The following is a 108,096-nucleotide window of genomic DNA, read 5'->3' as shown; positions in this document are numbered from 1 at the left end:
CGAGCGCTTCGGCGTCAGCCGCACCATCGCGCGCCAGGCCCTGGGCCAGCTCGCCGGCGAGGGCCTGGTGGAGCTGCGCCGCAACCGCATCGCCGTGGTGGCGACGCCGGGCTGGGAGGAGGCGCGCGACACCTTCGACATCCGCATCGGCCTCGAACGCCTCGTCGTCGCCCGCCTCGCCGGCCGCCTCGATCCCGACCAGGAGGCCGCCCTGCACGCCCATGTCGACCGCGAGGAGGCGGCCCGGCGCGGCACCGAGCCGGGCTCCATCCGCCTCGCCACGGAGTTCCACCTGCTGCTGGCGCAGATGACCGGCAGCCCCGTGCTGGAGCGCTACGTCGGCGAACTCGGCTACCGCTGCGCCCTCATCCTGTCCCTCTACAGCCGGCCCCACTCGGCCGAATGCGCCGTGGCCGAGCACCGCGCCCTCATCGCGGCCCTCGTGGCGGGCGATGCGGCGCGGGCCACCGCCCTCATGGACCACCACCTCGACGCCGTGGCCGAGCGGGCGCACATCGTCGCCGCCCCGCCCCGCGACGGCGACCTCCTGCGCCGGCTGGCGCCCTACGCCGCGGTCTGATCAGGCGGTGATCCCGCGCGCCGTCAGGAGGCGCTCGGCGCTGTCGTTCCACACCTCCATGGTGACGATCAGGCCGTCGCGCACGGTGAAGCGGTCGACGTAGCGGTTGCCCTCGAACGGCGTGCCGTCGGGCCAGGCGCCGTAGAGGGTGCCGAGGCTGTAGACCGTGGTGAATCCGTCCCCCGGCACCACGTCGAGGCGCTCCATCCGCTTCTTCACCCAGGCGTAGCGCCCGGCGTTGAAGGCCGTGACCTCGCGGGGATGCCCGAACCGGCGCCCGCCCGTGAACACGATGGCGATGCCGGGCGCCATGTAGGTCGCCGCCCGCTCGGGGTCCGGCACCATGGAGGCTTCGAGATAGGCGGTGACGCGGGCGGCGTCCCGCGCCGTCCTGTCCGCTCCCTGCCTGTCCGGGTCGTTCGGTCCTGCCGTCATCCCTCGATCTCCTGCGCGTTCCGCCCCTTCTCGCCGCACGCCGCCGGAAGTGCATGCAAAAAGTGTATGCACTTTGGCGAAGTTCGCGGCACGGCCCCCGGAGGGCCGGAGCTTTCTTCAACGATACCAACGATTTGATCCATGGCACAGGCGTTGCAAACACTCCAAAAATTCCGCCGGAGACCTGCCCCATGCCCATCCGCCCCCGTCCGTCCCCGACCCGCCGCGCGGCCCTCGGCGTGGCCCTGCTGCTCGGCGTCTCCACCGCGGCGTTCGCCGAGGACCCCATCCGCATCGGCCTCGTCACGGCGCTCAGCGGCCAGTCGGCCAAATCCGGCGAGGCGATCTCGCGGGGCATCGGGCTTGCCATCGACGAGATCAACGCCGCCGGCGGCGTCCTTGGCCGGCCCCTCGAACTCGTGGCGCGGGACGACGAGGCCAACCCGTCGAAGGGCGTGCTCGCCGCCCGCGAACTGATCCAGCGCGTCGGCGTCGTCGCCCTGGTGGGGGGCCTCGACACCCCCGTCTCCATGGCTGTGGTGCCCATCGCCAATCAGATGAAGGTGCCGTTCCTCGGCCCCTGGGCCGCCGGCACCGGCATCACCCGCAACGGGGCGGCGGACAATTACGCCTTCCGGGTCTCGGCCGTGGACGCCCTCGTGGACGAGGCCCTGGTCGCCTACGCGGTCAGGACCCACGGCGCCAGGAAGCCCGGCCTGATCCTCGTCAACAACGCCTGGGGCGAGTCGAACCGGGAGGGCCTCGTCGCCGCCCTCAAGGCGGCGGATCTGCCGAGCGCGGGCATCGAGAAGTACGAGGCCGCCGACGTCGACATGGTGCCCCAGCTCACCCGCCTGAAGGAGGCCGGGGCCGACACCCTGTTCCTCGTCGGCAATGTCGGGCCCTCGGCCCAGGTGGTGAAGTCCCTCGACCGCATGGGCTGGACCGTGCCGGTGGTGTCGCATTGGGGCCCGGCGGGCGGGCGCTTCGACGAACTCGCCGGCCCCAACGCCGGCAAGGTCCACTTCATCCAGACCTTCACCTTCGCGGGCAACACCGCGCCGAAGGCCCTCGCCGTCCTCGACGCCCTCAAGAAGAAATACCCCGCCATCAAATCCATGGCCGACGTGACCCCGGCGGTCGGCATCGCCAACGCCTACGACGCGACCCACCTGCTCGCCCTGGCGATCAAGGCCGCCGGCTCCACCAAGGGGCCGGAGGTCCGCGACGGCTTCTACAAGGTCGCCACCTATCCGGGCCTGATCAAGACCTACGACGCGCCCTTCGCGCCGGGCCGGCACGACGCCCTCGGGCCGAAGGACTACGTCTTCACCCGCTTCCAGAACGGCGAGATCGTCGCCGTGGCGAACTGACGTTTCCGGGATGCTCACCGCAACCCTCGTCACCGGCCTCGGCCTCGGCGCCATGTACGGGCTGATCGCGCTCGGCTTCCACATCACCTACGCGGTGTCGGGCACGGTCAACTTCGCCCAAGGCTCGGCCGTGACCCTGGGCGCCGTCCTGGGCTACTGGCTCGGCGTCACCCTCGGCTGGCCGATGTGGCTCGCCGTGCTCCTGGCGCTGGCCGGCTGCGCCCTCCTCGGCGTGGTGGTGGAGCGCCTGCTGGTCCGGCCCTTCGTCGAGCGCGGCTCGGACGCCTGGCTCCTCGCCACCGTGGCGGGCGGCATCATCCTCGACAACACCCTGCTGTTCACCTTCGGCAAGGAACCGCGCAGCCTGCCCTCCCCCCTGGCGGTGGCGCCCGTGCAGGTCTTCGGGGCCGGGATCTACCCGCTCCAGCTCGTGATCCCGGTGATCGGCGTCGCCGTGGCCGTCGTCATCCGCACGGTGTTCCGCCGGACCGACCTCGGCCGGGTGCTCCTGGCCGTGGCCCAGAACGCCGACGCGGCCCGCCTCATGGGCATCGACGTGCGCCGCACCGTGGCCTGCGCCTTCGCCCTGTCGGCGGTGCTGGCCGGGGTGGCGGGGCTGCTCATCGCGCCCCTGTTCTCCGTCTCGGCCGAGATGGGCGCCCTGTTCGGGATCAAGGCCTTCGCCGTGGCGATCCTCGGCGGCATCGGCTCGGCCACGGGGGTCGTGGTGGCGGGCCTGCTCTACGGGCTGCTGGAGGCCACCGTCACGGCGACGCTGGGCTCCGCCTACACCCAGCTCGTGGTGTTCTCGGTGATCATTTTCGCCCTGGCGCTCCGGCCGGACGGCCTGTTCGGCCGCCGCGCCGTCAACAAGGTCTGACGCCATGCGCCACCTGAACGGACCCTGGGCGATGCCGCTCGCCATCCTGACCCTGACGGCCGCGGGCCTCGGCCTCGTCGCCGGCTCCACCGGCTACAGCCACTTCGTCATCGCCCTCGTGGCCCTGACCACGCTGGCGGGGGTCGGCCTCAACGTGCTCCTGGGTCTCACCGGCCTGATCTCCTTCGGCCATGCCGGCTTCTACGCCATCGGCGCCTATGCGAGCGCGGTGCTGACGGGGGCCGGGGTGAGCTTCTGGCTGGCGCTCCCGGCGGCGACGGCGCTCTCGGGGCTCGTCGGCATCGTCCTGGCGGTTCCGGCCATGCGCGTGAAGGGTCCGTACCTCGCCATGGTCACCATCGCATTCGGCTTCATCGTCGAGCACGCGCTCATCGAGGGCGGCGCCCTCACGGGCGGCCAGAACGGCCTCGTCGTCACCGGCGGCCGGACCCTGTTCGGCCTGCCCTTCGCCGAGCGCGAACTCGCGATCCTCGCCGTGCTCATGGCCGGGGCCGCCCTCTTCGGCTTCCACCGCCTGGCGCGGAGCCGCCTCGGCCGGGCCATGCGCGCCGTGCGCGACGCCGACGTCGCCGCCGCCTCCCTCGGCTTCGATCCCGTGCGGGTGAAGACCCTGGCGTTCGCCGTCTCGGCGGCGCTGACGGGCCTCGCCGGGGCGGTGCTGCCGCCCCTGATGCTGTTCATCGCCCCGAGCTCGTTCCCGTTCTCGCAGTCGATCCTGTTCGTCCTCGCCGTGGTGGTCGGCGGCGCCGGCACCGTGCTCGGCCCCCTGTTCGGGGCGCTGGTCACCGTGCTCCTGCCCGAGACCCTGTCGGGCCTGGCCGAGTACCGGCTGCTGTTCTTCGGCCTCGCCACCCTGGTGGTGCTCTGGCTCGTCCCCGCCGGCCTCGTCGGCAGTGTCGCCCGCCTGATCCCGCGTCGCACGGAGACCCGCGCCACGGGGGAGGCCGACTTGGCCGGTTTCCTCGGCGAGCGCGCGGGCGAGTCCCTGACCGTCGAAGGCATCGGCATCCGGTTCGGCGGCATCCAGGCGGCCGAGGGCGTGTCGTTCACCGCGGCGCCCGGCGCCGTCACCAGCGTCATCGGCCCCAACGGCGCCGGCAAGACCACGGTGCTCAACATGGTCTCGGGCTTCTACCGCCCGAGCGCCGGCGCCATCCGCCTCGGCAGCCGCGACCTCACGGGCGCCCCGGCTCAGAGCATCGCCCGGGCCGGCATCGCCCGCACCTACCAGACCACGCGGCTGTTCGGGTCGCTCGGCGTCGTCGACAACGTGGCCCTGGCCTTCGCCCCCGGCCGGCTGTGGCGCCGGGCGGGGCGCGACGACCGGGCGACGGCCGCCGGACTCCTCGCCTTCACCGGCTATACCGGCGCCCTCGACCGGCCGGCCGACGAACTACCCCATGTCGACCGCCGCCTCGTGGAGATCGCCCGGGCGCTCGCCGGCCGGCCCCGGGTGCTCCTCCTCGACGAGCCCGCCGCCGGCCTCACCCGCGCCGACACCGACCGCCTCGGGCATCTCCTGCGCCGGATCGCCGCCTGCGGCGTCGCCGTGATCCTCGTCGAGCACGACATGCCCCTGGTCATGGGCGTCTCCGACCACATCCTCGTCATGGATGCCGGCCGGCCCATCGCGAGCGGCGCCCCGGCCGCCATCCGCCACGACCCGGCGGTGATCCGCGCCTATCTCGGCGCGGCCGACACCCCGGCCCGGCCGCGCGCGGCCCCCTGGCAGGGTCCGGCCGACGCCGTGCTCTCCGCCCACGGCCTCACCGCCGGCTACGGCGCCGCCGCCGTGCTGGAGGGGGTGTCCCTGGAGGTCCGCCCCGGCGAGACCGTGGCGCTGCTCGGCGCCAACGGCGCCGGCAAGTCCACGGCCATGCGGGCGCTCGCCGGCCTCCTGCGCCCGGTGCAGGGCGGGATCGTCCTGGAGGACCGCGCCGTCGCGGGGCTCCCGGCCCACCGCATCGCCCGCCTCGGCCTCGCCCTGGTGCCCGAGGGCCGGCAGGTGTTTCCGGAATTGACCGTCGTCGAGAACATCCGGCTGGGCGCCCACGGCCGGGCCGAGCCCATCGATCCGGCCGAGATCGAGGCGCTGCTCACCCGCTTCCCTCGCCTGCGCGACCGGGCGACGAGCCGGGCCGGCCTGCTCTCGGGCGGCGAGCAGCAGATGCTCGCCATCGCCCGCGGGATGATGGCGCGGCCCCGCATCCTGCTCCTCGACGAACCGTCCCTCGGCCTCGCCCCCGCGATGATCAACGCCCTCTACGCCGTGGTGGCCGAACTGCGCGATGCCGGCACCACCATCCTCATCGTCGACCAGATGGCGGCCCTCGCCCTCACGGTGGCCGACCGCGGCTACGTCCTCGAGCAGGGCCGCGTCGTCACCCGCGGCTCGGCCGCCGAGCTCGCCGCCGACAAGGGCCTGGAGGCGGCCTATCTCGGTGCGGCGTGAGGTTCGGTCTCCGTCGGGGCGCCGGGGTCGCGCCGTTGCCCGACCTTCCTGCGTAGGGTAAGGAATATTCCTTACCCTACGTCGGGAGAAGGCCATGGCGACCCGTGTCCACGAGCGGAGCCGGATCACGTCCAAGGGGCAGACGACGGTTCCGAAGGCCGTGCGCCAAGCCCTTGGCGTGAGTTACGGCGGCGAAATCGCCTACGTCGTCGACGACAGCGGCCACGTGAGCCTGCTCGGGGCGGACCGGGAGACGGACCCCGTGATCGACGGGTTCCTCACCTTCCTGGCGCGGGACATGACCCGCAACCCGTCACAGGTCACGGCTTTCCCTGCCGCCCTGGCGGAGCGTATGGCCGCGCTCACGGCCGGGATGACCGTCGACCTCGCCGAGGAGATCGATGGGGCCGTGGCCCTCTGAGCCATGGTCGTCGGCGGCTGGACGATCTTCGCGCATCCCCTGCTGCTCGATCAGCTCGAGCGGGCGACGGCGGCCGTCGAGGCGGCCAGGGCGGCCGATCCGCAGGGCTATCGGAGCACGGCGCAGGCGAAGCTTTTGGCGATGCTCCGCACCCTGATCTTCGAAACGATCCCGGCCGATCCGACGCGGCCCGAGTATCGCCAGGGTGACACCCTGGGCAGGGCCCGGAAACACTGGTTCCGCGCCAAGTTCGGCAATGGCAGATTTCGGCTTTTCTTCCGCTTCGACAGCCGAGCGAAGGTCATCATCTTCGCCTGGGTGAACGACGAGACCACGTTGCGGACCTACGGCTCGAAGACGGACGCCTACCATGTGTTCAGGGGGATGCTCGCGAAGGGCAACCCGCCGGACGACTGGACGGCCTTGCTCGCGGCGAGTTCCGCGACGCCGGTGGTGGAGCGACTGGACGCAGCCGGACCCGCGTAGACGACATCGCGCGCGAACGGCCGGGCGTTCCGCATCCCGCATGACCCCAAGGTCTCACGGCGGATCGCGAGACCCGATCCGCACGTAGACGTCCGTGCCGCGGGTGCGGACGGGATAGGTGACGAGGCGGCGAAAATCCCAGCCCGGCGAGACCGTCCCGTCCTCGAGGGCGAACCACGCCAGGTGGCGCGGACAGAACAGCCGCCCCCCGGAGCAGCGGCCGGCGGCGAGGTCGGCCCCCTCGTGCGGGCAGGCCCGTTCCGTGGCGAACAGCCGGTCGCCGTCCTGAACCAGCAGAAGATGCCGCCCGGCCACGAAGACCGGGAGCAGGGCGCGGCCCGCCAGCGCCGCGCGCGCGCAGGCGCGGACCCAGACCTCACCCGCCGAGATCGGCTCACCCGCCGAGATAGGCTTGGCGCACATGGGGGTCGGCGATGAGCGTCGCGCCCGGACCGGAGAGGACGATGCGCCCCGTCTCCAGCAGGTAGGCGTCGTCGCACAGTTCGAGGGCCGCGAAGGCGTTCTGCTCCACGAGGAGGACCGTCGTGCCGGCGTCGCAGATCGCCCGGATCACGGCGAACATGCGCTCGACGATGTTGGGGGCGAGGCCGAGCGACGGCTCGTCGAACAGAACGAGCTTGGGGCGCGCCATCAGGGCCCGGCCGATGGCCAGCATCTGCTGCTCGCCGCCCGAGAGGGTGCCGGCCATCTGGCGGCGGCGCTCGGCGAGGCGGGGGAACTCGCCGTAGACGCGGGCGAGATCGGCGGCGACCCCGGCCGGGTCCCGGCGCAGGTAGGCGCCGAGGGCGAGGTTCTCGGCGACGCTCATCTGCGGAAACACCCGGCGGCCCTCGGGGCAGTGGGCGATGCCGTGACCGAGCACCGTGCGCGGGTCGGCGCCGGTGATGTCGCGGCCGGCGAATCGGATGCTGCCGGCCCGCGCCGGGACGAGGCCCGAGATCGCCCGCAGGGTCGTCGACTTGCCGGCGCCGTTGGCGCCGACCAGGGCCACGAGCTGCCCCTCCGCCACGGTGAGGGACAGCCCCTTCAGGGCGGTGACGGTGCCGTAGCCGCAGACGAGGTCCCGGATCTCAAGCATCGCTCGTCTCCCTGGCGGCCCGGGCCGCGTCGCGGGCGGCGCTGCCCTGGCCGAGATAGGCCTCGATCACGGCCGGGTCGGCGCGGATGGCCGCCGGCGGCCCCTCGGCGATGAGGCGGCCGTAGTTCAGCACCACGATGCGGTCGGAGACCGCCATCACCATGGGCATGTCGTGCTCGACGAGGAGGATCGTGACGCCGCGGTCGCGGATCGACCGGATCAGGCGGACGAAGACCTGGGTCTCGGAGGCGTTCATGCCCGAGACCGGCTCGTCGAGGAGGAGCATGGCGGGCTCGGTGGCGAGCGCCAGGGCGACGCCGACGAGGCGCTGCTCGCCGTAGGCCAGGGCGCCGGCCTTGTCCTGCGCCCGGGCCGAGAGCCCGACCGTGTCGAGGAGCGCGCGGGCCCGCGCCCGCAGGTCCGCCTCGCCGGCGCGGTCGCGCCCGAGTAGGGTGTCGATGAGGCGCGACCGGCCCCGGCGATGGAGGCCGATCATCACGTTGTCGAACACGGTGTCGTCGGGAAACACGCTGGTGCGCTGGAAGGTGCGGCTCAGGCCCAGCCGGACGATCGCGTGGGGCGCCAGGCCCTGCAGGCTTGTGCCGCGAAACCGGACCTCTCCCTGGCTCGGTTTGAGGAAGCCCGTCATCACGTTGAAGGCCGTGGTCTTGCCGGCCCCGTTCGGGCCGATGAGGCTGACGATCTCGCCGGGATGCACGTCGAAATGCAGGTCGGCGATGGCGGTGAGGCCGCCGAAGCGCACCCCGACATGGTCCACCGAGAGGATCGGGGGGGTGCTCATGACCGGACCTCCACGGCGCGGGGCGCGGGCGCGGGCGCGCGCCGCCACGCGAACAGGCGGGCCAGCCCCGGGACGATGCCGCGGGGCATCACGAACTGGATCGCGATGAGGACGAGGCCGAACACCATCCACTGCGCCTCCGGCACCATGACCGGGCGCAGGGCCACGGGCAGCAAGCCGAAGATCAGGCCGCCGACGATGGGGCCGAGCAGGGTGCCCTTGCCGCCGCCCACCACCATGATGACCATGGTGACCGTGGTGGAGAACAGGAACACGTCGGGGTCGATGATGCGCAGGTAGTGGGCGTAGAGGCTGCCGGCGGCCCCCGCCATGGCCGCCGAGATCACCGCCGCCAGGGTGAGGGTGCGGGTGGCGTCGATGCCCACGGAGAGGGCGAGGGACTCGTTCTCCTTCAGGCCCCGCATGGCCCGGCCGAAGCGCGAGCCGACGAGGCGGGCGATGAGGGCGTAACAGAGCGTGCCGACCACGAGGACGAGGTAGTAGTTCTGCAGCTTGGTCCGCAGGGTGGTGCTGCCGAGCCCCGGCAGGCCGAGGGTGAAGGGCGGGATTCCCGTGAGTGCCAGGGGGCCTTGCGTCAGCTCCACCCAGTTGAGGGCGACGAGGCGCACCACCTCGGCGAACGAGATGGTCACGATGACGAAGTAGGCGCCGCGCACCCGGAACGACAGGCGCCCGACGAGGTAGCCGCAGGCGGCCGTCGCCAGCACCGCGAGCCCAAAGCCCACGGCGGCCGGCCACGGCTCGTGCACGACGCGAAATCCCCAAAGAATCTCGACGTCGAAGCCCAGGCTGGTGAGGGCGCTGACATAGGCGCCGATGCCGAAGAACGCGATGTGGCCGAGGCTGAGCTGCCCGGTGAAGCCGAGCAGCAGGTTCAGGCTCATGGCCGCGATGGTGACGATGCCCGTCGTGATCAGGGCGTTGAGGAGGTAGGGGTTGTCGCCGAGGGCGAAGGGCAGGGCGACGAGGGCCGCGAGGAGGGCGAGGGCGGGGAGATGCCGATTCAGGAGAGACTGGGTCATCCGATGCGCTCCGCCTTGGCGAACAGGCCCGTCGGACGAAAGACCAGCACCGCGATGATGATGAGGAAGCCCATGGCGTCGCGGTAGCCCGACGAGATGTAGCCGGCGCCCAGCTCCTCGGCGAGCGCCAGGATGAAGCCGCCGATGGCCGCCCCGGTGATGCTGCCGAGCCCCCCCAGGATGACGATGGCGAAGGCCTTGAGCTCGGCCATGCCGCCCATCTGCGGGAACACCACGTAGACGGGGCCGAGCAGGGCGCCGGCGGCGGCGGCGAGGCTCGAGCCGATGGCGAAGGTGGCGGTGTAGACGAGGCGCACGTTCACCCCCATCAGGGCGGCGGTGTCGTGGTCCTGGAAGGTCGCCCGCATGGCGAGGCCGAGGCGGGTGCGGTTGATGAGCCCGTAGGTCAGGACGATGAGGGAGGCGGCGGCCCCGAGGACGAACAGGCGCAGCCACGACACCGAGACGGGGCCGAGCTGGAGCGGCGCGTCGGGGAACGGCGTCGGGATCGATTTGGCGACGCCGCCGAACAGCCACAGGGTGCCCGATTGCAGGACGATGCCGGCCCCGATCATCACCAGCATGGTGGTGTCCATGTCGGCGCCGCGCAGGGGCCGCAGGAGCACGCGGTCGAGGACCGCGCCGAGGAGGAATCCGCCGAGGATCGCGGTGGGCAGGGCCGCGAAGAAGCCGAGCCCCAGGGCCGTGACGGCGAGGTACATGAGGTAGGCGCCCACCGTGTAGAGGGCGCCGTGGGTGAAGTTCACCACGTTCATGATGCCGAAGATCAGGGTCAGCCCGATGCCTAAGAGGGCGTAGGTCCCGCCCAGGATCAGGGTGTTGAGGAGGTGCTGCAGGAATTCGGTCATGGAGGCCTCGCCGGTGCGGACGGGACCCGGCGGCCCGGGGACGGGCGGCCGGGACAGGTTCGGCGCGGGCTAGAGGTCGGGCACCACGACTTTTCCGGCCTCGATCTTCACGAGGTAGACGTCGGGCTTGCTCTGGCCGCTCTCGGACCCGGCGGGGCCGGCCTTGGCGAAGCGGATGGGGCCGTTCAGGCCGGTGAAATCCACCGACCAGAAGCCCTTGCGGATGGAGGCCGCGTCGGCGGCGCCGCCCTTCTCGATGGCCGCCGCGATGGTGCGGATGCCGTCGTAGCCGCGAAAACTCTCGGTGACGCCGGCGAACTCGAAGCCGCGCTTCTTCCACTCGGCGATGAAGTAGGCCGTGGCGGCCGGGTTCGGGGTTTTCTCGGGGTACCAGGGCAGGAAGGTGGTGAGGTGCAGGGTGCCCTCGGCGGCGGTGCCGGCCTGGGCGATGATCTGGTCGGGATTCTGGGAGCCGCCGGTGGTGATGATCCGCTTCTTGAAGCCGAGCGCCGCCATCTGCTTGAACAGCAGGGTGAGCTGATCGACGGCCGCCGTGATCAGGAGGGTGTCGGCATCCGAGCCCTTCAGCTTCGACAGCTGGGCGCTCATGTCCTGCGCGCCCTGGTCCATGGTCTCGACGAGGCCGACGCCGACGCCCTTGCCCTTGAGCATCTTGCCGAAATCGGCCGCGGCGCCCCGGCCCCAGTCGTTGTTGATGGCGAGGAAATCGACCTTCTTCAGGCCGAGCCGCTCCACCATCGGGGCGAAGGCCTCGGCCTCCAGGGCCGAGGGCGGCGAGATGCGGAAGACGAAGGGGTTGCCCGAGGTGGTGATCTTGCCCGAGGACGAGGTCTCCACCAGCATCGCGGTCTCGTAATCGGCGAGCTTGGGCATCACCGCCAGGGTCAGGCTCGAGCCCCAGGCGCCCATGAGCACCGGGGTCTTGTCGCTGGTGATGAGCTTTTCCGCCACGGCGGCGGCTTCCGTCGGGTTGCTCTTGTTGTCCTCGACGACGAGTTCGAGCTTGCGCCCGAGCACGCCGCCCTTGGCGTTGATCTCGTCGGCGGCGATTTTGGCGCCGTTGACCACGTAGGTGCCCGACGCCGCGAACGGGCCGGTGAGGGGCTCGTTGACGCCGATGCGGATGGCCTGGGCTTGAGCGACGCCCGCCGACAGGACGAACGCGAGGGTGAGGGCCGGGGTCGTGAGGCTGCGCGTCATGGGGGTCTCCAAAGTCGGCGGCGAAGGGCGATGGCGAAGAATCAGGGGCGGCGGGCGCCCCGGGCGGCGAGGCGGCGGCGCAGGGGCGCCACGAGGGCGGCGAGGAGCCAGCGCAGGGGGTTGAGGCCGGCGGCCGGCGGCGCCGGGGCGCCGGACAGCCGCGCCTCAAGGTTCGCGGCGAATTCGGCGCCGAGGCGCCCGGCGAGGTCGCGCACGAGGCCCGGCCGGCCGAACTGGGCGAGGGGCCCCTTGAGGGTGTAGCCGACGGCGAGGTCGACCTTCGCCGTGCCGGGGGCCTCCCCCGGCCCGACGCGGTAGCGGATCTCCCCTTGCGTGGCGGAGCGCCCGCCCGCGTCGCTGCCCGCGCCGAGGATGCGTCCGCTGCGGGCCGGCGCGTCGCGAAAAATCCGGGCCCGACCGCGGAAGCGGGCCGCGATGGGGCCGATCCGCACCTGCAACGCGCCCTCGACCATCTCCGGGGACGGCCGGCCCGTCAGCACGGCGCCGGGCAGGCAGGTCGCCACGGCCTCGACGTCGCCGAACAGGGCGAAGACGGCGTCGGGCGGGTGCGCCACGGTGAAGGCCTGGTCGAAGCGGTGGGCGGGCACGAAATCGTCGGCGATCTCCAGGGCCGGCGCGGCCGTCTCGGGCGCCGCGGCCGCCTCGGGCGCCGGATTCGTCCCGGTCGCCGTGACGGGCCGCAGGGGCGTGCGGGCGGCTTCGGCGGGGGTGCCGAGGCGGGCGCCGACGGGGCCGAGGCCGCGCTGCGCCCCCGTGGTCGGGGCGATGCCGCGGGCGCGGCGGTCGGCGATGACGCCGCGCACGGCCCGGACGATGCCGACATAGCCGGTGCAGCGGCACAGGTTGCCCGACAGGCCGGCGCGGATGCGGCGCTCGTCGGCGTCGGGCAGGCGCAGGACGAGGTCGCGGGCGGCCACCAGCATGCCGGGCGTGCAGTAGCCGCACTGCAGGGCGTGCTCGCGGTTGAACGCGGCCCGCAATTCGCCCGCGATGGGATCGTCGTCGAGGCCCTCGATGGTGGTGACGTCGGCCCCCGCGCAGGCGCCCGAGACGGTGAGGCAGGCCCGCGCCGGCTCGCCGTCGAGGAGCACGGTGCAGGCGCCGCAGATGCCGTGCTCGCAGCCGAGATGGGTCCCGGTGAGGTCGAGTTCTTCGCGAAGGACGTCGGCGAGATGCATGCGGGGCTCGGCCCGCAGGGTCACGGCCCGGCCGTTCACCGTGAGGGCGAGGGGCATCCGGTCGTCGCGCGGGGCGGCGTTCGTGCTCATGCGGCCTCGCTGACGGGGCGGGTCGAGGGGGCGGGTCGCGCCGCCTGGGCGACGGCCCGGGCGAGGATGGTGACGTGGACGTGGCGGTCGACGGCGTCGGTCATGCCGGCCTCGCGCAGGACCCCGTCGGCGGCGGCCCGGTCGAACCGTTCGGCGAAGTCGGGTCCGATCCGGCCGCCGAACAGGCGGGCGGCCTCGGCGACCACGAGGGGGGCGCGCTCGATGGCGCCGATGACCACGCGGGCGCGGCCCGTCGCGGGCTCGATCCGCACGGCACCGATGGCGTGGGCGAACTCGCCGATCTTGGCGCAGTGCTTGACGTAGCCCCAGGCGGTGCCGGGGGGCAGCGCCGGTATCCGCACGGAGACCAGCATCTCGCCGGGGGCCAGGGCCACGTCGAGGGCGCCGGTGACGAAGGCGTCCACGGGCAGGCGGCGGCGGCCGGTGCGCGCGGCCAGCTCGACCTCGGCCCCGAGGGCGATGAGGGAGGTCACCCAGTCGGCGGCGGGATCGGCATGGACGAGGGAGCCGCCGAGGGTGCCGCGGTTGCGCACGGGCCGGTAGGCGATGGCCGCGGCGACGCGGGCCAGGGCGCCGCCGGTGAGGTCGGGCACCCGCCCGTCCTCGATGTCGGCGTGGGTGACGCAGGCGCCGAGCACCAGGGTGTCGCCCTCGATCGCCGCCCGGCGCAGTTCGGGGATGCCGGTGATGTCGAGGACGAGGTCGGGCTCGACGAGGCGCAGGTTGAGCATCGGGCCGAGGGATTGGCCCCCGGCCATGAGCTTCACGCTGCCCTCCGCCGAGGCCAGCCGGTCGAGGAGGGCGGATAGGTCGGCGGGGCGCTCGTAGGCGAACCGGGCGGGTTTCATGCGGCCTCCCGCGCGGTGGCGGCGTCGCGGGCGGCGAGCACCGCCGCGACGATGCGGTGCTGGCTCACGGGCGAATGCAGCAGCGCGACGCCGAGCGGCCGCAGGGCGTCGTTGATGGCGTTGGCGAGGGCCGCCGGGGGCGCGATGGCCCCGCCCTCGCCGATGCCCTTCACGCCGAACTGCGTGTAGGGCGAGGGCGTCGCCATGTGGTCGATGCGGGGTTCGGGCACCTCGGCCGGTCCCGGCAGGAGGTAGTCGGCGAAGGTGGAGGCCAGGGGCTGGCCGCGGGCGTCGAACCGCACCTCCTCGTAGAGGGCCGTGCCGATGCCCTGGGCGAGGCCGCCATAGATCTGGCCGTCCACCACCAGGGGGTTCACCAGGGTGCCGCCATCCTCGACGATGCAGTAATCGAGGATTTCCACCGCCCCGAGGTCGGGGTCGACGGCGACGACGGCCGCGTGGGCCGCGTAGGAGAACGTGCCGGAATCGCGTTGCGGCTTGTAGCCGGCGGTGACTTCGAGGCCGCCGGGATTCACGTCGAGGGCGAGGTCCTGCGGGCGCCGGTACCAGGTGTGGGCGATCTGCGCGAGGGTGACGTCGCCCGAGGGACCGACCACGCGGCCGGCCTCGAACCGGCAGGCGGCCGGATCGGCCTGGAGCAGGTGGGCGCCGATGCGCAGGGCCCGGTCGGCGAGCTCGCGGCAGGCCGCCGCCACGGCACCACCCGCCATCACCATGACGCGGGAGCCCCAGGAGCCGGTGGAATAGGGCGTCATGGCGGTGTCGCCGTGGACGAGGCGGGTGCGCGCCACCGGCACGCCGAGGATCTCGTGGGCCACCTGTGCCAGGGTCGTCTCCAGGCCCTGCCCGTGCGAGTGGGCGCCGATGCGGAGTTCGAGGCCGCCATCGGGGGTGAGGCGCGCACCCGCCTGCTCGTGGCCCGGCACCATGGGAATGCCCCAGCCGGAATAGACCGAGGTGCCGTGCGCCGCCTGCTCGCAGTAGATCGACAGGCCGAGGCCGATGCGGCGCCCGTCCGCCTCGCCGGCCTGCTGGCGCTTGCGCACGGCGTCGACGTCGATGGCCTTCAGGACGCGGGCCAGGGCCTGCGGATAGTCGCCGCTGTCGAAGTGCTTGGCGGTGATGTTGTCGAACGGCATCTGGTCAGGCCGCACGAGGTTCCTTTCGCGCACGGTCCAGGGCTCGAGGCCCGCCTCGGCCGCGACGGCGTCGAGGATGAGCTCCATGGCGAAGCACACGCCCGTGCGGGCGACCCCGCGATAGGGCAGGATCGGGCACTTGTTGGTGGCCACCGACCAGGTCCGGCAGCGATAGGCCGGAAAGTCGTAGGGGCCGGGCAGGATGCTCGCCACCTGCGCCGCCTCCAGGCAGGCGGAGAACGGGTAGGCCGAGTAGGCGCCGGAATCGACGGTGGCCTCGCAGTCGATGCCCCGGAGGGTGCCGTCGCGCTCGGCATAGGCGGTGATGCGGTAATGGTGCTCGCGGCAATTGGCGTTGGCGGTGAGGTGCTCGCGGCGGTCCTCGAGCCAGCGCACGGGGTGGCCGACGCGGAGGGCCAGCCAGGCGAGGCAGACGTCCTCGGGGAGCAGGATCGCCTTGTAGCCGAAGCCGCCGCCGACATCCGGCGAGACGATGCGCAGGCGGCCCTGCTCGATCCCGAGGCATTCGGAGAGGCCGTTGCGCACGATGTGCGGCATCTGGCTCGCCGTGTGGACCACGAGCTGGTCCATGCGGTGGTCGAGATGGACCACGGTGCCCCGGCCCTCGATGGGGGCCATGCATTGCCGGCCCGTGGAGATGGTCCGCGAGACCTTGATGGGGGCATCGAGGGCGGCGGAAAAGTTCACGTCGACGAGGGTCTCGAGGAAGACGTTGTCGCCCCAGTGCTCGTGGACCAGGGCGGAGCCGGGCTCGCGGGCGGCGAGCATGCAGTGGACGGCCGGCAGCTCTTCGAGGTCGAGGACGATGGCGGCGGCGATGTCCTCGGCTTGCGCCCGCGTCGGCGCGAGGCAGATGGCCAGGAGCTCGCCGACCTGCCGGACCTTGTCCCGCGCCAGGACCGGCTGCTCGGAGACCTTGAAGCCGGGAAGCCCCGAGACCGCCCGGATCGGCTGCACGTCGGTCAGGTCGGCGGCGGTGAAGACCCGATCGCGGTAGGCGTCGGGAACATGGATCGCCCGGATGCGGGCATGGGCCAGGGGACTGCGGACGAAGGCGACGTCCTGCAGGCCCGGCAGGCGCAGGTCGCCGACATACTGGCCGCGCCCGCGCATGAGGCGGTCGTCCTCCTTGCGCGGCAAGCGGGCGCCGACGCCCTCGGTGAGCGGGATCGCGTCGCTCATGCCCGTACCCCTTCGATGAGATCGATGGCGGCCCGCACCAGGGCGCCGCCGGGACGGCGCAGGTCGTTCAGGATGGAGAAGTGCTCGGCCCCCGCGATCGGAATCAGCGGCCCCGGCGCGTGATGGGCGCTGCGCAGGGCGTGGAAGGCGCGGGCGTCGTGGACGAGGGCCGGGCGCTCGGCGGTGCCGTAGGCGATGGCGAGGGGCTTCCCCACCACCGGCCGGCGCAGGGGGGAGAGGCCGGCGACCTCCGCGTCCGTGAGGGACAGGGCCCGGTTCAGCCCGGTGTCGCGGATGGGCCCGAGTTCGTAGACGCCCGAGATGGCGAGCCCCGCCGTCACGGCCGGGTGTGCCAGCTGCATCGCCGCGAGATGCGCCCCCGCCGACCAGCCGGCGAGCACCAGGGGACCGGCGATGCCGTGGGCCGGCCCGCGCGCCGCGAGCCAGTCGAGGGCTTGGCCGATCTCGTCGACGATCCGGGTCAGGCTCGCTTCCGGCGCCAGGGTGTGGCCCGGCATGGCCACGGACCAGCCGGCGGCGGCGGGGCCTTGCGCAAAGCACGCGAACAGGTCGCGGGAATTGCGCTGCCAGTAGCCGCCGTGGATGAAGACGAGGCAGGGCGCCGCCGGGCTTTTCGCCGGATAGAGGTCGAGGGCGGTTCCGGGCGCGTCGCCGTAGGGGATGTCGAGGGCGCCGGGATGCGCCGCCCGATAGGCGGCGGAGGCGGCGTTGCGGGCGGCCGCCTGGGCGGCGGCATCGGGCACCGCCGCGTTGTTGTCGTAGGCGGCGTCGCGCGCCGCGCGGTCGAGGCGGGACCAGTCGCGCCTCGGATCGGGCGGCAGCGGGGACGGATCGGCACCCATGGGGTCGTCTCCTTCGAAGTCCGGTTCAGGCCGCGATGGCGCTGGGCAGGATCGGCGAGTCGGCGTCGAAGCGCTTGCCGGCGCGCAGGCAGAAGGCCGGCTGGAGCAGGCGCTGGGCGATGACCTGCGTGTCCTCGTTGTCGCGCAGGAGGAAGCGGCCGCGATGGTCGTGGAGCACCGAGACGTCGGCGGAAAAGCCCGGCGTCAGGGCGCCGATGCGGTCGGACAGGCCGAGCATCTCGGCGGGATGCTTCGTCACCATGGGCACCACCTGTTCGAGGCTGAGGCCGAGGGCCATCATCGAGCTCATGGCCTGGGTCAGGCTGAAGCGGGCCTGGCCGAGGAAGGGGTGGTTCTCGTCGTCGTGGTGCTCGTCCGGCGTGCCCGCCGGCCGCGGCACCTCGGTGTTGTAACCGTGCATGTCGGCGCCGAGGGTGTAGGGCATGACGCCGGCCGGCAGGGAGGCGCGGGCGACCCGGTAGGAGAAGTGGCTGCCGTGGCCGACATCGACCCGGAGGCCGGCATCCATGGCCGCCCGGATGATCGGGTGGACCACGCCCGCCTCGTTGATGAAGCCGCCCGGATGCCGGGTGAACGGGTGGGCCAGAAAGTCCCCGGGGCGCAGGAGCGGGATCACCCGCTCCATGATGGTGTTGGCGTCCTCGCCGTTGGCGCCGCTCTCGGGCAGGCCCCAGAGCTGGCCGAAATGGACGTAGAGGGGCAGGTCGGCCCTGCGGCTGATCTCGGCCGCCATCTCCATGACCCGGATGCCCCAGCGGGCGAAGCCGCCGATCTCGGCATGGCCCTTGATGCCGCGCACGAGGTCGCGGTTCTCCACCGCCGACTTCACCGTGGCCTCGATGTCGACGCCCTCGGGGCTGTAGAGGTTCGGGTAGAAGTGGCCTTCGAGGCCGCCGACGAGGTAGGCGGACAGGAAGGCGTAGATCCGGGTCTCGGCCGTCTCGGCGACGAAGTGGCGGAAGCCCGGCAGGGTCATGCAGGACGCGCCGCCCTGGTCGATCACCGTGGTCACGCCCGAGCGCACGCCGACCATGTCGGGCGGCAGGCCGAACCGGCCGGTGACGTACTGGTAGACGTGGCCGTGGGTGTCGATCATCCCCGGCAGGACGAGCTTGCCGGCGACGTTCACCACCTCGGTGTCGGCGGAGGGAACGAGGCTGTCGGCCACCGCCGCGATCCGCCCGTCGCGGATGGCGACGTCCTTGAGGCCGTCGATGCCGGAAACCGGGCAGATGACGCGCCCGCCGCGCAGCAGCATGTCGTAGCGTGCGATATCCATTCCGTGTCTTTCCCCTCGCGCTCCGGCGCGATCGCTGCGACGGCCCTGGCGGGACCGCCGAAATGCGAAGTATGCTTCGCATTCAGCCAAAGCATGCGGCGTGCCACGGAGGGTCCCGTGGCGCGGCACGGGGAGGGACGGGCATGGACGAGGGCGGAGCAAGGCTGCGCGGGGACGCCGGGGCGGACGGCGCGGACGGTCCGGCGCCGTGGCCCCTGGCCGAGCGCCCCGGATTCCTGATGCGGCGCCTGCATCAGATCCATGTCAGCCTGTTTTCGGAGCTGTGTGGCGCATTCCGCGTCACGCCCCTGCAATACAGCCTGCTGTCGCTGCTTCGGGCCCGCGACGGGGCCGATCAGACCACCCTGGCCCTTGCGGTCGCCCTGGACCGCACGACGACGACGGGCGCCCTCAAGCGCCTGCAGGCGCGCGGCCTCGTCGAGCGGTCGCCGTCCCCGGCCGATCGGCGCGCGCAGCATTGCCGCCTCACCCCCGAGGGCTGCGCCCTGCTGCTGCGGATGGAGGGGGCGGCCCGGCAGGCCCACGCCCTGACGCTGGCGCCGCTCTCACCCGCCGAGCAGGCCACCCTCATCCACCTCATGAAGAAGGTCACGGCGGCCCACGGCCAAAGGCGGGACGCGGGCGATGGGATGGTGTGATGCGAGAGCCATCCGATCCTTCGACTGACTTTGCCGATCCCCGAGAAACGAGGTGCGGTGCGCATCCCCTCGCCCCGCCTGCGGGGCAGGGCAATCGCAGATGACCTCCGGTGTCATTCCGGGGCGCCGCAGGCGAACCCGGAATCTAGAGCCGCCGACAGCGCAAAGCCTTGCAAAACCGGTGTTTCTGGTTCCCGGGATCCGCTGCGCGGCCCCGGGATGACAAAGCGTTGCGGGCGTTCTCAAGGTCCTAAACGCCCTATGCGATCGCCCGCCTTTCCAAGAACGAAGACCCGCGCGTCAGCGCGTTTTCCAGTCCTCGGCAAGACGACTCGAACGGATCAGCCGGACGTCGTCGCGGCAAGCCAGCCCGGCGTCCGAGCGAAGTCCGTCGTTCGCAGGGCGAACCAACGAACCGGATATCCCATGAAGACTGTCTTTCAGACGACCGCACAGGCCGCCCCGCCCATGTGCGCTCCAGCACACGGTGCCGGAACCGGACCCCCTTGAGCAGGTTGAGCAAGTACAATCGGGACGGACATCGGGTCTGTTCTGAATAAGGAGCCAAGACATCAAATGAAGACGCGTCTGTCCACCCTCGTTGCCGCATTTGCCCTGGGTGCCGCCGCCGTGACGCCGGCCTTGGCCTATGACGGACCGTCGCGCTTCATGTCCTACGCACCCTACGGCATCGAGGCCACGGACACGGTCGTCGACGAGCGCGGCCCGACCTATCTCGGCTGCCCGGCGAGCTCGGCCGCCGACGGCAACGCCAACCAGCAGACCCGCCCGGTGATGCAGTACGGCCAGACCGCCGGCGGCTCGGCCTGCTGATTTTTGCCAAGCGGCCCTGATCCCGGCCCATGGCCGGGATCAGGGCGTTCGGCGGACGCCCGCCGCCGCGCGGTCGCGCGGGCAGACGACGCTGCGTTCGCCGCATCGTCGTCTGGCGCGACACACACGACAAGACACCGGACGGCCGCGGGGAGACCCGCGGCCGTTTTCGCGCGCGGGTCAGGCCTCGTCGCGCAGCTGCCGGCGGATGATCTTGCCCGAGGTCGTCATCGGCAGGTGATCGCGAAACACCAGCACGCGCGGATACTCGTGGGCCGAGAGCCGGGTGCGGACGAAGGCCTGGATCTCGGCGGCCAGGGCGTCGGACGCGGTGAAACCGTCGCGCAGGACCACGTAGGCCTTCACGATCTCCGTGCGCAGGGGATCGGGCCGTCCCACCGCCGCCGCCAGGGCCACGGCCGGGTGGCGCCCGAGGCAATCCTCGATCTCGGTGGGGCCGATGCGGTAGGCCGCCGAGGTGATGAGGTCGTCGTCGCGGCCGACGAAGTGGACGTAGCCGTCGGCGTCGCGGCGGGCCGTGTCGCCGGTGAGCATCCAGTCGCCGCGGAACTTCTTGGCCGTCGCCTCCGGCTGGTTCCAGTACTCCAGGAACATCACCGGGTCGGGGCGGGCGACCACGATCTCGCCGGGCTCGTCGGCGTCGGTCTCGGTGCCGTCGGGGCGCTGGATCATCACCCGGTGGCCGGGCACGGGCCGCCCGGTGGAGCCGGCCCGGGCGATGCCGGCGGAGGGGCAGGCGGCGAGGACGAGGTTGCACTCGGTCTGGCCATAGGCCTCGCCGATGGTGAGGCCGAGTTCGGCCTTCGCCCATTCGAAGGTCTCCGTCCCCAGGGCCTCGCCGGCCGAGGCGATGTTGCGGAGTTTCGTGAGGTCGAAGCGGCCGCGCGGGTCCGGCACCGTGCGCAGCATCCGCAGCGCGGTCGGCGGCAGGAACGCCACCGTGACGGCCTGCTCGGCCATGAGCCGGAAGGCGGCCTCGGGCTCGAACCGCGCCGCCGGCTGCGCCACCACGGGCACGCCGAGGCGCAGGGCCGGCAGGGTCGCGTTGAGGAGGCCGCCGGCCCAGGCCCAGTCGGACGGCGTCCACATGCGGTCGCCGGGCCGGGGCGGGAAATCGTGCATCATCAGGAAGCCCGGCATGTGGCCGAGGAGCACCCGGTGGCCGTGGAGCGCGCCCTTGGCGAGGCCGGTGGTGCCGGAGGTGTAGATCATCAGGGCCGGATCGTCGGGCCCGGTCTCGACGGGGGTGAAGCCTTCGTCGGATGCGCCCGCCAGCAGGTCGGCGTAGGCCAGCGCCCCCTCGCCCGCGCCGTCGCGATTCACCACCAGGTCGAGGGCCGGCAATTCGGCCCGCAGGGGCGCGACCTTGGCGAGGCCGGCCGCGTCGGTGATCAGCGCGCGCGCCCCGGAATCGGCGAGGCGGTAGGCCAGGGCCTCGGGGCCGAACAGGCCGGCCAGCGGCAGCGCGATGGCGCCGAGCTTGTAGGCGGCGGCGTGCGCCACCACCACGGCCGCCGATTGCGGCAGCAGCACCGCCACCCGGTCGCCGGGCACCACGCCCCGTTCGCGCAGGGCCGCCGCGAGGCGGTCGGACTCGGCCTTCAGGGTGCCGAAGCTGGTGGTGGCGACCCCCGCCCCCGTGACCTCGATCACCGCAACGCGGTCGGGGTCGCGCGCGGCCCAGACGTCGCAGACCTCCACGCCCATGTTGGTCCGGGCGGGAATGTCCCAGGCAAAGCCGGCGCAGAGGCCGGGATCGGAGGCGGGCGCCGGCACCGTCGCGGCCTAGAGCTTGTGGCCCGGAAAACCGCCGGCATGGATGAAGTCGGTGATGGGGCGGCGCCCGTTCGGCACCTCCTTCTCGCGCTGCTCCTCGCTCAGCTGGTCGCGCGGAGTGGCGCGGCCGACGGCGTAGGCGGCCTCCACGTGGTTGCCGTCCGGCACGGCGAGCAGGGTCGCGGCGCGGGGCTTGTCGAACCCGCCCATGCCGTGGACGTGCCAGCCCTGGCGGATGGCCTGGAGCTGGAAGTTGGCCGAGGCCGCGCCGGTGTCCAGGGAATGGCTCGGCGTGGGTTTCAGGACGTCGCCGACCTTCATGTGCGTGTTCGACACGAGGATCACCAGCGCGCCGGCATCCTGGGCCCATGTCCGGTTGCCGGGCACGAGCAGGTCGAGGAACGGCGCCCAGTGGGGCGTGTCGCGCAGGGCGTAGAGGAAGCGCCACGGCTGGGAATTGTAGGAGGACGGCGCCCAGCGCGCGGCCTCGAACATCCTGAGCAATTCGGATTCCGGCACCGCCTCGCCGGTGAAGGCGCGGGGCGACCAGCGCTCGGTGAACAGGGGATCGATGGCGTGGTCGGGCTGACGCGGATTCACGGCGAAACTCCGGGGCGGGGGGCGCCGTTTCGCCTTGCACCGGATGGGGGCCGGGTGCAAATCCCGGCCCCCCGGCCTTTGGTCCTATGCGACGACCGTTCGGGTCCTACTCGACGACCTTGGCGACGGGGCGGTCGTTGCCCTGCGCCGTCTCGTCGTGCCAGGCGCCCTGGCCGTCCTGGTAGCGGATGCCCTCCGTGGAGCCCGGCACCTGCTGCTCGGCCGCCGCCGCCTGGGCCGCCTGAAGCGCCTCGTCGTGGCTGGGGAAGGTTTCGGAGAACACGTCGCCGACCTTGTAGGCGTAGCCGCCGTCGTGCTCGACGATGCGATAGGTGACGTCCGACATGGGGTTGGTCCTCGTGCTGTCGGGGGCGAACCGGCGCGGAGGGCGGGAGGTTCCGTGGGTGCACGCCGCCGCGGCGTTCGATCGGCCCTCGGACCCGCCCTCGCCGCTCCGGCGCCTACGGGCCCGGCGGGCGGTCGGCCTCGCCGCCATCCGCCGCGTAGGCCGTGACGATGGCCGCCAGCAGGCCGGGAAACCGGGCCTCCACCTCGATCCAGCGCGAATGATTCCGCATCTCGACGCCGCGGCGCTCGCTGCGGATCAAGCCGGCGTCGCGCAGCACCTTGAAGTGGTTCGACAGGGACGATTTCGGGATCACCCGATCGCCTAAGGCGGACACCGCCGAGCAGGCCTCGACGCAGCCCGCGCGCATGATGCGGGCGAAGATCGCCGCGCGGTTCGGGTCCGACAGGGCGTGCAGGATCGCCTCGGGCCGGACGTCCTCGATGGCGGGATGGAACAGGGGCCTCATGATTTCTTCACAGGGGGGCTTGATCCGCGCTTCCATAGTTCCGAACTTTCGAACTATGGGAATCAGGCGACCGTCCCGGGGCCCGCCCATGTCGAAGGTTAGCGCACATGTCGAAGCTCGAAGGCAAGGTCGCCGTGGTGACGGGCGCGTCGAAGGGGATCGGGGCGGCCATCGCCAGGACCCTGGCGAAGGAGGGTGCGGCCGTGGTGGTCAACTACGCGTCGAGCAAGGCGGGGGCCGACGCCGTCGTCGCGTCCATCACCGCCGCCGGGGGCCGGGCCATCGCGGTCCGGGGCGACGTGTCCAAGGCCGCCGAGGCGCAGGGCCTGATCGCGGCGGCGGTGGAGCGGTTCGGCCGCCTCGACGTGCTGGTCAACAATTCCGGAATCTACGAATTCGCCGCGATCGAGGAGATCACCGAGGCGCATTACCGCCGCCTCTTCGACATCAACGTGCTCGGCGTCCTGCTGACGACCCAGGCGGCCGCGAAGCACCTCGGGGAAGGCGGGAGCGTCATCAACATCTCGTCGGCCATCACCCACGTGCACACGCCGACGGCGGCGGCCTATGCCGGGACCAAGGGCGCCGTGAACGCGATCTCGGGCGTCCTCGCCAACGAGCTGGCCCCCCGCAAGATCCGGGTCAACGTCGTCAGCCCCGGCTTCGTGGTCACCGAGGGGACGCACACCGCCGGCGTCGTCGGCTCGGACATGGAAGCCGGCCTGGTCGCGCAGACGCCCCTCGGCCGTGCCGGCCAGCCCGACGACATCGCCGGGGTGGTCGCCTTCCTCGCCTCCGACGCCGCCGGCTGGCTCACCGGCGAGGTGATCACGGCGAGCGGCGGCATCCGCTGACGCGCGACACCCGTGCCCGCGCCTCCGGGCGCGGGGGCGGCGCCTCAGGGCGCGGGCCGGGGCGGCGCCGGCTTGGCGCGCGCCGCCTCCGCCGCCTTCCCGGCCGCCGCGTAGAGGTTCAGGCGCGCATACACGCCGAATTCCGAGCCGTCGTCGAGGAAGCCGCCGCCGGGCCCCTGCGTCTCCGTCAGGATCGCGTTGGCCTCGTCGAGGCCGAGCGCCGGAAAGGCGGCGGTCAGGAGGTGGCCCGCCTCCGGGGCGAGGCGACCGACATCCTCGGACGTGCCGGCGGTCCGCGGATGGACGACGGGGAGCCCGTAGGTCTGCGTGGCGGCATAGAGGGCCGCATTGGCCGCCGGGTCGCGGAAGCGCCCGGTATCGGCTCCGGCGCAGGCCGCGATCCCGCCGCCGCAGCCATCCCGCAGGAAGGCGGCGAGGTCGGCGCGGGCGGCGCCGAGGGCGGCCCGGTAGTCGGGGACGGCCACCGCCGCGTTGGTGGCGCGGCTCATCTCGTCGACCACCGCCGGATTGCGGCGGACCTGGCCGACATAGGCGGGATCGTTGGCCAGCAGATGCGCCACCGCGTGCAGGGCCACGGCGCGGCCGCCGAGGACGTCCATGGCATAGTGCGCGCCCACGAGGATGCGGTTGTTGCCGTACTCGGCGGCGCGGGCGACCATCTGCTGGTAGCGCTCCGGCACCAGGATCCCGAGCACCACGGACTCGGTGTAGCCGTAGGTCGTATGCCCGCTCGGGTAGGACGGGCTGTCGGTCAGGTTCTGGTTCGGCCCGTGCAGCCAGTCCAGGGAGTGGGAGGGGCGGCCGAAATAGTCGGGCCCGCGATAGGCGAACAGCTGCGGCAGGGTCTGGAACGGACGCGCATTGCCGAAGGCGTCGGCCCCCTGGCTCCCGGCCACGCGCCCATAGGCCCGCCCGAATATGTCGGTCACGCCGCCGCTGTCCGTCAGGATGGCCGTCGCGGCGTCCGAGACGGGCGCCTTGCCGTTGGTGGTGGCATTGGCGAAGAAGTACTTGCCCGCGTTGGAATCCGACTTGGCGACGTTGTTGGTGTAGCCGAGGAGGTCGGCGACGGACGGCGCCACGTTGGTGAAGGTCTCCGGGTCGGCGTAGCGCGCCCCGGCCTGGTAGAGGCCGCCCAGGGTGCTGCCGAGGCCGTCGGCGAGCTCCGTCGCGTTGCCGTCGGTGATGAAGGCGTCGCGCAGGGCGAGCTGGCGCTGCTCGGCGAGGGGCAGCAGGAGCGGCTGCCGGGCCGCGCCGGACTGGATGTCGCCCGTGACGGCGAGGTTCGCGTCGAGGGCCGCACGCCCCTCCGGGCTGGCGGCGAGGGTGCCGACGGGCGCGAGGCCGCGCAGGGCCTTCAGGTTGGTGGCCGACTGGGCGACGGCGGGCAGCGGGGCCAGGAGCAGGCAGAGGGCGAGCGCGCCGGACCCGCCCGCCTTCGACCTCGCAAGCGTCCTCAGGCCCTTCAGCGTCCTCGTCATGACGTCCCTCCCCCTGTGCCCGGCCATTCAAGACCGGAGGCCCGGTGCCGCGTCCAGGGCGGAATCGCCGCCCCGCGAGAGCATCCCGTCCGAATGTCCGGCCTGCCCCGGGCCGGGGCCCGATCCGATCACCACCGGAGCAAGGCGACGACCGTGTGACGTGCAGGCCCGGAATCCGGCGTTTCCCCCCTCCGGACCGGGGTCTTCCTCAGTGCCGGGTCACGCCGGCCCAGGGCAGGGTCGGCACCGCCGCCTCGCAGCCGGCGATGAGGGAGGCGCGGACATCGTCGGCGTCGTAGCCGCGCCCGTGCGGGAAGGCGACGAGTTGCGCCGTCGCCTCGCCGGCACGGCGGATCCGGGCGATCCAGGCCTCGGGGCTGCGGGTGAACCGGACCTCGTAGGTGACCGTGTCCTGCTCGAAGGTGTGGGGCTCCAGGGTCTGGGGGTCCGAGGTTAGAGAGTTCATGCCGCGTCTCCCGTGCCATGCCCCTCGGGGCCTCGCCCCATATGGGCGGCCGGGCTATGGGCTCCAAGAGTCATTCAGACGGGCTCCGAACCCCGTGCCCCGAACCCCGTGCTCCGAAGTCCCCTCCGAAGTCCCCCCGAGGTCCCCATGCGCCTGCCCGCCCTCACGGTCCTCACCCTCGTGCTCGCGATCCCGGCCGCCGCCCCGGCCGGGGCGCAGGGCCGCCCGCGCGCGCCGGACGGCGTGCCGCCGAACCCGTTCGCCTCCAATTACCCCTCACGCCCGCCCGAGGCCGACCGGCCCCGACCCCGGCGGGACCGCGCCGTCGGCGAGGACCTGCGGCCGCCGCGCGACATCCCGATGCGCTAGCGTGCTCCTGCGACGAAGGGACGGCCGAGGCGACCCCGCGCCCTACGCCCCCGGCAATTCCCCCGCGATGGCCGTGACGATGCGGGGGTCGTTGGGCTCGGTGTTGTGCGGATAGGCGCCGACGAGGCTGCCGTCGCGGCCGACGAGGTACTTGTGGAAGTTCCAGCCCGGCGTGGCGCCGGGCTTTTCCGCGGCCGCCCAGCGGTAGAACGGGTGGGCGGCGGGGCCCTTCACGTGGGTCTTGCCGACGATGGGGAAGGTGACGCCGTGATTCTTGCGGGCGGCTTCCGCGATGGCGACGCCGTCCAGGGGCTCCTGGTTGCCGAAATCCGGCGACGGCACGGCGATCACCGTGAGGCCGCGGGCACCGAACCGGGTCCACAGGCCCTGGAGCCCGACGAACTGCCCGGCATAGCCGCAGGCGGTGGCGGTGTTCACGACGAGGATCGGCTTGCCGGCGAGATCCGCCAGGGCGAGGCCGCCGCCCTCGGGCTTCTCGAAGGTGAAGGCGCCGGCCCGGGTCTCGCCGGCGAAGGCGCTCCGCGTGCCGCCGGCCAGGGCCGCGCCGAGGAGGATCAGGGCGTGGCGGCGGCCCAGGGGGCCGAAAACGGGGGATGACGGCATGGCGGGACTCCCGGTCGATGCGCGGCGCGGGGCCCCCGCGCAGGGTCGGTCCGGAATCTAGGGCGAAAACGGCCGGCCTGTCGCGCGCGGATCGTCCCAGGTGCCTCACCAAGTGACTCGCCAAGTGACTCACCAAGTGCCGGGACCCGCGCCAAAGGCGAGGCCATCGGGGGCGGGGGGGGAACCATCGGGCGGTCCCGAGCTTGAGCGTCCGAGACGGCCCCACCGGCCATCACCCGCATCGCCCTCGGAAAGACCAGCCCCCATGCGCAGCCTGTTGCTCGGAACCGCCCTCCTCGCCGCGAGCACCCTGAGTGCCCTCGCCCAGGCGCCGGAGGCCACCGCCCCCGGCACGGCCCCGATCCCGGCCGCCCCCGCCACCCTGGCCAACGACCTGCGCCCGACCTTCGTGGCGCAGAACCCCACCGACATGGTCACCTCGAAGCTCGTTGGCCTGACGATCCAGAACGGCGCCAACGAGACCATCGGCGAGATCGCCGACGTGGTCCTCGACGAGAAGAGCACGGTGAAGTCCTGGGTGGTCGGCGTCGGCGGCTTCCTCGGCATCGGCACCAAGTACGTCGCCATCGACCCGAGCGCCCTCAAGCTCGCCCGCGTCGACACCACCACCCTGAAGGCGACCATCGACACCAACAAGGACCAGCTCCGCGCCGCGCCCGAGTACATCTACCTCGGCAAGGCCAAGACCGACGCTAAGAGCGATGCCAAGACGGACGCCAAGACCGACATCAAGACCGACACGAAGCCGGCCGAGGCCAACAGGGCGCCGTAGATTTCTCGAAGGTCGCCGTCGGAGCGACGCGCCGCATCGACCGCCCGGCCGCCCTGCGGCTCGGGCCGTCGACACGGAGCGGTCCCGTCCTCACGGGGCCGAGGCGGAGATGGGATCGGAAGCCCGCGCAGCGATTGAGAAGCCCGCGCGGCGATTGAGAAGCCCGCGCAGCGCTGCGGAAAATCCGCGCGGGGTCCGAGGGGAACCGATCGTCGCATGGCGGAGCGATCGGCAGCGCAAGTCCGAGGCCTGCCCCGATGGCGTGTCGGAGGCAGGCCCCCGCGAGGCCGGACCCAGTCGGCGCCCTCGCTCGGTCGGCGCCTTGGCTCAGTTGGCGCCCTTGCTGGCGTTGTTCTCCTTGCTCTTCTGCATGTGCGCCCGGCGGTTCTCCTCGAACTCGTCGACGGCCGCCTCCGTCTTCTTCGCGTCGGCCTTGGCGCTCTTCGATTCCGGCTTGGCGCCCTGGGCGTGTGAGAGCACGGGCACGAGGGCGACGCCGGCGATGACGGCGCCGGCGCACAGGAGCTTGAAGGGGTGCAACATTTTTCTATCCTCCCTGAGAGACATAAATATAATGCCTGCTTTGTCCAGCATTGCAATGGGCCGGGCGGATGATTTATCAGTCGAAGACTAGTATAATAATAACATCGTCATAATATGATCTTCCGCAACTTTTCGGAGCGCGACCGACGACTGGAGGAGGCGGAACACCGATGATGACGGGCCGTTCGCGCGCCCTGCCCCATCCCGCCGGATCGGATCGCGTCACGCGGGGATCAGCGGCGGCGGACGCCGCGCCCGACGTTCGAGGCCTCGTGAAGCCGCGGCTCCGCACCACCGTCGACGCGGTGCGCATCCGACGACGGCAGCCGGTTAGGCGCGGTCGCGGCGGGCGTCGTCCCGAGGGGCGCTCAGTCCCCCTGGCGGATGAAGCTGTCCGGCGTGCCGGTGCCGGCGGTCACGAAGCGGATGTCGCGGGGTTCGCGCCGGGGGGTGTCGACGGAGAGGAACACCATCGGCTCCTCCAGGATCTCCGGCACCGAGTGGACCACCCCGCGCTTGAAGAACACCAGGGTGCCGGGGCCGACCTCGATGGCGGGCTCGTCGGCGAACTTCATCAGGCAGCGGCCCGACAGGGCGTAGAGGTACTCGTCGCAGGACGCGTGGCTGTGGGGCGGCGTCGGCCGGTAGACTCGGAACACCCGGGCGCTCGCCGCCGGATCGTCGGTGAAGCGGTGATCGGCCACCATGGTGTCGGCGGTCTCGGGGAGCCGGGCGGCGTGCGCCGCGACGTCGAACACGCCGTGGGCGGTGAGGGGTGCGGGGCTGTCGCTCTTGGGAGTCGGGCTGTCGCTCATTGGGGGGTCGTCCTCCGGCGGGGTCTGATTTTCCGCCGGAGGGTACCGGGTTTCCGGGGCGCGCCCAAGGGTCGGGGTCAAGGGTCGAGGTCGAGGGTCGAGGTCAAGGGTCGGGGTCCCGCCCACCCTCGGGGCGGCCTCAGTAATTCCACTGCAACTGCCCGCGGAACAGGTGGCCTTCCGCCCGGCCGAGGCGGCGCTCGTCGGCCTCCCGGCGCTTCATCCGGGCATAGGCCAGGGTGATCTCGAGGGGCTTGATCGGCTGGAACTCGACGCCGACCTCGACCTCGTCGGTGTCGAGGCGGGGCGCATTCGTCGCCACCTTCCAGCCGCCGCCATAGGTCTGCCAGCGGGCGTAGGGCATGAACGGGCCGATGGGGGAGTGGTCGACCCGGAACATCGCCTGGACGTAGCCGCCGCTGAGCGGCTTCTCCTCGATCATCCGGGTGACCACGTCGAATTCCGGGCCGCGGCCCCAGTTCCACTCCGCCTGGAGGCCGAACGGCTGCGGATACAGGATGGCGTGGAGGCCGACGCGGGCATCGCTGAACGCGGCCGGGCTCACGCCGCCGGTGCGGATCTCGGGCTGGAACCGGTTGCGGTAGGCCGAGCCGCCGACCTCGAGGACCTGGCCCTCGAACGCCGCGCCGAGGCCGTCGAGGGCGAACGGCCAGGTCGCCATGCCGGCCACCATGAGGTCGTCGTTGCGCTCCGTCCGGTTGATGGTCTGGCCGTTGTAGATCCCGACGCCGAAGGCGCCGTAATTGCCGAACAGCTTCTGGCCGCCCTTGGCGAGGCGGTCCCAGAGGCCCTGGACGTGGGCCGGCGTGTAGTAGGCGGTGATGCCGATGTCGCGCTCGCCCGGAATGGCGCTGTTGATGGCGTCCGAGCGGTCGAGGGTGAGGCGGTTCTGCGAGGATTGCAGGTTCTCCCAGCCGTAGGGCACCTTCTGCTGGCCGAAGCGGATCTTGGTCCGGCGCGTGTCGTCGAGGAACACGTCCGCGAAGGCGTCGCGGAGCTGGGCGTAGTTGCCCCGCGGCTCGGTGCCGGCCTGGTTGGCGACGTTCACGGCGAAATCCGGCTGGAGATAGATGAACACCCGCTCGTGGATGTCGCCCTGCAGGACGAGGCGCACCCGCCGGAAGGTGAAGTTGCCCCGTTCGGAAATGCCGCCGTCGTGGACGGAGCGCAGGCGCGACTGTCCGCTCGGCGTGGTGCCGTCCCCCGACAGGATCTCGTTGACGCGCATCTGGGTGTAGCCGCGCAGGGACAGGCGCTCGAACCAGGTTTTCGGCGTCCCGGCGGGCTTGGGGCCGTCCGCCGGGGGCTGGGGTGGCAGCCACGCGTCGATCCAGGTCTCGGGCCAGGTCTCGGACCAAGTCTCGGGGCGATCGATGGCGAAGGCGGGGCGGTCCAGGTGGGCGGCCCGCGTCGCCGCCGGCGGGGCGACGGCCGATTCGACGGGCCGGCCCGCCGCCGGCCGGGTGCCGGCATCGCCGCGATGCGCGACCCGGGCCGGGGCCGCCCGCACGCCGCGGCCGGATTCCGCCTGCGCCCGGATCATCGCCTTGAGTTCGTCGATCTGGCGCTGCAGCTCCGCGACGGTCTGGGCCTGCGCCGGCGACAGCGCCGCGACGCTCCATCCGAGCGCCGCCACCAAGAGGCGTTGTCTCATCTCTCATCCTTCCTGTGTCGCGGCACACCGCTCCCGCCGACCTCCGCGCCGGAGGTCGAACCCATCCTGCGGATGGCCGGAATCGGCATGACGGAGGCATCGCCCAAGCAAGGCTCCGTCCCGGCAAGGCATCTCTTAAGATGAGCCTGACTGCGCAGCGCAGTAGAGACCGCGAATTACGCCTCTGTGACGATAATTTTTACCCGGATCGGGGGATTATAACCCGACCTGTACGCTCACGTGTCGAGGGCGTTCGATCGACGACCGGGGCTTCACCGTCGCGGCTCCCATGCCGCAGACGCTTTCGCCCAAGGCCGAACGGGTTTTCCTAGGCTTGGACTTAATCCCTGGTGGCGCGTGCGCGGAAACACCTCCAGAATGAAAGCAAGCCTCTATCTACATATTCAACAGCAACGAGCGAGACGAACCACCGGATCGCACTGAACAGGTTTTAACAAATCATGACCAAGACCCGCATTGCCGCCCTCGCCACCGCACTTGTTCTTGGCGTTGCGTCGCTCTCGCCCGCCATGGCTCAGGAGCGGAAGGGCCGCTACACCGGCTTCCTCCCCCACGAGGTCGAAACGACGGGCACGGTCACCGCCCCGTCCCGCATCCCGGCCTACGGCGGCTGCCCCATGAGCTCCGCCGCCGAGGGCAATGCCGACCAGCAGAGCCGGCCGGTGATGCAGTACGGCCAGACCGCCGGCGGCAACCGCTGCTGATCCGGCCGCGCGGCGACGGACCTTCCGGACGACATCGACCCGGACGACATCGCCCCCCCTTCGCCGGCCCAGGTCGAGCCCGACCGCCGGCGCCCCCCGAACAGGATCACCCGACCATGACCAAGACCCGCCTCGCCACCCTCGCCACCGCCCTCGTCCTCGGCGTCGCCTCGCTCTCGCCCGCCCTGGCCTTCGAGAGAAACCCGGCCCAGGAGCGGACGGGCCGCTACACCGGCTTCCTGTCCCACGAGGTCGAGACCACGGGGTCGGTCTATGCGCCCGCCCGCACGCCGGTCACCGGCGGCTGTCCCATGAGCTCGGCCGCCGAGGGCAACGCCAACCAGCAGAACTTCCCCGTGATGCAGTACGGCCAGACCTCGGGCGGCAACCGGTGCTGATCCGGGTTCCCGAGTTTCACCCGTCCCGGATCCGGACTCCCCAGGACACATCGATGATTCTGAAGGGCTTTTCCTATGCCATGATCGGCGCCTTCGCGGGCGGCCTGGCCTTCACCATCCTGGGCACCTCCCACGCGATGATGGGTCTCTGAGGTCCGACGGCCCGTCGGTTTCGCGTCGGGGCGGGGGAGCGCAGGCTCCGCCGCCCCGACGCCGTGCGGCGAACGCCCCAGCGCCGACAGCACATGAGATCAAAGTCCCAGAAATAGGAATTTATGATTGACACCGCGACGCTCCCGGGGTATCAGGAGGGCACGGTCGGGAACTGCGGATGAACGGGGCGGCGGCGATGAACCTCATCCCCATCGACCCCGCCCGGAAGGCGCGGGCCGAGGCGCTGTTCCGCGAGACCCACAAGACCGCCGCCGAGATCGCGGCCGAGACGGACCTCAACGCCGCGACCCTGCGCAAGTGGTGCCGCCAGGAGGCCTGGCGCCCACCCATCGCGAAAACCGCGCCGGCGGACTGGACGGCCGCGCGCTGCGCCGCCCTGGCGCGGATCGACCGCGCCTACGGCGTCACCCGCGACGACCTCGCCGCCGTGCTCGGCCTGACCCGGCGCAGGGCCCCGGCGCTGTTCTCCGCCTGCGGCCTGCCCGCGGCCCCGGACCAGGCGCCGCCCGGCCCCGCCATCCTGCGGACCCGGCTCCTGGCCCACATCGCCCGGCAGATCGCGGCCTTCGACGCCGCCCTCAAGGACGCAGCCGGGAAGGACGCGAACCCAGCCCTCGACTCGGCTCGGGTGCTGCGCGACCTCGGCGGCCTCAAGCGCCTCCTCGACGATCTCGAAGCGTCCCTCAGGAGCGGGCCCCATGCGACACGCGGTGAGAGCCAGGACGGCGACGCCGACCTGCCGGCCCTGCGCGCGCAGATCGCGCAGCGCTATGCGGCGTTCGTGGGCGAGCGGCCGGATGCCGGCCTTCCTGGCGAGCCTGCCGCCGCACCTGATCCGGGCCCTGGCCCGTGACTGGCTCCACACGGCGCGGGCCGACCAGCTGCCGCCGTGCCCGTCCCCGGCCTGCCGCGAAACAAACTGGACCACCTGGGCGGTGGTGGGCGGACGCGGCTCCGGAAAGACCCGCACGGGGGCCGAATGGGTCCGCGCCCTGGCGCTGGGCGATCCGGCCTTCACCGCCCGGCCCGTCGGCCGCATCGCGCTCGTCGGCGAGACCTTCGCGGATGTCCGCGACGTGATGATCGAAGGGCCGTCGGGGCTGCTGGCCCTGAACGGCCCGCGCCCGCGCTGGTCGCCCTCGCGAAAACGCCTCGACTGGGCCAACGGCGCCGTCGGCCTCGCCTTCTCGGCCGAGGAACCGGATTCCCTGCGCGGGCCCCAGTTCGGCGCCGCGTGGTCCGACGAGATCGCCAAGTGGCGCTACGCGGAACCCGCCTGGGACATGATCCAGTTCGGCCTGCGGCTCGGCCACGCCCCGCGCGGCCTCGTCACCACCACGCCGCGCCCGATCCCGCTCCTGCGCCGCATCCTCGCCGACCCGGCGACGGTGATCAGCCGCTCGCGCACGGCCGACAACGCCGAAAACCTCGCGCCGCGCTTCCTCGACGCCGTGGTCGGGCGCTATGCCGGCACCCGCCTCGGGCGCCAGGAACTCGACGGCGAGCTCATCGAGGACCGCGCCGACGCCCTGTGGTCCCGCGACCGCCTCGAAGCGACCCGCGTCGCGAGGCCCCCGGAGGACCTGCGCCGCATCGTCGTGGCGGTGGACCCGCCCGCCACCTCGAAGGCCGGGGCCGATGCCTGCGGGATCGTCGCCGCCGGGCTCGCTGCCTCCGGCCACGCCTACGTGCTCGCCGACGCCACCCTGGCGCGGGCGACGCCCGAGGCCTGGGCCGGGGCGGCCCTCGCCCTCTACCATCGCCTGTCCGCCGACGGCCTCGTCGTCGAGGTCAACCAGGGCGGCGAGATGGTGACCACCGTGCTGGCGCAGGTGGACCCCGCGGTGCCGGTGATCCCGGTGCGGGCCACCCGCGGAAAGTACCTGCGGGCCGAGCCGGTCTCGGTGCTCTACGCGCAAGGCCGCGTCCACCATGTCGGCGCCCTGCCGGCGCTCGAGGACGAGCTCTGCGAATTCGTCTTCGTCATTGATTTCATTTAATTTTCGGCTGATTTTTTACAGCTCTTTTACAAGCGCTGTTTTCGCGGGGTGCCCCTGTGCAGGACGATCACCCGTAGAAACCCGCTGACTGCTACTCGTCATGGACGTCTATGAGGGGTGGAAAGCGGCTACGCTGCTTTCCTAAGGCGAAAGCGAATAAGTGGACGTTCATTTGGAGATTCAGAAGCTGGACCCGTTTATTGGGACGCCTTCATCGCTGTCTGCACACGGGATCCCGATGGGCCACTCCGGTCCGACCGCACGGACGGACGGACCGCGCTGGGCAGATTACACGTCGTCTTTGCGCTGACCTGCATTCATCTCGTGATGACCCCCGTCTCACCGAAGGGTGAGAAGGGGGATACGGACTGCCGCGGCCGCCGTAGATTAAGCCGCCATAGGTCCGTAACGCCGGTGGCCCTTCACGTCGTACCGGTCCAGCATCATCACCTTGTCCCAGACCCGCACGAAATCCGTCACGAACCGGCCCTGGCCGTCGCTGCCGGCATAGGCGTCGGCGATGTTGCGCAGCTGGGCGTTCGATCCGAAGACGAGATCGTGGCGCGTGGCCGCGAATTTCGCCTGCCCGCTGTCGCGGTCCTTGAGGATGAACGCCGTCCCGGCCGGGTCGGTCTTCTCCCAGACCAGATTGGTGTCGGTCAGGTTGCGGAAGAAGTCCGTCGTCAGCAGGCCGACCCGGTCGGTGAAGATGCCCCGGTTCGAGCCATCGTGATTGGCGTTCAGGGCCCGCAAGCCGCCGGTCAGCACCACCCATTCCGGTGCGGTCAGCGTCAGCAGGTTGGCCTTGTCGAGGAACAGCTCCTCCGGCGACAGGCTGTGCGCCATCGCCCCGAACCCGTCGTCGACGTAGTTGCGGAAGCCGTCCGCCACGGGCTTGAGCCAGGTGAACATCTCGACGTCGGTCAGCGCCTGCGTGGTGTCGACCCGGCCGGGCGTGAACGGAACGGTGGTCTCGACCCCGGCGTCCCGGGCGGCCTTTTCCACGGCGGCACAGCCGGCGAGCACGATGAGGTCGGCCAGCGAGACCTGCTTGCCGTCGGTGCGCCCGCCATTGAACGCTGCCATGACCCCGCGGAGCGCCGCGACGACGGGCGCGGCCCGGCGGTTGACGGCCCAATCCTTCTGCGGGGCGAGGGCGAGGCGGCCGCCGTTGGCGCCGCCGCGCTTGTCGCTGTCGCGGTAGGTCGCGGCCGCCGAGAAGGCCGTGAAGGCGAGATCCGAGACCGAGAGGCCCTTGGCCAGGATCGCCTGTTTGAGGGCGGTGACCTCGGCCTCGCCCACCGGGGCGTAGGCGGCATCGGGGATCGGGTCCTGCCAGAGCAGGCCGTTCTCGATAGTTACCTCCGGACCGAGGTAGCGATGCTTCGGGCCCATATCGCGGTGGGTAAGCTTGTACCACGCCTTGGAGAAGGCCTGCGTGAAGGCGTCGAAATCGTTGAGGAACTTCTCGCAGACCTTGCGGTACTCAGGATCGACCTTCAGGGCGATGTCGGACGTCATCATCATGAGGGGATGCATCTGGCCCGCGACGTGGGCGTCGGGGGTTTTGGGCGCATTCGGATCCTTCGGGGTCCACTGCAGGGCTCCGGCCGGGCTCTTGGTCTGCTCCCACTCGAATTTGAAGAGGTTCTCCAGGTAGTCATTGTCCCATTGCGTGGGATTGGAGGTCCAGCTGCCCTCGATGCCGTTGGTCATCGTGTCCTTGCCCGAGCCTGCGCCCTTCGGGTTGTGCCAGCCGAGCCCCATCGCCTCCATCGGCGCCATTTCCGGCGGCGGTCCGATCTCCTTGGCGGGGGTCATGCCGTGGCTTTTGCCGAAGGCGTGGCCGCCGGCGATCAGCGCCACGGTCTCCTCGTTGTTCATGGCCATGCGAGTGAAGGTCACCCGGATGTCGTTGGCCGAGCCCTGCGGATCGCCGTTGGCGTAGGGACCCTCGGGATTCACGTAGATCAGCGCCTGGTGGGAAGCGGCGAGCGGGTTCTCCAGGTCGTAGTCGGCGTCGCCGTTCTTGCCGCGCCAGCGCTGGTCGCGGTTAACCATCTCGTCGAAGCTCGACACCGAGCCCATCTCGACGACCTCGGGACCCCAGTAGGTGGCGTCGTCCGCTTCCCAGGCATCCAAGCGCCCCCCGGCGAATCCGTAGGTCGGCAGGCCCATGATCTCCAGGGCGCAGTTGCCGGTAAGCACCATCAGGTCGGCCCAGGACAGGGCGTTACCATACTTGTGCTTGATCGGCTGCAGGAGGCGGCGAGACTTGTCGGTGTTGCCGTTATCCCACCAACTTGAGATCGGCGCGAAACGCTGCATCCCGGTGCCAGCGCCGCCCCGCCCATCCGCGATGCGATAGGTTCCGGCCGAGTGCCAGGCCATGCGGATCATCTGCGGGCCGTAATTGCTGTAATCGGACGGCCACCACGCCACCGACGAGGTCAGGAACTGCTTGATGTCCCCCTTAAGCGCGTCGAGGTCGATGGTGGCGAAGGCGCTGGCGTAGTCGAAATCGGGCCCAAGCGGATCGGCCGCGAGCCCGTTGTGATGAAGGAGCTCGACCCTCAGACGGTGCGGATACCAGTTCTCCAGCGCCGGGCGGCTGCCGAAGGCCCCGCCGATACGGTCACCTCCGAACGGGCACTTGCCCTCCATCGGGTACGATTCGGTATTAGTCTTGTCAGTCGTCATCTCGTTCATCAACATCTCCTTTGGGGCAGGACCGACGTCGCCGGAACTGATCAGGCCGATCTGTCGCCGACGGCAGCGCTGGGCGTGGCGCTCGTCGCGAGACGGACGCGCTTCAACGATCCTGCATCGCGCAGCGACATCAGCCGCGGGTCTCGAAAATCAAGGTGCCGTAGCACTCGCTCGGGCTTGAAGGCCTCCGACGAGCCTAGGGAGAAGCTATCTCACATTTGCGCGAGCCTATCGCGCGCAATCTAAATGCCCGCCGGCTTTTTATCGATCACCGCGCGCACCGGATCACCACTGCCGCCGTCCGCCGGAACCAAAACCTCGGAGTCGGGTCGGGACACGTCCGTGCGCTCTACGACCGGGTCGAGTGGGAAGAGGACGGTGCCTAATGGTAAGGGAAGCTGGCGTCCTTCAAACGGTCGGATCGCACTAGCGATCCGACCGTGACGATTTCACCCCGGCGGCGTCGCGGACGATTTGAAGGCAGCGCAGGCGGTCCTGAGGATCCTCGATCTCGACGAAAGCCCTGACCAGGTCTGTGCATTGCTGGGTTAGGATGCATTCGCCTTGCCGCGCTCTGTCCGTCGCGGGTCCGACTGCATTCGGGGGGGTGGGGGCCTCGCTGAGCTGCGCGGTGGCGATCCCGAGTGTGTACGCGATCCGCTCGAGGAGCTCCTGCTGGTGCCAGGGTCGGCCTTGTTGTCTATCTGCGTCGGGATCCGTGGGTGAGGTCTGGATCTCCTCGAGGGCAGTCAACTTACGCCCCATCGCTAGCCTCTCAGGTCGGTTGGTTTGCGCTCGAATTACACGGAGTCACAAAACATTACATTTATGCATCATTACGTACGGAAACGATAGAACCGCGGGATTCGGGGGATTGAAATCTTCTACCGAAGTGCGAAGTCAGCTAATACCAAATGATGGTTAGCACGCTCAATCGCGGGGGGCGCAATGGGGCAACGTACGCCATACGCCGAAGCGGCTGCTCAGATCCTCTTGCAGGATGCCCTTGATGCATCTGAGACGATCGGCCGGTGGGAGTACGACGTAATCAACGACCGAGCATACGCGGACGCGCTCGTGGCCCTGGTGTTCAACCTAGACCCCTTGGCGGCAGAGACAGGTGCTCCCCTAAAGGCCTTCCTAGCCGGCATCCACCCCGATGATCGGGAGCGGGCCACTCAGACGATCGCCAGGAGCGTTGAGGACGGCCTTTCTTGCACCCTGGAATACCGCGTCTGCTCTGCCGACGGCGTAACCCGTTGGGTGCTGGATCGTGGCCGCTTCACCCACGATCGCGAAGGCCGTCCGACCCGGGGCACCGGCATTCTTGTCGACATCACCCAAATGAAGCAGGAGGCGGCTGCCCCTGTCCTTACCTCTCCGTTGGAACGCGCGGCCGAGCACTGCCTCGCCGCTCGTGAGGCCATCCACGAGCTCCCGCATTCGGTGCTGCACCAGATGAGCGACATGCTCCTCTTTGAGATCGGACGGGAGCTTTCGCGCATCGGTGGTTCTGAACGCCGTGGCAAGGCGAACTGATAGTTTGAAGGCCGATGCTGAGCGGCCCCGTAAAGTCGATGTGAGTGGCCGCTTTCCACCCACGCCAGTCGTAGGTCATCTTCCATCACGCTCCGGGAAGCGGACCTTCCGAGAGGCTGAGATGCGGCGGAAACGAACCCTAAATGAAATCTCCAAGCGTAAAATATAACTGCTGGGGCGAAAAAGCTTTGGGAAGCTCAATACTCAACGACTCAATTTTTGGGTCACATCCGAGAGCCGCAGGATAGCTGCCTGCCCGCTCGCCTTCCGGTCGGCGAAGCGCGCGTATCGCTCGATCATGGCGAGCGACATACCAATCACGTCCTGGATTTGCGCCGTGCTCAGGCCGGCCCGACGTAGCCGAATGACAGCCGTCGCTCTCAAGCCGTGCAGGGTCACCCCCTTCAGCGCCGTAATATCCTTGCGCTGTTCGTCGAAGTGCTTCGAGAACAGCTTGCGCGTGAACGGGCGACCGGAAGCCTGTCGGACGAATGGTCCAGGCACCCTCTCCCACCCCTCCATCTCCTTCGCCAGCTCCGGCACGATCGGGCACCAGACCTCACGTTTGGTCTTCTGCTGCGCCAGCCGGAAACCGTTTTCGTCGACGTCTGTGGGTCCGATGCGGACCACGTCCGAGCCCCGCTGTCCGGTGAAGATCATCAGGAACACGCCGCGGCGCACGGCGCCCGTGAGCTGCTTCTGCGCAGCCTGAATCTGAGCGTCCGTCCAGGGTTTGTGGCCGCCCTGGCTCGCATAGGGCTCAATGCCCTCGGTGATCGACGCAACGAGGTGATCCCGAACCACTCCCCACGATGACACCGCGCGCATGCTGCTGAGGAAGTTGTTCCCGGCCCCGGGCCTGTCGGCCAGCCCGTCGACGACGCCACGGATCATGCTGGCCCGCATCTGCTCGGCCGGCGTCGTACCGAAGCCAGCCCGCGCGATCTTGATCTGGCGCAGGTAGAGCGAGCGGGTGCCTTCACCTTTTCCCTTAAACTGCGGCGAGTCGAGGTAGAGGTCGAGGACGTCCCCGAACGTCTTGACCATCACGGCGCCACCGATGCCCTGCGCCTCGCGGAGGGCAATCCAGAATTTCGGATCCGTCGGATCGTCGGGCAAGCGAACGGGCTGGGCAGCGTATGGCGTCCCGCGCCCGGGAGACCAGTAGAAATACTCGCGCCCACCCGTCTTCACGTGGTGGACGCCCTTAGGCAGGTCGACGGTTGCCGCCCGCTTTCGCCGCTTCAAGGGCACGTCTCACTCCTGCCTGGGCATCAACCGCAATCGGATCGTTCTCTCCGCCTTCCATGGAAGAGAGGGCGTGGTCCACGGACGCCCAACGCCATCGGACGCATCCGGAGGACAGCCGCACCGGGCGGGGCAGCACGCCCCGGCGCACCATCTCATCGACGGTACTTTCCCCGATCTGCAGCTCGGCAGCGAGGGTAGCGCGAGTCATGTAAGCGGATGGCATCTACACGGCCTCCTTCGCCCAAGCGCGGTCAGTGCCGGAGGCGTACTCCCAGAAACCCATCCGAACCGTCCCCTCCCCCAGTGCGTTGCCCGCGCAACCGGAGAGCGATGCATGTCCAACCTGAGCGCTTCGAATCAGAACCTGCCCGAGACGACCTACGACCAGGCGCGGGGGGAACGTGAGCAGCACCCCAAGCCTGACGAGGGCGGAGCGGCCGTATCCCCGCGCGACGCCGATCACGGCACGGTACGGGAGACGCCCGAGGGACCGAGCGACCGGCCTGGCACGGAAGCCGAGGAAGAGAAGCACCGGCACGAGTAGCAAGGCACCCGAGATGCGGGGCTGGCGGTAACAACCCTGGCGTCCAGGCCCCTTCCGGAGTGCGGAGCCCGCGCAGGTGAGGGTCTGGCTGTAGCCGGCCATCGTCAGCTTAGCGACGGAGTGGGGTATCGTCTCAATCATCGCCTGCTCTCGCTGCCGGTCCTAGAGACGGCGTACAGGGCGTAGACTGCCCGCGTGCCCGTGTTGACGCAGAGAAAGGACATATCCCCTATGGGGAAATGTTCGCACGAGAGTTGATGTTTTTGGTGATTCGTTAGCGATTTGCCCGTCAGATTACAGACCGGACTTGGGTCCATATTTCTGTCTGATGAGGCCTCCGAATGGCGTCGGCGTTTGCGGATATTGAAGCAGGAAGTGAAGGTACGTTCGCCTTCATCGCGATCGACGAGCATACCTTCAAAGGCTGCGTCATCCACAAGGCTACGGACCTCGGGGCTCACCTGATCATGCTCAATACGAGCGGAGTGCCCAGCGAGTTCATTCTGTACCCAATGGGCCTTGATAGAGCTCAGCTCTGTAAGGTGATTTGGCGCACTGATGAAGCTATAGGGGCGTGGTTCGAGGCTAACGCCGATGAAGGCTACAACATGCCTCTCGCCCCGGTCGACAGTTGCGCCAAGCCGACCACACTGCTGCAGTGAAACCCGGGCGTGATGGATGTTGCCTTCGCAGGTCATGCGGAGGCTCCCTGCTGCAGCTTTCGCAGACGGTTGAGGGTAGGATGGACGCTGGTCGGCGAGAGGCCGAAACGCCGGGCGAGGTCGTCTTTGCCGACGCCGGCAGCGTGAGCGGCGAGCATCCGTGTTTTCGCAGCGTCATCCATGCCGGGCTTGCCGCGCCGGCAGTTGGCCGAAATGTCCCGCGTGTGCTCGAGGACGCACCGCCCGGAGCGGCCGAACTCGGCACCGATGGCCGAGAGAGACATCCCGCGGGCGCGCATCCCACGCATCCGCTCGCGCTCGTGGTTAGTGACGGCGGGCCCGGTCGCCATCACGCTACCTCGGACGCGGTGCGGCGGGCCGGGCGGACCATCGCGAGCCAGCCGCGCCATGGGCTCGTCCGCGATTCCGATGCCGGCGGGACTTTTGGCACCAGGTTCAGCACCGGAGCGGGGCGTGCATCCGAGCCAAGGCCGCACCGGCGGACCTGCGCGACCAGGCGCTCCAGATCGGCGATGGTCTCGGCGTCCTCGTCGATTTCGGTGACGCGGCGGAAGGTGTCCCGGTTCTCGGGCTGCACGCCGATGCGCGCGGCGTCGCGCCGGGTCCGGTCGTAGCGCAGAGCCAGCGCCTGGGCGCGGCGGGCGAGGTCGTCGATCTGGCGGTCGGGGATAGCTTGTGCCCGCATCACAGCCTCCCGAGATCGGCGGCGACGCACTGGACGCGATGGGCGGCGAGCAGCACTACGTTCTCGGGCTGCGGCTGAGCGGTCTCCTGCACCGCGTGGTGGTCGCAGAATTCCTTGGCGTGGTTGAGGATGTTCATGCCCGCCTGCGCATCGCCGACGGCAAACGCCGCCATGGCTGCGCCGATCTGGGTTCCCACAATGCCGTGGGCCGTGCGCAGCCGGCGGGTCTCCGCGATGGCGGTACCGAGAGTAGCTGCCTCCAGGCGCGCAGCGGCTGTACCCTCCCAGACCTTCAGCCGCTCGGCGAGGTCGCTGTAGGTCGGCAGTCCGGCCATGATCAGGCCCCGGTCGCATATGTCGACGACGAGGATGGGGTCGGGGCGCTCGGGCGCGTGATGCTCGACGGGTTCGGTCATGGAACGGGCTCCTGAGGGCTTGGCGGCAGTGGATCGGGAGAGTTCGTCAGGCGGCTTCGTCGCGGCCGGCCTCGGGCTCGCCACCGTCGGCGCTGGCGGCGCGCTCCAGCAGCTCGGGGCCGATGGCATCGAGGGCGCGGTCAGCCCGCTCCTCGAGCTCGAGGCGGAAGGCGTCGAGCGCCTGGCGGCCCTGGTCGGCGGCGGCCCGGGCGGCGGCGAAGAGCCGGTCCTTGGCGGACTGCGGCCTGCTACCCTCAGCGGGCGCTGGGTTGGCGGCTGGCTTCGCGTGGTCACCGCAAGCCCAGCGCGCGAGCGCGGCGCCGTGCTCTTCGCTGATGCGCTCGCCGTGCTTGAAGATGTCCTGGTGGGCGCCTTCCATCTTCCAGGACTTCGGGTCGGACAGGTCGATGTATCCTTTCCGATCCGATTCCAACCGGAAGGACACCGTTACCTCGAAGGGGAACTGCTTGTTGGTGATCGACTTGAAAGTCTTCGTGTTCGGCGGGACGAAGCTCTCCTCGCCCCGGATCGAGAAGATGATCGGGATGCGGCGCTGCAGGAACGAGTAGACCATGGCCTTGTGGGCCATCTTCGGCTTGATCCAGGACGTGCCCTTGGTGCTGTCCTTGCCGCCCATGCGCTCGTGCTCGGCGGCCTGCCATTCGAGGACGCCGCCCAGGCCGACCCACTCCATCGAGAAGCTGTCGATGACGAGGGCGTCGTAGCCCGCGACCTCGGCAGCCTTCGCGGCCTCGGCGAAGCGCTCCGGCCGGAACGGCGGGTCCATGATGTTCGCGTCGAACTGAAACTCGTTCTTCAGGTGCAGCGTCCGACCGCCCTCGGTGTCGAGGACCGCCACCTTGCCGGTCGGGCCGGCGATGCCGCGCGCGAGCCGCAGCGCCGAGAAGGTCTTGCCCGAGTTTGTCCCCCCGGTGAGGGAGACGAAGACGCCGGCGCGATCCGTAAACCGGTTTGCTGGGACGAAGCTGAACGTCACGCCGCGTCCTCCCAATCGAGGGGCCGCCACGGGCTGCTGTTGAGGTCGAAGCTCTGGACCTCCTGGGCGAGCTCCGATTCCTCGCGCTCAAGCCAGCGCTTCTGTGCCCACTCTGGGTACTCGACCCGCACGATCTGGCTCGGGTAGCCGGCCCAGGTGCCGGACTTCATCGCCTTGCTCCACCGGGCGAGCGCGAGGCTGACCTTGTGGGCGCCGATGTGCAGGCCTGCGGCGTCAGCCTCGGCCACGCAGGTCCCGTGCGGGGCGTCGTTCTCGATGAAGATCCAGCGGAAGACGATGCGGCCCTGCAGGTGTGGGAACAGCAAGCCCAGGACGTGGATGTAGAACGCGGCCTGCACCTCCATGCCCATGTTCTCGACACGGCGGCCGAGGGTCTGCGGCGCGGCGGACTGGTCTCCGGTCTTCACATCCCAGATGATGGCGTGGGTGTCGTGGATCTCGACGCGATCCATCATGATTCGCAGCCAGGCGCCGGACCGATCGCGAGCGATGGCCACCACCTCGGCGGGCGCGGACTGGAAACCCTCGCAGCCCTCGATGCGGGCGAGTCGAAGCGCGACCTGCTCGGCCAACGTCTCGGCCTTCTCGCAGTCGGGGCGCAGGATCGGGGCATCACCGGCGGCGTAGGCGGCGGCCCGGGCGGCCTTCGCGGCGCCGCCCTTGTAGTCGGCGGCGTCGATGATCACGAGGTCGGCGCCGTGCCCGAGGATGAGCTTGTGGGCCGCGGTGCCAATCTCCATCGGCCGGGTTGGATCGCGGCCCGCATCAGGCGCTTTCCCGAGGCGCGGATGCTCGACGTAGGCGTGCTCCTGGCTGTGCGTGATCAGCACCTTGGCGATCGACGACGACAGGCTCGGCTCCGGCGCCGGATCAGCATGGTAGACGTCGGCCGGCATCTGGAAGAGGCCGGGCCCGGGCACCGAGCCCTCGGTGTGGTCAACGATCAGCATGTGCGGTCTCCATCGGGATCTCGGCAGCCTCTTCGGCTGCGGCAGCGGAGCGGACCTGCTTGTCGAGCGTGTCGACGGCCTGCACCGTTTCGTTGCTGAGGAGCCCGCCGTGCGCTTCGTCGATGCGGATGAAGCGGACCACGCGCCGGGCGGCGGTCAGAAGGGTTTCATCGGCCATGGCGGCGGTCACTCTGCTGCGGCGAGGAGGGCGGGCGGTTCAGCGAGGGCGGCTGCGGCGTTGGCCTGCTCGATCCAGGCCTCGGCGAAGGCGATGCGCTCGGCGGCGCAGTCGGCCGGCTCGATGACCATGAAAGCGCCGACCCCGTGCCGGTCCTCGATGGTGGCGCGCGTGCCGAACCGGATGCGGTACGGGGCGCGGCGGTAGAGGTCAGCGACGCTCACGGGCGGACCCTCCAGCCGATGGCCAGGGCCAGCGCCGTGAGGATCACCGCCGGCACAATCGCCAAGAGGCGCAGGACGTGCCCAGCCAACAGGATCACGCCGTCGGCGGCGGGCGTGGGGGTCGCGAGCCCGCCGTGCAGGCGGAGGCCGATGTCGGCGAGCGCGGCAACGAGGGCACCGACGATGAAGGGTCCGAAGACGATGGCACTGGCGCTCATGGCCGGCTCGCGATGTGGGGGTGGATAGGCCGGGCCGCCCGGCGTGAGCGGCCCGGTGGGCGGCTCAGGCGGCGCGGCGGTGATCCAGGCAGTCGGCCGGACCGAGGCGCTCGGCTTCGAACTCGGCGTAGGCGAGCCGATTGGTTTCGACCCAGGCCATAGGCTGCGGGATGCCGTGGCGGGTGAAGGCATCGTCCAGGCTGCGGGGCAGCTCGATCGCGGCGGCCTCGACGAAGGCGGCGACGTCCCGGAGGATCGCGGCGGTGACGTCGGTGAGCGCCAGGGCGCCGGGCGTCAGATCGACCGCATAGACCGCCGTCAGCACGTGGTCGTTGAGCTGGTCGGTGCCGAGGTACTCGATCACGTTGGCGGCGGTGTCGCCGACGCGGGTCTCGGCCAAAATGCGCTCGTCAGCAGACCCGCGCCGCGGGACGGTGAAGTGGATGATGTGAGTGAGCGGGGAGGTCGCGGACGGAGCGAACCGGCGGGCGATCTCAGGGAATGCGGCGGGCATCGGCGTCTCCATCGGCGTGAGCTGATGGGACGACAACTACTACTCTGGTTGTTGGGTGTCAACTACCAAGGTATGCAGTCGGTTGTCGGTTGTTATCCACATGGACCCGACGGCGATGCCCGTTGACTCATTTTAGAACAAAGCGCGAACATCGAGTCGAGCATCAACAAGGGTATCCCATGCCTGCAGCTGAGACCGTGAAGACGTATTATGTCGTGCAAAGCTTCACGAAGGAGCATGCTGGGCTCCGGATGGATGCACCCATACAAGCCAACAGCGAGAGCAGCGCCAGGAAAACGGCAGAACGGCTTTCACAGCGTAAAGCGGCTGTGGTGGCGATTGCTCGGACGGGAAATCCCACAACGGGGGAATTTGAGGAGCCAACTGTCCTCGCCCAGTACGGCCGGCTCGACGACGAGGACGACATGGGCCTGCCGTTCTGAGGTCTACCGGAAGTTTTTAGAAACGATCCGGTGTCGCGTTTCCCACTCAGCCCGGCCGAGGTTGAACTCCTTGTCCGGGCTAAACTGCCGGACGCGCCACTCGTCTTCCGTTGCGGACAGAAAGCGCTTCACCATAGCCTTGGGCTCATCGTCCGATCGTGCGTAAAAAACGCAGGACGTGTTTGCGAGCACGGGAAGTCTGGGGTTCACCATGAGGATGTCGCCCGGCTCGAACTCGGGAGACATCGATTCACCAACCAAATATATGGCGTACCCGTCCTTCACGCCTTGCAACAAAGGCGGTCTCTTTACAGTACCGATCGAGTCCCGCTCAATAAGTAGAGCCCCCTGACCGCCCTCTGCCGATGCGTAGAGAGGAACATCTCCTACCAAACCAGCTGCAGCTGCCCAATACGCAGGATCGCGCGCGAACTCCGGAAGCTGCTGCTGAGGCCGGCTCGCTGCACGTGGGGCATCGGCCCCAACACGTCCAAAAGCATCTTCTGGGAACTGGCTGGCGTCGAGGTTCAGCTCTCTAATGATCGCGGGTAGCAGGGACGACGACTGAACCAACCCCTGCTCAATCTTGGCAACCGTAGCCTGCGAAGCGCCGATCGCCTTGGCGAGCTTCGCTTGACTTAAGCCCAGGGCGTCTCTGCCCTCGCGGATGGTGTCATGCCACGTCATATCAACGCACCCTACAACCTCGGTTGTGGGAACGCTCGGACAACCTGGTTGTTGACTACCAACAACCTCAGTGGTTATATCTGGGCCCATGAGTACTCGACCTCTCATTCAAGCCGCGATAGCGATCCTCGGATCCGAGGCGAAGCTGGGTTCAGCCTGCGGAGTTTCGCAGGGTGCGATCTGGAAGGCTAAGCGCGCCGGGCGTGTATCCGGTGAGTTGGCGGTAGCCATAGAGAGGGCGACAAAGGGTGCTGTGCCCCGGTGGCAGCTACGCCCTGATCTGTGGGACTCACCGATTGCTACCGAGGTTGCCGCATGAGCACCCGGCAGACTTCTGATGAGCCTAGCGTTCTATCGGCAACATCGGCCGACACCATCGTGGACCACGCGTTAGCGGAGCCCTTTAACGGCGTCGCTCAACTTCTTTTATTCGAGATCTTGACGCATGCCGATGAAGCGGGGCGTGTCGCGTCGCCCAAGCGCGCCACCTATCGCCCCGCCCTGATCGCCCAGGTGGATACCGGTGACGTGGTGCAGTCCGCCCACCACACGTCCGAGGGAGCGCATCTGGCCGCGCGATCTCCATCGCGCGCGCCGCCTGTCGCCATTCGCCTCGCCGCTTCTGTCTCGTGTCTTTGGTCGGGCGTCGTCTTTTTGCGTGATCGTCTATGCCGGCAAGCTGCCGATCGCGCCTCTGTGCCTGCGTATCCCTCAACTTTGAACGGGTGCCGCTGATGTCCGCTGCCACCCTCAGCTCCGATTTCCTATCCTCCTCAACGTCGTCCCCGATGTGCACAACATCGGGGATAACTATGGGAAAGTCCGGACAAGCCCAGCGAAAGGTTGGGCCGGTTGATGGCCGAACATTAGCGGAACGGGTCAGCGCGTTTCTCCGCGATCAGCACCCGCTGAAGACCGCCCTCTGCGTCGAGGCCGAGACCAACATCCCGGCCAACACCGTCCGGAAGTGGCTCGAGCAGGGCAATGCTCCGAACGGCCCGGCCTACGACGCGCTGGTGCAGCGCTACGGCGCCGCGTTCCTCTGCCGCGTCCATCCGGACCGCGCCGACGCCTGGTTCGTCGACGTCGCCCGGCAGCAGGAGCAGGAGCGCCTCGAGCGCGCCGCGGCAGCGATCCGCCAGCAGCTCGCCGATGTCCTGGAGGGTCGCGCATGATCGGGCCCCTGATCGCCCGCGCGCTCGCCTCGGCCCTGCGCGGCCTCTCCATTCCGCTTCTGCTCATCGGCTCGTGGGCGACCCCACTGCTGATGCTGTCGCGCCGTTGCGAAGACGCCGCGCGCGAGTGGGACCCCCGCCTCTGGGACCGCACGCGCCGCCGCACGCCGAACGATTCGCGCAACTGAGCGAACAGCCCATGGCGGGCGGCGTGGTGCCGTTCGGCCAACCCTTCGGAGAGCATCATGGTGGACGGCGGAGAACAGGCGCGGGCGTTCGCGGCACGCGACCACGCGGCCAATCCCTACCGGCCCGACGAGCAACGCGTTGCGGCCTACCTGGCGCAACTCCGTCCCGCCCTCGACGCCGGCGACGATCCGGTCGGAACCCTGATCGCGTCGCACGCGGCCCTCGTATTCGAGCGTCAGGTCACCGCCGAGGCCATCGAGCGCCGGATTGGTAGCGCCGTCGAGACCCTCGGTTCGCAGGTCCGGCAGGACACCCGCGCGCGCGGAGAGCCCCGGGTGCCCCGACGGGAAGAGCCCTCGCCTGAAGCGCGACCGCGTCCCTGATCCCATCCGCCGGCGGGCGGATCCCGCCAAGCCCTTCCCCCTGGAGACCGAACCCATGTCCGACACGCCCCCCACCGATACACCGCCCTACGTCGAACTCGCGGTTGCCGTCGTCCAAGCCTACGTCAGCGGAAACTCGCTGCCGGCCTCTGATCTGCCGAGCCTGATCCGCAGCACGCACGCCGCACTCGTGCAGCTCGCCACGGGAGAGGCCGCTGCGCCGGCCGAACCCGCCGGGCCGCTCGTTCCGGCTGTCCCGATCAAGAAATCGGTCACCCCCGACCACATCGTGTGCCTCGAGGACGGCCGCACACTGAAGTCGCTCAAGCGCCACCTGCGTGCCCGGTACGACATGAGCCCCGAGCAGTACCGCACGAAGTGGGGCCTGCCCTCCGACTATCCGATGGTGGCGCCGAACTACGCGGCCCAGCGCTCGGCCCTCGCGAAGTCTTTCGGCCTCGGCCAGCAGCGCCCGCCCATCGCCGCCTGATCCCCAGAAACCAAACCGCCCGGTTCCTATGCGGCGAAGCAGGGAGCCGGGCGGCCGACATCGGGCGTGGTGCCCGTGCATGGAGAGTGAAATGGAAGCCACAACAGACGCTTCGTTGCAAGCAGCAAACTCCGCCACCCTGGCGGGTGCAACTCTTCGCGGGGACATCCGCGACGGCCTCTTGAGCATCGTACGGGACATGGAGACGCCGTGGTCGAAGCTCTCGGAGCTCGATCAGCAGTGGCGGATCGAGGCCGTCGACAAGCTCGCGCAGAAGGTCGTGCGGCAGTCGATCCAGCTCATCGCGAACCAGGGCTTCCCGCACCTAGCCATGCGCACGGGCAAGTGGAACGTCGGCGACGGGATCAAGCTCGAGATCACCGGCGCGGCATCCGTCGAGAACATCACCCGGCTCGCCGAGCACGGCCAGGGCGAGTGTATCGTCGTGCTGGCCGAGGTCGGCGAGTACTTCGGCGAACGCCGAGCGGCCGCGGCCGAGCCCGATCAGCGGACGATGGATCTCGACGCCGGCGACGACGTCCCTGAGATGGATCTGGCCGCGCGCAACGCCGCCATGATCGAGAAGGCGGAAAGCCTCGCCGGCGTCACGATCGACCTGAGCCAGTTCCCGCCAGATCGGCGTGCCGGGCTCCGGGACAAGATCACCGCGCGCGGCGGCCGTTGGTACGAAAGCGACGCCGAGGGCGATGAGGGTGAGGCGCCGGCGGCCGAGGCCAGCAGGCCGGCGCGCTCGCGCCGTCGTGCGATCCGCGAGACGGAAGCGGCCTGATCATGAACGCCCCCGTCCAGCCCCGTCGGGCCGGCTTGGGGGCGTCCGTTCTCGCGCTCGGACGCCTCAAGACCGGTGCCATGAACAAGACCGAGGAGGCGTATGCCCGCCACCTCGAAACGCTGAAGGCTGCCGGTGAGGTCGCCTGGTACCTGTTCGAGGCCGTGAAGCTGCGGCTCGCCGACAACTGCTTCTACTCGCCCGACTTCGCCGTGATGCGGACGGACGGCTCGATGGAGATGCACGAGGTCAAAGGCTTCTGGGCCGATGACGCGCGCGTGAAGATCAAGGTCGCGGCCGAGCGTTTCCCGTTCCGGTTCGTGGCGATCCGGGTGCGTTCCAAGAAGGCCGGTGGCGGCTGGGAAGTCGAGGACTTCTCATGATCAGCTACAGCCGCCCCTCCGACTTGCCCCCGGCTTCCCAGCGCGTCGTTGCCTGGTGCATCGCCGGCTGGATGCTCGTCGCCGAGCCGGCCCCGCGCGGCCGCCGCTATCGGCTCGACCCGCCCGTACCGGCCCCGCCGGCGCCTCGCGGCCCCTACGCGCAGCGCGTCATCACGCCGGTCGCCGCTGAGACCGCGATCGCCAGCCGCTTCCTCGTGGGCTGCGGCGACGGGCTGTTCGGCGACACGGCACAGTCGTGGGTCATCGCGCGGGGGCAGGCATGAGCCGCAACCGGCACCACGACCCCGAGCTGCAGCATGCCCGCGGCTCCGGCCTGCGCGGCATCGACTTCGCTTGGCTGCTCGACCAGGACGTCCCGGGCCGGCTCAGCGCCTGGCCGGCCGCGACGGGCTTCGACCTGATCTTGCGCGACGTCGTCCTGTTCGGGCGCGGCGGCCGCTTCGAATTTGCTCGCAACCTGCGCGATCCCGGTGCCGAGCGCGTCGTCGCCTACACTCTGCTTGCCCGCGATGCCGCCGGTTCGCCCCTCGACGTTGTGGCGTGGCACCCGAAGACCACGCGGGTTGCCACCTGGCTCGGCCAGGCCGGTCTTCTTGGCGCCGAATACCCGTGCCCGGCCACCGCCGACGATCCCCTCTTGATCTATCCCGACCCGGCCGCCTGGATGGCTGATGGCCGCCGAGGCGTGGTCGTAGTTGACGAGCGGCTCGGCCGGGCCGACCTGCTGCTGGCAGGCTCAATCCGAGCTGGGGATATCGACCACGGCACGAAGCTCAAGGCCATGCTGTCGAAGGTGCGGCTTCCCTCCATCCTCGTGCCGGCCGCTACGGTCCCAATGGCAGCCGCATGAACCGGCCCGTCAATCTCAAGCTCGCGACGGCGCAGGATGTCGTCCGCAGGAGCGATCCGATGCAATCGGACGCAGGCGGATACGATCTCGAGGAGATGAACCGCGAGTACGCGTTCGTGCTGATCGGGTCGAAGGCCATCGTCATCCGCGAGAACGACGACGCGCCGATTGAGCAGCGCATCCGCTATCTGACCCTGGATTCGTTCCGGCAGTGGTCGCTGAACCGCTTCACCGAGATGCGCGACCACGACGGGAAGGTGAAGACGGTCACCTGGGCAAAGCGCTGGCTTGGGAGCAAGGCGCGGCGCCAGTTCGACGGCGTCGAGTTCCACCCGGACGCCAATCCGAACCCGCTGCTTGCCGGAGGTACGCCGGGATACTTCAATCTGTGGCGTGGTTGGGCGACACAACCGAGCCGCGGCGGCTCATACGCGGTGTTCCGCGACCACCTACTCACGAACGTCTGCGGCGGCGACCAGGCCCTGTTCCGGTGGACGTTCGGTTACTTCGCCCACATCTTCCAGCGCCCGCGCGAGCGCCTCGGGGTCGCCCTCGTGATGCGCGGCGGCCAGGGGTCGGGCAAGACCATCGTCGGCGCCACGATCGGCTCGCTCATCCCGGCGCACTACTTCCTCGTCGACAGCGAGCGCTACCTCACCGGCAACTTCAACGCCCACATGGCGAGCTGCCTGCTGCTCCAGGCCGACGAGGCCGTATGGGCCGGCGACAAGCAAGCCGAGGGCCGGCTGAAGGGACTGGTGACCTCGACCGAGCAGATGGTCGAATCCAAGGGCATCGATCCGATCCGCCTAAAGAACTACGTCCGGGTCATCATGACCTCGAACGAGGACTGGGTCGTCCCAGCCGGCAAAGATGAGCGGCGCTTCTGCGTCCTAGATGTCGGTAGCGCGAGCGCCCAAAACACCGGCTACTTCTCCGAGATGGAGGCTGAGCTGTCGAACGGTGGACGGGAGGCCTTGCTCGCCGATCTGCTCGCCTTCGACTTAGCGAGCGTGGATCTGCGCCATATCCCACGCACGGCGGCCCTGCTCGAACAGAAGATCCACTCCCTCGACCCCATCGACGGGTGGTGGCTCGACCGGCTGATGGCCGGCTCGCCGTCGCGAAAGCTCTCGGTGTGGCCGACCGAGATCTGGACCGATCTCATGCGCGACGACTACTTCGAATCGTCCGACCGCATCGGCGTTCGCAGGAAAAGCGCGGAGACCGTGCTGGGCTCGCGGCTGAAGCGGCTTATGCCGACCCTTCACAGGGTAAAGCGCTTCTGGAACACCCCGGAAGGGGAGCGCAGGGTCTGGTGCTACGCCTTGCCCTCGCTAGCGGAGTGCCGGCGGTCGTTCGAGCGTGCCGTGAACCAGGCCGTGTCCTGGGAGGATCCCGACGACGCGCCTGAGCTCCCACACCTCGATGAGTGAAGTGCCCCACCTGTCCCACCTCAAGTTAAAGGTGGGACACCTGCAAGTATCTGATTTCATTGGCAGTGCCCCACCTGCCCCACCTGTCCCACCTTTTCCCTCGCGTGCGCGCGTAAACTCACGTCTCCGGCAGGGCCACCGCTCTACGAAAATATCCTATCTCTTTAAAAAGGTGGGACAGGTAGGACAGGTGGGGCAACACTAACAATATCAATCGCTTATCGCGCCCCACCTTGTGACCGTAGGTGGGGCAGGTGGGACAGGGGAATGATCGTGAAAAAGCAGCCGCAGTTCACCGTATCGGCGCTGTCGCCGAGCATCGTTCCAGCGCTCCCGGGTTATCGGGTTGTCCGGTTCTACGTCGAGGACGCCATCACATCGGAGACCACGGTCCATGACCTCGAGATGAGCCAGCACACCGTGGTGGCATGGCTCGTGTCACCACAGATGCGGTTCGACGAGGGCAATCCATATCCGGAGGTCATCGACCACGGCTTGGAGCCCCTGTATCCATTCGGAGGCGCCTCGCAGGACGAGGATCTCATCGTCGATCCGCTGGGCCAGTGGACCGCATACGAGCAGACCTTCGCGGTTGAGGCAGCGGCTCGTGCTTGGTGGCTGGATCGGGCGCGCCGCAGGGCGCTGTGACCGTCATCATCGGTTGGCCCGGGAACGCGCTCATATTGGACCTTTCTGGGGCCGCCGCCGCTAGCTACCCCTCAAGCGATCCCGCTCGTGTTGGCTGAAAACACCTTGCCGACAACCCGTCCCGAAGGCCCCGATCCCCCGTCAGCCTATCCGCCCGAGAATGTCCGCCTGTGGCTCCTGGCAGCCTGGGCGGGCCACAGCGAGGCTGATGCGCAGGCAGGCACGAAACCCGGCGACGTGCGGGTGCAGCGCTGGCCCGAGCTCCATATTCACGACTGGCGGATGAAGGCGCAGCTGAAGGCTTGGCTCAACGCCCAGGTCGGGCGCGAACCGAGCTTCCGGGAGGCCTGCCGGATCGCGGGCTGGGACCGGCGCCAGGCTCTACGCGGGGTCGACATGGCGGTGACGCTGATCTCCATCGGGTTGAGCGTCGAGCCATCGATCGTTTCACATGGTCTGTAGCCGTGGAGGGATACCGCTTGGCGGTGCGCTCCACACCCAGGACCTCTACGTCCAGTTCGCTGTAGTCTTAACCGCCCCCGGCATTTTCAGTATCGCTTGAGCTTTCGCCAGCGCGCTTGGCAGCTTCGCGGCCGATTTCCATCAGCAGAGCCCGAGAGAGAATTTTGATTTCTAGGGTTCCAGACTTCAGAACGGCTTCGTGGGCTGCGAGGCACGCATCCACCATCATCGCGAAAACGTCGTCATCCGCCATTACCCGAACCAATCAACCGCCGCCCAACAGCGTCGTGTCAAATGATAGTTTGGGAGCAAGTGGCAACCCCCGAATTTTTCTTTTTTGCCCCCCCTTCCATCGGGCTCCAATCCAGATATTTCTGCGCCTAGATTGTGCGCAAGGCTGTTGCACACAATACATCTCTGTACGCTAGGGGACATTCATGTTCAGTCATGAAGAAGGTCGCGGCGCCTCGAATAAAGTAGGGGATTTGCTTCAGAAATTAGCCGATACGCTTGGTCGCCCGGTATCCGCATTTTACGACACAGAGCCGAAAGGCCATAACCAAACTGCCGAATTGTTGCGGCTTTGGTTTGTCATTGAGGATTCCTCAAACCGTGAAACCGTGCTGAATCACATGCGCATCATTGCGGATGAGCTCACATGTCGCCCTCGATAGAGGTGTTGCTTTTCACATTTCATGCTTTGACTTATTTAAGGTGGGATTGTTTCAAGGGTCAGCATCTTTGTCGGAGGACGATCGGTTGGCGAACCGGTTGTCGCAACTGATTGTTCCAGTTGCTGATCCCCTTGACTTTGCCGCCAGCGCCATCGGACCCGTGTATTCAGTTGGCGCGCCCATGGAGCCGCGCCTGAAACCTCAGGGGCATCACCGTGACCGCGTCGGCCATCCCGTCGTCCAGCACCACCCATCAGAACACGAAGACCCGGCGCATTCTCCCGATCGAGGAGGCCCTGCGCTGGTGCGTCCGGGACGAGCTCCCGAAGCGTTGTAACGACGGCGGCCTCATCTGCGGTGGGGGTGCACCGGTTCACCCCATGTGGGCGGGCGGCCTCTTCACGAAGGTCGACAACTGGAATCGCGAGCCGGGCATGCCGCTGGCCCTGGGCGATCCGAGCCCGGACGCGCTCGTCATCGAGAGCGAGCTGCTGCTGCTTGGACAGGAGATCAAGCGTGCCGATGCCGGCCTCGGCCAGCAGCCGCTCGACCTGAGCTCCTACGAGATCGGGCACGGCCTCGGCCCCAGCGTGCGGGTCGATCCGATCATCGCCCAGGTCCGCCGCGACGTCGTCGAGCGCATCATCACCCTGGTGCGTCGCGAGGCGGTATCTTGGCTCCTGACTTGCGCCGTGAAGGGTGGCCGCCCGGATCATGGTGGGCCAGCTGAGTGCGAGAGCGTGAAGGGCACCCGCGGCCAGGTCACCCTCTGGCTCACCGTCTCAGCCCAGGCCGGGACCGGGCCCGACGGCGAGCCATGGTTCATCACCACCGACCAGAAGACGACGCCGGCGAGCGGCGGCATCTACCGGAAGGGGACGTTCTGCAAGCTGCACTGGGTCCGTGACATCGACAGCGTCGCCGAGGACCGGGCCCGGTATGCGGTCTGGCACGCTGCCCTCGCGCTGCTCGCGTCGCGCCTGAAGGGTCTGGCCACCCTCGCCGTTGGACCGCCCGCCGCGCCCGCCACGCCCTGGATCAGCGAGCCGACGCCGCCCACCGTGCTGAGGAGCCTGCTGCCGGCGAACGACCCCGGGCTGGCACCCCTGCGGATGGCACCCCTAAGGCACCTGCCCCGCCCGGTCTCCCCGGTCCGGCGGATCGACCCGGCTACATACCCGAACGCCGCCTGAGAGCCCCCCCCGCGGGCGTCTATGACCCGTGCCTAACAATGCTGCAGGTCGATCCGTACTGATCCAACGGGACTGGTCGGCACCCTCGCGACTGGGTCGCATGGGCATCAAGCTCAGAGCCCAACAAAAAGCCCGCCTGTCGAGGGCAGCGCCATACAGCGCAGCCGACGACAGACGGGCCTGGAGGCGCGTGTGGAGTTTACCCGGCGAGCTGGAAGCCGCCCTCGATCACACCCACGAGATGGATCTGTGCCTCGGGGCTCTGGGAGATCTCCAGGGCCACCGTCGCCCGCGATACGCCCTGTGCGATCTGGTTGAGGTAGAAATCGACACCGCCTGCTTCCGGCGCCCGACCCAGAGCGCCTTGGTACAGGTTGTTCACGAACGTGGCGTCGTTGCCGCTCGGGTTGCGCCCAGCATACTCGGTCGAGGTCAGGATCGCCGCTGCAGTCTGATTCAGCCGACCTGCCTCGCCAGCTGCTCCACCCTCACCGTTCTCCACGAAGTTCGTCAGCGTCTTCAGACCGTTTGCGTCCGGGGCACGGCCGAGCAGGCCGTAGTACAGGCGCGCCACGCCCGACTCCGAGGCATCGGGCACGAACACCCCAGCCTGGAAGATCGGCGCGAGTTTGGACTGCGCCTCATCGCTCGTCGCAAGCTGGACCACGACCGTAGCGGCGCTGACCCCGGCCGCGAGCTCACCGGTGAAGGTCTGCAGGCCTGACGCGTCGGCCGCCCGCCCGAGGAGCTTCTGGTACAGGCTCTGGACGAACCCGTTCGGATCGGCTGCGGCGTTCGGAGCGCTGGCGCCCTCCGGAGAGCCGAGCAGCGCGTTAGCCACATCGGTGAGGCTGGCTCCGTTCTGGATGGCGGTGGTGAAGGACTCCAGGCCGAGCGGATCAGGCGTGCGGCCGAGGACGGCCTTGTACAGGGCATAGACGGGTCCGGCGCTGGCACCGACCGGGCTCGAGGTGTCCGTTACCGTATCGCCGAAGAACGGGGCGTTGTTGGGCTGCGGTGTCGGTCCGGACGGCTGCGTCGGCGTGGGGGTCGGCGTCGGCGTCGGCTGCGTCGGGCCGGGCGTGATGTCCCGGATCGCCACGTCGTTGCCGTCACCACCGCGGTAATCGATGACGTAGCTGTGCCCCTGAGTGGAGAAGGTATCGTTGTTCGCCAGCGCGAGTGAGGCGCCATTGATACGCAGGCTGGTGAAGCGCCCGGCGACCGTGTCCGTAAGGTCGTTGGCGATCAGAATCAGGTTCTGACCGACGCTACCGGAGAAGTCGGCGGGGGTGGTGAAATCGAGCAACCCGGCGAGGCTGACGGCGCCCGTGACGTTGACCCGATCGGACGTGAGCGAGTTGGTGACGTCGGTATGAAAGATGGCGTTGGCGCCAAGCGTCAAGGCACCGGTGTTCAGGATGCCGACGGTGTTGATCGTGCCGGCCGAGATCGTGCCGGCGACCGCGACGGTGCCGGCGATCGTGCCGGTGCCAGCCGCCGCAACCGTCCCGCCGAGGATCGCCCCGGAGGCGACGGTGACGGCCGAGCCGGCCGCGAGCGAGCCATTCACCAGCAGCGTGCCGGCCGAGACCGTGGTGGTGCCTGTGTAGGTTTCGGCGGCGGTCAGCGTGAGAACGCTCGACACGCCTGCCCCGAGCTTCTGGAGCGTGCCAGACCCGGAGATCACGCCGCCGAAGGTCACGGCGTCCGAGCGGTTGAAGACGAGCGCACCGTTGTCGACGATGGCACCGGTGATCGACCCGGCCGTGCCGCCCGCGCCGATCTGCAGCGTGCCGGCGGAGATGGTGGTGCCGCCGCTGTAGGTGTCCGTTCCCGTCAAAATCAGGGTGCCAGCGCCGCCCTTGGTCAAACCGCCATTGCCGCTGACCACACCCGACAAGGTCAGGGTGTCACCGACTGTGGCGGTCACCGTGCTCGTGGCCGCGAGTGCGACTGTGCCTGCCAGGGACGCAGTTCCCGTTCCAGTGAGTGCCGCGCCGCCGTTCAGCGTTACTGCCTCGGCGCCGATCGCGACGTTGGCGATCGTCAGGTTGCCGCCGCTAGCGACCGTCGTGCCCTCTGCGGTGCTGCCCAGCGCCGAAGCGTTAGCCGCTACCAACGTGCCGGCGTTGATCGTGGTCAGGCCCGAATAGGTGTTGGCGCCCGACAGCGTCTGCGTGCCGGTGCCGGCCTTTATCAGAGCAAGCAAACCGGTTGTGCTGGCGTCCTGGATAATGCCGCTGAACGTATCGGAGCCGTCGGCGATGCCGACCGTCGTCGTCTGCGTGCCCTGGAACCCGCCCTGCAGCGTCCCGGCGCCGGTGAGACGGTCGACAATGATGGTCCCTTCAACCCCATCGAATGTCGCACCGGAGGCGATCCTAAGACTGCCTTGGTTGCCGATCCAGGAAGCCTGATTGTTGTTGCTGCCGGAAAGCCTTCCGGCTTGGACATCGATCAACCCATCCTTCGCAAGCGCGATGCTGACGGTGCCGCCGGTGCCGCCGAAGTCGAACTGACCCGTGCCGGTCTTGGCGATGTTGCCGGCACCGTTGAAGGTGTTGCCGGCCTGGAGGATGGTGGTCGCCGTCGTGTTGTTCAACTCGACGACTGCGTTCGCGCTGATCGTCACGGTGCCACCGGTGCCGAAGGCGCTGCCAGTGTTCTGCGCGATCACGCGGCCGCCGGTCACGTTGGTGGTGAGTGCACCGTTATAGCCGCCGGTCAGCACGAAGGTGCCGGCATCCTGCTTGTTCAGCGTGGTCAGGCTGGAGACCGTTGCCATGCCGAGAGTGCCGCTGGCGCCGTTGGCAGCCGTGCCGTCGCCCGTGCCGCGCAGGTTCAGCGTGTTGGTGCCGCCGCCGAGGGCGAGGGTGCCCACAGTCGCCGCGCGGTTGGTGCCGGCGGCCTGCAGCACGACTGTCTGCCCGGTCACCGGGTCGGTGGTTGTGGCGCCCGTGCCGTTGGTCCCGGTGCCGGTGTAGACCGAGACGGTATCGTTCCCGCCGGAGCCGAGGATCGAGCCCGTCGCCGATCCTGCGTAGAGGTTGGCGGTCAGCGCCCCGCTGTTGAAGGCGGTGATCCCGGCCGCATTGCTGCCGATCGAACCATAGTTGTCCACGGTCAGCGTCCCGGCGCCCACCGCGATGCCGGCATTCCCGGTGCTGGTGATCGTGCCGACGTTCAGCACGGTCGAGGCGCCGCTCCGGACGACGACGCCGTTGCTACTATTGCCCGAGATCGTGCCGCCGCCGAGGTTGGTCAGAGTCAGCGCTGCACCAGAGTCGATACCGTGAACGGCGCCTCGGATCGCGCCGCTGTTGGTGACCGTTCCGCCGTTGTTGAAGTTCACGCCGACGCTGCCGGTGCCGCCCTGGATCGTACCGCTGTTGGTGATGCTGCTGCCCGCGCCTGCGATCGCAATGCCGGCGGCGTTCGTTGACTGGATCAGGCCGCCGCTGCCGTCGCGCGTGCCGGTGTTGGTGATGGTGGCCACGCCGAGCACGGTCACGCCGTCGTTGGCGCCGCCAGCGACGGTGGTGATCGTGCCGGCATTGGTCAGGGTTAGGTTGCCGTTGGCGTAAACACCGGCGCCGGCGCCGGTACCGGGGTTTCCGAAGCCGGTGTGGCGAATGATGCCGCCGAGCTGATTGTCGACCGTGCCTGCAGCTCCGAGGCTGACGCCGCGCCCGCCGCTGTCGATCACTCCTCCGGCCTGGTTGGTGATCGTGCCGCCGGCGCGGAGTTGCACGCCCGCGATGCCGCCGGGCGCGATGGTGCCGGGGTTGCCTGCGGTATAGCTGCCCGAGGCGATCGTGCCAGCATTGTTGATCTGATCAGCGGCGTTCGAACCGACCACACCATACTTGCCGACGATCGTGCCGCCGGCTGCGTTGGTGAGGGTCAGCTTGCCGCCACCATCGCTTCCGACGCCGAAGCCGTTGCCTGAGTTCGTGCTGTTCTGCCCATAGATGACGCCGGTGGCGTTATTCGTGACGGTAAGCGTACCCGGACCATGCTGGGTCACACCGTCGTATCCGGTGCCCTTGATCAGGCCGGAATTGGTGACGGTGACCGCTCCGCCAGCGGAAGCTCCACCGGTGCCATCAGCGTTCTGGATGACGCCGCTCAATGCGCCTACGATCGTCGCTCTGGCGTTGTTGACGATGGTGCCGCTCGTCGTCTGGCTCGTCAGCACGGCATCGGCGCCCGTCGAACTGATCGTGCCGCTGTTGCCGATCGTTACAGCGCCAGCCGATCGAACTGCAAAGCCGGCGGACGTGATTAAGCCACCGGCCTGGTTGGTCACCGTTCCGCCAGCATTAAGTTGGATGCCCGCTGTGCCACCGATGGTGATCGCGGCGGTAATGGCGTCGTAGCTGCCCGAGGCGATCGTGCCGGCGTTGGTAACATTCGTCGCAGTGCCGGTTCCGTAGACGCCGAAGATCTTGCCGACGATTTTGGCCGCGCTTTCGTTCGCGACCGTCAGGGCGCCGTTCGAAGAGTTGAAGGCGCCCCAGCCGGCATCTTGATTTCCTTGGCCGTAGATAACGCCACCAGTGCCGGTGCCATTCAGATTGCCATTTAGGTTATTGATCGTGATCGCGCCGTCGCCATTAATCTGACCAACGCCGGCATTGTCGCGGCCGGCAACGAGACCGTAATTGTTGACGGTGGTCGTACCGGACCCTACTGCGCCGAGGCCGGACGCGCGGCCTTGGATTGTCGCGCTGGGCGCGTCGGAGGCGCCGTTCGTAACGGTTCCACCCCCAGTGGTCTGAATGGCGTCGTTATTGCCTGAGGGTACGTTGGCTACTGTACGCGTGTCGGCCGAGCCCAAGTTGGTGAAGGCGCCACCGTTCAGCTTAACGCCGTAGAAGCTGCCACTTGCCGCGACCGTCACTCTCGATGCGTCAGACACAGTGAACCCACCGGCCTGCGTCAGCGCGCCTGTGAAGGTCAGCGTGGGTCCACCAGTGAACCCCGACACGGATATCGCGCCCGCACCACTAAGGTCGCCCGCAAGGGTAAGTGAACCGTCAGTAGTGTTTTGAACATTCAACGTATTAGTCAACGGAATAGTTGTAAAACTAATCGTCTCGGTCGCGGCATTATTTGAAGCTAAATCGATTTGGGCCTGCAGATCGACCTGATTAGTAGGGTTCGCCATAACAATCCTGCCAACTCACCAAAACGTATTCATTCGATCACTGCGGCTGCGCGGCGGACGCCGCAATCGACATCTCGATCGAAATCCTTGGTAAGCCAGTAACCTCTCGGCCAAGGCGGGTAAATTGTCTGTGCGTCCCAATCTGCGCTGGAAACCGTATTCGATCCTCACGATAGCGTGAGACATAGGCGAACGGCCAATATCCCCCACGCCAAAATCGCCACTAAAAAAAACAACGACTGTAATTAACAAATGATATCCTCAACATTATTTTCTTGAAACGCGACACGATCTGTGGTTCATCCATAGCCAATGAAGTCCGTAGTTTTATTTTCACATCAATACTACGGCAATGCATAACTCTAAAAACCGGAAACTATAGGTGAGAGCTAGAGAAATACTCTGCGATCGAAGGCCAAAGATTGTTTGTGCCCGACGGCGATATCGCGATGGCCGAGAAATCGCTGGACATACAACTATCGCTTGACGTATGGCTCAAATCGCAAAGTTGTCTTCGGCCCCGGCGCTCCCGCTCCGGGGCCGTTGTCGTTTCAGGCTCCCCTGAACGACGCACGAGCTGGTGCGGCGCGCGGATCGCGCGGAGAACAAGGCCTCTCAGTATCGTCGGTAAGCCAGGACGCCCTTCGCCCGGAGGCGACGGCACGCGAATGCGCGCGCCCGCCGGTTCCAGCTGAGCCCCGACCCGCACCATCCCTTTTTGCCGAGCGCATCCCGCGCCGGCTCGTTCCTGCCCGTGAACCCGGTCAACAGCTTTGGCGTTGGCACGGCTGACGCGGATCAGCTCTTCTGACATGATCGGCACCCGATGAGCGCTCAAGCGATCGCCACCGAGATGCGAGCCGAGTTGCGCCAGTTCCGGCGTCGGACCCGCTATGGCGACCAGGCCCAGTGGCTCGAGGCCAAGGACAGCCACTGCGCAATGATGGAACGGCTTCTCGCCGACCTCATGCGCGCGATTGGAACACCCGCCCTGCTCTCGATGGCGCCTGGTCACCGGACGCTCGGTCGTCGTTCCGTCCAGGTCGTTATCCGCGACCGCGTACCGGCGAAGCGGACGGCAGCGCGGGCGTAACAGCGGACCGGACTGCTCGCTGGGTTGGGGTAATCCGGCCCGCCGGCCACCGCCCTGAGGGGGGCGATCGAGTGGTGGCGGATGTCCATCGCAAATCAGCATTGCTGGCGTGTTTCCGGCGTTCGGGTCGCGGCAAATCCCACGCAAATATGCTGGGCCTTATGCAACCGGCGGCGCAGATCTGAGAAATCGGACGGCAGGGCCCGGCATAAACGCCGGATCAGCCCGCCACAGAGCGAAAACCACCCGATTTTCCGAACTCTCGACGCCTCGCCGGCTCTCGGAAATCCGAGATATCCGGGCATCCGAAATCTTTGCAGAAGCCGTACGGGAAATCGATGATCGGATCGGCTCGCATCAAGCGGTTGAAGGGCCGCTCGACGAAGGTCGGCCCGGCCGCTTCCACCTCAAAGGTCCGCGCTGTCGGCTACGTCCGCGTCTCGACTGAAGGTCAGGTCGCCGATGGCCACGGCATTGACGCCCAGGAACGCGCGATCCGCGCCTTCGGAGTGAGCCAGGGCTATGAGCTCGTCGATCTCATCCGAGAAGAGGGCATCTCAGGCGCTTCGCGACCTGGGGAAAGACCCGGCTTTGTCCGCGTACTGGAGCTGGCTGAAAGCCAATCCTTCACGGTGCTGCTCGTCTACAAATTCGACCGCCTCGCCCGCCACCTGCTCCACGCGGTTACCACCGTTCACGACCTGCGCGACCGCTTCGGTGTTGTCCTTCGGAGCGTGAGCGAGCCGATCGATACGAGTACGGCGATGGGGGAGATGATCTTCACCATCCTCGCCGGCATGGCGGCCCAGGAGCGCATCACAATCACCGAGCGCACGATGGGCGGTCGGAAGGAAAAGGCGATCAAAGGCGGGTTTGCCGGCGGCCGGGCGCCGTACGGCTACACCCACGACCAGGATCGCCGCCTCGTTGTTGTCGAGGAGCAGGCCGCCGTCGTCCGCCGCATCTTCGCCGAGCGCGCCGCCGGGATCACGCTCCAGCGGATCGCGGACGGACTGAACGCCGACGGCGTCCCGGCCCCGACCGGCGGCATCTGGCGCGCCGGCGGCGTGCACTACGTCGTCGACAACCCGAAGTACCAGGGCAACGTCGAGTACCTGTTCCGCTTCGGCGGCGCCGAGCAGCACGTGCTGCGCCCCGGCGACCACGCCGCCATCATCTAAAGCCCCGCTCTGGCGGGGCTTTCTCGTTTCTGGGTGCCCTGCCGTGAACACCGTCGACCTCGCACGGCGGCTCGCCGGCTTAGCGCTGACTGTCGAACGCGATCGGCCCACGGCCGCCCAGTGGGTCGCCGTCATGGCGCTCGCTGCTCAGGCCGAGTTGGTGCCCGGCCACACCCGCGAGGTCGGGTTCATTGCGGGCCGCGCCTGCGTCCACCTCCATCCGTTGAAGAGCATCGCATGACCACCGCCGAGCGCGTCGCGGCCGACGCCCCCGATCCGGACCTGATCCTCACCTCAGAAGAGGTCGAGGATCTTGCCGACCGCGCTCCCTCCGAGGCAGCGCTCGCCAAGATCGAAGACGAGGAGCGCCGGCGCAATCGCGGCCGCGCCGCCCGCCGAGCATGGATGCACTGATGATCACCCAGGCCCAGTACGATGCGCTCGGGCCGCAGGGCCGCGAGATCATCGACCACGACCGGCGTAGCGCCGAAATCGCGGACATCATCGCCGAGCAGCCGGTCGTCGGCATCGACGTTGGCGAAGTCATCCGCGGGCGACACGCCACCCGCACCCGACTGTCGGCCGCCGCCGCCACGATCTGCAAGCGCGGCACGCCCGTCGACGGCGGGTCCGCCCCCCGCACCGCCAGCATGGGGCGCCGCTGATGCTGGCCATCATCGCAGCGGCGGTCTCGCTCGCCGCGCCCCCGGCGCCTCCGCCCCCGCCCGGGCCGAAGCGCCCGCCCATCATCGCAATCCTGCCGATCCGGCCCGAGCCCGAGGCTCGCCGGCGGCCAACCTGGCGCCCGGTGAACTGACCATGTGCAGCATCTCATTCGCTCTCGGCCGCTGGCGCAAAGAGCGCGGCCTTCCCCGCTCCGTCCCCCTCGCGGCGAGCATCTGTCTCGCGAGCTACGCCGCCGGCTTCGAAGCCGGCCGCACCCGGACACGCGGTCAGCGGCGGTGACGCGCCGACCGTAAGCCTGCCCTCCAGCCTGGTGCTTCAATGTCCGCGACGCAGTTTCCCGAGCGCGGGCCAAGCCCGCTCATCCCCATCGCCGTCGCCGTCGGCTTCTTCGCCGGCCTTCTCGCGGGGCGCCCGGCCAAAGCCAACGACCTCGCGGTGATCGGGTACCGCATCGAGGTGCGGGCTTGTCAGGCAGAAGCATGTCTGCACCTACCGGTCTCGGCGCGGCGCTGGGACGGCGAATACGCCTGCTAGTCCCGCGCGGCCCTCATCGAGCGCTTCGCGGAAGAGGCGGGACTTCCGGCGGACCTTCCGCCCGGCACTTGGTCGATCCGAACACGTTGCGCCCCCATCGTCGGTTGGCGGAGCGCTTGATTGTCTCGCTTCATCCGCGTCTTCGCGCGCGGCCCCTTGAGCAACCGGTGATCCACATGCACGTCGCACGCGTCCTTGCCGCCCTCGTGGTCGGCGGCCTCGCCTCGATCGCGCTGGCGCACCTGCTCGCCGACGCCTTCCGACCAATTTGGGGGGATCAGGCCGCGGTCCGAGCTGTATTCAGCGCCCCGGTCGTAATCCTCTTCGCGGCCTGGGTCACGGTGCTCCTGACCTATCCCGTGCGCCGGGCTGATCCTTGAGCTGCACCCGGTGTGGGGAACGGCGCAGAGTGATCGCCGATGCGGTCCGCGCGGCCGTGCATGGTGATCTCTCCCGCTTCGGCGCCGCGGCGTCCTCCGTCCAGCGCAGCCTCCGGACCGACGCGGCGGCTCTGGCCCTGACCCTCATGCGCAGGAGCCAAGGCGATGAGCGGCGGCCTTCACGTCACCCTCGACGCGGCTAGTATCGCCCGCCTCGGCAATCAGATCGGCGCGGCCGGCGCGCGGGCGCCCCTCGCTCTGGCCCGTGCCATCAACCACACGGGCGACAAAGCCAAGACCCAGATGACCCGGGCGCTGACCGTGCAGACGGGTCTGAAGCGTCGGACCATCGTCAAAGCGCTGCGGGTCAACAAGGCTGGTGGAGGTGGGCTCACCTACACGATCCGCTCTGCCGGTGGCGACATTGGTCTGAAGTACTTCGGCGCGCGCGAGACCCGGACCGGCGTCAGCGCGGCGCCTTGGGGCGCCCGCAGCATCTACCCGCATACCTTCATGAAGGCGGGCTGGTGGCCCAAGCGGGTGACCAAGGGCAACTGGAACGGGCACGTCTTCGAGCGCGCAGGCTCGCGTACGAAGAGCGGCATGGACCGCTTCCAAAAGGTCAAGTCGGGGGTCTTCATCCCCGAGGAGATGGTGAAAGGGGCCACGGCCGCAGCATTCAACGGCACCGTGGCGGCAGAACTGCCCGGGCGCCTGGAACATGAGTTGTCCCGCATCATCGGCTAAGCGCTCATGTCGCCGTCCGCTTCCGACCCGACTCAGTCATTCTAACCGGCCACCACGCTTTCCAACCGAGCGGACGCCGGTCTGCCGGCATAAATCACACCTTAACAACTGCTTTGGCCCGCTGGCGATGAATTGAGGGGTGGCGCAGACCTGAACCAACCGCAACCATTTAGTCGTTTATAGTGTCGTACCAATCTCGCATTCGCCCGGGGTGTAAGGCTTGAGCCGCCGAGATTGCGTCGGCTCGAAGAGCAGCCCGAAACTGATTCGGTGATTGTCCATAGATCTCCTTAAATACACGTGATCCGTGGTTTATACTTGAGAACCCGATTTTCTCCGCTAGAAAACTGATCGGCGCTGCTTTGTCTTGATGGGAAATCAGCAGTCGCATACGAGCGGCACGTCGACGCTTTACGACAGTTTCGATTCCGCCCACGGCTTGCATCGCACGATATAAAGAAGATCTGGAAACACCGATGCTACGGGCGACAGCGTCGGAGCTCAAATCTGCCCCGAGGTTGTTGTCGATGAAGATTTCCGCCCTGAGGCGCCGCGATAACTCCAAATTGCTTTCGCCAACGGCGTCACTGTAGGCCGCATCGGATCTTCCCTGGACCTGGCCGAGCATACTGGTGATGACGTGACCAACCCCGGCGGCTGAGGTCTCCGGGAAACTCGATGCACAGCGAAGGAAAGAAAGCACGGCTTGGCCGAGCGAGCCTTTCTCATCCCTGGGAAGGATGCTTCCATGCAGACGGCGCACGTCCGGCGCGACAGCCTCGACTTGATCGCGGGCCAAAATGACCGTGACGATATCGCCGTCGTCCACGATCGACCGCATCGGTAGGGTCGCGTCGAAAAGAACAGCGTCACCCGGGACAAGACGACGCTCTTCCCCAGGCCGACCGCTCACGACCCTGCCGGATCGTAAGACTTGGAGATAGTAGTGCTCGAAACCGTCGCGCCGAATGTGCGCAGGATCCCGCCTATGGTCGGCGCCGATGATCTGCCGATCGTACAGCGTCAAGCGGCCGAAATGTTGCGCAGCGATGGTTGCTTCGAATGTATCACCCAGGAGGTACGTCGCCGCTCCACTCGACTGGATCATATCGTGATAGAAGCCAAAGCTGTTGGCCGACGACCTGCTCAGATGGCTCCGCTGGGGGTTCTTCGCCTGCGGGATGCCAGAACTTGTCATACTCTCGTCAGTCGGTGCGGTGGAACACGTCCATCAGATAGCAGGATAGCCGGGTTGCGGCCAAACCACATAGCCGCGATCTGCGCTCATACTGCGCTGATCCTGACGTCCATAGGTTGATCCCGAAATCGCCCTACGGACGTCGGCAACGAGGCTCGGGAAGGTCCGCTCCCCCACCCAATTCTCACGTTTGGATGGTGGCGAGCGCTCGTATCGAGGGCATGGGCGGGCCGGGAGCTCGCCGCACGCCCTGCAATTTCCAGCGGGCGAGCCGGGAGGGGAAGGGGGGCCTCACGGGTCCTTCCCAGGTCCCTTCCCCTCTGCGGGCAATAGACCCCGGGTTCTGCGCGTATTTCGGGTTTCCGATTTCTCGATTTCGCTTTCGCTTTGAGGTTGCCCGATGGAGGTCTCGACAGCCGACCTCGCGGAGATCCTCGGCGTCTCCGCCCGGCGGGTCCAACAGCTTAGCGGGGCAAGGGTTTTTCGGAAGTTGAGCCATGGCGAATGGCTCCTGCCGGAGTGCGTCCAGGCCTACATCGAGCACAAGGTCAAAAGCGAAACGGCAAGGCAGGATCGCAGCGACCTGAAGGGCGCCGACCGGCTGAAGGACATCAAGACCCGGCGGGAGGAGTTGAAGCTCGCCCGCGAGGAGCGTGAGCTCGTCCCCCTGGTCGACGCGATCTTCGCGATGGACCGGGTGGCGGGCGAGGTCGCCCTGCAGGTGAACAACGTCCCGGCCCGCTTCACCCGCGATCTTGATGAGCGCGAACGCCTGCAGGTGCAGATCGATGACGCTCTCCAATCCGTGGCAGACCGCATCGCGGAATGCGGCGCGGCTCTACGCGCGGACCGCGACGCTGATCCGCCCGCAGAAGAGGACGATGCCTGACGTCTGGGGTGCCGAGAACCGGGTCTATCCGCCCAGCTCCGGCTACCCAGGCAAGCGCAACCCCTACCTGACCCCCTACGGGGTGCCCTTCGGACGGGCGATCGCGCGGCGCCGGCACAAGCGCTGCGTCTTCGTGGTCTCGGCCCAGAGCGGCAAGTCCGAGACGATCCTCGACGTGATCGGCCAACGGCTCGACCAGCAGCCGGCCCCGATCCTCTACGTCGGCCCCAACAAGCAGTTCATCACCGAGCAGTGGGAGCCGCGCATCATGGCGCTGCTCGACGAGGCGCCCACCCTCGCGGCCAAGGTCGCCCGCGGCAAGCGGATGACCAAGACCCGCAAGGTGATTGCCGGCGTCCCGCTGCGCCTCGCGCATGCCGGCTCGTCCACCGCCCTGAAGTCGGACCCGGCCTCGCTCGCCCTCACGGACGAGGCCGACGAGCTCATGGCCAACGTGAAGGGGCAGGGCGATCCGATCGGCCTCATCGACGCCCGCGGCGATACCCACGCCGACTTCGTGCACGCCATGGTGTCGACCACCTCGCGCGGGCCGAAGGAAGTCGAGAAGGACGAGGTCTCGGGCCTGGAGTTCTGGAAGGTCCAGCCCGCCGACGATATCGAGTCGACGATCTGGAAGTACTGGCAGGCCGGCACCCGGTACCACTGGACCTGGCGCTGCCCGCACTGCGCTGAGCGGTTCGTGCCGCGCCTCGCCTGCCTCGAGTACGAGCACAAGGGCGAGGAGGCGAAGACTACGCCGGCCCGCGCCAAGGAGACGGCGCACCTCGTCTGCCCGAACCATGGCTGCATCATCACCGAAGCCGAGAAGAAGGCGATCGAAACCACCGGCCTCGAGGTGGCGCCCGGCCAGCACGTCGACGAGCACGACAACGTCACGGGTGATCCACCGGAGAGCGATACCTGGTCGCTCTGGGCGTCGGGCCTGTGCTCGCCGTTCCAGAGCTTCGGCGACCGCGCTGCCCGCTACGTCGAGGCGATCCAGACCGGCGATCCGGAGAAGGTCCAGACGGTCACGAACGCCGCTTTTGGCGAGCTGTGGATGCCGAGCGGCGGCGACGCGCCGGAATGGGAAGAGGTGTGCGACCGCCGCCTGCCCTACCGATTCCGCGAGATCCCGGCCGGCGTCATGCTGCTGACCTGCGGCGTCGACGTGCAGAAAGACCGCCTCGTCTACGTGGTCCGCGGCTGGGGCGCCCGGAACGAATCCTGGCTCATCGAGCACGGTGAGATGTTCGGCGACCACCACGACACCCGGCTCGACGACGTCTGGATGGAGCTGGCGGAGCTGATCGAGAACGGCATCGGCGGCCTGCCGATCCGCCGGGTATTCATCGACGCAGGCTTCCGCCCCGGCAAGAAGGACGCCGGTGACGAGAACACGGTCTACGAGTTCTGCCGCCGCCATGCCCGGCACGTCTACCCGACGAAGGGCTACGACCACCGGACGGTGCCGCTCTCGGTCAACCGGATCGAGGTAAGCCCGGTCAGCGGCAAGGCCGGGTACGGCCTCGACCTCGTCCGCCTCGACACCGACGTCCTGAAGTCCTGGGTCCATTCCAGAATCCGGTGGCCGCAGGATCAGCCCGGTGGCTGGCATCTGCCGCTCGATGCGACCGAGGACTTCTGCCGCCAGATCGTGTCCGAGGCCCGCGTGCGGAAACCGGGCGGCGGGTCGATGTGGCTGCGCCGGTCCCGGCACAACCATTACCTCGACGCCGAATGCCTGGCCTACGGCGCCGCGAAGATGATCGGCGTCGAGCGCCTCAGGGTCGAGAGCGGTGCCAAACCACCGCCCCCCGCACCCGCCGTGGTGCCCGAGGCCGAACAGCCCGCCCCCGCGGCGGAGACGCCACCGCCCAAGCCCGCCCCGGTCGTGGCCCTGCGCCCGACCCCGGCGGCCCCACCCCCGCCCGCAGAAACGCCCGCACAGTCGAGCGGCTTCCTGGGTCAGCGTCGGGGGTTCCTGCGGCGCTGACCGGCGCCGAAGCACGAAAGGCTTCCCATGGCCTACACCGACAAGGACATCGCCGCCCTGAAGGCGGCGATTGCGACGGGCGCGACCAAGGTGCGCTTCGCGGACAACCGCGAGGTCACCTACCGCACCCTCGCCGAGATGCGATCGATCCTCGCCGGCATGCAGGCCGAGGTCACCGGCCGCGGGCAGACCAACCGCTACGTGGCGGGCTACCGCTCCAACCTGTCCTGACGCCGATGGCTGGACCCAACCTCCTCGACCGCGCCATCGGATGGGTCTCGCCGCGGCGCGAGCAGGCCCGGGTCCAGGCGCGCGCCCGCACCGAGGGCATCCGCCGGGCGACCGCCCTCTACGACGGCGCCGCCCGCACCCACCGCACCGCCGGACGTCAGATCTCGACCTCGGACGCGAATGCAGAGGTCCTGTACTCGTTCGGACGGCTGCGCGACGTCTCGCGCGACCTCGCCCGCAACAACCCCTATGCGACCCGGGCGGTGTCCGGGATCGCCTCGAACGTCGTCGGTACCGGCATCCTGCCGTCCATCATTGGCGCCGGGGTGAAGGAAAAAAAGGCGCTGCAGCGCCTGGTGCGCGAGCACCTCGACACCACCGACATCGACCTCGAGGGCCGCAACAACCTCTACGGCCTTCAGGCGCTCGCCATCCGTACGGTGGTGGAGAGCGGCGAAGCCCTCGTCGTGCGGTACCTGCCCGAGGCCAGCCTCGGCCTGAAGGTGCCCCTGCAGGTGCGGGTGCTGGAGCCGGACTACCTCGACCCGAACAAGCACGGGCCGATCGGTGACGGCAACATCTGCTTCCAGGGCATCGAGTTCGACCGGCACGGCCGGCGCGTGGCCTACTGGCTCTACCCTGAGCATCCCTACGGGGTGTCCTACCGCCGGTTCGGCGCCTCGAAGCGAGTCCCTGCGGCGGACGTGATCCACCTCTACCGGGTGGATCGCCCCGGGCAGGCCCGCGGCATCCCCTGGGCCGCGCCCATCGTGATGACGCTGTGGGATCTCGGCGACTACGAGGATGCCGAGCTCATGCGCCAGAAGATCGCCGCGTGCTTCGCGGTCTTCTGGATGGACAAGGAGGGCGGCGGCCCGGCCTTCAACGCTGATGGCTCCGTCAAGGAGACCGAAAGCGGCAACCCGGTCGACATGCTCGAGCCCGGCCTCGTCACTCGGCTGACGGGCGGCTCCGACGTCAAGTTCGCCACCCCGCCGGTGACCCAGGGCTATCCCGAATACACCCGCGCGCAGATCCGCAAGATCGCCGTCGGGTTCGGGGTGCCGGCCGAGCTGCTGAGCAACGACCTCAGCCAGGTCAACTTCTCGTCCGGCCGCCTCGGCTGGCTCGAGTTCCAGCGCTCCATCGACATGTGGCGCTGGCACATGCTGATCCCGCACCTCTGCGTCGGGATCGGCCGCTGGTTCCTCGAAGCCGCGACGGTCCCGCTCAACCGGCCAACCACTGCGACGCTCGAATGGACCCCGCCGCGGCGCGAGATGATCAAGCCGAGCGAGGACATTGAGGCCGCACGCGATGCGATCCGCTCCGGTCTGTCGTCCCGCTCCGAGGAGCAACGCAAGCTCGGGCACGACCCGGAGCTGATCGAGGCCGAGATCGCCGAGGACAACATCCGCGCCGACAAGGCGGGGACGCGGTTCGACAGCGACGGGCGCTTCCCGATGAACGCGGCCATGCCGCCACCTTCCAAGGCAAAGCCTGATGGACAAGCCCAGCCTCCTCGTTAACGGGGAGATCCTGCTCTACGGCGATGTCGGCGACCCCTACTGCTGGGGCGACGGCTTCACCGTCACCGACGTGGCGTCGGCCCTGGCCGAGCACGGCGCGGGCGATATCACCGTCCGGCTCAACTCCGGCGGCGGCATCGCCTTCGACGGCGTCGCGATCTACTCGCTCCTGCGCTCCCACGAGGGCGCCGTGCACGTCATCGTCGACGGCATCGCGGCCTCGGCCGCCTCGCTGATCCTGATGGCCGGAGACACGCGCGAGATGCGCGAGGGCGCGATGGTGATGATCCACGACGCGGCCGGGCTGACCTTCGGCACCGCCGCCGACCACCAACGCGACGCCACCGTCCTCGACAAGCTCTCCGACCAGTACGCCGGCATCTACGCCGCGCGCTCGGGCCTGGGACGCGAAGAGGTGCGCACGCTCATGCGCGCCGAGACCTGGTTCACCGCCGACGATGCGGTGGCGAAGGGTCTCGTCACCGGCAAGGCCGAGAGCCTCGCCGAGCCCACCGCCAGCTTCGACTACCGGCTCTACGCGCGCGCCCCGAAGGGCCTGCCGAGCCGGTTCAAGCCCCAGGCCGCTCCGGCGGCGACGGCCGCTGCGGCCGAGAAGGAACCCCCCATGTCCGACGCCAAGCCCGCCCAGACCCCCGCGCCGAAGGCCTGGGCCACCGACTTCTTCGCCGCCGCCGGCGAGTCGAACCTGTCGATCGTTACGCTCCTGGAGATCGTCGCCAAGGCCGATGGCCTCGACGCGGCCAAGGCCAGTCTCACCGAGGCCGTCGCTGCGAAGAAGGCCGCCGACGAGGCTGCCGCGGCCGCCGCAGCCGCCAGCGCCACGCTGCCCGAGACCAAGCCCGAGCCCGTCGCCCCGGTGGCCTCAGCGCCCAAGGCCTGGTCCGTGCAGTTCTTCACGGCCGCGGAGAAGTCCGGCCTCGGCCTCGCGACCCTCAACGGGATCGTGGCTTCGGCTGGCAACCTTGAGGTGGCGAAGGACGCCCTAATCGACGCGATGGCGGGCGCTCAGGCCTCGACCAAGCCGAGCCCGGCCGGTGGCCATCACGGCGGCGGCAACCCGGCGAAGGACGACAAGGCCGGCGGCATCGTCGCCGCCTACCGCAAGGCCGGCGGCCGCACCCGCGCCGACACCGCCGCTCGCTGAGCCGCGGGCCCCGGCCCAACCCCATCCATCCCTGGCGCGGCGCGCCGAGAACCAGGAGTGAGCCATCATGGCCCTCAACGAGACCAACACCTACCGTCCCGAAGCCCTCCTCTCCGGGACGATGCCGGTCTATTCGGAGCCCGACACCTACGCTGTGGGGGCGGTCGTTGCGGCCAACACCGTCGTGGGCCGGGTCACCGCGAGCAAGAAGCTCGTCAAGTCGGTGAAGACTGCCAGCGACGGCTCCCAGAAGCCCGTCGGCATCGCGGTCGCCGACGTCGACGCTTCTGCCGGCGACGCGGTGGGCCCGACCTACAAGGCGGGTTGCTTCAACCCCGACGGCCTGGTGATCGACGCCAGCTTCACGGGTGACGATCTGCGCCTCGCCTTCGAGGGCACGCCGATCTTCATTCGCAAGACGCTGAACCTGACCACCGTCTGATCCGACCGGCGGGGCGGCTTTGAGCCGCCCTGCTGCAACGACCGCCTGCCCTGAGGCAGGCCGCACGCCAATCCCCCGACATCGCTATCCGGAGCCCGTCATGAGCCTGGTTTATGACACCCACACGCTCGCCCGCGTCATGGACGAGCGGATCGACACACCGTCGACCTTCCTGCTCGATCTGTTCTTCGGCACCACCCAGAACTTCGATACCGAGACCATCGACTTCGACCTGATCAAGACCGGCCGCAAGCTTGCGCCGTTCGTGCACCCGGACGCCTCGGCCAAGCCGACGAACTCCGGCGGCTACATCACGAAGAGCTTCAAGCCGGCCAACGTGAAGCTCCTCGAGGTAGTGAAGCCCGGCCGCGCCATGAAGCGCATGGCCGGCGAGCGCTACTCCGGCGACATGAGCCCGGTCGAGCGCATGGACGCCGTGATGGTGGACGTGCTCGCCGCTCAGGAGCGCGCCGTGCTCTACCGCCTCGAGTGGATGGCCGCCCAGGCCCTGCGCTTCGGCAAGGTCAAGGTCGAGGGCGAAGACTACCCGTCCCAGACCGTCGACTACGAGCGCGACGAATCGCTCTCGGTCAACCTCACCGGCGCGGCCCGTTGGGGCGAAACCGGCGTCAAGCCGCTCGATAGCATCGAGACCTGGGCCCAGGCGGTCCAGGACAAGTGCGGTATCGCCCCGGGCATGGTCGTGCTGGGCGGCGGCGCCTGGAAGCTCGCCCGCCAGGACGACGACTTCCGAAAGGTCCTCGACGTCCGCCGCCAAGCCACCGGCAACGTCGAGCTCGGCCCGATCAAGCCCGACGACGTCACCCGCGCCCGCTACGTCGGTGCCATCGGCGACTTCGAGTTCTGGGTCTACCAGCAGAGCTTCGAGCAGGCCGCCGGCGCCTCCGAGCGCTTCATCGACGACAACAACGTGATCATGGGCTCGCCCGCGATCGAGGGCGTGCGTGCGTTCGGCGCCATCCAGGACGTCGGTTCGCTCGTGCCCCAGGAGATCTTCCGCAAGGTCTACGACACTGAGAACCCCTCGCGTCGCAACGCCTACTCCGAGTCGGCCCCCCTGGTGGTGCCGTCCCGCGTGAACGCGAGCTTCTGCGCCAAGGTCAAGTAACACTCGAACGATAGGCCTTCCACGACATGCCCTCGCTCTTTGCCGCCCTAGCCTCAGCCGCTTCGGCGACGGTCGATGCCGTGTACGCGGAAGGCTTCACCATCGAAGGTCGCGCCCGACCCGCCACCCCGGCGGGCCGGGTCGACGTCAACGCCGGGACTGTGCCCAGCACGGTCCGGGTGAGCTACCCGTTCCAGGGCATCTGGATCGCCGTCGGCGCCGTGCTGCACGCCCACGGCCGGGCCATGTCGGACGCCACCACGCGCGGCGTCGTCGCCGAGCAGCCCATGGTGGATGTCGATTTGCACTCGCTTCTGGAGCGGCCGCAGATGGGCGACATCGTCCGCCGCGATGATACCGGGGAGCGCTTCACCGTCACCCGGTTCAAGGCCGTCGACTTCGGCCGTGCCCTCGTCATGCTGGCGGAGCTCCGATGAGCCTCGCCCGGACCGCGCTGCGCCTCCAGGCGATCGAGGTGCTCAACGCCGACTCCGTCATCGATCACTTCGTGCAGGCTCGGATCTACGATTCCCGCATCGCGGACTTCGACCACCGCGAGGTGGTGCCAGTGATGGTGCTCACCACCGAGGAGGACGAGGCCGAGGCCTGGTCGAAGAACAACGGCGGCGCGCCGTTCAACCACGTGTGCGACCTCGTCATCGAGATCGCCATGAACGCGGTCTCGGGCGAGGGCGACGAGCGCGCCGTGAACTACGTCGGTACCGACCGCGAGCTCGAGGCTGTTCTCGACCTCCTCGAGGAGCGGGCCGTCGAGGCAATCACCGTAGGCGATACCCCGCAGGCCTACCTCCTGCGCACCGCGGTGACCCGCCGGGTCCCGAAGATGAAGTCGTCGCGATTCGCCACCGACCAGACCGGCGAGAAGCTGGCGATCCGGCTTCTGACCCTGCGCGTCGAGCTTAAGGGCGAGGATCAGCGCGACGCTCGCGACCTTGTCGTTGGGCCGTTCGCCCATCTGCCGGAGCCGCTGCGTACCGTGGCCGCGAGCCTGCCCGATGGTTCGGGTCTGCAGACCTGCGTGAAGCTCAACGCCGCGCTCGACCCCGCGCCGACCACCGAGCCCCGGACCCCGTTCCGTGGGTTCGATCTCATCCACGCCCCGCAGTCCCTCGACCCGGGCACCGTACCGGACCGAGCGCACGACATCGCGTCCGGCGCGATCGTCAGGGACAGGGCCGACATCCTGGATTGGAGCGCCTGATGCGCAAGCACGTCACCCCGGCCGATCCCACGGCCACGATCCCCGATCCGGAGCGTGGCTGCGACCTCCCCGCCGACGGCCTCCCCGTGACCTGGTCCGCCTACTGGGCGGCCCGTGAGGCCCGCGGCGAGGTCGTTGTCACGGACCCGGCAGACGCTGCCCCCGAGGAGGCGGACGAAGTTCCGGCGCCTGAGCCGGCCCCAGCGCCCCCGGCCCGATCCAAGGCCGCCTGACCGCCCCCAAGCCCATCCCAGACCGATCCCATGAGGCCGCCGCGAGGCGGCCTTTTCCTTTGGAGAACACCAAATGGCAGGCGTTGCTTTCAACAACATGCCCGGCGATATCCGGGTCCCGCTTTTCTACGCCGAGGTGAATGCGGGCCAGCCGCCCTATTCCGGCACCTCGCGCCTGATCCTGCTCGGCCGCAAGCTCGCGGGCGTCTCCACCCTCGTCGCACTGAAGCCGCAGAACCTCGGCTCCGTCGATCCGAACGCGCTCGCGGGCCGCGGCTCGATGCTGGCCGACATGGTCGCCTTCGCGCGCTACCATAACCCGGTCGGCGAGATCTGGGCGATGGACGTCGGCGACCCCGTCGGCGCCGTCGCGGCCGCCGGCTCCATCGCGATCACCGGCACCGCCACCGCGTCCGGCAGCCTGGTGCGCTACATCGCCGGCGAGCGCTACTCCGTTGGCGTGGCCGTGGGCGACACCGCCACCGTGGTCGGCGCCGCCCTCTCGGCCGCCATCGCCCGGGGCTACGCCAAGTTCAACCGCCGCATGGGCGCGCCCGTCACCGCCGCGGCGGTCACCGGCACCGTGACGCTCACCGCCCGCCACGCCGGGTCCGAGGGCAACGGCATCCGCATCGAGGCCGGCCTCGACGGCGACGAGCTCGATCCCGCCGGCCTCACCGTCACGCTGAACCCCATGACGAGCGGCGCCGGCGACGTCGATATCGCCGCGGCACTCGCGGCCCTCGGCTCGACCCAGTTCGACTGGATCGCCTCGCCCTACGCGCTCGCCTCGCAGCTCAACGCCGCGCGCGACTTCCTCTCGGATTCCGGGACCGGCCGCTGGTCGCCCACGGTCGGCCTTGATGGGCACTACATCACCGCCCGCGACGGCAACCTCAGCACCCAGACCACGTTCGGCGCCACCCGCAACGACCGCCACGCGACGGTGCTCGGCACCCTGAACTATCCGCACCCGCTGTGGTCGGTGGTGGCGGGCCTGTCCGGCATCGTGGCGTTCTCGAAGAACCTCGGTCGCTCGCTCACCGAAGCCCTCGAGATCGCCAAGCCGCTCCAGACCCTGGTGATCGCCGGGATCCGGCCGCCGAAGGCCGAGACCGACCGCTGGGCGCTCGCCGACCGGGACAGCCTGTACCGCAACGGCATCTCGGCGCTCACCGTCAACAACGACGGCACCATGGCGATCGACCGGGTCCTGACGACCTACCAGACCAACGCCTACGGCTCGCCCGACATCACGTTCCTCGACATCGAGTCCATCGCGATCGCGGCCTACGTGAAGCGCTACATCCGCACCCGGGTCACCTCGACCTATCCGCGGCACGTTCTGCGCGACGACAACCCGCGCGCGCTCCAGGGCGTGGTCACCCCGCCCCAGGTCCGCGCCATGATGGTGCACGCCTACACCGAGCTCTCGGAGGTGGCCGGTATCGTCGAAAAGCCGACCCTGTTCGCCAAGTACCTCATCGTCGAGCGCTCGGCCGATCCGAACCGGCTCAACGTCTACCTGCCGATCGACCAAGCGAACCAGCTCCGGGTCTTCGCGGCCAACATCACGCTGTTCCAGGAGCTGACCGAGGCCAACGCCTCGCTCCAGTAGGCCCCGCGCGGGCCGGGCCGTAGCGCTCGGCCCGTCCGCGCTCCGCCACCCCGCACACCAACCCAAATTCGGAGACCTCGGTCATGGACACCAAGGGCGGGCGATTCACGCTCGACATCAACGGCCGCACCTACTCGGGTCGCGGCAAGGCCACGATCATGCCGGCGCGGGCCGTTCGCGAGAACGACGTCAACTCGGATGGCACCGGCTACTCCACGGTGAAGCCGAAGCTGGCCAAGCTCGACCTCAGCTTCGACCGCGGCATCGGCCTGCGCTGGGACGAGGCGATGATGCTCGAGGAGCTCAACGTCACCTTCATCGAGACCGATGTGCGGATCACGCACCTGTTCACCCGGGCGAACTGGTCGGGCGAGCCCTCGATTGACAGCGAGTCCGGCGAGGTCTCGGGCCTCAGCATCGAGACCGACAAGTACCAGGCGATCTGATCGCCCTGACCCGCGGGCCGCGTTCGCGTGATCGTGCCCCCTTCAAGCGCTAACCTGAGACGAGGTCGCCGATGGCGAAGACCGTTCGCATCCCCCTGCCCGAACCCATCCTCAGCCACGGCGCGCCGATCACCGCGGTCGTCCTGCGCGAGCCGACCTATGACGAGTACGTCTCCTGCGGCGGCGAGCCCTACACCATCGGTGAGACCGAGGAGGGGGCCCTCTTCTCCATCGAGAAGCCCGAGGTGATCTGGGCCTACGTGCAGGCCTGCATCGTCGAGCCGAAGGACGCCCTCCTGCTGGAGCGGACCGACTGGCGCGTGGCGCGCGAGGTGCGCAAGGCCGTGCTGGGTTTTTTCCAGGCGCCCGCCGCGGCCAGCGCATCATCGCAGACCTCGCCGACGACTTAGCGTTCGAGCTGGACCAGCCCCTCAACGCCGTGAACGGCCTGACGCTGTCCGGACTGATCCATTGGTACGGTCGCGCCGTCGTGCGTGATCAGAAACGCAAGCGGGAGGCCGCGGGCAGAAGGCGTCGCTGATCATGGGCAGGATTATCGAAGCCAAGGCCGTCATCACGGCCGAGGACCGCACCGGCAAGGTGCTCGACGGGATCGCCCGCAAGTTCCGTGACGTCGGGAAGGGGGCCAAGGCCTCCGTCGAGGTCGGCAAGCTCGCCAAGCAGATCGATGCGGCCCAGGCTGGCCTGAAGAACATCGATCGTTTTCGCTCGACACAGGCGAACTTCAGCCAGGCTCGCGCCGCCTACCGAGGGACGCAGGTCGAGGTCGCCCGGATCGCCAAGGAGCTCGATGCGGCCCGCAAGGCTGCCTCGGCCTTCGACGGGGTGAAGTCGTTCTCGAAGAGCGGCACGCTGGCGACCGAGATGGCCTCCGCGCGCAAGCAGGTCGGCGAGCTCGAGCGCCAGTTCACCTCGGCCCAGCGCTCGGTCAAGGCGGCCGCGGGCGCCTACGATGCGCAGGCGGCCGCAATCAAGGGCGCAAAGCGGGAAGCCGAGAGCTCCGGCGTCTCGGTCGGTCGCCTGGTCTCCGAACAGAAGCGCCTGAAGATGGCGATCGACGGCTCGAACGCTGCGATCCTCCGTCAGGCGGCGGCGGAGCGGTCCGGCACCGGCCTGGCCGCCGGCATGGGGGCCGCCGGTCGGCGCCAGTCCGCTCGTATCGCCGAGAGCCGACACCTGACCGAAGGCATGAGCGCCCCGGCAAAGGCGGCGGCCCTGCGCGGCAGCCGCGACGACGAGGAGCGCCGCCAAACCCGTCTGGAGCAACGGCAGTCCCGCCGCGACGCCGCCATGGCTCTCGGCGGCGGTGCGGGCCTCTACGTCGGCCACAAGGTCAAGGAAGGCACCCACGCCACCCTACACACCTATCGCGAGTTCGATAAGGAGCGGCGCTTCGGCAAGGCCGTGATGGGCCTGACGGATGAGGAGCAGCGTCCTCTCGTCGATCAGGCCATCCATATGGGTGCCACCACCAAGTACAATGACGTGAAGGTCCTGGAGGCTCAGCGCGAGCTCGCCGCTCGAGGGCTAAAGAAGGACCAGGTCATGGGCCTGATGGAGCCCGCCGCGGCCCTCGGCCAATCGCTGGACCTGGGTCTGCCTGCCGCCGTCAAGCAGATGGAAGGCGCGCTGTTCGGCTTCAAAAAGGACATCTCGACGCTCGAAGCCGCCAAGGCCTCGGCGCGCCAGACCGCCGACGTGCAGGTCAAGGCTGCGAAGCTCTCCGGCATGACTCCCGAGGACATCTCGCAGACCTACAAATACGGCGCCACGCCAGCGCGCATGGCCGGCCTTTCCGAAGAGACCCTGCTGGCGTTCGGCGGCATCTCGAAGAAGGCCAACATGGGCGGCGATGAGGCCGGCACCGCGTTCCGAGCCCTTGTCGCGAACGCGTTGTCTCCGACCCGCAAGGCGAAAGAGGCCATGCTGGCCAACGGCATGGACTACAAGAACTACCAGCGGAATCCGGAGCGGATCGACACAGGCGCCTTCGTCAAGACGGTGGCCTCCCAGTACGGCGTCAAGCTCGACAAGGGCGTGCAGGCCGGCCTCGAGAAGATCTTCACGAACAAGAAGCTCATCGCCAGCCCGGAGCAGTTCACCCCGGCCGTGCGGCAGCTGCTCTCGGACAGCCTTGGGGGCGACGACGCAAAGTCGAAGAAGAGCATTGCCGGCCTCGCGAACCGATTCCGCGACGCCAGCATGCAGGGCGTCGATGCAAACGCCCTCGTGGCGGATCTCATGACGGCGATCCCGAAGAACCCGGCGCTCGCCAACGCGATCTTCGGCTCGAAACAGGGCGGGCGCATCCAGAACGCGCTCGGCGACCCGGAAACCTTCAAGCACCTCATCGAGGAGCTCATGAAGCACTCCGCGGGCTACGCCGACAAGGTGTCGACCGAGCGGATGTCGGGCTTCGACGGCGCGATGAGCCGGTTCGAGGGCGCGATCACGAACATTGAGAGCGCGTTCGGACAGGCCTGGGATAACGACGGCAAGGGCGGGTTCCTCACCACCCTCTCCGACGCTGCAGCGCGGGCGACGCAGTCCCTCGCGGAGCTGCCCAAGCCCGTCCTACAGGTCGCCAGCGGGCTCACATGGCTCGGTGGCAAAGCCGCGACCTCGGCCGGCACCCTGGCGCTCGTTGGAGCGGCCTTCTCGCTGAAGGGATCGGCTGCAGCGCTCACCGCGGCCGCGACACGCCTCGGCCTCGCTGGCGCGATCGGCGGCGCGGGCTCAGCGGCCGGCGCCGGCGCTGGTGCCGCGGGCGCCGCCGGTGCGGCTGCGGGCGCAGCTGGGAAGGGTGGGAGCAAGCTCGGGAAGCTAGCGAAGGGCGCGGCCGGTGCCGTCGGCGTCGGTGCGCTCGCGACCCTGGCTCAGGAATACAACACCCTCGAGGCTCCCTCCGTCGAGGACGGCTGGGGCAAGGGGGTGCTGAAGTTCCTCGACCCGCGCCTCGCCGAGATGGTCTACGGCTCGGGGAAGGCCACCCCCGCTCCCGTTGCTCCGAATGCGCCCGCCGCCAAAGCGGCTTCCGAGTTCGGCGGGCTGAAGCGTGTGCCGCTGCCTCCGGCGCGCCCAGCCGAGGTTGGGAGCGGTCGGAAGCCGCGGTTCCCGTTGCCCCCGGCCCGCCCGGCCGAGTTCGGCGCACAGGCCGAGGTGACGCTGCCTGAGCAGTCCGTCACCGCCGCCATCGACCCCGGCGAGATCGCCCAGTCTACGGCAGCTCTCGCGGCCTTGAGGGCCGAACTCGCGAGCGTGGCTTCGCAGTTGAAGGACATCGAGAGCTCCGGCAATTTCGAGCTTCAGGGGGCGATCGGCGCCCTGGAGAGCCGGAAGCTCGACCTGCAGCGGAAGATCCGCGATTCCGAGCCGTCCGGTCAGGCCACGGCCATCAACAACACGCTGGACAAGGCGGCCACCGCCTCGACCACCGCGGCCAACGGCGGCAAGCCGCTGGAGGCGACGGTCAAGCCCGACCAGATCACGGCCAGGATCGAGAACCTGCCACCGGTCACCGGTCAGGCGACCATCTCGCTCGATCCGCAGCGCGTCATCATCGACCTCAACAGCGACATGCTGAACGCTCGGATCGAGGGCGCCGTGAGCCGCAAGACGGCGACCATGGCGCTGAGCTCGGGCGGCGCCCGGCCGGGCGCGGTGACGATGCCAGGGGCGGCGAGCCCGCCCGGAGCGAAGTAGGCCCATGCGCAACTGGATGACCACGCTGCGAGCCGCCTCGTTCCGGGGCGTGTCGTTCAAGGTCGATCAGGAGGCGATCCCGAAATCGGGCCGCCGGATCGTGAAGCATCAGTTCTCGAAGGGCGAGGAGCACGAGACGGAGGACATGGGGCGGCTGCCCCGTGAGTTCCGGATCAAGGCCTACATCGCCAACGACGAGGCTGATGTCCTGGCGCCGGCCCTGATCGAGGCCTGCTCCGCCCCGGGGGCCGCGACGCTGGTCCTGCCGTTCTTCGGCGCGCACCGGGTCCGGTGCGAGGGCTGCGGCAACTCCTGGAGCAAGGGCAAGCTCGGCTACGTCGAGATCGACCTCGAGTTCGTCGAGGCCGGTTCGGAGGGCGGGGGCTTCTCCGCCTTCCCCATCGGCGACCGCATCGCGGCCTCGGCCCTCGATGGGCTCGCCGACCTCGTCTTCGACGTGCTCGAGGACTTCCCCCTGTAGCATCCGGCGAGGCATCGCATGTCGAAGGTACCGAGCGGCGCTCTCGCGGGCGCCGCGGCGGCGGCCGGCGCCCTCGCGAGCGTCGTCGCCCGCTTGTCCAACGGACTGCCCCTGGCGGCCGACGTGGCGGCCTCCGTGCAGAGGGACTGCACCCGGGTCGCCCAGGTCTCCGCGTCCCGGGTGCGCGGCGCTCCCGATATCGCCACCATCGGTGCAAGCCTGGTGCGAGCCGTCCAGGCCGGCGCCCGGGCCGCCGAGGCCTCCGACGCCAGCGCCGGTCTCTACGACGCCGCCGCCCAGGCCGCGGTGACCTTCCCGGCGTCGGCTTCGCCGGTCCTCACCCAGCAATACGCCCTCGCCCGCGCGCTCGCCGCCACGGTCGAGGTCGCCTGCCTCGGCGAGGCCTTTGTGGCGGAAGCCCGCACCGCGTTCTCGGACCGGCGCTCGGCGACCGAAGCCCGGGCGCGGATCGGGCGCGCCATGGATGGCGCCAGCGACAGGATCTCGATTGCCCTCGGGCAGGAGGTGCTTGCGCTGCTGTCGGGCGTCGCCCGGGAGACCTCCGGACACCTCGCTCTGCTCGCTACCAGCCTCCAGCCGGTGGTGCGCGTCGAGGCCGGCAGGTCCTACCCGTCGACGGCCCTGGCCTGGGGCCTCTACGGCGACCCGGCCCGCGCCGCCGACATCGTGCAGCGCAATCGCTGCGGCACGCCCCTGTTCCTTCCGGCCTCGGTGGAGGCCATCGCGCCCGCCGGAGCCTGAACCATGTCGATGGGCGAAGAGATCGTCTCCCTGATCGTGGACGGCCAGGCCCTGATCGGCTGGCAGGACGTCTCGGTCGACCGCTCGTCGGAATCGGCCGAGATCAGCTTCACGCTGACCGCAACGCATTCGAGCTGGTCGCCGGCGGCGAAACGCCTTCGCACCGGCCGGGAGATCGAGCTGCGCACCCGCCAGGGCGAGGGCGGCAGCCCCGGCGGCGGCGAGCTGCTGTGCAAGGGCTACGTCACCGGGTACGGCGCCGACTACGACGAGGATTCGAAGACCGTCGTCCTCGACGGGAAATCGAAGGCCGCCGACGCCGTCGATTGCCACCCGGTCAAGCACAAGACCGGGCGCTTCGAGAACAAGACCCTCCTGGAGGTGGCCAACGAGCTCGACGAGGTCCGCTGCGGCTTCACCACCGACCAGGCCCTGAAGAAGATCCCCAAGGTCCAGCGCCAGCCCGGCGAGACGATCTTCCAGACCGTCGAGCGCGAGGCACGCCAGGCCGGGTTGATGCTGGCCGGCCAGCCCGACGGCTCGATCATGATCACCCGGTCCGGCACGAAGCGCCACGCCGGTGCCCTGGTCCTCGGCACCCAGCCGGTGAAGCGGATGAGCGTCAAGCTCAAGCTCGACCAGAAGTTCTCGCCCATCGTCGGGCGCGGCCAGCGCGCCACCGGCACGGGCAAAGACGCCCTGCGCCAGGAAGAGACGGAGACCGATGGCAGCGTCGGGCGTAACCGCCCGTTGCTGATCATCCCCGAGGGCGACTGGGACAAGAAAGAGCTGAAGAAGCGCCTGCGCTGGGAGCGCCTCCGCCGCGCCGGTGCCGGGACCACCATCACGGTCACGGTGAACACCTGGCGCGACGAGGCCGGCGCCCTCTGGGAGCCCGGCCGCCTCATGGCGATCGTCAACGAGCCCGAGGACATCGACGGCGACTACACACTGTCGACGGCCAACTTCCGCCAGGGCGGGCAGAACGGCACCATCGCGACCCTGACCTTCGTCGATCCGAAGGCGCAGGGCGGCAAGGCGGCGGCGGGCAAATCCGACAAGGCCTTCGATCCGGGGCCGGCGCTCGAGGACGAGGGCGAGGAATGAGCCGCACCAACATCTTCCGGGCCCAGATCACGGAGACCAACGACGACGGCGAGATGCAGCTCGGGCGCGGCCAGGGCTATGCCGGCGAGGAGGTCGACAAGGTCCACATCGTGCGCCAGCACGGGCTCGCCAGCCACGCGCCGAAGAACTCGCACGGCATCGGCATCGCCGGCTCCGGCGAGCGCGGCCTTGTCGCCTTCCTCGGCATGGAGCACCAGGACAGCCGTCCGAAGAAGCTCCAGGAGGGCAACACCACCCTCTACGACGCCAAGGGCAACGCGACCCGCATGCTCGGCGCTGACGGGATCTGGCACGACGCCGCCGACCGCCCGCAGAAGATGACGGGCAAGACCATCACGATCACCGGCACGGACACCGTCACCATCGAGGTCGGCGGCACCACGGTGACCATCCGCAAGGGCCGCATCGACCTCGGCGGCACCGGCGGCTCCCCCGTCATGACCCAGGCCGGCCCGTCATCGGTCGTCTTCGCCAAGGTCTGACGCCCGGCCCAGCGCCGTAGGCCCCTTGCCCGCGCGGGGTGGCTCACCCATGCCTCGAGGCCACCATGCAACTCACCCTGACCCCGCTCGCGGATGCGGGCGTCGCGCTGCTGCCGCCGGACATCGTCTGGAACGGCGTGGTTGGCGACTTCGCCGTGTCCGCCGGTGGCGATGACGGGCCGGCCGGCGGCCTGAAGGCGGCCAACCCGCTGCGCACCGCCGTGATCCTGCTGCTCTTCACCGATGCGCGGGCCGAGACCTACGAGCTGCGCCACGAGCACCGCGGCGATCGCCGCGGCTGGCCCGGCGACGGCTTCGACGTCGACCGCAGCAAGGGCGAGGCGCCGCTCGGCTCGAAGCTTTGGCTGTATCGCCGGCACGAGCTCACCGACGGAACCGCGATGGCCGTGGCGACTGAGGCCGAGCGCGCCCTGCAGCCGCTGATCCGCCAGGGCGCCGTCGTCCGGATCGCGGCCCGGGCCACGGCCGACAAACCCGCCGGGCGCATCCGCCTGACCGTGAACCTCTACGGCCGCGACGGCCGTGAGGCTTACGCCCCCCAGTTCGACCTTCTGTGGAGACGTGCCGATGGCGGGCTATAGCCTCCGCTCGCTTGCTGAACTCGGCGTCAAGGCGCGCGGGTTCCTGACCCAGAGCATCGACGGCGCCGTCGCCAGCGTCTGGGCCAACACCTTCACGGTCATCGGCAAGGTCATCGCGCTCCTCGACTTCGAGCACGAGCTGCGCCGCCGGTGGCTCTACGACCAGATCTTCGCCTCCCGCGCCGACGACCTCTGGCTCGACCGCCACGGCTTCGAGCTCGGGCTCACCCGCATCCCCGCCTCGGCCGCCTCCGGGACCATCCTGGTGCCGGCGATCCACGGCCTCGTGGTGCCGAGCGGCCTGCAGTTCCGGGGGGCAAGCGGCGCCACCTACACCACGCGGACAGCCGAGATCGCCGACGGCAACGTCGTCGCCCTGCCGGTCGAAGCGGACGAGATGGGATCGGCCGGCAATCTCGGCGCCGGATTCCCGGTGGCGCTGGTCGATGACCAGGATGTGCCGGCGGGGCTCGGCGAGAACGCTGTGGTCGACGGCCAGGGGCTCGCCGGCGGTGCCGACGCCGAGCAACGCGAGGCCTTCCGGGCGCGCATCCTGGCGCGTAAGCGCAACCCACCGCAGGGTGGTTCGGCCTTCGACTATGGGACCTGGGCCGCCGAGGCGCTGGGCCCCGGCATCCTGCGCCGGGCCTACGTCGACAGCTTCTCCAACGACGCACGCTCGGTGTGGCTGTGCTTCACCGTCAACGATCAGCCGGACGGCATCCCGGTGCCGGCCCAGGTCGATCTGGTGCAGGCCTACTGCGACGATCCCATACGCCGCCCGGTGACGGCGCGGGTGTTTGCTCTGGCCCCCATCGCGCTGCCGGTGGATGTCCGGATCTCAGGACTCTCGCCCGACACCCTCGATATCCGGGCCTCCGTCGAGGAGGAGATCGCCGCGACCTTCGTCGATCGCGCCGAGGTCGGCACGTCCGTGGCCGTCGGGTTCTCGCGCAGCTGGATCCAGGAGGGAATCTCCCGGGCCACCGGCGAGGAGCGGCACGAGCTGCTCCTGCCCGCCGCGACCGTGATCGCCACCGCCGGCTATCTGCCGGTCCTCGGTACCGTCTCCTACGCGTGAGGCCCCACCATGCTGGAATCCATCCCGGCGGGGTGGCCGTGCGCGCTGCTGCCGGCCGAGCCGCCGTCCGTTGCCGATCGCCAGTCCAATCCGAGCGCCGACGAGATCCTGCCCCAGGTCCTGGCGCTCACCCCGCGCGGTGCGGCCTGGGGCGCGGACGAGGCCGGTGACGGCAAGGGCGCCTCACCGGTCCAGCGCTCGTTCTGGCGCGGGATCGCCGCGTGGGTGGCCGATCTCAACATCCGCGACTGGACCATCGCCACCCAGACCTTCCCGTCGGCCGCGACCGTGTCGCTCCCTGACTGGGAGGCCGAGCTCGGCCTGCCCGACCCCTGCATGCCGGCCGGCCGCACCGCGGAGCAGCGGGTGTCGCGGGTGCGGGCGCGCTTCGGTGCGCAGGGCGGCGCCTCGCCGGCCTACTTCGTCTGCGTCGCCGCCTCGCTCGGCTTCACCATGCGGGTCGAGGAGCCGACGCAGTTCCTCTGCGACGTGTCCGAGTGCGTCGCCTTCGACACGCTCGACACATACTTCACCTGCGACGAGGCCGAGTGCGGCGAGGATGGCGACCCGATCGAGGGCTACGCCTTCCCCAGTGCCGCCGACCCCGGCGACGAGGTCGCCGGCGGTGCCCTCAACGAGACGTACTTCGCCTGCGACGAGGGCGAGTGCGGCGAGGACGGCGACCGGATCGAGGGGTTCGACCCCAACGATCCCGGTGCCGTCGCCTGGCGCTTCTGGGTCGCCGACGTGGTGACCGCGCCCGCCACCTACTTCCGCTGCGACGAAGCCGAGTGCGGCGCCGAGGGCGACCGGATCGAGGGCTACACGCCCGCGCCGGACCTCGAATGCGTCCTTGCCCGCCTGTCGCCCCCGCACACGACCCTCGTGTTCCGCTACCCCGACTAGGGATCTCCCTCCATGCGCTACCACCCGCCGGCTGGCTCCGCCCTGCCGAACGCGCCGTATGTCGGCAAGAACATCGCCCTGCAGCAGCAGGGCTCGCGCATCCCGCCGCAGGTGCCGGAATACGTCCAGCGCGAGATCGTCAACGTGGTCGAGCTGTCGGGGCAGGTCCCGACCGACGACGACCTTACGCAGATCGCCCGCGCGATCCGCCTAGCCGGTCTGCAGACCTTCACCGACACCAGCGCCACGCCGGGCTACATCACCGTGGGCTCGCCCCTGGCGGTCGCCGGCTACGCGGCAGGCATGCCGTTCTCGGTGACGCTGAATCAGGACGTCACCGGACCGACGCTGCTGAACTACAACGGCCTCGGCCCCCGCGTCGTCGTCCACAACGGCGGCGGCGCCCTGCAGCGCGGCGACTACCGCAAGGGCGACATCGTCGAGCTGCGCTACAACGCGACGACCAACACCCTGACCATGCTCACCCCGGTGAGCGAGGTTCTGATCAACGCCCCCATCGTGAAGACGATCGCGGGCTTTAATCCGGATTTCAAGGACTGCTACGAGGCCATCGTCTGGATCTCGCGCCGCCGGATCTCGAACACCGGCTACGTGACGTTCCAGCATGCCGCCGGCGTCGGCAACTCGAAGGTCGTCTACTCGAGCGACATCCGCTTCAACCATGCCGATCAGTCCCGCGTCGCCTTCAAGGGTGCGCCCCTCAACGGCTCGCTGCCCCAGCCCGGGGCGCTGGCTTACACCGGCAACGCCCAGGCGAACCGCGTTGCCGACACGGCGACCAACCTCAACACCATGCGGGGCATCTTCACCACGGAGATCTCGTTCGTTTCCGGCGCCCGCTTCGTCGTCACCGGCGACATCGACGTGCTGCAGGACGTGCTGTTCACCTCGGACGGGTCGGGTCCGGTCAAGACCAACATCTTCCAGGGGTACTCGTCCGACAACCTGGTGCTGGAGAGCGGAAACCAGAACATCCGCCGCATCGCGTCGTTCGGCGCGCAGCAGGCCGGCATCTCGACCCTTCGATCCGAGACCAAGATCGGCGAGCAGGTCTTCTGCATCGGCAACGGCGTCTTCGGCGCGAACATCAACGGCAGCATGACCGTCCTCGGGGCGGCGAGCATCGCGTCGCTCTCCAACGGCCTGCACGGCTTCCACATCGGCGGCGGACTCGGGTGCTCCGATCTTGCGAGCTCGCAGATCTATGCGCGCGGCAATCCGGACACCGGCGTCTTCGTCAACGGCGGCTCGCTGCTCGGCAGCAACAACTCGGTGTCGCGGGACAATGGCGGTGCCGGCATCCAGCTCGTGAGTTGCGCGATCGCGAGCCCGATCGGCTTCAACGTCTCGGGCAATCCGCGCGGCCTCATGGTCGGACGTCTGTCCTTCGCCGACTCCCAGTCGGTGACGGGCTCGGCCACCGACACGGCGTTCTACGCCTACAACGGCGGGCAGATCATCCGGAGCGGTTCCAGCGTATCCGCGCCGACGCAGGCGAGCCCGGCGGCCGGCACCTCCGGCAACGGCAACGCCTTCATCGTCTGACGCCTCTGGCGTCCCGGCCGCCCCGCGCGGCCCCTCCCCTCAATCCGACAGCCCTGGAGCCGACCATGCAGCTTGTGGTCTCGGGCGAGCGCGTGCTCGCCTATTACGAAGACGACGTCGCGGTGCCGATGGTGGCGTTTCCCGACGCCCGCCTCGTGCCCTACGCCGGCGCCATGGAGGCGCTCGGCCGCATCGGCCCGGCGCCGACAGGACCGGAAGACGGGCGCCTGTTCCGCGCGCCGGTGAGCCCGGATCTGCCCGCCTACGCGGCCTCGGAGCGCTACCGCGCCGAGGTCGGCGGCCTGACCTTCAAGGGCCATCGCTTCGCCACCGATCGCGAGGTCGGCCAGCCGAAGATCACCCGCGCCGAGCTGAAGGCCCTGTCCAACCCGGCCTACGCGATCCCCGACTTCAAGACGGTGACGGGCGCGTTCGTGGCCCTGTCGAATGCGGACATCGTGGCGCTAGGTGACGCCCTCGACGCGCACGTGCAGGTCTGCTTCGGCGTCGAGGCGGCGGTCGGGCGCGCGGTGGCGGCCGGCACGCTCACCACCGTTGAGGCGGTCGACGCCCTGTTCGCCGCGATCCACTGAGGGGGCGCATCCATGGCCCTCCCCGGCATCGACTTCCGGTTCTCCAACACCGCCGCCTGGACGGACGGGTTCTCGGTCCAGGTCGGCGCCGATATCGCCGTGCCGTGGGTCGGGACGCCGGCCTGGGCGCCGGGCGCGACCTATGATCTCGGCGTGGCGCGCGTCTACGGCGAGGATCTCTACATCGCCGATCCCGGCCTGGGGTCGAGCTCGTGGACGGCGGCGGCGACCTTCGAGACCGACGCGCGGCCCTCCGGCCTGTCACGCTGGCTCCTCGTCGGCGCGGCCGCCGGCTACCGGCGCACGCCCTACAACTTCACCGGCAAGCACGTCGTCGCCGCCCTGAAGGCCTGCGACGCCGCCGGCAACATCACCGACCCGCGGGTGAAGCTTCTCGTCGGCGACGAGGATGGCGGCTTCCTCGTCACCAATGCCGCGCTGGGTGGCCTCGCATGGAACGTCCCTCGGGGCCGCACCCGCGCCGTCGCCGCCGGGCTCTACCGCTACGACATCGTCGCCACCGGCGCCGATGAGGTGCCGCAGCGCATCCGCTTCGGCCTCTGCCTGATCGACGAGGGGATTTGCCCGTGAGCGCCGGATTGTTCTTCAACGATGTCCCGTACAGGACGGGCGCCCCGCGCGATTACGGATTCGGCGCCCAGCCGGGCGAGAACGGCCGCGCCGGCAACGGCATCCGCTCGATCGAGCAGATCCCGAACACCTACGAGCTGCTCGTCGCCCTCGACGACGGTCGGGCGCTGATCTTCCCTCTGCCGGCGGGTCCGGTCGGCCAGGACGGCACCACGCCGGAGTTCATCACCGGCAACGTCACCTACGGCACGCGAGATACCCTGCCCCAGCTCGTGCTGCGCCGGCTGGCGCACGGGCTGTTCGCCGTCGACCTGACCCTGCCCGACCTCACGGCTGCGACTGCATCGGCTGCGGCGGCCCTCGCCTCGGAACAGTCTGCGGCGGCTTCGAAGACCGCGGCTGCCGGTTCAGCAACGGCGGCGGCGGCCTCCGCTATTCAGGCGGATCAGAAGTCTGCGTTGGCCGCGGGGGCTGCGACCGACGCCATCGCGGCTTATGACAGCTTCGACGATCGCTATCTTGGCGCCAGAGCGGCTGACCCAGCCCTCGACAACGATGGCAACGCTCTTTTAGTCGGCGCCTTGTACTTCAACAGCGTCACAAAGAAGATGCGGGTTTGGGACGGGGTCGATTGGCAAGTTGCATATGCGCAGATCACAGGCGGCGTTCAGTCGTTCAAGGGTCGCGATGGGTCCGTCTTGCCCATGGCCGGGGATTATGCAGTTGCAGACGTTACGGGTCTGCCCGCTGCGCTTGGCTTAAAACTTGAGGCTGGCAGCTCGATTATTGTGTCGATGCAGGCCACTATCTCAGGCCTCCGCAAAGATCTCCTGCTGACTGAACTGCTCGTGGCCGAAGCTAAAGGGGACCGCGTCAACATGAGCGCCGGTATCGTTGACCCCTACGGAGATACGAGCGACTTCACCTTCGCGGATGCAATCTTTAACACGACGAGCAAGGTACTTAGCTTTGCCCCGGCGAAAGCCTATGAGGCCCGTACTTTTGGCAGTTTTACGTCAAACGGTACCTTCACTGGAACGGGAACTACGGCGTATAACGTAGACTCGCAGAGCAATAACTCTGCCGCCCTAGATCAGATTTTCAATGGTGGCGCTAAGAACTATATGACTGGAGAGCCAAACTATTGGATTCAGGCATTGTTCAGCGGCGCGCCAATTAGATCAGTTGAAATACAGTTCTTCATTTCTAACGGTTTCAGTCAGTCGTTCAGCATTGCCGATGCAGATAGCGGCACGATACTTGGCTCCATCAATGTTCCGAATTCGGGCGTGAATGGCCTTTACCGGGCTCTTGTCCCCCTATCGGCTTCGGCTACGAAGGGTATCAGGATCACGTTTGGGGCCAATTCCGGCGGCCTCCCGCAGATCAGGCAAGTACGTGGCTACGGTAGTCGAGCAACTGATCAGATCGCAGCAACGATCACAGGATATGGTCGTTCCTGGGTGAATATGTACAATCTAGCACTTGGCGACAGTCAGGGATATAATGGCACCGGATCGCCGGCCAGGTTTGATATCGACTTAGGCTCGCCAAAGCGGGTAGGTCTGATAGTAGCCAATGCTGTGGATCGAGATCGCTGGTTCAGTTTTGATGTAACGGGGTCTAACGACGGAACTAGCTGGTCCGGCAGTATTGGGGGAATTACCAATTTCCAGGCAGGCCAGTCGGGAACCCCGATTGATTTCCTCGCGGTGCCTATCACAGTATCCGATGCACTTCCCTATCGGTACTTCCGCCTTACCCCGAACGGCAACTCGACGGGCGAGACGCAACGGCGAGGGTATGGTTTCGGCGTGTTTGGTCCGCCAACGGTCGCGCCGGCCGTCACCTCGAACCCCTTCGCGGCGGCCGCAACACCCACCGCTGTCCGCCTTGGCGCACAGATAAAGCGCCCCAATGGCGCGAACTTTTCCGATTTGATCGGCGAGGTGTCTCGGAACAATGGGGCATCATGGTCGGCGGTGCCCCTGGTGCTCGCCGGCACACAGGCGGACGGCTTCGAGCTCGTTGAGGGGCTTGCCGATATCTCTGGTCAGCCAGCCGGCCAGACGATGCGCTACCGGCTGCGCTCACAGAACGACGCCGTCATCGATATCGGCGGCGCCCTCTTGCAGTGGAGTTAGATTATGGGTGCACGTTCATGGGCGCGACCCATGCTGCCGGACATTTCTCCGGCACAAGGGAAAATGGCACTCTTCAACTCGGGTCGTCTTACGGCTGCGCAGGAGGCTGTTGATACGCATCCGTATGAGCCAGTCCGCATCTACTGGAATTCGGCGACGACTTGGCAGCGAAATCACCCCTACATTGCCGCTCTAGCCCTTGAGATCGGCATGGGTGATATCGAGGTTGACGCGCTATGGGATGCGGCTCGCCGTCAGTAGTCGCCCGAGGGCAGGTAATATCGGCTACCAGAGGCCGGCAACGCTGACGCGGGTGACGCTCCGCACCCTCATGACCCCGATCCGCTTCAAGGCGCAGTTCAGCGTCGGCGAGTAGGTCGCGATCAAGCGGGCGCGGGCCTACGCCCAAGAAGACGAGGCCAAAGCGTTCGCCCGCGATGCCCTCGACATCTTGTTCGGCTCCCTCGACGATCCCCGCCTCGCCGAGGTAGACGTCGCCGACCTGGCCGTGATCGAAGGCATCGACTTCTGCCAGTCCATCGGCACCCTGACGGCCGAGCGCGCCGCCGCGATCAAGCTCGGCGTGATCCAGTCGGCGGCGTAGCTCCTCGCCGCCGAACACAAGCGGCGTAGCGCATCAAAATCAGGCTGCGGTGAGGGGCGGTTTAAAGCGAAACCGCCCAAGCCTATAAAGCCCACCGCCGACTTTATACCCCGCGCTAGTCGGACAATATCATGGCCCTTTTCGAACCGCCGTCAGTCCACCCGCTGCGCCACCGGCGTCGGCGACCGTATGAAGATCAGCACGCCGCCGGCTACGGACAGGCCAAGGGAGATGACGACGAGCAGGAAGAACCAACGGGGCATGCAGCCGGATAACACGCCAAACGTGCCCGAGCCCTGCGAAACTTTCGCACCCCTGCCCCCCTTACGATCCCGCGCCGGCAGAGCAACGCCGTGCCCTCTCAAGACGTCGGCCGGAACGCTGCATCTGGTGGCGGTCGACAGCGACTAGTGAATGGAGGCCTCCAATGCCTGCAATTCCTCGTCCCTGGCGATTCCCCGAATGTAGGCTTCGCCCATCGGAGTCTTCGCGACGTAGGTGAACGTGGCCAAGCCGGTCGATTTGTCGATCGGTCCTGCGATGACCTCGACGTTGCCTTCTAGCCCCGTCATCCGCTCCAGTGTGTCGGCCATTTTTTTTGTAACTTCGGTCCGTGTGGTGCCCTCGAAGATCGGTCGGATGGCCTCGGCCATAATCCGTCCAATGAGTGCTTGAAGCTCTTCGTCCGTCAGGTGGGACCACTCGTTCATTGCCACGCTCCTGTCGCCCCTGCCTTACCACGGGGTTCGCCATGACCGACGCCGCGCCTACCATACCCTGTGCTGGGTGGTCTGGCAGGCAGGGGTCGGGCTTTGGTGGGAACGGTGGGGCGTGAAGTCCTAGCCTTGCTCTGACTGAGCACAAGCGGCAGCGCGTATCAAAATTGGGCTATCGTTCGAGCCTATTCAGCATCGTCGCGAGAATGGCTGGCTGCCTTCTGCTTGTGTGCCCGGGTTCTTCCGGTTGGTTCGGCGAAGCATCCGTTGCAAACCGATCCTGTTGCCCGTCGGACCCTATCATCGAACCGAGCGTTTCGCGTCTCTTGATCGGTTAGAGCAGCTTTGGATTTATCTTCCATCTGCTCTTGGCGATCGCGAAACTCCTTGGTCGATCCATGAACGGGTTTAATCGGTAGCGCCGGTTCTGCGACCGCAGCGCTTACGGCGCAAGCCAATAAACTAATCGTGAGCACGAGGCGCATGCGTCTCCCTCCAGCGGTCAAGCTTATCAGTTGGATATTTCCAACAGCTGACTCTCTTCGCGGCATTCATAGCCTCTAAATTTGAGAAGGGACATCGAATATGATCCTGCGGCGCCTCGCGCTGCGGGCTTTCTTCGCTTGTGCCATGCTCGCGACGACGCCCGCTTGCGCCGACCAGATCGGCCGCGCCTCGTTCTACGGCCACGAGAGCGGCGCTCGCCGCGCTGATGGCCGGCCTTTCATCCCATCCCAGCTCGGGGCGGCGCACTGGACGCTGCCACTCGGCACCCGCGTCCGCGTCACCGCCCTCGCCACCGGCCGCAGCGTGGTGGTGCCGATCAACGATCGCGGTCCGCGCCCGCGCCTACGCCGCCTCATCGACCTGTCGCTCGGCGCCGCGCGGGCGCTCGGCATCACGCAGCGCGGTCTCGCCACCGTGCGCGTCACCGTCCTCGGCTGACCTCCCACTCCGGAGCTCCACCATGACCACGTCCCCCGACGCGGGCGCCTTCGCGCGTCTGCGCGCGGCCGCCGGCGCACGCCTCGCCGCCATCGCCGCCGCCCGCTTCCGGCTTCACGAGAACTGGCGCACCCTGCTGCGCCGAGCCTGGAGCATCCGCCTCGCGCTCATCGCTGCCGTCCTCTCCGGCATCGAGGTGGCGCTGTCGGTGTTCACCTCGAACCCGCCCATCGCCGCCGGCACCTTCGCGGCCCTGTCCGCCGTAGTGACCATCGCGGCCGCCGTCGCGCGCCTGTTCGCCCAGCAGGGCGTGACGCCGGGAGACGGCGCATGAGCCGGCTGGTCAAGCGATCGATGTGGGGCGGCGCGCTCGCGGCCACGGCGGCCGGGATTCTCGCTGTCACCAACGTGGGCAAAGACGAAGGGCTGCGGCTGAAGGCCTACCGAGATCTGGTGAACGTGCCGACGGCGTGTTTCGGGGAAACCCTCGGGATCAAAATGGGCATGACCTTCACCAAGGCGCAGTGCGACGAGCTGCTGCTGAAGCGCCTCGACGAGTTCGCCGGCAAGGTCGAGCACTGCGTAAAGAAGCCGATGAGCGACCGCACGCTCGTGGCCTTCACGTCCATGGCCTACAACGTCGGCAGCGGCGGGTTCTGCGGCTCCACCACGGTTCGCCTCTACAACGCCGGCCAGTTCGCCGAGGCCTGCCGGGCCATGGGCTACTGGAATAAGGCCGGGGGCCGCGTGATCCCGGGCCTGACCGCGCGCCGGGCCCGCGAAACCGCGATGTGCCTGGAGGGCCTGAAGTGACCGGCTTCTCCATGCTCGCCTTCCTCGTCAACGCCTGGACGGCGTTCTCCCCGCTGGCGGTGGTGGCCGGCCTCGGCGGCGTCGCGGCCCTCGTGCTGGCCCTTCTCGGGTTCTCCTGGCTCCCCGGCTTCCTCAAGCGCCCCCTCGTCGCCCTGGGTGTCGTCCTGCTCGCCTGCGCGGCCGTCTACCAGGCCGGCACAGCCAAGGGTGCCCACGATGCCTTCGCTCGCGATGCCGCCCGGGCCCTGGCGGCCGAGAAGACCCGCACGGCCATCGCCCGGGACATCTCCGACCGCATCGTCCTGCAGGCTGTGCGCGATGTCTCCGCCGCCCGCGCCGATGCCCAGAAGCTGAAGGACCTCAACAATGCGATTCGCACCGATCCGCAGCGCAATCGCGTGTGTGTTCCTGTCGGGCTGGCTCGCCGCCTGCGTAACCTCTGATGGCCCTGCCCTCATCGACTCGCGCGCGCCCGGCATCCGCGTCACCTTGCCGGACGCCCCGGCCGACGTCGGGCCGTGCCTGCGCCAGACCTTCCCCGAGATCCCGGACCGGGCCCTGACCCGGGCCGACATCGTCCGGATCATCGGGGCGGCGAAGGTGCTCGATCGGGCGAAGACGGCGTGTGGCGCCCGCGCCGTGGCCTGGATCGAAGACGTGCGGCGCGACCTCGCCCGCTGACCCCTGCCGCCTCCCGCAGGGGGGCGGCCCATCACGCGCGCCCGTTCCCCGGCGCGCCAGCTCAGCCCGCCGGGGGCTTTCATCATGCCATCATCCACCGACGACCGCGGAAGTGGACCGTCCACCGAGACGGCGATTGCGCTCCTCACCCAGGGGCAGACCGTCATCGGCCGCGAGGTCACGGACATGCGGGCGGAGAACAACCGGCAGTTCGCCGACCTCCGCACCGAGTTGAACCGGACCTTCGCGCTGAAGTCCGACGTCAACGTTATCGAGGCCGACACGAAGACCCTGCGCCGAGACGTCGACAAGCACAGCGAGCAGATCGGCTGGGTGGTGAAGACCGTCGGTGCCGCGATCCTCGTCGCGCTCGTCGGCCTCCTCATCGCCAAGGGGGGAGTGCCCCATCCGTGACTATCCTTCATAACCCCCCTCCCCCTGGCCTCGAGCCGGTCGAGGACATCTTCTCCCAGGCGATCCGCCTCACCTTCGCGCCATCGCAGCGCATCGGCCACCTCATGCGTGTGCTGAACGCGATGTACTGGGGAGCGGTGCTGTTCGTCCTGGCCTGGGTGTTCTCGATGGCGATCGATCGCACGGTCCCGGTTGAGATCGGTCCGCGCGTCGTGGTCAACCACCAGGTCCACCCCGGCGAGCGTCTCCTGGTCAGCTCGACCCGGAATCGCACCCGCCAATGCGAGATGAGCCGGCGCTGGTACGTCGTGGACGGGTCAGGCCGCCGCATCGACTACGAGCCGGAGCACTTCGACGCCTATGGCCCCCTCACGCCTCCGGGCGAGCCGCCCGAGCGTGAGGCCACCGGGCCCGTCATCCCGCTCGACGCGATGCCCGGCAAGGCGAAGTGGATCTCGACGCTGGCGTGGGACTGCAACCCGCTTCAGCGGGCGCTGGGCTGGTCGATCGTCCTCGTGCAGGCCCCGGTAGAGTTCCAGATCGTCCGGTGAAGGCCTCTCCCTGCCGACACAAGCGCCCCGCTGCCCTCCGTGGGTGGCGGGGCGCTTTCTGCGTTTCAGCCGCCTGCGCCGGCTCTTCGTTGATGACATCTGAGCAAAAGCAGCTTGACGTTTAGCGAACGAGTGAGACCGGCGGTTTGCCTTAACAAAAGCTATCAGAATTGCCGTACCGTTGAGAGCAGTCTGGCACTCGCCGCGGCAGGTATCAGCTACCTGACGGACGCAACCGCAGAGTCACATTTAAGCAACTCGACAACCCGATCGAGTTTCGCCTTCGAGTGATCGGAGGTGCACCGGAAGATTGCGCTTGCGGGGGTATAGAAGCCGCATTATGCATGCTCCACCAACGGACGAAGCACCGCTTCGAACGCGGGAGGATCGGCTGAAGGCCGACTCTATATATTTTCCAGGAGATGCCCCATGGCTCTTTCACGAGCACAGATTCAGGTAGCGTTCCAGAATTCTCTGGGTCGCGCTGCTTCGGCCAGCGACGAGAACTCCTACTTCTCCGTGTCCCAGTCCGGCGCCCTCACGGACGCCCAGATCTTCTCGACCATCTCGAACTCCCGTGAGGCCGACCAGGTCGCCGATCCGGTCATCCGCTTCTACCAGGCCGCCTTCGGCCGCGTGCCGGATCAGGCCGGTCTGCAGAACGCCGAGAACTTCGTCCGGGCCCTCGGCCCGTCGGCGGCGACCTACCAGAACCTGTCGAACATGTTCGCGCAGTCGCAGGAATTCACCAACCGCTTCGGCACCGGCACCGCCGTCGACGCCGCCTACGTCCAGGCCCTCTACAGCACCATCCTCGGCCGTGCCGCCTCTTCCGGTGAAGTCGATGGCTACGTGAACTCCGCCGGCATCACCCGTGGCAGCGCTCTTTATCTCGTCTCGCAGTCGCAGGAAGCCATCTCGGTCTCCGACGCTGCCGTGAACGGCTTCCAGCTCAACGCTGCTCAGGGCCAGGCTGTCTACACCGGCTCGATCTACACGGCCGCCAACGGCCAGCCGAACACCCCCGGCACGAACGGTCAGACCGTTACGTTCACCACCGGCATCGACACGCTGAATGGCGGCGCTGGCAATGACACGTTCATTGGTACCTCCTCGGCAACCAACCCGACCCTGAGCCTCGGCGACACGGTCAATGGTGGCGCGGGCACCGATACGCTTCGCATCGTCAGCAACCTCGGCAACGCGATCCCTTCGATCGCCACCACGAGCGTTGAGATCTACGAGATCAACAGCACGGCTGCTGACTCGCTGGCGATCAGCAACCAGACCACCGGTCTGACCGCAGTGAACTTCGTTGGCGGCGGCAACAACTCCTTCGCTCTCACCAACTTCAACAACGCTGCCTCGATCGGCCTGTCCAACACCGGCGAGCAGATCACGGTCACGGCAAACAACGTCGGTGGCACCAACGACACGCAGGCCGTTACGCTCAGCAACGTTCAGGCTTCCGCGACTGCTGCTTCGCCTTCGACCGCCTCGCTCACCGAGGACGGCATCGAGACGTTCGCTGTCACGACCTCGGGCGCTGCCAGCAACCTGCTCAGCCTGAACAGCAATTCGCTGAAGACGATCACAGTCGCCGGCTCGGGCAACCTGGCCATTGCTACCGCTCTCGCTGACTCGGTCACCACCGTCGATGCAAGCGCTTCCGCTGGCAGCGTCAACATCACTGCTGGTAACAATGCCACCACCTTCAAGTTTACTGGTGGCGCAGGTAACGACACGATCAACCTCGGCACCGACGTTCTCGGTACGACCGGCTTCGTCAACGGCGGCGCTGGCAACGACACCCTCGTCCTCAACGCCAGCAACCAGCTGACCACGACGCTCGGCGCTCAGTACACCAACCTTGAGACCCTCAAGCTCGCTGGCGGCACGACCTTCAACCTCGACCAGATCGCCGGCATTACAAAGCTTGTTGCTTCCGCTGACCTTCTCAACGTCAGCAACCTTGCTGTCGGTTCGACCGTGACGGTCGACAGCAACGTCGCGACCAGCCTGACTGTTGGTGTTAAGAACGCTGCCACGCCGGGTACGGCTGACACGCTCTCACTGACGCTCGACAACGTGACGGACTTCACCAACACGTCGGTTGCCAGCTTCTCTGCTGCTGGTGTCGAGACCCTGAACATCGCCTCCACGGGCGCTGCCACGGGTGGTAACAATGCGAACTCGGTTGGTTCGCTGGCCAACAGCACTGGTCTTCGGACGGTGAACATCACCGGTGACTCGGGCTTTACGCTCACCACGGGCGTGGCTTCTGCTGAAGCCTACAATGCTTCGGGCCTGACCGGTAAGTTCTCTATCGACGCTCACCTGCAGACGATTGCTACGGCGATCACCGGTGGTAGCGGCAACGATGTGCTCATCGGCGGTACCGGTGCGGATATCATCGTCGGCGGCGCTGGCAATGACACCATCGTCGGAAACACGGGTAATGCTGTTCTTCAGGTAATTGCTCGGCCGGAAATCCAATCGATTGCCATTGCTACGGGTTCGGTTGACAACACCCAGGCTGTGACCGTCACGATTGATGGCATTGCTACGACTTACACCAACGCTTCCGGCGGCACGGTAACTGGTGCTGCTCTGACGGCAGCTCTCGTTACGACTCTGAATGGCAACGCGACGTTCTCGAACGCTTACACAGCAGCTGTAGATGCCACGACTAACACGACGCTTACCCTGACCCAAAAGGCGGGCAGCTTCTCTGACGTCGCTCCTGCTACTGTTGCTGGAAGTGGCATTTCTGTTGCTGATGGCGTCACGGTATCTACCACGCAGGATGGTAGGCAGGCAGTTGCTGCAGCTCCCTACACTGCGGCTGCTGGTCCCGCTGCTGACGTGCTCACCGGTGGTGCCGGCAACGACACCTTCGTTCACGTCAACAACAGCTCCAGCACTACGGTTGTCCCGAGCATCACCGATCTCAACCTCGGCACGGCTGCTGCTACGGGTGGCGTTGATATCCTGAGCTTCCAGCAGGCCGGCGGTACCGGTGTGGCTGGTGCGGGCGTCACGGTCGTTACCTTGGCTGCTGCTCAGCAGACGGCAGCTACGCAGGCTGCTTCACTGACTGACGCCGTGAACGGCCTGCTTGCGAACGCTGGCGCGGCTAATGCGGCTGGTTCGGTTGTTCAGTTTACCTACGGCACGGATACCTACATCCTGCACTCCGGTGACACTGCTAACCAGACCTTCCAGACCACCGACCACCTCGTGAAGGTTACCGGTCTTACCGGCATCCTGAACGCTTCGGACGTTGTTCTCTTCGCTGGTGCGTAAGGCAACGGACGATAAGTTTCTCATGTGAGGAACTTTTATAATTGAGATGGCGGGTTGTCTTCGGACTGCCCGCCATTTCCTTTTTCGTCGCAAATCATTGAGCTGCGGGAGCGAAGTCCATGACGGGCTGGACTGAAGGGTACGTTGCCGACATTCCGTATGCCCTTGGCTTCTACCGAGAGACGGTACCGGCGCATCTCGCCTTCACCGTCACTTGTGTCGATCGGCATCCAGGCCTCAGCCTCGGGCCTCAACACATACTCGAACTCGGCTTCGGCATGGGCCTCGGCTTCGTAATCAACGCTGCGGCAAACCCAGCGACGCAGTTCGAAGGCGTTGACTTCAATCCGCTGCACGTCGCGCATGCCCAGGGGCTGATCGACGCCGCCGAACTCACGAATGTTTCGGTACGAGAGGCTAGCTTTCAAGACGTCGCCCGAGAAGCGAAGGAGGGTCAGCACGATGTAGATTTGATCGTCCTGCACGGCATCTTGACTTGGGTCTCGGCTGAAGCGCATGAGGCTATCGTGGAGATTGCCCGCAAGCGGCTTAAGCCCGGCGGCCTCCTATATGTCAGCTACAACTGTATGCCCGGGTGGGCACCGATGCTTCCGCTGCAGCGGCTAATGCGCGAGAATGCGAAGCGTGTAGGTGGGCGCTCCGACCAGCAGACTGGATCTGGGCTGAACCTTGTTAAATCGCTGATTGAGGAGGGGGCTGGCTACTTCCGGGTCAATTCGACCCTCGAGCAACGGTTTGAGAAACTCAGCGCCTTCGACAAGAACTATCTGGCGCACGAATACCTGAACGCGAATTGGTTCATATTCCACTTCGCCGACGTGGCCGCAATGTTCGACGCAGCCAAGCTGGGCTTTGTAGGATCGGCGACGTTCATCGAGAATATCGACAACCTGTCCGTGCCGGAGAGGACGCGTGCTCGCATCAGCGCCGAGACCGATCCGATATTCAAAGAAACGCTTCGCGATATCGTATCGAACAAGCAATTCCGAAGAGATATCTTTGTACGCGGCGCTGCTAGCACGACCCCAACGGAAAAGATTGAAATTTTGAAATCTATGCGCTTCGCGCTGGCTGTGCCACGAGCGCAAGTGACATTCAAGATTTCGAGTCCCATCGGTGATCTCGATGGCAATCCGGAGATCTATGGCGCTGTCGCAGATCTACTGGCCCAGGGATCAGCCAGTTTTGCTGAAATCTCTGCACTTTCAGTTTTCCATCAAGGGGGTACGAGTGCCGCACTTCAGGCTGTTGGCCTGCTGGTCCATAGCGGCCAAGTCCTACCCGCTCCCTACGGTTCCGCGCCTGACCCACGTCCCGCCCAACGACTTAATCGCGTTCTTGCCGAGAAAATGCTTCACGGCCGAGCTTACAACTTTCTAGCTGCACCTGTTGTTGGATCCGGCGTGCCGGCGACCAACACCGACTTACTCATTTTCTCGGTGATGTTGTCCGGCACAGATCAGAGTGCCGAGACGATAATCAGTCATGTCCTCCAGACGATGCAACGACTCGGTTTTAATTCCGTGAAAGAAGGTCGAACCGTCACAGATCCGGCGGAGCGGCAAGCTATCGTCAGCGCCGAAGTCGGTAAGTTTCTGGCTGAAAAGTTGTCTGTCTGGCGCCAGCTAGGCGTCGCTGAAATGCGATAAGCGATCGGTCGACTGCGGAGAAATTTGAATAGATGAGCAGCATTCAGCCAATCTCGCGGGCACGTCATGCAGGTCTGCGTTGGAACCGAAATGACAGCTACAATTTTTCGTCCGGCCGTAATCTCGTCGCCTTGGCGGCGGCTGAGCTATTGCGTGCAGCACTGTCGCTACCGATGACCTTCGTAGAGCAAGGCGGGCAATGGTCGCTTTGCGCCCTGCTTGGTCTCGCTCCAGGCCAAAATCTGTATGTCGGCCCGGACGGGCGATGGATTGGGAGCTACATTCCCGCCACCCTGCGAGCCCATCCGTTCCATCTCGGCTGGGAGGGCGTGAACGCTACGCTCAGCCTGGATGAGGACAGCGGGCTGCTCTTTGATGACGGGTCCGGCGAGCCGATCTTCGACACGTCCGGCGATCTGAGCGAGCCGGTCCGTAAGGTCTGGTCCTTCCTCTCCGCAACGGCGGAAAGCTTGCTCGCCCTTGAAGCGGCGTGCCGCGTACTGGCCGAGGTTGGCGTTGTCGTGCCTTGGCCGATCACTCTGCAGGGAACGGACGGCACTCATACAGTCTCTGGTCTCTTTCAGATCGATGAGGCGGCGCTAAATGCCCTGGATGATGAAGCGTTCGGCCGGCTCCGCCGCGCCGGCGTGCTCGGCGTCGCCTACGCCCAGCTTCTCTCCATGGGCAACCTCGCCGATCTCGGCAAGCTCGCCCAGGCCCGCGCCGAGTTCGAGGCTGCGGAGCGTGCCAGGGCCGAGGTCAAGCCGATGATGACGCTGCCCGACGACAGCACCATTGACTGGGACTGGAGCAAGGTTGGCAAGACCTGACCAGTCGCCCGCCTCCGCATGCATGTTTTGAAAAGAAAACCCAAGGCGCCCATGGCCCCCACCCTCCCCATCGCCGCCGTCAGCCTCCGGTTCGCCTACGGCGAAGGCGAGGACCGGCTGACGCTCCTGGCCGCCGATGCGCAGGGTAAGGCCGTCCACGTCGCACTGACGCGCCGGCTTACGGAGCGGCTCGTCAACGGCTTGGCGCACCTGCTGGAGCAATCGAGCTCCATTGCCGTCCAGGCCCCTGCGGAGATGCGCGACGACATCATCATGATGGAGCATCAGACGGCCCTGTTCGGTCAGGGAGAGCCTCCGACGGATAGGGAAGCCGAGCCTTCAGACGAGATCTCTTCCCTACCAGCGCCGCAGCTGGTCACGGCCATGGACATCAACCTCACGCCGACGACCTTCGAGCTGCAAATGCGCTTCGGCGAAACGCCGCTGATCCATCTGAGCCTGAACCGCCTGCAGGTGCATCAGCTGGTTGAGGTGCTCAGCCAACGGGCCGAGGGCGCCGGGTGGAACATTGCCGTAGGCGCAGCCTGGATGGAGCCGGGCCAGACGAAGATCGTTCTCAACTGAGAGTAGCTCACGGGTGTGACTTACCCTTGGGTTAGTTCGATCGAGGCCTTGTTACCACGTAGAATCACTTGCTAACGTTTGTCGCACGCGTGCCATAGTTTTCTGTCTTCACACGTGGTATGGAACTCACATGACTCCTGCGGGGCGGAGCGCCCCGTGAACCGGTGACCGAGTGATGTATGCCCATCAGACGAAGCTAGCGACGGAAGAGGTCCAGGTGCTGCGCCGCGAGGGCGGTCGCTACCTGCGTGAACTTCGTGAGGCGCGCGGGCTTTCGCAGCGCCAGTTGGCGACGCTGCTCCACCTCGACTTCTACACCTTCGTTTCGCAGATCGAGACCGGCCGTGGCCGCATCCCACCGGATAGCTACCGGATCTGGGCCGAAGCCCTGGGGATCGAGCCGCGCGAATTGGTCCGCAACTTGATGCGCTACTACGATCCCGTAACCTTCAATATCCTGTTCGAATGGGACAACGCAGCCGCGCAACCCACCGCGAACGTCGCTTAGTGCATTCTGACGAACGCGCGAAGCCAGTAATCTGGCTTCGCGTTTTTATGTCGAGTACCGTTATTTATGAAAAAGCCGGGCCTCCAAAAAGAGCAAACGTTTAGTCAAGAAGAAATTACCGAAATGCGCCGCGAGGCTGGCAAGTGGCTTAAGACACTTCGTGAAGCTCGCAGCTACAGTCAGAGCGAATTGCAGCGGCTCATTGTTCCGCACCTGCGTACCAAATATGTTTCGTTAATTGAGCATGGCCGTCAAATCGTCATGCCAGAAGATATGGAAGCTTGGGCGAGAGCGTTAGGCGTAGAACCAGAATATATTGCGCGGAACCTGCTAAAATTCTACAATCCCTTGGTGTATCAGTTCATCTTCGACGAGCACTGATGTTCACGCTCACACGATCTAAAAATCCTGACGACGCTAAAGAACGCCTTCGTCTGTGCGGGCAATGGCTTTGCGATCTTCGTGTAGCGCGAGATTTAACGCAGACTGAACTCGCTGCCAAAGTCGGTGGTGTTCTCAATACCTACATCTCTCAGGTGGAAACAGGCGCACGCCGCATCTCGCCCGAGCGCTACCGCGAATGGGCTGAGGCGCTCGACGTTGATCTCAGAGCTTTCGCCATCGAGCTTCTGTTCTACTACGATCCCATCACGCACAGGCTCCTGTTTGGCTCAGCCGATCAGGTAGCTGCAGACGGAAGCGGTTCGACCTCGCACGACACTCAATCGTCGTAGAGGCATCCGACGGCCTGTTCGGGACGTGAGCTAAGCTCGCCCGCCCAGCGCCGGACATCAGCCGCCCTGTAGGCTCTCCGCAAAATCCTCCGGCACTTCACCGAACTGGCCCAGGATCGTTGCGGCTTCAAGCTCGCCCCTTTCGTCGTCGGCTACGACCTTCAGCGCTGCGGTCCCTGGCATCCGGTCGGCTGGAGGTGCCCCCACACGGATTCGGACATGGGCCAGTCACGCGCTGCGTCTCAAAGCCCCATACCCTGGCAACCTGCAGAAGACGGTCAGGCTCCGTCTCAAGTGCGCTGTTGAAACGTCCTTCTGGCCACCGCCCGGGAGTGTTAGTTTCGCTGTACAGGCGAACGTCTCTCGTGCAGATTGCGTCGTGGATTGACAGCTCGCTTCCAATTATTGCGATGCTGCCAGCCAGAATGGTTTCCAGTTTTCTAGAAAAAATTCTAAGCGAAAGAATGATAGAATGGCAGTCATAACTGGGACAAACGGCAACGATCTTCTCGTTGGAACAATCGAAGACGATAAAATTAATGGCCTGGGCGGCAATGATTTATATACACTCAATATTCCGTTCAGTGGCAGTGACACCGTCAACCTCGGTGAGGGATCAGACAGCGTAACGATATCGCCTGGAGATTCAACGCAAGTCAGAATTAGTTTCGACGCGGGAAGAGTCGGGGACGGCATTGCTTTCGTCCCGTCGAATATTAACGACAAAATTTCAATGTTTCTCGGCACATATGTTCCTGGCTTACCAGTCTTTGTGCAAGCGGAAAATGCGAATGATATCGTTGTCGGACAAGCGAGCCGGTTCGATGATGAGGGGATCAGTTTCGCCTTTGATGCACCCGGAGCAACATTCGATGTGAGGACGAACTTTCGTTCTTCGAACGGAGAATTTGTCGAGTCCGGTAGAATAGGCGATCAATTCTCCGGGGTCGTTCTCGGTTCGCAGGGTAATGACGCGATCACAGTCGCTGGATTGGGCGCTAACTACTATATCTCGTCTGGAAACGGAAACGATACAATCACCGGCGGATCCGGGAATGATGTCGTATTCGGTGGGATTGGCGAGGATACCTATATCTTTGATTTGCGGGGTGGCGGCTCTGATACCGTTGATCTGGGTGACGGGTCGGACGTCGTGCAAATCGTCAATGCGCCCGCGAACCAAATCAGATTGACCTTCACGTCCGCCGAGGTGGGCAATGGCCGAGCCAATGATTCCAACGCGGCGTCAACGCAAGACGGTGGCCTTGGGGTTCGGTTGCAGTCGGAGAATGGCTCAGATGGCCTCGTCGGTCCGATTAGTCGTTTCGATGATGAGGGTACGATTTTCACCGCTCCGACTGGTACGACTTTTGACGTTCGTGATCTGCTCTCAGGCGCTCAGCGAGGCGATCAGTTCAATGTTGTGATGCTAGGCAACGGCGGCAACGATACCTTTACTGCCAGCCAGCCGGGGTTCTCTTATTATATGAATGGGGGAAGCGGTTTTGATACGATGATCGGTGGTCGAGGCAATGATGTCCTAGTGAGCGGTGGTGGGGCGGATACACTCGACGGAGGTGGTGGTTTTGATCGGGCGATTTTCTCGGTCGCCCTGCGCACCGTTAGCTACAGTGTGGCAAGCGATGGCAGCGCGGTGATTACGCGGCCGGACGGAACCGCGACGGTTCGGGGTATCGAGGAGTTCGTTTTTGCCGACCGTACAATAAACGTCGCTGATGGCAGTCCACTCGTCGATGATTTGTATTATCTCATCCGCAATCCAGATGTTGCAGCTACCGGCATTGACGCTGATACTCACTATTTCCAGTATGGCGCTGCGGAAGGTCGCGATCCCAACGCCTTTTTCTCAACGACGGGTTATTTGGCTGCCAATTCTGATGTCCGAATCAGCGGGCAGAACCCGTTAAGTCAGTACGACCAAGCTGGGTTCCGCCAGGGGCGCGACCCGAGCGCGTCGTTCGATAATGAATTCTACCTCTCTCGAAATCCGGACGTTGCGGCCGCCGGCCTCAATCCGCTTGCCCATTATCTTGAGTATGGACAGGCCGAGGGCCGAGCGAAGAGTGCGGCAATCGGGCAAGCCACGAACATCAAGAATGGCTTTGATGCTGAATATTATCTTCTAACCTATCAGGATGTTGCCCGTGCAGCGATAACAAACGGCGGGGACAGCTATGCTTTTGCACAGCAGCACTTCGAACAGTCTGGCTTTCGTGAAGGCCGTAATCCCAATGCGGTTTTCGACACCCGCGGTTATCTCTCGACTTATGCCGACGTTGGGGGGAACCCTCTGACACACTATGATCTGTACGGCTTCAAGGAAGGACGGGATCCTTCGAAAGGTTTCGATAGCAGTGCCTATCTTAATGCTTACGCCGATGTTCGCGTGGCGGGTGTCGATCCCATGCAGCACTATCTACAATATGGGATATACGAAGGCAGATCGCCTTTTTCCGACAATACGTTCGGGGCCGGAAACTTAGGCTGATCTAGATTTCATGGTTTGCATTTTTTGAGGTAAAATTTATCGGCCTCACTATTAGAAATAGTGAGGCCGTTTTTGATAAATAATGACCACGTGCTACTAATTTTGCCTCAGTGTTTTGGATCGAGTCGGCTCGTAGCCCCTTGGAGTTTTTCCCAAGACTTATCAGGGATCATCCTATGGTCCTGCCGTGAATCACACGACATCGATTTAAAGCAAGCCCAGATGCTTGGGGCACTTCGGTTTCATCGAAATCCGGCTGCTCGACGGACGAAGGCGCGGAAAAACGCCATACACGCTATCAACAAGTCGCATCGACAAGCTTGACCGTGGAACCAACCGAGCGCTTGTTCTCTTTTCGTTCTAACACGGATGGAGCATGTGGTGGGCCTTTTTCGGGTCGCGGAACTGGTTCGGGAGGGCGACAATCTCGTTCGTATCCCGATCATGGGACAAGCGCTTTGCGCCGGCTTCCCATCGCCGGCCGACGACTTCCTCGAGGGTGCCCTGGAGCTCCCGCGGTGGCTTGCCCCTAACCCGCCCGCGACCTTCGCCTGGAACATCTCGGGCGATTCCATGCGGGGCGCCGGCATCTTCGATCGCGACCTCGCGGTGGTGGATCGCAGCCTGAAGCCGGGCAATGGCAGCGTGGTGGTGGCCGCCATCGATGGCGAGATGTCGATCAAGCGCTTGCGCATCGAGGGCAACGTCGCGCGGCTGGCTTTCGAGAACCCTGACCTGCCGGCCTTCGCCGTGCAGGAGGCGGCGGAGGGCGAGATCTGGGGCGTCGTCCGCTTCTCGATCCGCTGGCACATTGCTCGTGCCGGCCTTGTCCGATGAGCCGCGCCATCGCTCTGATCGATGGCAACAGCTTCTACTGCTCGTGTGAGCGCGTGTTCGATCCGAAGCTCGCCCGGGTGCCAGTGATCGTGCTGTCGAACAACGATGGCTGCGCCATCGCCCGCACCGCCGAGGCCAAGGCCCTCGGGATCAAAATGGGCGACCCGTTCTTCAAGATCCGCGAGCAGTGCCGGCGCGACGGGGTACGGGTTTTTTCCTCGAACTACACCCTCTACGGCGACATGAGCTCGCGCACGAACGCGGTCTATCGCGACTTCTCCCCGCGGGTGGAGATCTACTCGATCGACGAGTCCTTCCTCGACCTGTCGGACGTGCACCCGGACCTGCGCGCCGAACTCGCCCGGGATCTGCGCGCCACGGTGCGAGCCTGGACCGGCATCCCGACCTGCGTCGGCATCGGCGCGACGAAGACCCTGGCGAAGCTCGCCAACCACATCGCCAAGACGAACCCAGAGATGGACGGCGTGTGCGACCTGACCGACCCGGTGGCCTACGATCACTGGCTCTGCCGGATCGCGGCGGCTGAGGTCTGGGGCATCGGCCGTGCCTCGGCGGCCAAGATCGAGGCCATGGGCGTCGACACGGTGGCGGACCTGCGCGACCTCGACCCGCGCCCGGTGCGCAAGGCGATGACGGTGGTGGGCGAGCGCATCATCCACGAGCTGCGCGGCCTGTCCTGCCTACCGCTCGAGCTCGTGCCTGCCCAGCGCAAGGGCTGCGCGGTCACCCGCTCGTTCTCCCGCCGGGTGGAGGATCGGGGCACGGTCGAGCAGGCTGTGGCGGCACACGCGACGCGCCTGGGCGAGAAGCTCCGACGCGAGGGCCTGGGCACCGATCAGCTCACTGTCTTCTACCACACCTCGACGCACGACCGGGGCGACCCGATGCGCTCAGTCTCCACCACGGTGACGCTGCCGGAGGCGACGAACGATTCCCTGGTGCTGATCCAGGCCGCGCAGCTCGGCGTCGCCAGAACCTGGCGCGAGGCGCCCGGTGACCGTCCGTGGCGCTACAGCAAGGCCGGAGTCATCACGACCGACCTGATGCCCCTGGCGGCCTCACCGCGTGCTTTGATTGGCCGGCTCGACCGCGAGCGCAGTGGCCCGCTCATGGCGGCCATGGACGCCTGCAACGGTCGCTTCGGGCGAGGGGCAGTTGTCCCAGCGCGCGCCGGCTTTGCCCCAAAACGCACGTGGTCGACGAAGTTCGAGATGCGAAGCCCGCGCTATACCACGCAGGTGACCGAGCTGCCGACGGCGCGCGCATAAGGGCCGCTGCCATCACTACGGCCCCGTGTACCCCAAGGCAGTTGCAGCGTCGCGAAGCCTGGGCATCGATGCAGCATAGCGGGCCGTAAGGCCGGCGCCGGTCTGCAATTGCCGGTCTGCCCGCGCATTGTCCTCGTTGTCCGACAGCTTGATGAGGATCGCGCCGATGTTGCCGGATCGGATCAGGGTCCCGATGCGCTCGGCGTAGGACAATTCCTCATCCGATTTGGAGAGAAGCTGCACCATCTTGACGACCTGGGGGGCGTAACCCGCTTTCAGGAGATCGTCAGCGGTCGTTGGCGTGTCCTCCAGAACGTCATGCAGGTAAGCGGCCTGCAGGACGTGATCCGGGTTGATGCTCAGGCCGTCCTTCTCGAAGGCATGGGTGGC

At 67.7% G+C, this 108,096-nt stretch carries 125 protein-coding genes (2 of these 125 only partly in view); 86 read left to right on the top strand and 39 right to left on the bottom strand.

Features of this window, described 5'->3' with window-relative positions; translation table 11 throughout:
* Positions 1-580 carry the 3' portion of a GntR family transcriptional regulator gene (locus ASF28_RS09350; RefSeq protein WP_056091518.1) on the top strand. The gene continues 125 nt to the left of window position 1, outside the view, so 580 of the gene's 705 nt are visible here — the last part of the coding sequence; the start codon falls outside the window, past its left edge; its stop codon occupies positions 578-580.
* On the opposite strand, the gene ASF28_RS09345 is transcribed toward ASF28_RS09350, so the two are convergent.
* Positions 581-1,015, bottom strand: coding sequence for a nuclear transport factor 2 family protein (locus tag ASF28_RS09345; RefSeq protein WP_056090588.1), 435 nt, complete (start codon positions 1,013-1,015; stop codon positions 581-583).
* Between the two features lie 191 nt (positions 1,016-1,206).
* Between ASF28_RS09345 and ASF28_RS09340 the strand changes: the two genes are divergently transcribed.
* The 5 genes from ASF28_RS09340 to ASF28_RS09320 all read left to right on the top strand — a co-directional run bounded on the left by ASF28_RS09340 (position 1,207) and on the right by ASF28_RS09320 (position 6,648).
* Complete coding sequence (locus tag ASF28_RS09340) at positions 1,207-2,388, top strand: ABC transporter substrate-binding protein (RefSeq protein WP_056090585.1); 1,182 nt, start codon at positions 1,207-1,209, stop codon at positions 2,386-2,388.
* 10 nt (positions 2,389-2,398) lie between these two features.
* Positions 2,399-3,268 (top strand): branched-chain amino acid ABC transporter permease, encoded by an 870-nt coding sequence (locus ASF28_RS09335; protein ID WP_056090583.1) that lies wholly within the window; start codon positions 2,399-2,401, stop codon positions 3,266-3,268.
* Positions 3,269-3,272: 4 nt separating this feature from the next.
* Positions 3,273-5,741 (top strand): branched-chain amino acid ABC transporter ATP-binding protein/permease, encoded by a 2,469-nt coding sequence (locus ASF28_RS09330; protein WP_056090581.1) that lies wholly within the window; start codon positions 3,273-3,275, stop codon positions 5,739-5,741.
* Between the two features lie 94 nt (positions 5,742-5,835).
* Entirely contained in the window at positions 5,836-6,162 is a 327-nt protein-coding gene (locus ASF28_RS09325) for a type II toxin-antitoxin system PrlF family antitoxin (protein ID WP_056090578.1), read from the top strand.
* A gap of 3 nt (positions 6,163-6,165) precedes the next feature.
* Entirely contained in the window at positions 6,166-6,648 is a 483-nt protein-coding gene (locus ASF28_RS09320; protein ID WP_056090575.1) for a type II toxin-antitoxin system YhaV family toxin, read from the top strand.
* 54 nt (positions 6,649-6,702) lie between these two features.
* Here the strand turns inward: ASF28_RS09320 and ASF28_RS09315 are convergent, their stop codons facing one another.
* The 11 genes from ASF28_RS09315 to ASF28_RS09265 all read right to left on the bottom strand — a co-directional run bounded on the left by ASF28_RS09315 (position 6,703) and on the right by ASF28_RS09265 (position 18,366).
* Positions 6,703-7,071 (bottom strand): Rieske (2Fe-2S) protein, encoded by a 369-nt coding sequence (locus ASF28_RS09315; RefSeq protein ID WP_056090572.1) that lies wholly within the window; start codon positions 7,069-7,071, stop codon positions 6,703-6,705.
* Positions 7,043-7,747, bottom strand: a complete 705-nt coding sequence (locus tag ASF28_RS09310) for an ABC transporter ATP-binding protein (RefSeq protein ID WP_056090569.1) — start codon at positions 7,745-7,747, stop codon at positions 7,043-7,045. The genes ASF28_RS09315 and ASF28_RS09310 overlap by 29 nt, the downstream gene beginning before the upstream one ends.
* Positions 7,740-8,549: an ABC transporter ATP-binding protein gene (locus tag ASF28_RS09305; RefSeq protein WP_056090566.1), complete on the bottom strand. Its 810-nt coding sequence runs from the start codon at positions 8,547-8,549 to the stop codon at positions 7,740-7,742. The genes ASF28_RS09310 and ASF28_RS09305 overlap by 8 nt, the downstream gene beginning before the upstream one ends.
* A complete protein-coding gene (locus ASF28_RS09300) occupies positions 8,546-9,577 on the bottom strand; it encodes a branched-chain amino acid ABC transporter permease (RefSeq protein WP_056091514.1) in 1,032 nt (343 codons plus the stop codon). The genes ASF28_RS09305 and ASF28_RS09300 overlap by 4 nt, the downstream gene beginning before the upstream one ends.
* A gap of 11 nt (positions 9,578-9,588) precedes the next feature.
* Entirely contained in the window at positions 9,589-10,461 is an 873-nt protein-coding gene (locus ASF28_RS09295; RefSeq protein ID WP_056090563.1) for a branched-chain amino acid ABC transporter permease, read from the bottom strand.
* Between the two features lie 69 nt (positions 10,462-10,530).
* A complete protein-coding gene (locus ASF28_RS09290) occupies positions 10,531-11,682 on the bottom strand; it encodes an ABC transporter substrate-binding protein (protein ID WP_056090560.1) in 1,152 nt (383 codons plus the stop codon).
* 41 nt (positions 11,683-11,723) lie between these two features.
* Positions 11,724-12,971 (bottom strand): xanthine dehydrogenase family Fe-S subunit, encoded by a 1,248-nt coding sequence (locus ASF28_RS09285; protein WP_056090557.1) that lies wholly within the window; start codon positions 12,969-12,971, stop codon positions 11,724-11,726.
* The gene (locus ASF28_RS09280; RefSeq protein ID WP_056090554.1) at positions 12,968-13,840 is read right to left on the bottom strand and encodes an FAD binding domain-containing protein; all 873 of its coding nucleotides are present in this window, start codon (positions 13,838-13,840) and stop codon (positions 12,968-12,970) included. The genes ASF28_RS09285 and ASF28_RS09280 overlap by 4 nt, the downstream gene beginning before the upstream one ends.
* Entirely contained in the window at positions 13,837-16,203 is a 2,367-nt protein-coding gene (locus ASF28_RS09275) for a xanthine dehydrogenase family protein molybdopterin-binding subunit (protein WP_056090551.1), read from the bottom strand. Before ASF28_RS09275 ends, ASF28_RS09280 begins: the two co-directional genes overlap by 4 nt.
* Positions 16,200-17,066, bottom strand: coding sequence for an alpha/beta hydrolase (locus ASF28_RS09270; protein ID WP_056090548.1), 867 nt, complete (start codon positions 17,064-17,066; stop codon positions 16,200-16,202). Before ASF28_RS09270 ends, ASF28_RS09275 begins: the two co-directional genes overlap by 4 nt.
* Positions 17,067-17,091: 25 nt before the next feature.
* Positions 17,092-18,366: an amidohydrolase/deacetylase family metallohydrolase gene (locus tag ASF28_RS09265; RefSeq protein WP_056090546.1), complete on the bottom strand. Its 1,275-nt coding sequence runs from the start codon at positions 18,364-18,366 to the stop codon at positions 17,092-17,094.
* A gap of 143 nt (positions 18,367-18,509) precedes the next feature.
* Here ASF28_RS09265 and ASF28_RS09260 point away from each other — a divergent pair, with 143 nt between their 5' ends.
* Entirely contained in the window at positions 18,510-19,025 is a 516-nt protein-coding gene (locus ASF28_RS09260; protein ID WP_082476076.1) for a MarR family winged helix-turn-helix transcriptional regulator, read from the top strand.
* A gap of 576 nt (positions 19,026-19,601) precedes the next feature.
* Positions 19,602-19,859, top strand: a complete 258-nt coding sequence (locus tag ASF28_RS09255; protein WP_056090543.1) for a hypothetical protein — start codon at positions 19,602-19,604, stop codon at positions 19,857-19,859.
* Between the two features lie 180 nt (positions 19,860-20,039).
* Here the strand turns inward: ASF28_RS09255 and ASF28_RS09250 are convergent, their stop codons facing one another.
* From ASF28_RS09250 to ASF28_RS09235, 4 genes are all read right to left on the bottom strand, one after another.
* Positions 20,040-21,656, bottom strand: coding sequence for an AMP-binding protein (locus ASF28_RS09250; protein WP_056090541.1), 1,617 nt, complete (start codon positions 21,654-21,656; stop codon positions 20,040-20,042).
* Between the two features lie 9 nt (positions 21,657-21,665).
* Positions 21,666-22,256, bottom strand: coding sequence for a nitroreductase family protein (locus ASF28_RS09245; protein WP_056090537.1), 591 nt, complete (start codon positions 22,254-22,256; stop codon positions 21,666-21,668).
* Between the two features lie 106 nt (positions 22,257-22,362).
* Complete coding sequence (locus ASF28_RS09240; RefSeq protein WP_056090534.1) at positions 22,363-22,602, bottom strand: hypothetical protein; 240 nt, start codon at positions 22,600-22,602, stop codon at positions 22,363-22,365.
* Positions 22,603-22,717: 115 nt separating this feature from the next.
* Positions 22,718-23,071, bottom strand: coding sequence for an ArsR/SmtB family transcription factor (locus tag ASF28_RS09235; protein ID WP_056091508.1), 354 nt, complete (start codon positions 23,069-23,071; stop codon positions 22,718-22,720).
* A 107-nt stretch (positions 23,072-23,178) separates the two neighbouring features.
* Between ASF28_RS09235 and ASF28_RS09230 the strand changes: the two genes are divergently transcribed.
* Complete coding sequence (locus ASF28_RS09230; protein ID WP_056090531.1) at positions 23,179-23,925, top strand: glucose 1-dehydrogenase; 747 nt, start codon at positions 23,179-23,181, stop codon at positions 23,923-23,925.
* 44 nt (positions 23,926-23,969) lie between these two features.
* Here the strand turns inward: ASF28_RS09230 and ASF28_RS09225 are convergent, their stop codons facing one another.
* Together ASF28_RS09225 and ASF28_RS09220 are read right to left on the bottom strand one after the other, a co-directional pair.
* The gene (locus ASF28_RS09225) at positions 23,970-25,427 is read right to left on the bottom strand and encodes a phosphatase PAP2 family protein (protein ID WP_056090528.1); all 1,458 of its coding nucleotides are present in this window, start codon (positions 25,425-25,427) and stop codon (positions 23,970-23,972) included.
* Between the two features lie 208 nt (positions 25,428-25,635).
* The gene (locus ASF28_RS09220) at positions 25,636-25,893 is read right to left on the bottom strand and encodes a hypothetical protein (protein WP_244474937.1); all 258 of its coding nucleotides are present in this window, start codon (positions 25,891-25,893) and stop codon (positions 25,636-25,638) included.
* A gap of 147 nt (positions 25,894-26,040) precedes the next feature.
* Between ASF28_RS09220 and ASF28_RS09215 the strand changes: the two genes are divergently transcribed.
* On the top strand, positions 26,041-26,262 hold the full coding sequence (locus tag ASF28_RS09215; protein WP_056090525.1) for a hypothetical protein: 222 nt from the start codon (positions 26,041-26,043) through the stop codon (positions 26,260-26,262).
* 42 nt (positions 26,263-26,304) lie between these two features.
* Here ASF28_RS09215 and ASF28_RS09210 read toward each other — a convergent pair whose 3' ends face one another.
* Positions 26,305-26,886: a glutathione peroxidase gene (locus ASF28_RS09210; protein ID WP_056090521.1), complete on the bottom strand. Its 582-nt coding sequence runs from the start codon at positions 26,884-26,886 to the stop codon at positions 26,305-26,307.
* A gap of 265 nt (positions 26,887-27,151) precedes the next feature.
* Between ASF28_RS09210 and ASF28_RS09205 the strand changes: the two genes are divergently transcribed.
* Entirely contained in the window at positions 27,152-27,679 is a 528-nt protein-coding gene (locus tag ASF28_RS09205) for a PRC-barrel domain-containing protein (RefSeq protein ID WP_056090518.1), read from the top strand.
* A 327-nt stretch (positions 27,680-28,006) separates the two neighbouring features.
* Here the strand turns inward: ASF28_RS09205 and ASF28_RS09200 are convergent, their stop codons facing one another.
* From ASF28_RS09200 to ASF28_RS09190, 3 genes are all read right to left on the bottom strand, one after another.
* Positions 28,007-28,222: a hypothetical protein gene (locus tag ASF28_RS09200; RefSeq protein WP_056090515.1), complete on the bottom strand. Its 216-nt coding sequence runs from the start codon at positions 28,220-28,222 to the stop codon at positions 28,007-28,009.
* A gap of 368 nt (positions 28,223-28,590) precedes the next feature.
* Positions 28,591-29,037, bottom strand: a complete 447-nt coding sequence (locus tag ASF28_RS09195; protein ID WP_056090513.1) for a cupin domain-containing protein — start codon at positions 29,035-29,037, stop codon at positions 28,591-28,593.
* Between the two features lie 139 nt (positions 29,038-29,176).
* Complete coding sequence (locus ASF28_RS09190; RefSeq protein WP_056090510.1) at positions 29,177-30,712, bottom strand: porin; 1,536 nt, start codon at positions 30,710-30,712, stop codon at positions 29,177-29,179.
* 461 nt (positions 30,713-31,173) lie between these two features.
* Between ASF28_RS09190 and ASF28_RS09185 the strand changes: the two genes are divergently transcribed.
* The 4 genes from ASF28_RS09185 (at position 31,174) to ASF28_RS09170 (ending at position 34,009) form a co-directional block, all read left to right on the top strand.
* Positions 31,174-31,437 carry a hypothetical protein gene (locus tag ASF28_RS09185; RefSeq protein ID WP_056090508.1) on the top strand — a complete coding sequence of 88 codons (264 nt, stop codon included), beginning with the start codon at positions 31,174-31,176 and terminating at the stop codon, positions 31,435-31,437.
* A 116-nt stretch (positions 31,438-31,553) separates the two neighbouring features.
* Complete coding sequence (locus ASF28_RS09180; RefSeq protein WP_056090505.1) at positions 31,554-31,835, top strand: hypothetical protein; 282 nt, start codon at positions 31,554-31,556, stop codon at positions 31,833-31,835.
* Positions 31,836-32,166: 331 nt separating this feature from the next.
* Positions 32,167-32,862 carry a hypothetical protein gene (locus ASF28_RS09175; RefSeq protein ID WP_244474936.1) on the top strand — a complete coding sequence of 232 codons (696 nt, stop codon included), beginning with the start codon at positions 32,167-32,169 and terminating at the stop codon, positions 32,860-32,862.
* Entirely contained in the window at positions 32,807-34,009 is a 1,203-nt protein-coding gene (locus ASF28_RS09170; RefSeq protein WP_244474935.1) for a DNA-packaging protein, read from the top strand. Before ASF28_RS09175 ends, ASF28_RS09170 begins: the two co-directional genes overlap by 56 nt.
* Before the next feature lie 387 nt (positions 34,010-34,396).
* Here the strand turns inward: ASF28_RS09170 and katG are convergent, their stop codons facing one another.
* Positions 34,397-36,718 (bottom strand): catalase/peroxidase HPI, encoded by a 2,322-nt coding sequence (gene katG, locus ASF28_RS09165; protein WP_056090503.1) that lies wholly within the window; start codon positions 36,716-36,718, stop codon positions 34,397-34,399.
* Positions 36,719-37,666: 948 nt separating this feature from the next.
* Between katG and ASF28_RS09155 the strand changes: the two genes are divergently transcribed.
* The gene (locus tag ASF28_RS09155) at positions 37,667-38,257 is read left to right on the top strand and encodes a PAS domain-containing protein (RefSeq protein WP_056090495.1); all 591 of its coding nucleotides are present in this window, start codon (positions 37,667-37,669) and stop codon (positions 38,255-38,257) included.
* A 204-nt stretch (positions 38,258-38,461) separates the two neighbouring features.
* On the opposite strand, the gene ASF28_RS09150 is transcribed toward ASF28_RS09155, so the two are convergent.
* The gene (locus tag ASF28_RS09150; protein ID WP_056090493.1) at positions 38,462-39,511 is read right to left on the bottom strand and encodes a tyrosine-type recombinase/integrase; all 1,050 of its coding nucleotides are present in this window, start codon (positions 39,509-39,511) and stop codon (positions 38,462-38,464) included.
* 331 nt (positions 39,512-39,842) lie between these two features.
* On the opposite strand from ASF28_RS09150, the gene ASF28_RS21640 reads away from it, so the two are divergent.
* Positions 39,843-40,052 carry a hypothetical protein gene (locus tag ASF28_RS21640; RefSeq protein WP_082476074.1) on the top strand — a complete coding sequence of 70 codons (210 nt, stop codon included), beginning with the start codon at positions 39,843-39,845 and terminating at the stop codon, positions 40,050-40,052.
* Between the two features lie 341 nt (positions 40,053-40,393).
* Positions 40,394-40,714, top strand: a complete 321-nt coding sequence (locus tag ASF28_RS09140) for a hypothetical protein (RefSeq protein WP_056090488.1) — start codon at positions 40,394-40,396, stop codon at positions 40,712-40,714.
* Positions 40,715-40,746: 32 nt separating this feature from the next.
* Here the strand turns inward: ASF28_RS09140 and ASF28_RS09135 are convergent, their stop codons facing one another.
* The 9 genes from ASF28_RS09135 to ASF28_RS09095 form a co-directional block, all read right to left on the bottom strand.
* Positions 40,747-41,064: a hypothetical protein gene (locus ASF28_RS09135; RefSeq protein ID WP_056090485.1), complete on the bottom strand. Its 318-nt coding sequence runs from the start codon at positions 41,062-41,064 to the stop codon at positions 40,747-40,749.
* On the bottom strand, positions 41,064-41,420 hold the full coding sequence (locus ASF28_RS09130; protein ID WP_056090483.1) for a hypothetical protein: 357 nt from the start codon (positions 41,418-41,420) through the stop codon (positions 41,064-41,066). The genes ASF28_RS09135 and ASF28_RS09130 overlap by 1 nt, the downstream gene beginning before the upstream one ends.
* Positions 41,420-41,836: a hypothetical protein gene (locus tag ASF28_RS09125; protein ID WP_056090479.1), complete on the bottom strand. Its 417-nt coding sequence runs from the start codon at positions 41,834-41,836 to the stop codon at positions 41,420-41,422. Before ASF28_RS09125 ends, ASF28_RS09130 begins: the two co-directional genes overlap by 1 nt.
* A gap of 46 nt (positions 41,837-41,882) precedes the next feature.
* On the bottom strand, positions 41,883-42,833 hold the full coding sequence (locus ASF28_RS09120) for a hypothetical protein (protein ID WP_056090476.1): 951 nt from the start codon (positions 42,831-42,833) through the stop codon (positions 41,883-41,885).
* A complete protein-coding gene (locus ASF28_RS09115) occupies positions 42,830-43,804 on the bottom strand; it encodes a PD-(D/E)XK nuclease family protein (RefSeq protein WP_056090472.1) in 975 nt (324 codons plus the stop codon). Before ASF28_RS09115 ends, ASF28_RS09120 begins: the two co-directional genes overlap by 4 nt.
* The gene (locus tag ASF28_RS09110; RefSeq protein ID WP_157085449.1) at positions 43,791-43,982 is read right to left on the bottom strand and encodes a hypothetical protein; all 192 of its coding nucleotides are present in this window, start codon (positions 43,980-43,982) and stop codon (positions 43,791-43,793) included. The genes ASF28_RS09115 and ASF28_RS09110 overlap by 14 nt, the downstream gene beginning before the upstream one ends.
* An 8-nt stretch (positions 43,983-43,990) precedes the next feature.
* On the bottom strand, positions 43,991-44,206 hold the full coding sequence (locus ASF28_RS09105) for a hypothetical protein (protein WP_056090467.1): 216 nt from the start codon (positions 44,204-44,206) through the stop codon (positions 43,991-43,993).
* Positions 44,203-44,424, bottom strand: coding sequence for a hypothetical protein (locus ASF28_RS09100; RefSeq protein ID WP_056090464.1), 222 nt, complete (start codon positions 44,422-44,424; stop codon positions 44,203-44,205). The genes ASF28_RS09105 and ASF28_RS09100 overlap by 4 nt, the downstream gene beginning before the upstream one ends.
* Positions 44,425-44,488: 64 nt before the next feature.
* Positions 44,489-44,938, bottom strand: a complete 450-nt coding sequence (locus ASF28_RS09095) for a hypothetical protein (protein WP_157085447.1) — start codon at positions 44,936-44,938, stop codon at positions 44,489-44,491.
* A 179-nt stretch (positions 44,939-45,117) separates the two neighbouring features.
* Here ASF28_RS09095 and ASF28_RS22420 point away from each other — a divergent pair, with 179 nt between their 5' ends.
* Positions 45,118-45,381 carry a hypothetical protein gene (locus ASF28_RS22420; protein ID WP_157085445.1) on the top strand — a complete coding sequence of 88 codons (264 nt, stop codon included), beginning with the start codon at positions 45,118-45,120 and terminating at the stop codon, positions 45,379-45,381.
* Positions 45,382-45,384: 3 nt separating this feature from the next.
* Here ASF28_RS22420 and ASF28_RS21635 read toward each other — a convergent pair whose 3' ends face one another.
* Positions 45,385-46,068, bottom strand: a complete 684-nt coding sequence (locus ASF28_RS21635) for an XRE family transcriptional regulator (RefSeq protein ID WP_162239993.1) — start codon at positions 46,066-46,068, stop codon at positions 45,385-45,387.
* 88 nt (positions 46,069-46,156) lie between these two features.
* Between ASF28_RS21635 and ASF28_RS23700 the strand changes: the two genes are divergently transcribed.
* The 13 genes from ASF28_RS23700 (at position 46,157) to ASF28_RS22410 (ending at position 52,895) form a co-directional block, all read left to right on the top strand.
* Positions 46,157-46,387, top strand: a complete 231-nt coding sequence (locus tag ASF28_RS23700; protein WP_082476072.1) for a YdaS family helix-turn-helix protein — start codon at positions 46,157-46,159, stop codon at positions 46,385-46,387.
* A complete protein-coding gene (locus ASF28_RS22415; RefSeq protein WP_157085443.1) occupies positions 46,384-46,803 on the top strand; it encodes a hypothetical protein in 420 nt (139 codons plus the stop codon). The genes ASF28_RS23700 and ASF28_RS22415 overlap by 4 nt, the downstream gene beginning before the upstream one ends.
* A gap of 77 nt (positions 46,804-46,880) precedes the next feature.
* Entirely contained in the window at positions 46,881-47,243 is a 363-nt protein-coding gene (locus ASF28_RS09085; protein ID WP_056090455.1) for a hypothetical protein, read from the top strand.
* Entirely contained in the window at positions 47,240-47,431 is a 192-nt protein-coding gene (locus ASF28_RS09080; protein ID WP_056090451.1) for a hypothetical protein, read from the top strand. The genes ASF28_RS09085 and ASF28_RS09080 overlap by 4 nt, the downstream gene beginning before the upstream one ends.
* 57 nt (positions 47,432-47,488) lie before the next feature.
* Complete coding sequence (locus ASF28_RS09075; RefSeq protein ID WP_056090448.1) at positions 47,489-47,815, top strand: hypothetical protein; 327 nt, start codon at positions 47,489-47,491, stop codon at positions 47,813-47,815.
* A gap of 55 nt (positions 47,816-47,870) precedes the next feature.
* Positions 47,871-48,305: a MucR family transcriptional regulator gene (locus ASF28_RS09070; protein ID WP_056090445.1), complete on the top strand. Its 435-nt coding sequence runs from the start codon at positions 47,871-47,873 to the stop codon at positions 48,303-48,305.
* Positions 48,306-48,384: 79 nt separating this feature from the next.
* Positions 48,385-49,095, top strand: coding sequence for a hypothetical protein (locus tag ASF28_RS09065; protein WP_157085441.1), 711 nt, complete (start codon positions 48,385-48,387; stop codon positions 49,093-49,095).
* 2 nt (positions 49,096-49,097) lie between these two features.
* Positions 49,098-49,478 carry a DUF1064 domain-containing protein gene (locus ASF28_RS09060; RefSeq protein ID WP_056090441.1) on the top strand — a complete coding sequence of 127 codons (381 nt, stop codon included), beginning with the start codon at positions 49,098-49,100 and terminating at the stop codon, positions 49,476-49,478.
* Positions 49,475-49,762 carry a hypothetical protein gene (locus ASF28_RS09055; RefSeq protein WP_056090438.1) on the top strand — a complete coding sequence of 96 codons (288 nt, stop codon included), beginning with the start codon at positions 49,475-49,477 and terminating at the stop codon, positions 49,760-49,762. The genes ASF28_RS09060 and ASF28_RS09055 overlap by 4 nt, the downstream gene beginning before the upstream one ends.
* Positions 49,759-50,349 (top strand): hypothetical protein, encoded by a 591-nt coding sequence (locus ASF28_RS09050; protein ID WP_056090435.1) that lies wholly within the window; start codon positions 49,759-49,761, stop codon positions 50,347-50,349. Before ASF28_RS09055 ends, ASF28_RS09050 begins: the two co-directional genes overlap by 4 nt.
* The gene (locus ASF28_RS09045) at positions 50,346-51,785 is read left to right on the top strand and encodes a primase-helicase family protein (RefSeq protein WP_056090433.1); all 1,440 of its coding nucleotides are present in this window, start codon (positions 50,346-50,348) and stop codon (positions 51,783-51,785) included. Before ASF28_RS09050 ends, ASF28_RS09045 begins: the two co-directional genes overlap by 4 nt.
* A gap of 267 nt (positions 51,786-52,052) precedes the next feature.
* Positions 52,053-52,433 carry a hypothetical protein gene (locus tag ASF28_RS09040; protein ID WP_056090431.1) on the top strand — a complete coding sequence of 127 codons (381 nt, stop codon included), beginning with the start codon at positions 52,053-52,055 and terminating at the stop codon, positions 52,431-52,433.
* 105 nt (positions 52,434-52,538) lie between these two features.
* Positions 52,539-52,895, top strand: coding sequence for a hypothetical protein (locus ASF28_RS22410; RefSeq protein WP_157085439.1), 357 nt, complete (start codon positions 52,539-52,541; stop codon positions 52,893-52,895).
* A 67-nt stretch (positions 52,896-52,962) separates the two neighbouring features.
* Here ASF28_RS22410 and ASF28_RS21625 read toward each other — a convergent pair whose 3' ends face one another.
* The gene (locus ASF28_RS21625; protein ID WP_082476071.1) at positions 52,963-53,148 is read right to left on the bottom strand and encodes a hypothetical protein; all 186 of its coding nucleotides are present in this window, start codon (positions 53,146-53,148) and stop codon (positions 52,963-52,965) included.
* Between the two features lie 184 nt (positions 53,149-53,332).
* Here ASF28_RS21625 and ASF28_RS22405 point away from each other — a divergent pair, with 184 nt between their 5' ends.
* Together ASF28_RS22405 and ASF28_RS09030 are read left to right on the top strand one after the other, a co-directional pair.
* Complete coding sequence (locus tag ASF28_RS22405; RefSeq protein WP_157085437.1) at positions 53,333-53,569, top strand: hypothetical protein; 237 nt, start codon at positions 53,333-53,335, stop codon at positions 53,567-53,569.
* 215 nt (positions 53,570-53,784) lie between these two features.
* Entirely contained in the window at positions 53,785-54,762 is a 978-nt protein-coding gene (locus ASF28_RS09030) for a hypothetical protein (protein WP_056090425.1), read from the top strand.
* A 199-nt stretch (positions 54,763-54,961) separates the two neighbouring features.
* Here the strand turns inward: ASF28_RS09030 and ASF28_RS09025 are convergent, their stop codons facing one another.
* Complete coding sequence (locus tag ASF28_RS09025) at positions 54,962-59,935, bottom strand: beta strand repeat-containing protein (protein WP_157085436.1); 4,974 nt, start codon at positions 59,933-59,935, stop codon at positions 54,962-54,964.
* Between the two features lie 826 nt (positions 59,936-60,761).
* On the opposite strand from ASF28_RS09025, the gene ASF28_RS09020 reads away from it, so the two are divergent.
* From ASF28_RS09020 to ASF28_RS08995, 8 genes are all read left to right on the top strand, one after another.
* Positions 60,762-61,028, top strand: a complete 267-nt coding sequence (locus ASF28_RS09020; RefSeq protein ID WP_056090419.1) for a hypothetical protein — start codon at positions 60,762-60,764, stop codon at positions 61,026-61,028.
* Positions 61,029-61,366: 338 nt separating this feature from the next.
* Complete coding sequence (locus tag ASF28_RS09015) at positions 61,367-62,209, top strand: recombinase family protein (RefSeq protein ID WP_056090417.1); 843 nt, start codon at positions 61,367-61,369, stop codon at positions 62,207-62,209.
* 43 nt (positions 62,210-62,252) lie between these two features.
* Complete coding sequence (locus ASF28_RS22400; RefSeq protein WP_157085434.1) at positions 62,253-62,450, top strand: hypothetical protein; 198 nt, start codon at positions 62,253-62,255, stop codon at positions 62,448-62,450.
* On the top strand, positions 62,447-62,623 hold the full coding sequence (locus tag ASF28_RS22395) for a hypothetical protein (RefSeq protein WP_157085432.1): 177 nt from the start codon (positions 62,447-62,449) through the stop codon (positions 62,621-62,623). Before ASF28_RS22400 ends, ASF28_RS22395 begins: the two co-directional genes overlap by 4 nt.
* On the top strand, positions 62,623-62,874 hold the full coding sequence (locus tag ASF28_RS23580) for a hypothetical protein (protein WP_056090413.1): 252 nt from the start codon (positions 62,623-62,625) through the stop codon (positions 62,872-62,874). Before ASF28_RS22395 ends, ASF28_RS23580 begins: the two co-directional genes overlap by 1 nt.
* A gap of 340 nt (positions 62,875-63,214) precedes the next feature.
* The gene (locus ASF28_RS09005; protein ID WP_056090411.1) at positions 63,215-63,430 is read left to right on the top strand and encodes a hypothetical protein; all 216 of its coding nucleotides are present in this window, start codon (positions 63,215-63,217) and stop codon (positions 63,428-63,430) included.
* Between the two features lie 176 nt (positions 63,431-63,606).
* On the top strand, positions 63,607-63,810 hold the full coding sequence (locus tag ASF28_RS09000) for a hypothetical protein (RefSeq protein WP_157085430.1): 204 nt from the start codon (positions 63,607-63,609) through the stop codon (positions 63,808-63,810).
* A gap of 165 nt (positions 63,811-63,975) precedes the next feature.
* Positions 63,976-64,557, top strand: a complete 582-nt coding sequence (locus ASF28_RS08995) for a hypothetical protein (RefSeq protein ID WP_056090406.1) — start codon at positions 63,976-63,978, stop codon at positions 64,555-64,557.
* A gap of 169 nt (positions 64,558-64,726) precedes the next feature.
* Here ASF28_RS08995 and ASF28_RS21620 read toward each other — a convergent pair whose 3' ends face one another.
* Positions 64,727-65,755, bottom strand: a complete 1,029-nt coding sequence (locus ASF28_RS21620) for a helix-turn-helix domain-containing protein (RefSeq protein WP_082476070.1) — start codon at positions 65,753-65,755, stop codon at positions 64,727-64,729.
* A 400-nt stretch (positions 65,756-66,155) separates the two neighbouring features.
* On the opposite strand from ASF28_RS21620, the gene ASF28_RS08990 reads away from it, so the two are divergent.
* The 27 genes from ASF28_RS08990 (at position 66,156) to ASF28_RS22380 (ending at position 91,318) form a co-directional block, all read left to right on the top strand.
* Positions 66,156-66,644 (top strand): hypothetical protein, encoded by a 489-nt coding sequence (locus ASF28_RS08990; protein WP_056090403.1) that lies wholly within the window; start codon positions 66,156-66,158, stop codon positions 66,642-66,644.
* Entirely contained in the window at positions 66,637-68,640 is a 2,004-nt protein-coding gene (locus ASF28_RS08985) for a terminase gpA endonuclease subunit (RefSeq protein WP_244474934.1), read from the top strand. Before ASF28_RS08990 ends, ASF28_RS08985 begins: the two co-directional genes overlap by 8 nt.
* A gap of 27 nt (positions 68,641-68,667) precedes the next feature.
* Positions 68,668-68,871 (top strand): phage head-tail joining protein, encoded by a 204-nt coding sequence (locus ASF28_RS08980; protein ID WP_056090396.1) that lies wholly within the window; start codon positions 68,668-68,670, stop codon positions 68,869-68,871.
* 5 nt (positions 68,872-68,876) lie between these two features.
* Positions 68,877-70,400 (top strand): phage portal protein, encoded by a 1,524-nt coding sequence (locus ASF28_RS08975; protein WP_056090393.1) that lies wholly within the window; start codon positions 68,877-68,879, stop codon positions 70,398-70,400.
* Entirely contained in the window at positions 70,375-71,565 is a 1,191-nt protein-coding gene (locus ASF28_RS08970; protein WP_056090391.1) for a head maturation protease, ClpP-related, read from the top strand. Before ASF28_RS08975 ends, ASF28_RS08970 begins: the two co-directional genes overlap by 26 nt.
* Before the next feature lie 67 nt (positions 71,566-71,632).
* Positions 71,633-72,007, top strand: coding sequence for a head decoration protein (locus tag ASF28_RS08965; RefSeq protein WP_056090388.1), 375 nt, complete (start codon positions 71,633-71,635; stop codon positions 72,005-72,007).
* 100 nt (positions 72,008-72,107) lie between these two features.
* Positions 72,108-73,136 (top strand): major capsid protein, encoded by a 1,029-nt coding sequence (locus ASF28_RS08960; RefSeq protein WP_056090385.1) that lies wholly within the window; start codon positions 72,108-72,110, stop codon positions 73,134-73,136.
* Positions 73,137-73,162: 26 nt separating this feature from the next.
* Positions 73,163-73,573, top strand: a complete 411-nt coding sequence (locus ASF28_RS08955) for a hypothetical protein (protein ID WP_056090383.1) — start codon at positions 73,163-73,165, stop codon at positions 73,571-73,573.
* Positions 73,570-74,358, top strand: coding sequence for a hypothetical protein (locus ASF28_RS08950; RefSeq protein WP_056090380.1), 789 nt, complete (start codon positions 73,570-73,572; stop codon positions 74,356-74,358). Before ASF28_RS08955 ends, ASF28_RS08950 begins: the two co-directional genes overlap by 4 nt.
* Positions 74,358-74,591, top strand: a complete 234-nt coding sequence (locus ASF28_RS08945) for a DUF2635 domain-containing protein (RefSeq protein ID WP_157085428.1) — start codon at positions 74,358-74,360, stop codon at positions 74,589-74,591. Before ASF28_RS08950 ends, ASF28_RS08945 begins: the two co-directional genes overlap by 1 nt.
* 73 nt (positions 74,592-74,664) lie before the next feature.
* Positions 74,665-76,209 (top strand): phage tail sheath subtilisin-like domain-containing protein, encoded by a 1,545-nt coding sequence (locus ASF28_RS23575; protein WP_056090373.1) that lies wholly within the window; start codon positions 74,665-74,667, stop codon positions 76,207-76,209.
* An 83-nt stretch (positions 76,210-76,292) separates the two neighbouring features.
* Positions 76,293-76,655 carry a phage tail tube protein gene (locus ASF28_RS08935; protein ID WP_056090370.1) on the top strand — a complete coding sequence of 121 codons (363 nt, stop codon included), beginning with the start codon at positions 76,293-76,295 and terminating at the stop codon, positions 76,653-76,655.
* Between the two features lie 71 nt (positions 76,656-76,726).
* Positions 76,727-77,065 carry a hypothetical protein gene (locus ASF28_RS08930; RefSeq protein WP_056090367.1) on the top strand — a complete coding sequence of 113 codons (339 nt, stop codon included), beginning with the start codon at positions 76,727-76,729 and terminating at the stop codon, positions 77,063-77,065.
* 190 nt (positions 77,066-77,255) lie between these two features.
* Positions 77,256-80,378 (top strand): phage tail tape measure protein, encoded by a 3,123-nt coding sequence (locus ASF28_RS08925; protein ID WP_157085426.1) that lies wholly within the window; start codon positions 77,256-77,258, stop codon positions 80,376-80,378.
* 4 nt (positions 80,379-80,382) lie between these two features.
* Positions 80,383-80,859, top strand: a complete 477-nt coding sequence (locus tag ASF28_RS08920) for a DNA circularization N-terminal domain-containing protein (protein ID WP_056090361.1) — start codon at positions 80,383-80,385, stop codon at positions 80,857-80,859.
* 18 nt (positions 80,860-80,877) lie between these two features.
* Positions 80,878-81,621 carry a hypothetical protein gene (locus tag ASF28_RS08915; RefSeq protein ID WP_056090358.1) on the top strand — a complete coding sequence of 248 codons (744 nt, stop codon included), beginning with the start codon at positions 80,878-80,880 and terminating at the stop codon, positions 81,619-81,621.
* A 3-nt stretch (positions 81,622-81,624) separates the two neighbouring features.
* Positions 81,625-82,728 carry a phage baseplate assembly protein gene (locus ASF28_RS08910; protein ID WP_056090355.1) on the top strand — a complete coding sequence of 368 codons (1,104 nt, stop codon included), beginning with the start codon at positions 81,625-81,627 and terminating at the stop codon, positions 82,726-82,728.
* The gene (locus ASF28_RS08905; RefSeq protein ID WP_056090353.1) at positions 82,725-83,231 is read left to right on the top strand and encodes a phage baseplate assembly protein; all 507 of its coding nucleotides are present in this window, start codon (positions 82,725-82,727) and stop codon (positions 83,229-83,231) included. The genes ASF28_RS08910 and ASF28_RS08905 overlap by 4 nt, the downstream gene beginning before the upstream one ends.
* A 65-nt stretch (positions 83,232-83,296) precedes the next feature.
* A complete protein-coding gene (locus tag ASF28_RS08900) occupies positions 83,297-83,833 on the top strand; it encodes a phage GP46 family protein (protein WP_056090349.1) in 537 nt (178 codons plus the stop codon).
* Positions 83,820-84,914, top strand: coding sequence for a baseplate J/gp47 family protein (locus ASF28_RS08895; protein WP_056090346.1), 1,095 nt, complete (start codon positions 83,820-83,822; stop codon positions 84,912-84,914). Before ASF28_RS08900 ends, ASF28_RS08895 begins: the two co-directional genes overlap by 14 nt.
* Before the next feature lie 9 nt (positions 84,915-84,923).
* A complete protein-coding gene (locus ASF28_RS08890) occupies positions 84,924-85,820 on the top strand; it encodes a putative phage tail protein (protein ID WP_056090343.1) in 897 nt (298 codons plus the stop codon).
* Positions 85,821-85,832: 12 nt separating this feature from the next.
* Positions 85,833-87,386, top strand: a complete 1,554-nt coding sequence (locus ASF28_RS08885) for a hypothetical protein (protein ID WP_056090342.1) — start codon at positions 85,833-85,835, stop codon at positions 87,384-87,386.
* 65 nt (positions 87,387-87,451) lie between these two features.
* Positions 87,452-87,979 (top strand): DUF4376 domain-containing protein, encoded by a 528-nt coding sequence (locus ASF28_RS08880; RefSeq protein ID WP_056090340.1) that lies wholly within the window; start codon positions 87,452-87,454, stop codon positions 87,977-87,979.
* Between the two features lie 12 nt (positions 87,980-87,991).
* Positions 87,992-88,570, top strand: coding sequence for a hypothetical protein (locus ASF28_RS08875; protein WP_056090337.1), 579 nt, complete (start codon positions 87,992-87,994; stop codon positions 88,568-88,570).
* Positions 88,567-90,714, top strand: coding sequence for a discoidin domain-containing protein (locus ASF28_RS22855; RefSeq protein ID WP_162239991.1), 2,148 nt, complete (start codon positions 88,567-88,569; stop codon positions 90,712-90,714). Before ASF28_RS08875 ends, ASF28_RS22855 begins: the two co-directional genes overlap by 4 nt.
* 241 nt (positions 90,715-90,955) lie before the next feature.
* Positions 90,956-91,090 carry a hypothetical protein gene (locus ASF28_RS23570; RefSeq protein WP_274533115.1) on the top strand — a complete coding sequence of 45 codons (135 nt, stop codon included), beginning with the start codon at positions 90,956-90,958 and terminating at the stop codon, positions 91,088-91,090.
* A gap of 75 nt (positions 91,091-91,165) precedes the next feature.
* Positions 91,166-91,318, top strand: a complete 153-nt coding sequence (locus ASF28_RS22380) for a hypothetical protein (RefSeq protein ID WP_157085421.1) — start codon at positions 91,166-91,168, stop codon at positions 91,316-91,318.
* Between the two features lie 407 nt (positions 91,319-91,725).
* Here the strand turns inward: ASF28_RS22380 and ASF28_RS08870 are convergent, their stop codons facing one another.
* Positions 91,726-92,028 (bottom strand): hypothetical protein, encoded by a 303-nt coding sequence (locus tag ASF28_RS08870; RefSeq protein WP_056090334.1) that lies wholly within the window; start codon positions 92,026-92,028, stop codon positions 91,726-91,728.
* 591 nt (positions 92,029-92,619) lie between these two features.
* Here ASF28_RS08870 and ASF28_RS08865 point away from each other — a divergent pair.
* The 17 genes from ASF28_RS08865 to ASF28_RS08795 all read left to right on the top strand — a co-directional run bounded on the left by ASF28_RS08865 (position 92,620) and on the right by ASF28_RS08795 (position 107,706).
* The gene (locus ASF28_RS08865) at positions 92,620-92,979 is read left to right on the top strand and encodes a septal ring lytic transglycosylase RlpA family protein (RefSeq protein ID WP_056090331.1); all 360 of its coding nucleotides are present in this window, start codon (positions 92,620-92,622) and stop codon (positions 92,977-92,979) included.
* 22 nt (positions 92,980-93,001) lie between these two features.
* On the top strand, positions 93,002-93,313 hold the full coding sequence (locus tag ASF28_RS08860; protein WP_056090327.1) for a DUF7940 domain-containing protein: 312 nt from the start codon (positions 93,002-93,004) through the stop codon (positions 93,311-93,313).
* Entirely contained in the window at positions 93,310-93,792 is a 483-nt protein-coding gene (locus ASF28_RS08855) for a lysozyme (RefSeq protein WP_244474933.1), read from the top strand. Before ASF28_RS08860 ends, ASF28_RS08855 begins: the two co-directional genes overlap by 4 nt.
* Entirely contained in the window at positions 93,789-94,235 is a 447-nt protein-coding gene (locus ASF28_RS08850; protein ID WP_056090326.1) for a hypothetical protein, read from the top strand. Before ASF28_RS08855 ends, ASF28_RS08850 begins: the two co-directional genes overlap by 4 nt.
* A 46-nt stretch (positions 94,236-94,281) precedes the next feature.
* The gene (locus tag ASF28_RS08845; protein WP_162239990.1) at positions 94,282-94,473 is read left to right on the top strand and encodes a hypothetical protein; all 192 of its coding nucleotides are present in this window, start codon (positions 94,282-94,284) and stop codon (positions 94,471-94,473) included.
* Between the two features lie 84 nt (positions 94,474-94,557).
* On the top strand, positions 94,558-94,887 hold the full coding sequence (locus tag ASF28_RS08840; RefSeq protein WP_056090320.1) for a hypothetical protein: 330 nt from the start codon (positions 94,558-94,560) through the stop codon (positions 94,885-94,887).
* The gene (locus tag ASF28_RS08835) at positions 94,884-95,438 is read left to right on the top strand and encodes a hypothetical protein (RefSeq protein WP_056090317.1); all 555 of its coding nucleotides are present in this window, start codon (positions 94,884-94,886) and stop codon (positions 95,436-95,438) included. The genes ASF28_RS08840 and ASF28_RS08835 overlap by 4 nt, the downstream gene beginning before the upstream one ends.
* A gap of 429 nt (positions 95,439-95,867) precedes the next feature.
* On the top strand, positions 95,868-98,744 hold the full coding sequence (locus tag ASF28_RS08830; RefSeq protein ID WP_056090314.1) for a beta strand repeat-containing protein: 2,877 nt from the start codon (positions 95,868-95,870) through the stop codon (positions 98,742-98,744).
* Positions 98,745-98,863: 119 nt separating this feature from the next.
* Positions 98,864-100,414, top strand: a complete 1,551-nt coding sequence (locus ASF28_RS21615) for a class I SAM-dependent methyltransferase (protein WP_082476069.1) — start codon at positions 98,864-98,866, stop codon at positions 100,412-100,414.
* A 32-nt stretch (positions 100,415-100,446) separates the two neighbouring features.
* Positions 100,447-101,244, top strand: a complete 798-nt coding sequence (locus ASF28_RS21610; protein WP_082476068.1) for a SapC family protein — start codon at positions 100,447-100,449, stop codon at positions 101,242-101,244.
* 51 nt (positions 101,245-101,295) lie between these two features.
* A complete protein-coding gene (locus ASF28_RS08810) occupies positions 101,296-101,829 on the top strand; it encodes a hypothetical protein (RefSeq protein ID WP_056090302.1) in 534 nt (177 codons plus the stop codon).
* 175 nt (positions 101,830-102,004) lie between these two features.
* Positions 102,005-102,337: a helix-turn-helix domain-containing protein gene (locus ASF28_RS08805; RefSeq protein WP_056090299.1), complete on the top strand. Its 333-nt coding sequence runs from the start codon at positions 102,005-102,007 to the stop codon at positions 102,335-102,337.
* Between the two features lie 66 nt (positions 102,338-102,403).
* A complete protein-coding gene (locus tag ASF28_RS21605) occupies positions 102,404-102,718 on the top strand; it encodes a helix-turn-helix domain-containing protein (protein ID WP_082476067.1) in 315 nt (104 codons plus the stop codon).
* Positions 102,718-103,071 (top strand): helix-turn-helix domain-containing protein, encoded by a 354-nt coding sequence (locus ASF28_RS21600; RefSeq protein ID WP_082476066.1) that lies wholly within the window; start codon positions 102,718-102,720, stop codon positions 103,069-103,071. Before ASF28_RS21605 ends, ASF28_RS21600 begins: the two co-directional genes overlap by 1 nt.
* Positions 103,072-103,543: 472 nt before the next feature.
* The gene (locus tag ASF28_RS22370) at positions 103,544-105,580 is read left to right on the top strand and encodes a calcium-binding protein (protein ID WP_157085417.1); all 2,037 of its coding nucleotides are present in this window, start codon (positions 103,544-103,546) and stop codon (positions 105,578-105,580) included.
* A gap of 369 nt (positions 105,581-105,949) precedes the next feature.
* Positions 105,950-106,417, top strand: a complete 468-nt coding sequence (locus ASF28_RS08800; RefSeq protein ID WP_443189719.1) for a LexA family protein — start codon at positions 105,950-105,952, stop codon at positions 106,415-106,417.
* Complete coding sequence (locus ASF28_RS08795) at positions 106,414-107,706, top strand: Y-family DNA polymerase (RefSeq protein ID WP_056090296.1); 1,293 nt, start codon at positions 106,414-106,416, stop codon at positions 107,704-107,706. Before ASF28_RS08800 ends, ASF28_RS08795 begins: the two co-directional genes overlap by 4 nt.
* 15 nt (positions 107,707-107,721) lie before the next feature.
* Here the strand turns inward: ASF28_RS08795 and ASF28_RS08790 are convergent, their stop codons facing one another.
* Positions 107,722-108,096, bottom strand: the 3' portion of a protein-coding gene (locus tag ASF28_RS08790; RefSeq protein WP_056090293.1) for an HD domain-containing protein. Its footprint extends 123 nt past the window's final position; the window shows 375 of its 498 coding nt (coding positions 124-498); its start codon lies beyond the right edge, outside the window; its stop codon occupies positions 107,722-107,724.

Source organism: Methylobacterium sp. Leaf99, from assembly GCF_001422375.1.
In the GTDB taxonomy this organism is placed as follows: Bacteria; Pseudomonadota; Alphaproteobacteria; order Rhizobiales; family Beijerinckiaceae; genus Methylobacterium.
The sequence above is the reverse complement of the archived record's forward strand: the minus strand, read 5'-3'. Positions and strand labels throughout refer to the sequence as shown.

What these genes read in the sequence shown, in the direction of transcription:
- ASF28_RS09210 (WP_056090521.1), bottom strand. Translation starts at nt 26,886, where the DNA reads ATGCCGTCATCCCCCGTTTTCGGCCCCCTGGGCCGCCGCCACGCCCTG.
- ASF28_RS09230 (WP_056090531.1), top strand. Translation starts at nt 23,179, where the DNA reads ATGTCGAAGCTCGAAGGCAAGGTCGCCGTGGTGACGGGCGCGTCGAAG.
- ASF28_RS09040 (WP_056090431.1), top strand. Translation starts at nt 52,053, where the DNA reads ATGATCGTGAAAAAGCAGCCGCAGTTCACCGTATCGGCGCTGTCGCCG.
- ASF28_RS09195 (WP_056090513.1), bottom strand. Translation starts at nt 29,037, where the DNA reads ATGAGCGACAGCCCGACTCCCAAGAGCGACAGCCCCGCACCCCTCACC.
- ASF28_RS09170 (WP_244474935.1), top strand. Translation starts at nt 32,807, where the DNA reads ATGCCGGCCTTCCTGGCGAGCCTGCCGCCGCACCTGATCCGGGCCCTG.
- ASF28_RS09185 (WP_056090508.1), top strand. Translation starts at nt 31,174, where the DNA reads ATGACCAAGACCCGCATTGCCGCCCTCGCCACCGCACTTGTTCTTGGC.
- ASF28_RS09225 (WP_056090528.1), bottom strand. Translation starts at nt 25,427, where the DNA reads ATGACGAGGACGCTGAAGGGCCTGAGGACGCTTGCGAGGTCGAAGGCG.
- ASF28_RS09060 (WP_056090441.1), top strand. Translation starts at nt 49,098, where the DNA reads ATGAACGCCCCCGTCCAGCCCCGTCGGGCCGGCTTGGGGGCGTCCGTT.
- ASF28_RS09175 (WP_244474936.1), top strand. Translation starts at nt 32,167, where the DNA reads ATGAACGGGGCGGCGGCGATGAACCTCATCCCCATCGACCCCGCCCGG.
- ASF28_RS08950 (WP_056090380.1), top strand. Translation starts at nt 73,570, where the DNA reads ATGAGCCTCGCCCGGACCGCGCTGCGCCTCCAGGCGATCGAGGTGCTC.
- ASF28_RS22420 (WP_157085445.1), top strand. Translation starts at nt 45,118, where the DNA reads ATGCCTGCAGCTGAGACCGTGAAGACGTATTATGTCGTGCAAAGCTTC.
- ASF28_RS21605 (WP_082476067.1), top strand. Translation starts at nt 102,404, where the DNA reads ATGAAAAAGCCGGGCCTCCAAAAAGAGCAAACGTTTAGTCAAGAAGAA.
- ASF28_RS08935 (WP_056090370.1), top strand. Translation starts at nt 76,293, where the DNA reads ATGGACACCAAGGGCGGGCGATTCACGCTCGACATCAACGGCCGCACC.
- ASF28_RS08930 (WP_056090367.1), top strand. Translation starts at nt 76,727, where the DNA reads ATGGCGAAGACCGTTCGCATCCCCCTGCCCGAACCCATCCTCAGCCAC.
- katG (WP_056090503.1), bottom strand. Translation starts at nt 36,718, where the DNA reads ATGAACGAGATGACGACTGACAAGACTAATACCGAATCGTACCCGATG.
- ASF28_RS08970 (WP_056090391.1), top strand. Translation starts at nt 70,375, where the DNA reads ATGGACAAGCCCAGCCTCCTCGTTAACGGGGAGATCCTGCTCTACGGC.
- ASF28_RS09055 (WP_056090438.1), top strand. Translation starts at nt 49,475, where the DNA reads ATGATCAGCTACAGCCGCCCCTCCGACTTGCCCCCGGCTTCCCAGCGC.
- ASF28_RS09270 (WP_056090548.1), bottom strand. Translation starts at nt 17,066, where the DNA reads ATGGGTGCCGATCCGTCCCCGCTGCCGCCCGATCCGAGGCGCGACTGG.
- ASF28_RS09065 (WP_157085441.1), top strand. Translation starts at nt 48,385, where the DNA reads ATGGAGAGTGAAATGGAAGCCACAACAGACGCTTCGTTGCAAGCAGCA.
- ASF28_RS09095 (WP_157085447.1), bottom strand. Translation starts at nt 44,938, where the DNA reads ATGCCCGCCGCATTCCCTGAGATCGCCCGCCGGTTCGCTCCGTCCGCG.
- ASF28_RS09310 (WP_056090569.1), bottom strand. Translation starts at nt 7,747, where the DNA reads ATGCTTGAGATCCGGGACCTCGTCTGCGGCTACGGCACCGTCACCGCC.
- ASF28_RS09285 (WP_056090557.1), bottom strand. Translation starts at nt 12,971, where the DNA reads ATGAGCACGAACGCCGCCCCGCGCGACGACCGGATGCCCCTCGCCCTC.
- ASF28_RS08945 (WP_157085428.1), top strand. Translation starts at nt 74,358, where the DNA reads ATGCGCAAGCACGTCACCCCGGCCGATCCCACGGCCACGATCCCCGAT.
- ASF28_RS08995 (WP_056090406.1), top strand. Translation starts at nt 63,976, where the DNA reads ATGAGCGGCGGCCTTCACGTCACCCTCGACGCGGCTAGTATCGCCCGC.
- ASF28_RS21640 (WP_082476074.1), top strand. Translation starts at nt 39,843, where the DNA reads ATGTCCAACCTGAGCGCTTCGAATCAGAACCTGCCCGAGACGACCTAC.
- ASF28_RS08870 (WP_056090334.1), bottom strand. Translation starts at nt 92,028, where the DNA reads ATGAACGAGTGGTCCCACCTGACGGACGAAGAGCTTCAAGCACTCATT.
- ASF28_RS21635 (WP_162239993.1), bottom strand. Translation starts at nt 46,068, where the DNA reads ATGACGTGGCATGACACCATCCGCGAGGGCAGAGACGCCCTGGGCTTA.
- ASF28_RS09005 (WP_056090411.1), top strand. Translation starts at nt 63,215, where the DNA reads ATGTCCGCGACGCAGTTTCCCGAGCGCGGGCCAAGCCCGCTCATCCCC.
- ASF28_RS09190 (WP_056090510.1), bottom strand. Translation starts at nt 30,712, where the DNA reads ATGAGACAACGCCTCTTGGTGGCGGCGCTCGGATGGAGCGTCGCGGCG.
- ASF28_RS08810 (WP_056090302.1), top strand. Translation starts at nt 101,296, where the DNA reads ATGGCCCCCACCCTCCCCATCGCCGCCGTCAGCCTCCGGTTCGCCTAC.
- ASF28_RS09045 (WP_056090433.1), top strand. Translation starts at nt 50,346, where the DNA reads ATGAACCGGCCCGTCAATCTCAAGCTCGCGACGGCGCAGGATGTCGTC.
- ASF28_RS08875 (WP_056090337.1), top strand. Translation starts at nt 87,992, where the DNA reads ATGGCCCTCCCCGGCATCGACTTCCGGTTCTCCAACACCGCCGCCTGG.
- ASF28_RS09275 (WP_056090551.1), bottom strand. Translation starts at nt 16,203, where the DNA reads ATGAGCGACGCGATCCCGCTCACCGAGGGCGTCGGCGCCCGCTTGCCG.
- ASF28_RS08965 (WP_056090388.1), top strand. Translation starts at nt 71,633, where the DNA reads ATGGCCCTCAACGAGACCAACACCTACCGTCCCGAAGCCCTCCTCTCC.
- ASF28_RS09135 (WP_056090485.1), bottom strand. Translation starts at nt 41,064, where the DNA reads ATGGCGACCGGGCCCGCCGTCACTAACCACGAGCGCGAGCGGATGCGT.
- ASF28_RS08885 (WP_056090342.1), top strand. Translation starts at nt 85,833, where the DNA reads ATGCGCTACCACCCGCCGGCTGGCTCCGCCCTGCCGAACGCGCCGTAT.
- ASF28_RS09290 (WP_056090560.1), bottom strand. Translation starts at nt 11,682, where the DNA reads ATGACGCGCAGCCTCACGACCCCGGCCCTCACCCTCGCGTTCGTCCTG.
- ASF28_RS09110 (WP_157085449.1), bottom strand. Translation starts at nt 43,982, where the DNA reads ATGGCCGATGAAACCCTTCTGACCGCCGCCCGGCGCGTGGTCCGCTTC.
- ASF28_RS09330 (WP_056090581.1), top strand. Translation starts at nt 3,273, where the DNA reads ATGCGCCACCTGAACGGACCCTGGGCGATGCCGCTCGCCATCCTGACC.
- ASF28_RS08800 (WP_443189719.1), top strand. Translation starts at nt 105,950, where the DNA reads ATGGAGCATGTGGTGGGCCTTTTTCGGGTCGCGGAACTGGTTCGGGAG.
- ASF28_RS09235 (WP_056091508.1), bottom strand. Translation starts at nt 23,071, where the DNA reads ATGAGGCCCCTGTTCCATCCCGCCATCGAGGACGTCCGGCCCGAGGCG.
- ASF28_RS08855 (WP_244474933.1), top strand. Translation starts at nt 93,310, where the DNA reads ATGAGCCGGCTGGTCAAGCGATCGATGTGGGGCGGCGCGCTCGCGGCC.
- ASF28_RS08795 (WP_056090296.1), top strand. Translation starts at nt 106,414, where the DNA reads ATGAGCCGCGCCATCGCTCTGATCGATGGCAACAGCTTCTACTGCTCG.
- ASF28_RS09125 (WP_056090479.1), bottom strand. Translation starts at nt 41,836, where the DNA reads ATGACCGAACCCGTCGAGCATCACGCGCCCGAGCGCCCCGACCCCATC.
- ASF28_RS08880 (WP_056090340.1), top strand. Translation starts at nt 87,452, where the DNA reads ATGCAGCTTGTGGTCTCGGGCGAGCGCGTGCTCGCCTATTACGAAGAC.
- ASF28_RS09015 (WP_056090417.1), top strand. Translation starts at nt 61,367, where the DNA reads ATGATCGGATCGGCTCGCATCAAGCGGTTGAAGGGCCGCTCGACGAAG.
- ASF28_RS09320 (WP_056090575.1), top strand. Translation starts at nt 6,166, where the DNA reads ATGGTCGTCGGCGGCTGGACGATCTTCGCGCATCCCCTGCTGCTCGAT.
- ASF28_RS09265 (WP_056090546.1), bottom strand. Translation starts at nt 18,366, where the DNA reads ATGGATATCGCACGCTACGACATGCTGCTGCGCGGCGGGCGCGTCATC.
- ASF28_RS08840 (WP_056090320.1), top strand. Translation starts at nt 94,558, where the DNA reads ATGCCATCATCCACCGACGACCGCGGAAGTGGACCGTCCACCGAGACG.
- ASF28_RS09020 (WP_056090419.1), top strand. Translation starts at nt 60,762, where the DNA reads ATGAGCGCTCAAGCGATCGCCACCGAGATGCGAGCCGAGTTGCGCCAG.
- ASF28_RS09180 (WP_056090505.1), top strand. Translation starts at nt 31,554, where the DNA reads ATGACCAAGACCCGCCTCGCCACCCTCGCCACCGCCCTCGTCCTCGGC.
- ASF28_RS08960 (WP_056090385.1), top strand. Translation starts at nt 72,108, where the DNA reads ATGAGCCTGGTTTATGACACCCACACGCTCGCCCGCGTCATGGACGAG.
- ASF28_RS09130 (WP_056090483.1), bottom strand. Translation starts at nt 41,420, where the DNA reads ATGCGGGCACAAGCTATCCCCGACCGCCAGATCGACGACCTCGCCCGC.
- ASF28_RS23580 (WP_056090413.1), top strand. Translation starts at nt 62,623, where the DNA reads ATGATCACCCAGGCCCAGTACGATGCGCTCGGGCCGCAGGGCCGCGAG.
- ASF28_RS08905 (WP_056090353.1), top strand. Translation starts at nt 82,725, where the DNA reads ATGAGCCGCACCAACATCTTCCGGGCCCAGATCACGGAGACCAACGAC.
- ASF28_RS09115 (WP_056090472.1), bottom strand. Translation starts at nt 43,804, where the DNA reads ATGCTGATCGTTGACCACACCGAGGGCTCGGTGCCCGGGCCCGGCCTC.
- ASF28_RS08830 (WP_056090314.1), top strand. Translation starts at nt 95,868, where the DNA reads ATGGCTCTTTCACGAGCACAGATTCAGGTAGCGTTCCAGAATTCTCTG.
- ASF28_RS09295 (WP_056090563.1), bottom strand. Translation starts at nt 10,461, where the DNA reads ATGACCGAATTCCTGCAGCACCTCCTCAACACCCTGATCCTGGGCGGG.
- ASF28_RS08900 (WP_056090349.1), top strand. Translation starts at nt 83,297, where the DNA reads ATGCAACTCACCCTGACCCCGCTCGCGGATGCGGGCGTCGCGCTGCTG.
- ASF28_RS09070 (WP_056090445.1), top strand. Translation starts at nt 47,871, where the DNA reads ATGTCCGACACGCCCCCCACCGATACACCGCCCTACGTCGAACTCGCG.
- ASF28_RS21620 (WP_082476070.1), bottom strand. Translation starts at nt 65,755, where the DNA reads ATGACAAGTTCTGGCATCCCGCAGGCGAAGAACCCCCAGCGGAGCCAT.
- ASF28_RS08920 (WP_056090361.1), top strand. Translation starts at nt 80,383, where the DNA reads ATGCGCAACTGGATGACCACGCTGCGAGCCGCCTCGTTCCGGGGCGTG.
- ASF28_RS09000 (WP_157085430.1), top strand. Translation starts at nt 63,607, where the DNA reads ATGCACGTCGCACGCGTCCTTGCCGCCCTCGTGGTCGGCGGCCTCGCC.
- ASF28_RS21600 (WP_082476066.1), top strand. Translation starts at nt 102,718, where the DNA reads ATGTTCACGCTCACACGATCTAAAAATCCTGACGACGCTAAAGAACGC.
- ASF28_RS09085 (WP_056090455.1), top strand. Translation starts at nt 46,881, where the DNA reads ATGGGAAAGTCCGGACAAGCCCAGCGAAAGGTTGGGCCGGTTGATGGC.
- ASF28_RS09080 (WP_056090451.1), top strand. Translation starts at nt 47,240, where the DNA reads ATGATCGGGCCCCTGATCGCCCGCGCGCTCGCCTCGGCCCTGCGCGGC.
- ASF28_RS22395 (WP_157085432.1), top strand. Translation starts at nt 62,447, where the DNA reads ATGACCACCGCCGAGCGCGTCGCGGCCGACGCCCCCGATCCGGACCTG.
- ASF28_RS21610 (WP_082476068.1), top strand. Translation starts at nt 100,447, where the DNA reads ATGAGCAGCATTCAGCCAATCTCGCGGGCACGTCATGCAGGTCTGCGT.
- ASF28_RS21615 (WP_082476069.1), top strand. Translation starts at nt 98,864, where the DNA reads ATGACGGGCTGGACTGAAGGGTACGTTGCCGACATTCCGTATGCCCTT.
- ASF28_RS09305 (WP_056090566.1), bottom strand. Translation starts at nt 8,549, where the DNA reads ATGAGCACCCCCCCGATCCTCTCGGTGGACCATGTCGGGGTGCGCTTC.
- ASF28_RS09315 (WP_056090572.1), bottom strand. Translation starts at nt 7,071, where the DNA reads ATGTGCGCCAAGCCTATCTCGGCGGGTGAGCCGATCTCGGCGGGTGAG.
- ASF28_RS09280 (WP_056090554.1), bottom strand. Translation starts at nt 13,840, where the DNA reads ATGAAACCCGCCCGGTTCGCCTACGAGCGCCCCGCCGACCTATCCGCC.
- ASF28_RS08910 (WP_056090355.1), top strand. Translation starts at nt 81,625, where the DNA reads ATGTCGATGGGCGAAGAGATCGTCTCCCTGATCGTGGACGGCCAGGCC.
- ASF28_RS09240 (WP_056090534.1), bottom strand. Translation starts at nt 22,602, where the DNA reads ATGTCGGACGTCACCTATCGCATCGTCGAGCACGACGGCGGCTACGCC.
- ASF28_RS09260 (WP_082476076.1), top strand. Translation starts at nt 18,510, where the DNA reads ATGGACGAGGGCGGAGCAAGGCTGCGCGGGGACGCCGGGGCGGACGGC.
- ASF28_RS23570 (WP_274533115.1), top strand. Translation starts at nt 90,956, where the DNA reads ATGCGGCTCGCCGTCAGTAGTCGCCCGAGGGCAGGTAATATCGGCTAC.
- ASF28_RS09340 (WP_056090585.1), top strand. Translation starts at nt 1,207, where the DNA reads ATGCCCATCCGCCCCCGTCCGTCCCCGACCCGCCGCGCGGCCCTCGGC.
- ASF28_RS09220 (WP_244474937.1), bottom strand. Translation starts at nt 25,893, where the DNA reads ATGAACTCTCTAACCTCGGACCCCCAGACCCTGGAGCCCCACACCTTC.
- ASF28_RS08895 (WP_056090346.1), top strand. Translation starts at nt 83,820, where the DNA reads ATGGCGGGCTATAGCCTCCGCTCGCTTGCTGAACTCGGCGTCAAGGCG.
- ASF28_RS09345 (WP_056090588.1), bottom strand. Translation starts at nt 1,015, where the DNA reads ATGACGGCAGGACCGAACGACCCGGACAGGCAGGGAGCGGACAGGACG.
- ASF28_RS08955 (WP_056090383.1), top strand. Translation starts at nt 73,163, where the DNA reads ATGCCCTCGCTCTTTGCCGCCCTAGCCTCAGCCGCTTCGGCGACGGTC.
- ASF28_RS09335 (WP_056090583.1), top strand. Translation starts at nt 2,399, where the DNA reads ATGCTCACCGCAACCCTCGTCACCGGCCTCGGCCTCGGCGCCATGTAC.
- ASF28_RS09050 (WP_056090435.1), top strand. Translation starts at nt 49,759, where the DNA reads ATGAGCCGCAACCGGCACCACGACCCCGAGCTGCAGCATGCCCGCGGC.
- ASF28_RS08890 (WP_056090343.1), top strand. Translation starts at nt 84,924, where the DNA reads ATGCTGGAATCCATCCCGGCGGGGTGGCCGTGCGCGCTGCTGCCGGCC.
- ASF28_RS09215 (WP_056090525.1), top strand. Translation starts at nt 26,041, where the DNA reads ATGCGCCTGCCCGCCCTCACGGTCCTCACCCTCGTGCTCGCGATCCCG.
- ASF28_RS22405 (WP_157085437.1), top strand. Translation starts at nt 53,333, where the DNA reads ATGTTCAGTCATGAAGAAGGTCGCGGCGCCTCGAATAAAGTAGGGGAT.
- ASF28_RS08985 (WP_244474934.1), top strand. Translation starts at nt 66,637, where the DNA reads ATGCCTGACGTCTGGGGTGCCGAGAACCGGGTCTATCCGCCCAGCTCC.
- ASF28_RS09075 (WP_056090448.1), top strand. Translation starts at nt 47,489, where the DNA reads ATGGTGGACGGCGGAGAACAGGCGCGGGCGTTCGCGGCACGCGACCAC.
- ASF28_RS08990 (WP_056090403.1), top strand. Translation starts at nt 66,156, where the DNA reads ATGGAGGTCTCGACAGCCGACCTCGCGGAGATCCTCGGCGTCTCCGCC.
- ASF28_RS09140 (WP_056090488.1), top strand. Translation starts at nt 40,394, where the DNA reads ATGGCGTCGGCGTTTGCGGATATTGAAGCAGGAAGTGAAGGTACGTTC.
- ASF28_RS09155 (WP_056090495.1), top strand. Translation starts at nt 37,667, where the DNA reads ATGGGGCAACGTACGCCATACGCCGAAGCGGCTGCTCAGATCCTCTTG.
- ASF28_RS08915 (WP_056090358.1), top strand. Translation starts at nt 80,878, where the DNA reads ATGTCGAAGGTACCGAGCGGCGCTCTCGCGGGCGCCGCGGCGGCGGCC.
- ASF28_RS23575 (WP_056090373.1), top strand. Translation starts at nt 74,665, where the DNA reads ATGGCAGGCGTTGCTTTCAACAACATGCCCGGCGATATCCGGGTCCCG.
- ASF28_RS09100 (WP_056090464.1), bottom strand. Translation starts at nt 44,424, where the DNA reads ATGAGCGCCAGTGCCATCGTCTTCGGACCCTTCATCGTCGGTGCCCTC.
- ASF28_RS08805 (WP_056090299.1), top strand. Translation starts at nt 102,005, where the DNA reads ATGTATGCCCATCAGACGAAGCTAGCGACGGAAGAGGTCCAGGTGCTG.
- ASF28_RS23700 (WP_082476072.1), top strand. Translation starts at nt 46,157, where the DNA reads ATGAGTACTCGACCTCTCATTCAAGCCGCGATAGCGATCCTCGGATCC.
- ASF28_RS09205 (WP_056090518.1), top strand. Translation starts at nt 27,152, where the DNA reads ATGCGCAGCCTGTTGCTCGGAACCGCCCTCCTCGCCGCGAGCACCCTG.
- ASF28_RS09255 (WP_056090543.1), top strand. Translation starts at nt 19,602, where the DNA reads ATGAAGACGCGTCTGTCCACCCTCGTTGCCGCATTTGCCCTGGGTGCC.
- ASF28_RS08975 (WP_056090393.1), top strand. Translation starts at nt 68,877, where the DNA reads ATGGCTGGACCCAACCTCCTCGACCGCGCCATCGGATGGGTCTCGCCG.
- ASF28_RS09325 (WP_056090578.1), top strand. Translation starts at nt 5,836, where the DNA reads ATGGCGACCCGTGTCCACGAGCGGAGCCGGATCACGTCCAAGGGGCAG.
- ASF28_RS21625 (WP_082476071.1), bottom strand. Translation starts at nt 53,148, where the DNA reads ATGGCGGATGACGACGTTTTCGCGATGATGGTGGATGCGTGCCTCGCA.
- ASF28_RS08980 (WP_056090396.1), top strand. Translation starts at nt 68,668, where the DNA reads ATGGCCTACACCGACAAGGACATCGCCGCCCTGAAGGCGGCGATTGCG.
- ASF28_RS09200 (WP_056090515.1), bottom strand. Translation starts at nt 28,222, where the DNA reads ATGTTGCACCCCTTCAAGCTCCTGTGCGCCGGCGCCGTCATCGCCGGC.
- ASF28_RS08860 (WP_056090327.1), top strand. Translation starts at nt 93,002, where the DNA reads ATGACCACGTCCCCCGACGCGGGCGCCTTCGCGCGTCTGCGCGCGGCC.
- ASF28_RS08865 (WP_056090331.1), top strand. Translation starts at nt 92,620, where the DNA reads ATGATCCTGCGGCGCCTCGCGCTGCGGGCTTTCTTCGCTTGTGCCATG.
- ASF28_RS22415 (WP_157085443.1), top strand. Translation starts at nt 46,384, where the DNA reads ATGAGCACCCGGCAGACTTCTGATGAGCCTAGCGTTCTATCGGCAACA.
- ASF28_RS22370 (WP_157085417.1), top strand. Translation starts at nt 103,544, where the DNA reads ATGGCAGTCATAACTGGGACAAACGGCAACGATCTTCTCGTTGGAACA.
- ASF28_RS09025 (WP_157085436.1), bottom strand. Translation starts at nt 59,935, where the DNA reads ATGGCGAACCCTACTAATCAGGTCGATCTGCAGGCCCAAATCGATTTA.